Origin of the sequence: Rhizobium sullae, from assembly GCF_900169785.1 — a bacterium.
GTDB classification, from domain to species: Bacteria; Pseudomonadota; Alphaproteobacteria; order Rhizobiales; family Rhizobiaceae; genus Rhizobium; species Rhizobium sullae.
This window is the reverse complement of record NZ_FWER01000012.1, coordinates 1-109607: the sequence shown is the minus strand read 5'-3', so window position 1 is coordinate 109607 and position 109607 is coordinate 1. Positions and strand designations below refer to the sequence as shown.

General features: G+C 61.8%; 114 protein-coding genes, 2 tRNA genes and 4 pseudogenes (1 of these 120 running past the window's edge). 74 read left to right on the top strand and 46 right to left on the bottom strand.

The annotated features are described in order from the left end of the window. Positions 1 to 211 carry the 3' end of a pyridoxamine 5'-phosphate oxidase gene (pdxH, locus tag BN1800_RS12725; RefSeq protein ID WP_027507725.1) on the top strand. Its footprint begins 410 nt before the window's first position, so 211 of the gene's 621 nt are visible here — the last part of the coding sequence; its start codon lies beyond the left edge, outside the window; the stop codon is at positions 209 to 211. Positions 212 to 216: 5 nt separating this feature from the next. Here the strand turns inward: pdxH and BN1800_RS12720 are convergent, their stop codons facing one another. Continuing rightward, positions 217 to 1263: a polysaccharide deacetylase family protein gene (locus tag BN1800_RS12720; RefSeq protein WP_086997953.1), complete on the bottom strand. Its 1047-nt coding sequence runs from the start codon at positions 1261 to 1263 to the stop codon at positions 217 to 219. A 220-nt stretch (positions 1264 to 1483) separates the two neighbouring features. On the opposite strand from BN1800_RS12720, the gene BN1800_RS12715 reads away from it, so the two are divergent. After that, on the top strand, positions 1484 to 2752 hold the full coding sequence (locus tag BN1800_RS12715) for a D-alanyl-D-alanine carboxypeptidase family protein (protein WP_086997950.1): 1269 nt from the start codon (positions 1484 to 1486) through the stop codon (positions 2750 to 2752). Positions 2753 to 2825: 73 nt separating this feature from the next. Beyond that, positions 2826 to 3125 carry a nucleoside triphosphate pyrophosphohydrolase family protein gene (locus tag BN1800_RS12710; protein ID WP_086997947.1) on the top strand — a complete coding sequence of 100 codons (300 nt, stop codon included), beginning with the start codon at positions 2826 to 2828 and terminating at the stop codon, positions 3123 to 3125. 42 nt (positions 3126 to 3167) lie between these two features. Here BN1800_RS12710 and BN1800_RS12705 read toward each other — a convergent pair whose 3' ends face one another. From BN1800_RS12705 to BN1800_RS12695, 3 genes are all read right to left on the bottom strand, one after another. Beyond that, positions 3168 to 3659 carry a GNAT family N-acetyltransferase gene (locus BN1800_RS12705; protein WP_086997944.1) on the bottom strand — a complete coding sequence of 164 codons (492 nt, stop codon included), beginning with the start codon at positions 3657 to 3659 and terminating at the stop codon, positions 3168 to 3170. A gap of 16 nt (positions 3660 to 3675) precedes the next feature. Continuing rightward, positions 3676 to 5091: a metalloprotease TldD gene (gene tldD / locus BN1800_RS12700; protein ID WP_086998111.1), complete on the bottom strand. Its 1416-nt coding sequence runs from the start codon at positions 5089 to 5091 to the stop codon at positions 3676 to 3678. Between the two features lie 77 nt (positions 5092 to 5168). Then, positions 5169 to 5792 carry an invasion associated locus B family protein gene (locus tag BN1800_RS12695; protein WP_086997943.1) on the bottom strand — a complete coding sequence of 208 codons (624 nt, stop codon included), beginning with the start codon at positions 5790 to 5792 and terminating at the stop codon, positions 5169 to 5171. 344 nt (positions 5793 to 6136) lie between these two features. Between BN1800_RS12695 and coxB the strand changes: the two genes are divergently transcribed. The 6 genes from coxB to BN1800_RS12665 all read left to right on the top strand — a co-directional run bounded on the left by coxB (position 6137) and on the right by BN1800_RS12665 (position 11450). After that, positions 6137 to 7024 carry a cytochrome c oxidase subunit II gene (gene coxB, locus BN1800_RS12690; RefSeq protein ID WP_086997939.1) on the top strand — a complete coding sequence of 296 codons (888 nt, stop codon included), beginning with the start codon at positions 6137 to 6139 and terminating at the stop codon, positions 7022 to 7024. Between the two features lie 18 nt (positions 7025 to 7042). Further along, positions 7043 to 8740, top strand: coding sequence for a cytochrome c oxidase subunit I (ctaD, locus tag BN1800_RS12685; protein WP_086997936.1), 1698 nt, complete (start codon positions 7043 to 7045; stop codon positions 8738 to 8740). 67 nt (positions 8741 to 8807) lie between these two features. Beyond that, positions 8808 to 9764 carry a heme o synthase gene (locus BN1800_RS12680; protein ID WP_086997933.1) on the top strand — a complete coding sequence of 319 codons (957 nt, stop codon included), beginning with the start codon at positions 8808 to 8810 and terminating at the stop codon, positions 9762 to 9764. Next, positions 9764 to 9901 carry a hypothetical protein gene (locus BN1800_RS41375; protein WP_027507714.1) on the top strand — a complete coding sequence of 46 codons (138 nt, stop codon included), beginning with the start codon at positions 9764 to 9766 and terminating at the stop codon, positions 9899 to 9901. The genes BN1800_RS12680 and BN1800_RS41375 overlap by 1 nt, the downstream gene beginning before the upstream one ends. A gap of 4 nt (positions 9902 to 9905) precedes the next feature. After that, positions 9906 to 10514, top strand: coding sequence for a cytochrome c oxidase assembly protein (locus BN1800_RS12670; RefSeq protein ID WP_086997930.1), 609 nt, complete (start codon positions 9906 to 9908; stop codon positions 10512 to 10514). 60 nt (positions 10515 to 10574) lie between these two features. Then, on the top strand, positions 10575 to 11450 hold the full coding sequence (locus BN1800_RS12665; protein ID WP_086998108.1) for a cytochrome c oxidase subunit 3: 876 nt from the start codon (positions 10575 to 10577) through the stop codon (positions 11448 to 11450). A 61-nt stretch (positions 11451 to 11511) separates the two neighbouring features. Here BN1800_RS12665 and BN1800_RS12660 read toward each other — a convergent pair whose 3' ends face one another. Beyond that, a complete protein-coding gene (locus BN1800_RS12660; RefSeq protein WP_086997928.1) occupies positions 11512 to 12153 on the bottom strand; it encodes a chloramphenicol phosphotransferase CPT family protein in 642 nt (213 codons plus the stop codon). 126 nt (positions 12154 to 12279) lie between these two features. Between BN1800_RS12660 and BN1800_RS12655 the strand changes: the two genes are divergently transcribed. The 11 genes from BN1800_RS12655 (at position 12280) to BN1800_RS12605 (ending at position 20746) form a co-directional block, all read left to right on the top strand. Next, positions 12280 to 12663 carry a DUF983 domain-containing protein gene (locus BN1800_RS12655; protein ID WP_027507710.1) on the top strand — a complete coding sequence of 128 codons (384 nt, stop codon included), beginning with the start codon at positions 12280 to 12282 and terminating at the stop codon, positions 12661 to 12663. Continuing rightward, positions 12656 to 13408, top strand: coding sequence for an SURF1 family protein (locus BN1800_RS12650; protein WP_179213785.1), 753 nt, complete (start codon positions 12656 to 12658; stop codon positions 13406 to 13408). Before BN1800_RS12655 ends, BN1800_RS12650 begins: the two co-directional genes overlap by 8 nt. Positions 13409 to 13638: 230 nt before the next feature. Then, positions 13639 to 14643, top strand: coding sequence for a 4-hydroxy-3-methylbut-2-enyl diphosphate reductase (gene ispH, locus BN1800_RS12645; protein ID WP_086997922.1), 1005 nt, complete (start codon positions 13639 to 13641; stop codon positions 14641 to 14643). A 63-nt stretch (positions 14644 to 14706) separates the two neighbouring features. Continuing rightward, entirely contained in the window at positions 14707 to 15672 is a 966-nt protein-coding gene (locus BN1800_RS12640; RefSeq protein WP_086997918.1) for a homoserine kinase, read from the top strand. Beyond that, positions 15669 to 16109 carry a ribonuclease HI gene (gene rnhA / locus BN1800_RS12635; protein WP_086997914.1) on the top strand — a complete coding sequence of 147 codons (441 nt, stop codon included), beginning with the start codon at positions 15669 to 15671 and terminating at the stop codon, positions 16107 to 16109. Before BN1800_RS12640 ends, rnhA begins: the two co-directional genes overlap by 4 nt. 22 nt (positions 16110 to 16131) lie before the next feature. Beyond that, positions 16132 to 16935, top strand: a complete 804-nt coding sequence (locus tag BN1800_RS12630; RefSeq protein ID WP_086997911.1) for an endonuclease/exonuclease/phosphatase family protein — start codon at positions 16132 to 16134, stop codon at positions 16933 to 16935. 169 nt (positions 16936 to 17104) lie between these two features. Next, positions 17105 to 17851 carry a GntR family transcriptional regulator gene (locus BN1800_RS12625; protein ID WP_086997908.1) on the top strand — a complete coding sequence of 249 codons (747 nt, stop codon included), beginning with the start codon at positions 17105 to 17107 and terminating at the stop codon, positions 17849 to 17851. A 4-nt stretch (positions 17852 to 17855) separates the two neighbouring features. Then, on the top strand, positions 17856 to 18641 hold the full coding sequence (locus BN1800_RS12620; RefSeq protein WP_027507825.1) for a transporter substrate-binding domain-containing protein: 786 nt from the start codon (positions 17856 to 17858) through the stop codon (positions 18639 to 18641). A gap of 74 nt (positions 18642 to 18715) precedes the next feature. Next, positions 18716 to 19387 (top strand): amino acid ABC transporter permease, encoded by a 672-nt coding sequence (locus tag BN1800_RS12615; RefSeq protein ID WP_027507704.1) that lies wholly within the window; start codon positions 18716 to 18718, stop codon positions 19385 to 19387. Continuing rightward, the gene (locus BN1800_RS12610) at positions 19384 to 20043 is read left to right on the top strand and encodes an amino acid ABC transporter permease (protein ID WP_027507703.1); all 660 of its coding nucleotides are present in this window, start codon (positions 19384 to 19386) and stop codon (positions 20041 to 20043) included. The genes BN1800_RS12615 and BN1800_RS12610 overlap by 4 nt, the downstream gene beginning before the upstream one ends. After that, positions 20021 to 20746, top strand: a complete 726-nt coding sequence (locus BN1800_RS12605) for an amino acid ABC transporter ATP-binding protein (RefSeq protein ID WP_027507702.1) — start codon at positions 20021 to 20023, stop codon at positions 20744 to 20746. The genes BN1800_RS12610 and BN1800_RS12605 overlap by 23 nt, the downstream gene beginning before the upstream one ends. 24 nt (positions 20747 to 20770) lie before the next feature. Here BN1800_RS12605 and BN1800_RS12600 read toward each other — a convergent pair whose 3' ends face one another. Continuing rightward, entirely contained in the window at positions 20771 to 21541 is a 771-nt protein-coding gene (locus BN1800_RS12600) for an alpha/beta fold hydrolase (protein ID WP_027507701.1), read from the bottom strand. Between the two features lie 216 nt (positions 21542 to 21757). Between BN1800_RS12600 and BN1800_RS12595 the strand changes: the two genes are divergently transcribed. Then, positions 21758 to 22444: a GntR family transcriptional regulator gene (locus BN1800_RS12595; RefSeq protein WP_086997905.1), complete on the top strand. Its 687-nt coding sequence runs from the start codon at positions 21758 to 21760 to the stop codon at positions 22442 to 22444. Positions 22445 to 22529: 85 nt separating this feature from the next. Here BN1800_RS12595 and BN1800_RS12590 read toward each other — a convergent pair whose 3' ends face one another. After that, positions 22530 to 23729 (bottom strand): NAD-dependent formate dehydrogenase, encoded by a 1200-nt coding sequence (locus BN1800_RS12590; RefSeq protein ID WP_179213784.1) that lies wholly within the window; start codon positions 23727 to 23729, stop codon positions 22530 to 22532. 276 nt (positions 23730 to 24005) lie between these two features. On the opposite strand from BN1800_RS12590, the gene BN1800_RS12585 reads away from it, so the two are divergent. Next, the gene (locus BN1800_RS12585; protein WP_027507698.1) at positions 24006 to 24314 is read left to right on the top strand and encodes a Dabb family protein; all 309 of its coding nucleotides are present in this window, start codon (positions 24006 to 24008) and stop codon (positions 24312 to 24314) included. A 36-nt stretch (positions 24315 to 24350) separates the two neighbouring features. On the opposite strand, the gene BN1800_RS12580 is transcribed toward BN1800_RS12585, so the two are convergent. Genes BN1800_RS12580 through BN1800_RS43410 form a run of 4 tightly spaced genes read right to left on the bottom strand, consistent with a single transcriptional unit; the run spans position 24351 to position 26995 of the window. Next, positions 24351 to 25250: a metal ABC transporter substrate-binding protein gene (locus BN1800_RS12580; protein ID WP_086997899.1), complete on the bottom strand. Its 900-nt coding sequence runs from the start codon at positions 25248 to 25250 to the stop codon at positions 24351 to 24353. A 16-nt stretch (positions 25251 to 25266) separates the two neighbouring features. Then, positions 25267 to 26139 (bottom strand): metal ABC transporter permease, encoded by an 873-nt coding sequence (locus BN1800_RS12575; RefSeq protein WP_086997897.1) that lies wholly within the window; start codon positions 26137 to 26139, stop codon positions 25267 to 25269. Further along, on the bottom strand, positions 26136 to 26876 hold the full coding sequence (locus tag BN1800_RS12570) for a metal ABC transporter ATP-binding protein (RefSeq protein WP_086997894.1): 741 nt from the start codon (positions 26874 to 26876) through the stop codon (positions 26136 to 26138). Before BN1800_RS12570 ends, BN1800_RS12575 begins: the two co-directional genes overlap by 4 nt. Further along, positions 26873 to 26995: a hypothetical protein gene (locus tag BN1800_RS43410; protein ID WP_260307763.1), complete on the bottom strand. Its 123-nt coding sequence runs from the start codon at positions 26993 to 26995 to the stop codon at positions 26873 to 26875. The genes BN1800_RS12570 and BN1800_RS43410 overlap by 4 nt, the downstream gene beginning before the upstream one ends. Positions 26996 to 27197: 202 nt before the next feature. Here BN1800_RS43410 and BN1800_RS43885 point away from each other — a divergent pair, with 202 nt between their 5' ends. Then, positions 27198 to 27341: a nucleotidyltransferase domain-containing protein gene (locus tag BN1800_RS43885; RefSeq protein ID WP_143533964.1), complete on the top strand. Its 144-nt coding sequence runs from the start codon at positions 27198 to 27200 to the stop codon at positions 27339 to 27341. Positions 27342 to 27685: 344 nt separating this feature from the next. Here the strand turns inward: BN1800_RS43885 and BN1800_RS12565 are convergent, their stop codons facing one another. Both BN1800_RS12565 and BN1800_RS12560 read right to left on the bottom strand, forming a co-directional pair. Further along, positions 27686 to 28171, bottom strand: a complete 486-nt coding sequence (locus BN1800_RS12565; RefSeq protein ID WP_086997891.1) for a peroxiredoxin — start codon at positions 28169 to 28171, stop codon at positions 27686 to 27688. A gap of 62 nt (positions 28172 to 28233) precedes the next feature. Beyond that, positions 28234 to 29076 (bottom strand): protein-disulfide reductase DsbD domain-containing protein, encoded by an 843-nt coding sequence (locus BN1800_RS12560; RefSeq protein ID WP_086997888.1) that lies wholly within the window; start codon positions 29074 to 29076, stop codon positions 28234 to 28236. Between the two features lie 140 nt (positions 29077 to 29216). Between BN1800_RS12560 and BN1800_RS12555 the strand changes: the two genes are divergently transcribed. Further along, complete coding sequence (locus BN1800_RS12555) at positions 29217 to 29822, top strand: YqgE/AlgH family protein (protein ID WP_027507692.1); 606 nt, start codon at positions 29217 to 29219, stop codon at positions 29820 to 29822. Between the two features lie 133 nt (positions 29823 to 29955). After that, positions 29956 to 31041, top strand: a complete 1086-nt coding sequence (locus tag BN1800_RS12550; protein ID WP_086997885.1) for a zinc-binding metallopeptidase family protein — start codon at positions 29956 to 29958, stop codon at positions 31039 to 31041. A 172-nt stretch (positions 31042 to 31213) separates the two neighbouring features. Here the strand turns inward: BN1800_RS12550 and BN1800_RS12545 are convergent, their stop codons facing one another. Genes BN1800_RS12545 through thrC form a run of 4 tightly spaced genes read right to left on the bottom strand, consistent with a single transcriptional unit; the run spans position 31214 to position 37491 of the window. Beyond that, entirely contained in the window at positions 31214 to 34126 is a 2913-nt protein-coding gene (locus tag BN1800_RS12545) for a sensor domain-containing phosphodiesterase (RefSeq protein WP_086997882.1), read from the bottom strand. After that, positions 34123 to 34737: a GNAT family N-acetyltransferase gene (locus tag BN1800_RS12540; protein WP_027507689.1), complete on the bottom strand. Its 615-nt coding sequence runs from the start codon at positions 34735 to 34737 to the stop codon at positions 34123 to 34125. The genes BN1800_RS12545 and BN1800_RS12540 overlap by 4 nt, the downstream gene beginning before the upstream one ends. A gap of 29 nt (positions 34738 to 34766) precedes the next feature. Further along, the gene (locus BN1800_RS12535; RefSeq protein ID WP_027507688.1) at positions 34767 to 36065 is read right to left on the bottom strand and encodes a M16 family metallopeptidase; all 1299 of its coding nucleotides are present in this window, start codon (positions 36063 to 36065) and stop codon (positions 34767 to 34769) included. A gap of 25 nt (positions 36066 to 36090) precedes the next feature. Next, entirely contained in the window at positions 36091 to 37491 is a 1401-nt protein-coding gene (gene thrC, locus BN1800_RS12530) for a threonine synthase (RefSeq protein ID WP_086998105.1), read from the bottom strand. A 198-nt stretch (positions 37492 to 37689) separates the two neighbouring features. On the opposite strand from thrC, the gene BN1800_RS12525 reads away from it, so the two are divergent. Continuing rightward, the gene (locus BN1800_RS12525) at positions 37690 to 38337 is read left to right on the top strand and encodes a hypothetical protein (protein ID WP_179213786.1); all 648 of its coding nucleotides are present in this window, start codon (positions 37690 to 37692) and stop codon (positions 38335 to 38337) included. A 20-nt stretch (positions 38338 to 38357) separates the two neighbouring features. Here the strand turns inward: BN1800_RS12525 and BN1800_RS12520 are convergent, their stop codons facing one another. Together BN1800_RS12520 and BN1800_RS12515 are read right to left on the bottom strand one after the other, a co-directional pair. Continuing rightward, on the bottom strand, positions 38358 to 39047 hold the full coding sequence (locus tag BN1800_RS12520) for an HAD family hydrolase (RefSeq protein ID WP_086997876.1): 690 nt from the start codon (positions 39045 to 39047) through the stop codon (positions 38358 to 38360). 118 nt (positions 39048 to 39165) lie between these two features. Then, a complete protein-coding gene (locus tag BN1800_RS12515; protein WP_086997873.1) occupies positions 39166 to 39852 on the bottom strand; it encodes an ArsR/SmtB family transcription factor in 687 nt (228 codons plus the stop codon). 71 nt (positions 39853 to 39923) lie between these two features. Between BN1800_RS12515 and BN1800_RS12510 the strand changes: the two genes are divergently transcribed. The 3 genes from BN1800_RS12510 (at position 39924) to BN1800_RS12500 (ending at position 42017) form a co-directional block, all read left to right on the top strand. Continuing rightward, on the top strand, positions 39924 to 40253 hold the full coding sequence (locus BN1800_RS12510; RefSeq protein WP_027507683.1) for an NIPSNAP family protein: 330 nt from the start codon (positions 39924 to 39926) through the stop codon (positions 40251 to 40253). Further along, on the top strand, positions 40250 to 40597 hold the full coding sequence (locus BN1800_RS12505; RefSeq protein ID WP_027507682.1) for an antibiotic biosynthesis monooxygenase family protein: 348 nt from the start codon (positions 40250 to 40252) through the stop codon (positions 40595 to 40597). Before BN1800_RS12510 ends, BN1800_RS12505 begins: the two co-directional genes overlap by 4 nt. Positions 40598 to 40886: 289 nt before the next feature. Further along, positions 40887 to 42017 (top strand): site-specific DNA-methyltransferase, encoded by a 1131-nt coding sequence (locus BN1800_RS12500; RefSeq protein WP_086997869.1) that lies wholly within the window; start codon positions 40887 to 40889, stop codon positions 42015 to 42017. Positions 42018 to 42141: 124 nt separating this feature from the next. Here BN1800_RS12500 and BN1800_RS12495 read toward each other — a convergent pair whose 3' ends face one another. Both BN1800_RS12495 and mutY read right to left on the bottom strand, forming a co-directional pair. After that, positions 42142 to 42759, bottom strand: coding sequence for an HAD family hydrolase (locus BN1800_RS12495; RefSeq protein ID WP_027507680.1), 618 nt, complete (start codon positions 42757 to 42759; stop codon positions 42142 to 42144). A gap of 2 nt (positions 42760 to 42761) precedes the next feature. After that, positions 42762 to 43853, bottom strand: coding sequence for an A/G-specific adenine glycosylase (mutY, locus tag BN1800_RS12490; RefSeq protein WP_086997866.1), 1092 nt, complete (start codon positions 43851 to 43853; stop codon positions 42762 to 42764). A 97-nt stretch (positions 43854 to 43950) separates the two neighbouring features. Between mutY and BN1800_RS12485 the strand changes: the two genes are divergently transcribed. From BN1800_RS12485 to ppdK, 5 genes are all read left to right on the top strand, one after another. Continuing rightward, on the top strand, positions 43951 to 44436 hold the full coding sequence (locus BN1800_RS12485) for a DUF721 domain-containing protein (protein WP_086998102.1): 486 nt from the start codon (positions 43951 to 43953) through the stop codon (positions 44434 to 44436). A gap of 55 nt (positions 44437 to 44491) precedes the next feature. Further along, a complete protein-coding gene (locus BN1800_RS12480) occupies positions 44492 to 44761 on the top strand; it encodes a type II toxin-antitoxin system ParD family antitoxin (protein ID WP_086998099.1) in 270 nt (89 codons plus the stop codon). 221 nt (positions 44762 to 44982) lie between these two features. Continuing rightward, a complete protein-coding gene (locus tag BN1800_RS12475) occupies positions 44983 to 45675 on the top strand; it encodes a DsbA family protein (RefSeq protein WP_086997863.1) in 693 nt (230 codons plus the stop codon). 267 nt (positions 45676 to 45942) lie between these two features. Then, complete coding sequence (locus tag BN1800_RS12470) at positions 45943 to 49404, top strand: chromosome segregation SMC family protein (RefSeq protein WP_086997860.1); 3462 nt, start codon at positions 45943 to 45945, stop codon at positions 49402 to 49404. 403 nt (positions 49405 to 49807) lie between these two features. Beyond that, entirely contained in the window at positions 49808 to 52480 is a 2673-nt protein-coding gene (gene ppdK / locus BN1800_RS12465; RefSeq protein WP_086997858.1) for a pyruvate, phosphate dikinase, read from the top strand. Here ppdK and BN1800_RS12460 read toward each other — a convergent pair. Together BN1800_RS12460 and BN1800_RS12455 are read right to left on the bottom strand one after the other, a co-directional pair. After that, complete coding sequence (locus tag BN1800_RS12460) at positions 52468 to 52737, bottom strand: hypothetical protein (RefSeq protein WP_037140672.1); 270 nt, start codon at positions 52735 to 52737, stop codon at positions 52468 to 52470. The genes ppdK and BN1800_RS12460 overlap by 13 nt on opposite strands. 87 nt (positions 52738 to 52824) lie before the next feature. After that, positions 52825 to 53214 carry a hypothetical protein gene (locus BN1800_RS12455; RefSeq protein ID WP_027507674.1) on the bottom strand — a complete coding sequence of 130 codons (390 nt, stop codon included), beginning with the start codon at positions 53212 to 53214 and terminating at the stop codon, positions 52825 to 52827. A 221-nt stretch (positions 53215 to 53435) separates the two neighbouring features. On the opposite strand from BN1800_RS12455, the gene BN1800_RS12450 reads away from it, so the two are divergent. Further along, entirely contained in the window at positions 53436 to 54341 is a 906-nt protein-coding gene (locus BN1800_RS12450) for a DUF1499 domain-containing protein (RefSeq protein WP_086997855.1), read from the top strand. Positions 54342 to 54350: 9 nt separating this feature from the next. Here the strand turns inward: BN1800_RS12450 and BN1800_RS42330 are convergent. The 4 genes and pseudogenes from BN1800_RS42330 to BN1800_RS12430 all read right to left on the bottom strand — a co-directional run. Continuing rightward, positions 54351 to 54535 (bottom strand): annotated as a pseudogene (locus BN1800_RS42330) (DUF4166 domain-containing protein); the annotation flags it as partial. Between the two features lie 151 nt (positions 54536 to 54686). Further along, a pseudogene (locus tag BN1800_RS12440) lies at positions 54687 to 54973 on the bottom strand (thiol-disulfide oxidoreductase DCC family protein); the annotation flags it as partial. Continuing rightward, a complete protein-coding gene (locus tag BN1800_RS12435; RefSeq protein WP_027507671.1) occupies positions 54960 to 55892 on the bottom strand; it encodes an MBL fold metallo-hydrolase in 933 nt (310 codons plus the stop codon). The gene BN1800_RS12435 and the pseudogene BN1800_RS12440, both read right to left, overlap by 14 nt. Before the next feature lie 3 nt (positions 55893 to 55895). Continuing rightward, the gene (locus BN1800_RS12430; protein WP_027507670.1) at positions 55896 to 56192 is read right to left on the bottom strand and encodes a cupin domain-containing protein; all 297 of its coding nucleotides are present in this window, start codon (positions 56190 to 56192) and stop codon (positions 55896 to 55898) included. Positions 56193 to 56351: 159 nt separating this feature from the next. On the opposite strand from BN1800_RS12430, the gene BN1800_RS12425 reads away from it, so the two are divergent. Continuing rightward, a tRNA-Gln gene (locus tag BN1800_RS12425) sits at positions 56352 to 56426 on the top strand. Positions 56427 to 56723: 297 nt separating this feature from the next. Here BN1800_RS12425 and BN1800_RS12420 read toward each other — a convergent pair. Then, entirely contained in the window at positions 56724 to 57125 is a 402-nt protein-coding gene (locus tag BN1800_RS12420) for a hypothetical protein (protein ID WP_027507669.1), read from the bottom strand. Positions 57126 to 57394: 269 nt separating this feature from the next. Between BN1800_RS12420 and BN1800_RS12415 the strand changes: the two genes are divergently transcribed. Beyond that, positions 57395 to 57471: transfer RNA gene (locus tag BN1800_RS12415), tRNA-Pro, on the top strand. A gap of 137 nt (positions 57472 to 57608) precedes the next feature. Here the strand turns inward: BN1800_RS12415 and cysN are convergent. The 3 genes from cysN to BN1800_RS12400 are packed head-to-tail and all read right to left on the bottom strand — an operon-like array spanning position 57609 to position 60848. Beyond that, positions 57609 to 59093, bottom strand: coding sequence for a sulfate adenylyltransferase subunit CysN (gene cysN / locus BN1800_RS12410; RefSeq protein ID WP_086997851.1), 1485 nt, complete (start codon positions 59091 to 59093; stop codon positions 57609 to 57611). 1 nt (position 59094) lies between these two features. Then, positions 59095 to 60048, bottom strand: a complete 954-nt coding sequence (gene cysD, locus BN1800_RS12405; protein WP_086997848.1) for a sulfate adenylyltransferase subunit CysD — start codon at positions 60046 to 60048, stop codon at positions 59095 to 59097. Between the two features lie 59 nt (positions 60049 to 60107). Further along, positions 60108 to 60848 carry a phosphoadenylyl-sulfate reductase gene (locus BN1800_RS12400; RefSeq protein ID WP_086997845.1) on the bottom strand — a complete coding sequence of 247 codons (741 nt, stop codon included), beginning with the start codon at positions 60846 to 60848 and terminating at the stop codon, positions 60108 to 60110. A 424-nt stretch (positions 60849 to 61272) separates the two neighbouring features. Here BN1800_RS12400 and BN1800_RS12395 point away from each other — a divergent pair, with 424 nt between their 5' ends. The 3 genes from BN1800_RS12395 (at position 61273) to BN1800_RS12385 (ending at position 62728) form a co-directional block, all read left to right on the top strand. After that, entirely contained in the window at positions 61273 to 61722 is a 450-nt protein-coding gene (locus BN1800_RS12395) for an RrF2 family transcriptional regulator (protein ID WP_027507664.1), read from the top strand. 138 nt (positions 61723 to 61860) lie between these two features. Further along, the gene (locus BN1800_RS12390; RefSeq protein ID WP_027507663.1) at positions 61861 to 62247 is read left to right on the top strand and encodes a DUF6152 family protein; all 387 of its coding nucleotides are present in this window, start codon (positions 61861 to 61863) and stop codon (positions 62245 to 62247) included. Positions 62248 to 62251: 4 nt separating this feature from the next. After that, positions 62252 to 62728 carry a DUF6644 family protein gene (locus BN1800_RS12385; protein ID WP_086997842.1) on the top strand — a complete coding sequence of 159 codons (477 nt, stop codon included), beginning with the start codon at positions 62252 to 62254 and terminating at the stop codon, positions 62726 to 62728. A gap of 75 nt (positions 62729 to 62803) precedes the next feature. On the opposite strand, the gene ampC is transcribed toward BN1800_RS12385, so the two are convergent. Continuing rightward, positions 62804 to 63991, bottom strand: a complete 1188-nt coding sequence (ampC, locus tag BN1800_RS12380) for a class C beta-lactamase (protein WP_086997839.1) — start codon at positions 63989 to 63991, stop codon at positions 62804 to 62806. A 205-nt stretch (positions 63992 to 64196) separates the two neighbouring features. On the opposite strand from ampC, the gene BN1800_RS12375 reads away from it, so the two are divergent. The 3 genes from BN1800_RS12375 to BN1800_RS12365 are packed head-to-tail and all read left to right on the top strand — an operon-like array spanning position 64197 to position 65796. Beyond that, positions 64197 to 65162, top strand: a complete 966-nt coding sequence (locus tag BN1800_RS12375; RefSeq protein WP_086997836.1) for a LysR substrate-binding domain-containing protein — start codon at positions 64197 to 64199, stop codon at positions 65160 to 65162. Positions 65163 to 65221: 59 nt separating this feature from the next. Continuing rightward, a complete protein-coding gene (locus BN1800_RS12370; protein WP_027507660.1) occupies positions 65222 to 65437 on the top strand; it encodes a ribbon-helix-helix domain-containing protein in 216 nt (71 codons plus the stop codon). Beyond that, positions 65431 to 65796, top strand: coding sequence for a type II toxin-antitoxin system VapC family toxin (locus BN1800_RS12365; protein ID WP_027507659.1), 366 nt, complete (start codon positions 65431 to 65433; stop codon positions 65794 to 65796). Before BN1800_RS12370 ends, BN1800_RS12365 begins: the two co-directional genes overlap by 7 nt. Positions 65797 to 65799: 3 nt before the next feature. Here BN1800_RS12365 and betA read toward each other — a convergent pair whose 3' ends face one another. The 3 genes from betA to betI form a co-directional block, all read right to left on the bottom strand. Beyond that, entirely contained in the window at positions 65800 to 67449 is a 1650-nt protein-coding gene (betA, locus tag BN1800_RS12360; RefSeq protein ID WP_086997832.1) for a choline dehydrogenase, read from the bottom strand. Positions 67450 to 67597: 148 nt separating this feature from the next. Beyond that, positions 67598 to 69061 carry a betaine-aldehyde dehydrogenase gene (betB, locus tag BN1800_RS12355; protein ID WP_086998095.1) on the bottom strand — a complete coding sequence of 488 codons (1464 nt, stop codon included), beginning with the start codon at positions 69059 to 69061 and terminating at the stop codon, positions 67598 to 67600. A gap of 178 nt (positions 69062 to 69239) precedes the next feature. Further along, the gene (gene betI, locus BN1800_RS12350) at positions 69240 to 69827 is read right to left on the bottom strand and encodes a transcriptional regulator BetI (RefSeq protein WP_086997829.1); all 588 of its coding nucleotides are present in this window, start codon (positions 69825 to 69827) and stop codon (positions 69240 to 69242) included. A 141-nt stretch (positions 69828 to 69968) separates the two neighbouring features. Here betI and BN1800_RS12345 point away from each other — a divergent pair, with 141 nt between their 5' ends. The 5 genes from BN1800_RS12345 (at position 69969) to BN1800_RS12325 (ending at position 74908) form a co-directional block, all read left to right on the top strand. Beyond that, entirely contained in the window at positions 69969 to 70523 is a 555-nt protein-coding gene (locus tag BN1800_RS12345; protein ID WP_086997826.1) for an HdeD family acid-resistance protein, read from the top strand. Between the two features lie 180 nt (positions 70524 to 70703). Then, a complete protein-coding gene (locus BN1800_RS12340) occupies positions 70704 to 70946 on the top strand; it encodes a ribbon-helix-helix domain-containing protein (RefSeq protein ID WP_027507654.1) in 243 nt (80 codons plus the stop codon). Between the two features lie 145 nt (positions 70947 to 71091). Beyond that, complete coding sequence (locus BN1800_RS12335; RefSeq protein ID WP_179213783.1) at positions 71092 to 72897, top strand: GGDEF domain-containing protein; 1806 nt, start codon at positions 71092 to 71094, stop codon at positions 72895 to 72897. A 77-nt stretch (positions 72898 to 72974) separates the two neighbouring features. After that, on the top strand, positions 72975 to 73973 hold the full coding sequence (locus tag BN1800_RS12330) for an NAD(P)H-quinone oxidoreductase (RefSeq protein ID WP_086997820.1): 999 nt from the start codon (positions 72975 to 72977) through the stop codon (positions 73971 to 73973). Positions 73974 to 74185: 212 nt separating this feature from the next. Then, the gene (locus BN1800_RS12325) at positions 74186 to 74908 is read left to right on the top strand and encodes a class I SAM-dependent methyltransferase (RefSeq protein ID WP_244564484.1); all 723 of its coding nucleotides are present in this window, start codon (positions 74186 to 74188) and stop codon (positions 74906 to 74908) included. 50 nt (positions 74909 to 74958) lie between these two features. Here BN1800_RS12325 and BN1800_RS12320 read toward each other — a convergent pair. Then, positions 74959 to 76379 (bottom strand): annotated as a pseudogene (locus BN1800_RS12320) (MFS transporter). A gap of 105 nt (positions 76380 to 76484) precedes the next feature. On the opposite strand from BN1800_RS12320, the gene BN1800_RS12315 reads away from it, so the two are divergent. Next, positions 76485 to 77105 (top strand): helix-turn-helix transcriptional regulator, encoded by a 621-nt coding sequence (locus BN1800_RS12315; protein ID WP_086997818.1) that lies wholly within the window; start codon positions 76485 to 76487, stop codon positions 77103 to 77105. Here the strand turns inward: BN1800_RS12315 and BN1800_RS40280 are convergent. Then, positions 77102 to 77482, bottom strand: coding sequence for a hypothetical protein (locus BN1800_RS40280; RefSeq protein WP_143533962.1), 381 nt, complete (start codon positions 77480 to 77482; stop codon positions 77102 to 77104). The two genes, BN1800_RS12315 and BN1800_RS40280, sit on opposite strands and share 4 nt — an antisense overlap. Positions 77483 to 77515: 33 nt before the next feature. Between BN1800_RS40280 and BN1800_RS12305 the strand changes: the two genes are divergently transcribed. Continuing rightward, entirely contained in the window at positions 77516 to 78523 is a 1008-nt protein-coding gene (locus BN1800_RS12305; RefSeq protein WP_086998092.1) for an asparaginase, read from the top strand. Between the two features lie 140 nt (positions 78524 to 78663). Then, positions 78664 to 79401 (top strand): hypothetical protein, encoded by a 738-nt coding sequence (locus BN1800_RS12300; protein ID WP_086997812.1) that lies wholly within the window; start codon positions 78664 to 78666, stop codon positions 79399 to 79401. On the opposite strand, the gene BN1800_RS12295 is transcribed toward BN1800_RS12300, so the two are convergent. Further along, positions 79376 to 80131 carry a DeoR/GlpR family DNA-binding transcription regulator gene (locus BN1800_RS12295; RefSeq protein ID WP_027507645.1) on the bottom strand — a complete coding sequence of 252 codons (756 nt, stop codon included), beginning with the start codon at positions 80129 to 80131 and terminating at the stop codon, positions 79376 to 79378. The two genes, BN1800_RS12300 and BN1800_RS12295, sit on opposite strands and share 26 nt — an antisense overlap. Before the next feature lie 120 nt (positions 80132 to 80251). On the opposite strand from BN1800_RS12295, the gene BN1800_RS12290 reads away from it, so the two are divergent. Both BN1800_RS12290 and BN1800_RS12285 read left to right on the top strand, forming a co-directional pair. Continuing rightward, positions 80252 to 80608: a hypothetical protein gene (locus tag BN1800_RS12290; protein ID WP_027507644.1), complete on the top strand. Its 357-nt coding sequence runs from the start codon at positions 80252 to 80254 to the stop codon at positions 80606 to 80608. A 99-nt stretch (positions 80609 to 80707) separates the two neighbouring features. After that, positions 80708 to 81328 carry a glutathione S-transferase family protein gene (locus BN1800_RS12285; protein ID WP_027507643.1) on the top strand — a complete coding sequence of 207 codons (621 nt, stop codon included), beginning with the start codon at positions 80708 to 80710 and terminating at the stop codon, positions 81326 to 81328. A gap of 220 nt (positions 81329 to 81548) precedes the next feature. Here the strand turns inward: BN1800_RS12285 and BN1800_RS41370 are convergent, their stop codons facing one another. Beyond that, a complete protein-coding gene (locus BN1800_RS41370) occupies positions 81549 to 81704 on the bottom strand; it encodes a hypothetical protein (protein WP_167333875.1) in 156 nt (51 codons plus the stop codon). A 177-nt stretch (positions 81705 to 81881) separates the two neighbouring features. On the opposite strand from BN1800_RS41370, the gene BN1800_RS12280 reads away from it, so the two are divergent. The 5 genes from BN1800_RS12280 (at position 81882) to nadC (ending at position 87225) form a co-directional block, all read left to right on the top strand. Continuing rightward, complete coding sequence (locus tag BN1800_RS12280) at positions 81882 to 82778, top strand: LysR substrate-binding domain-containing protein (protein ID WP_027507642.1); 897 nt, start codon at positions 81882 to 81884, stop codon at positions 82776 to 82778. 103 nt (positions 82779 to 82881) lie between these two features. Then, on the top strand, positions 82882 to 83784 hold the full coding sequence (locus BN1800_RS12275) for an NUDIX hydrolase (RefSeq protein WP_027507641.1): 903 nt from the start codon (positions 82882 to 82884) through the stop codon (positions 83782 to 83784). Between the two features lie 69 nt (positions 83785 to 83853). Beyond that, positions 83854 to 84825, top strand: a complete 972-nt coding sequence (nadA, locus tag BN1800_RS12270) for a quinolinate synthase NadA (RefSeq protein WP_086997810.1) — start codon at positions 83854 to 83856, stop codon at positions 84823 to 84825. Next, complete coding sequence (locus tag BN1800_RS12265) at positions 84822 to 86360, top strand: L-aspartate oxidase (protein WP_086997807.1); 1539 nt, start codon at positions 84822 to 84824, stop codon at positions 86358 to 86360. The genes nadA and BN1800_RS12265 overlap by 4 nt, the downstream gene beginning before the upstream one ends. Position 86361: 1 nt before the next feature. Then, positions 86362 to 87225, top strand: a complete 864-nt coding sequence (nadC, locus tag BN1800_RS12260) for a carboxylating nicotinate-nucleotide diphosphorylase (RefSeq protein WP_037140660.1) — start codon at positions 86362 to 86364, stop codon at positions 87223 to 87225. A 25-nt stretch (positions 87226 to 87250) separates the two neighbouring features. Here nadC and BN1800_RS12255 read toward each other — a convergent pair whose 3' ends face one another. From BN1800_RS12255 to BN1800_RS12245, 3 genes and pseudogenes are all read right to left on the bottom strand, one after another. Further along, positions 87251 to 87910: a glutathione S-transferase family protein gene (locus tag BN1800_RS12255; RefSeq protein ID WP_086997804.1), complete on the bottom strand. Its 660-nt coding sequence runs from the start codon at positions 87908 to 87910 to the stop codon at positions 87251 to 87253. Positions 87911 to 88008: 98 nt separating this feature from the next. Beyond that, positions 88009 to 89331, bottom strand: a complete 1323-nt coding sequence (locus BN1800_RS12250; protein WP_086997799.1) for a TIGR03808 family TAT-translocated repetitive protein — start codon at positions 89329 to 89331, stop codon at positions 88009 to 88011. Between the two features lie 91 nt (positions 89332 to 89422). Next, positions 89423 to 90398 (bottom strand): annotated as a pseudogene (locus BN1800_RS12245) (glycerophosphodiester phosphodiesterase family protein). Positions 90399 to 90541: 143 nt separating this feature from the next. Here BN1800_RS12245 and BN1800_RS12240 point away from each other — a divergent pair. The 7 genes from BN1800_RS12240 (at position 90542) to BN1800_RS12210 (ending at position 97412) form a co-directional block, all read left to right on the top strand. After that, complete coding sequence (locus tag BN1800_RS12240; RefSeq protein ID WP_086998090.1) at positions 90542 to 91552, top strand: ligase-associated DNA damage response exonuclease; 1011 nt, start codon at positions 90542 to 90544, stop codon at positions 91550 to 91552. A gap of 200 nt (positions 91553 to 91752) precedes the next feature. Beyond that, the gene (locus BN1800_RS12235; RefSeq protein WP_086997796.1) at positions 91753 to 93381 is read left to right on the top strand and encodes a cisplatin damage response ATP-dependent DNA ligase; all 1629 of its coding nucleotides are present in this window, start codon (positions 91753 to 91755) and stop codon (positions 93379 to 93381) included. A 113-nt stretch (positions 93382 to 93494) separates the two neighbouring features. Then, positions 93495 to 94418, top strand: coding sequence for an alpha/beta hydrolase family protein (locus BN1800_RS12230; protein WP_027507633.1), 924 nt, complete (start codon positions 93495 to 93497; stop codon positions 94416 to 94418). 108 nt (positions 94419 to 94526) lie between these two features. Next, on the top strand, positions 94527 to 95216 hold the full coding sequence (locus tag BN1800_RS12225) for a VOC family protein (RefSeq protein WP_027507632.1): 690 nt from the start codon (positions 94527 to 94529) through the stop codon (positions 95214 to 95216). 142 nt (positions 95217 to 95358) lie between these two features. Then, complete coding sequence (locus tag BN1800_RS12220; protein ID WP_027507631.1) at positions 95359 to 95580, top strand: hypothetical protein; 222 nt, start codon at positions 95359 to 95361, stop codon at positions 95578 to 95580. Between the two features lie 108 nt (positions 95581 to 95688). Continuing rightward, the gene (locus BN1800_RS12215; protein WP_086997793.1) at positions 95689 to 96528 is read left to right on the top strand and encodes a L,D-transpeptidase; all 840 of its coding nucleotides are present in this window, start codon (positions 95689 to 95691) and stop codon (positions 96526 to 96528) included. Between the two features lie 170 nt (positions 96529 to 96698). Further along, on the top strand, positions 96699 to 97412 hold the full coding sequence (locus BN1800_RS12210; protein ID WP_027507629.1) for a L,D-transpeptidase: 714 nt from the start codon (positions 96699 to 96701) through the stop codon (positions 97410 to 97412). Positions 97413 to 97455: 43 nt separating this feature from the next. On the opposite strand, the gene BN1800_RS12205 is transcribed toward BN1800_RS12210, so the two are convergent. Next, on the bottom strand, positions 97456 to 98328 hold the full coding sequence (locus tag BN1800_RS12205) for a cell wall hydrolase (RefSeq protein WP_086997790.1): 873 nt from the start codon (positions 98326 to 98328) through the stop codon (positions 97456 to 97458). A 151-nt stretch (positions 98329 to 98479) separates the two neighbouring features. Then, positions 98480 to 99445, bottom strand: coding sequence for a LysR family transcriptional regulator (locus BN1800_RS12200; protein WP_086997788.1), 966 nt, complete (start codon positions 99443 to 99445; stop codon positions 98480 to 98482). Positions 99446 to 99562: 117 nt separating this feature from the next. On the opposite strand from BN1800_RS12200, the gene BN1800_RS12195 reads away from it, so the two are divergent. Continuing rightward, entirely contained in the window at positions 99563 to 100963 is a 1401-nt protein-coding gene (locus BN1800_RS12195; protein ID WP_086997786.1) for an MFS transporter, read from the top strand. 43 nt (positions 100964 to 101006) lie between these two features. Here BN1800_RS12195 and BN1800_RS12190 read toward each other — a convergent pair whose 3' ends face one another. Continuing rightward, a complete protein-coding gene (locus tag BN1800_RS12190) occupies positions 101007 to 101474 on the bottom strand; it encodes a MarR family winged helix-turn-helix transcriptional regulator (protein WP_027507626.1) in 468 nt (155 codons plus the stop codon). Positions 101475 to 101598: 124 nt separating this feature from the next. Between BN1800_RS12190 and BN1800_RS12185 the strand changes: the two genes are divergently transcribed. The 3 genes from BN1800_RS12185 to BN1800_RS12175 all read left to right on the top strand — a co-directional run bounded on the left by BN1800_RS12185 (position 101599) and on the right by BN1800_RS12175 (position 103335). Then, positions 101599 to 102021 (top strand): organic hydroperoxide resistance protein, encoded by a 423-nt coding sequence (locus tag BN1800_RS12185; protein ID WP_027507625.1) that lies wholly within the window; start codon positions 101599 to 101601, stop codon positions 102019 to 102021. Between the two features lie 218 nt (positions 102022 to 102239). Beyond that, entirely contained in the window at positions 102240 to 102623 is a 384-nt protein-coding gene (locus tag BN1800_RS12180) for an antitoxin Xre-like helix-turn-helix domain-containing protein (RefSeq protein ID WP_086998087.1), read from the top strand. After that, complete coding sequence (locus tag BN1800_RS12175) at positions 102583 to 103335, top strand: RES family NAD+ phosphorylase (protein ID WP_086997784.1); 753 nt, start codon at positions 102583 to 102585, stop codon at positions 103333 to 103335. The genes BN1800_RS12180 and BN1800_RS12175 overlap by 41 nt, the downstream gene beginning before the upstream one ends. Here BN1800_RS12175 and BN1800_RS12170 read toward each other — a convergent pair whose 3' ends face one another. Continuing rightward, positions 103336 to 103782 carry a MarR family winged helix-turn-helix transcriptional regulator gene (locus BN1800_RS12170; RefSeq protein WP_027507622.1) on the bottom strand — a complete coding sequence of 149 codons (447 nt, stop codon included), beginning with the start codon at positions 103780 to 103782 and terminating at the stop codon, positions 103336 to 103338. It lies immediately after the preceding gene. 90 nt (positions 103783 to 103872) lie between these two features. Between BN1800_RS12170 and BN1800_RS12165 the strand changes: the two genes are divergently transcribed. From BN1800_RS12165 to BN1800_RS12145, 5 genes are all read left to right on the top strand, one after another. Then, the gene (locus tag BN1800_RS12165) at positions 103873 to 104598 is read left to right on the top strand and encodes a DUF899 domain-containing protein (protein WP_086997780.1); all 726 of its coding nucleotides are present in this window, start codon (positions 103873 to 103875) and stop codon (positions 104596 to 104598) included. Between the two features lie 29 nt (positions 104599 to 104627). Next, on the top strand, positions 104628 to 105098 hold the full coding sequence (locus BN1800_RS12160; protein WP_037140636.1) for a DUF1579 domain-containing protein: 471 nt from the start codon (positions 104628 to 104630) through the stop codon (positions 105096 to 105098). A 45-nt stretch (positions 105099 to 105143) separates the two neighbouring features. Then, positions 105144 to 105926 (top strand): VOC family protein, encoded by a 783-nt coding sequence (locus tag BN1800_RS12155; RefSeq protein WP_086997776.1) that lies wholly within the window; start codon positions 105144 to 105146, stop codon positions 105924 to 105926. 280 nt (positions 105927 to 106206) lie between these two features. Continuing rightward, complete coding sequence (locus BN1800_RS12150; RefSeq protein WP_086997772.1) at positions 106207 to 109260, top strand: T1SS-143 repeat domain-containing protein; 3054 nt, start codon at positions 106207 to 106209, stop codon at positions 109258 to 109260. A gap of 53 nt (positions 109261 to 109313) precedes the next feature. Continuing rightward, positions 109314 to 109607 (top strand): hypothetical protein (locus BN1800_RS12145; RefSeq protein ID WP_143533960.1); only part of this gene is annotated, 294 nt, incomplete at its 3' end.

Sequence of the window (109607 nt, the reverse complement as noted above, 5' to 3'; positions counted from 1 at the left end):
AAGCCGTTTCGCGCTGGAAAAAGCCGTTGCCGAATATACGGCGCGTTATGCCATCGGCGAAATACCGCGGCCGCCCTACTGGTCCGGTTTCCGCATCAAGCCAGTCTCGATCGAATTCTGGAAGGACCAGAACTTCCGCCTGCACGACCGCATCGAGTTCCGCCGCACAACGGCGGAAGGCGATTGGGAAAAGGTCAGGATGTATCCGTAACGGGCTTATCGGCCCATCAGCTTCAGCGGGATGCCGGAGGCGAGCGCCGAGACATAACGCGGCCTCTGGTAAAACCCGTTGAGCGAGAGCCGCGGCAGATAGGCCGTGCCGCCGGGCAGGTCCGGACGCATGATGCCCGGCCGTGTCGTCACCGCGACCTTGAACCCGAGTTCGGCCGCGATTTTCGCCTCGCGATAGGTTGCGGCCTCGGGCGTGCCATAAGGGAAGGCGAAGGCTTCTGGCCGTTTGCCGGTGATCGCCTCTACGTGATCGGCAGAAAGCGCCATATCCTCCCGCGCTTGGGATTCTGGAAGCCGCGCAAGCGCGCGATGGCTGACCGTATGGGCGCCGATGGAGGCGAGGGGGCTTGCGTCGAGAAGATTGAGTTCCGCCGCACCCATCACGAGATCGTCGACGAGTTCGGCCGGATCGATCTCACGGTGACGGGCGAGCGCATCGATCTTCGCAACCGTTGAGGCCTCGTCGGTTTGGTGGACATGCGCTGCAAATCGCGAGAATGCCGCATGCTGATCGGCCAGTGTGCCAAGCGTGATCGTCTCTTCGCCTGCGCCGAAATCGAAACGGACTTGTTCCGCCTTCCGCAGGATGGCGGCAAGCGTCTCCCACCAGATCGTGTGGGTGCGCTCCGTGAGGCCCTTTGTCACGAACACCGTAAAGGGCGCCTCGTGCTTCTCGAAGATCGGATAGGCGTGAACGAGGTTGTTGCGGTAGCCGTCGTCCAGCGTAAACGCTGCAAAGGGCTGGTCGCCGGCCGGTCCGGAAAGCAATGCCGGAATCTCGTCCAACGCGACGAACCTGTAACCGTCATGGGCAAGCCGCGTCAGCGCCACATCGAGAAACTCGGGGGTGATTTCCAGGTGTCTGTTCGGCTCGAAGGCATGCGGCTCGTGCGGCCTGACATGATGCAGGGTAAAGATCGCGCCGCGTCCGCGCGCGTTGCGCATCAGCCGGAGAGCCGCGACAAGATGAGCGGCCTCGAGCCCGCCGGTGATGGCGATCCGTTTCGCGCGATTTTTCCACAGCCTGTGCATACCGCCTCCCTGAAGACGGGCGAGCCTATCAATTATGGTGTTAAGCGTTGTTGAACGTTGCATTTCCGAGTGAAATCTTTACGTTCCGTTCACCAGGAGCAAAGAAAACTCAAAAAATTGGTGTCCGTTGCCTCAAAGTCGCGCCAGATTAGCGGCTTCTGTCGCAGAACGGGACACACATCTGACTTCGCCGGTGCGGCATTTTGATTGAGGGGATTTCATGAAAAGGTTGGTGGCCGCATTTTTAGCCGTGATGTTTGCGGTTTCGGCACCCCTCGCGGCGATCGCCGGCAACGCCTCCCTCATCCTTGACGCCCGAACGGGCAAGGTTCTCGCTTCCGAGAACGGCGATGTGCTGAACCATCCGGCCTCGCTCACCAAGATGATGACGCTCTACATCACCTTCGAGGCATTGAAGCGCGGCAAGATTACCTGGGACACGCCGATCGTCATGTCGAAATACGCGGCCAGCCGCCCGCCGACCAAGCTCGGCGTGAAGGCGGGCGGGACGATTACAATTCGCGAAGCCGTCTATGGCATGATCGTCAAGTCCGCGAATGATGCCGCCGCCGCGGTCGGCGAAAAGCTCGCGGGCTCCGAAAGCAACTTCGCCCGCATCATGACGCAGAAGGCCCGCCAGCTCGGCATGAACCGCACCGCCTTCTACAACGCCTCCGGTCTGCCGGATGCACGGCAGGTGACGACGGCGCGCGACATGTCGACGCTCGGCGTTGCGCTGCTCAAGCACTATCCGAGCGAATACCGTCTCTTCTCGATGACGGCCTTCACCTTCCGCGGCAAGACCATCCGCGGCCATAACAACCTGATGGTTCGCTACCAGGGCATGGACGGCATCAAGACGGGCTACACCAACGCCTCCGGCTTCAATCTCGTGAGCGCCGTGCGCGACGGCAACCGCCGCGTCGTTGGCGTCGTCCTCGGCGGTCGCACGGCCCGCAGCCGCGACGCTCAGATGGAAGCCCTTCTCGACAAGTATCTCGGCCGCGCCTCCAGCGGTGGCAGGCTGCTTGCAAGCGCCGGCGCGAAGCAACCGGTCGAGATTGCATCCGCCGCCGCCGGTACGGACGTCTCGCTTCCGGGCGTCACGACGAAGAGCGAAGTCGAAGCCGGCAATGTTCCTTTCGCGCTCGGTTATTCCGACACCGCAGCCGTTCCCCTGGAGCGTCCGGCAGCACTCGAGGAAATGGTCAACGCCGGCAAGCCGCAGCAGTCGGCCCAAGGCTGGCAGATCCAGATTTCCGCCGCTCCGAGCGCCGATGCCGCCCGTGCCCTGCTTGCCCAGGCAAAGGCCGAAGGCGGCGCGGCACTGAAGTCCGCAACTCCCTATACCGAAGCCTTCGGCACTGGCGCCAACGCCATCTACCGCGCCCGCTTCGTCGGTTTCGCCACCGAAAAGGCCGCCACCACCGCCTGCGAAGCCCTCAAGAAGCGCTCCTACGACTGCGTGCTGCTCGCCAATCAAGGCTAAGTTCCGAACGCCATTCGCTGGACAATCCGGACGAATCGGCATTCTCCTGTTTGGATACAAAAGGAGAACGTCGATGCTTTCCGATCTCGCCGAAAAATTCGAATCCTCTTCCCGCCGTTACGCCGAAGTGAATGGCATTGAGCGGGATCCGGACTGGTATCTCCTGAAGCTGCAGGAAGAAATGGGCGAACTCACGCAGGCCTGGAACCGCGTGAGCGGCAGAGGGCGCCCGAAAGGCAAGACGCCGGACGAACTGAAGCAAGACCTCGCCGACGAAACGGCCGACATGCTCGGCCACATCCTGCTCTTTGCCCGCCACAACCACATCGATCTCGATCCGGCGATCGAACGGAAGTGGCGGTTCAGGCCCTAACTCGCGGCTTTCCGCGGTCGCCCGCCTTGAAAAGGAGCGAACCTAACCCACAGCCCGCCGGTAGAACTTGTTGTCCACGGCCATCAACGGGAAGGAGCGGGGGAGGTCGCCGCGCTTGATCTCGGTGAAGCCGTTCTTCTCGTAGAAGCGATGCGCGGCCAGGAACCTGTCGGTCGTGCCGAGGAAGATGTCTCGGATGCCGTGCGCTTTGGCATGGGCAAGGAGCGTGTCGAGCAGCTTTGCGGCAACGCCATGCCCGGGGCCGCGCACCGGTGCGGCGACGAACATCTTGCGGAGCGCTGCCCGGTTGTTGCCGATGTCCTTGAGGCCGACTGTGCCAACGATGACGCCGTTACGTTCCGCGACCCAGAACTGGCCTTTGCCGGACTGGTAGAAATCCGGGATGACCTGCAGGTCCGGCTGGTCGTCAGCGGTGATCGCGAAGCCGAATTCGTCACGCTGGATCGGCAGAATGACCGAAAACACGCCATCGATATCAGGGGCGGCGAAGGGTCTGATCTCGATCTCGCTCATCGCCACCTCCCGATCGTTAGGCCTTCGTGCCGCCGACAGTCACCTGGTCCATGCGCAGGTGCGGCTGTCCGACGCCGACCGGAACCCATTGTCCGGCCTTGCCGCAATTGCCGATGCCGGTGTCGAGCTTCATGTCGTTGCCGATCATCGAGACGCGCTTCATGGCATCTGGGCCGTTGCCGATCAGCATCGCGCCCTTGATCGGTGCACCGATCCTGCCGTTTTCGATCAGGTACGCTTCGGTGCAGCCGAAGACGAACTTGCCGGACGTGATGTCCACCTGGCCGCCGCCGAAGGAGACGGCATAGACGCCCTTTTTGACCGAGGCGATGATCTCTTCCGGCGTCCTGTCGCCGCCGAGCATGTAGGTATTGGTCATGCGCGGCATCGGCACATGGGAATAGCCCTGGCGGCGCCCGTTGCCGGTCGGCTGCATGCCCATCAGTCGGGCGTTCTGCCGGTCCTGCATGTAGCCGACGAGCTTGCCGTTCTCGATGAGTACATTGTAGCCGGACGGCGTACCCTCGTCATCGATTGTGATCGAGCCGCGGCGGCTGTCGATCGTGCCGTCGTCGACGACGGTCACGCCTGGTGCGGCGACCATTTGGCCAAGCAGCCCGGCGAAGGCAGACGTTTTCTTGCGGTTGAAATCCCCTTCGAGACCGTGGCCGACTGCTTCGTGCAGCATGACGCCTGGCCAGCCGGAGCCGAGCACGACATCCATCGTGCCCGCCGGGGCTTCGATCGCCTCGAGATTGACGAGCGCCTGGCGCAGCGCCTCGTCTGCGCCGTACCGCCAGCTTCCCTCGGCAATGAAATCGCCGAAGCCAACGCGCCCGCCGCTGCCATAGGAGCCGGACTCCTGCCGGTCGCCTTCGCCGACGATGACGGAGATGTTGATGCGCGTCATCGGGCGGATATCGCGAACGCGATGGCCGTCGGCACGAAGGATATCGACAACCTGCCAGCTCGCAGCGACCGATGCCGTCACCTGGCGCACCTTGTCGTCCTTGCCGCGCAGATAGGCGTCGATATCGGTCAGCACCTTGACCTTCTCTTCGAAGGTCGGCGAGCCGATCGGGTTCTCGTCGCCGTAGAATTTCTTGTTCGTGCGTTGGGGTGCGGCGGCATAGCTTCCGCAATAGCCTTTCGTGACCGCGCCGACAGCCTCAGCCGCGCGCTTCAGCGCCGCGACCGAAAGATCGCCCGCATGGGCGTAGCCGACGGCCTCGCCGGCAACCGCGCGAAGGCCGAAACCCTGCTCGGTGTTGAAGCTGCCGCCCTTGAGGCGGCCGTTGTCGAACATCAGCGATTCTGCCTGCGCATGCTCGATGAACAGCTCGCCGTCATCGGAGCCGGAAAGCGCCTCGGCAACATGTTTGCGCATTGTGGCTTCGTCGGCATCGAACAGCGTCAGCAGGTCGGTATTCATGATCATATTCTCCGCTTCGAAGCAGAAACGCTTCCAAGCCGGATGTAGGTCCGCAGGGCTGTTCGAGCAAGCCCTTATCAGGGCAGGGCGTCGTAGCCTTCGGCAAAGCCCTTGAGGTCGACGGGAATGCCGATGCCTTCTTCCGGTGTCTGAAAGACGATGAAAGTGGCGCTGGTGCCGCTGCGGAATGTCTTCAGCAGTTCGTCCTCGAGCACGACTTCGGCGTAGCAGCCGTCGGCAAAGCAGCGCACGAAATAGGCGCGGCCGATGTCCTTGCCGTCGACATTGAGGCCGAGGCCGTTCGGCAGCAGCACGCCGAGCGGCGCCAGAACGCGGAGGATCTTCGACTTGCGGTCGGCGGTCTTCAGCACGACGACCGAGAGGCCGACTTCCGGCCGGTCTTCAGCAATAACGTTCTGCATCAGCGCGCATTGCTCGGCGGAAGCTCCGGCTGGCTTGTCGCAGACGACGGACCAGGCGCCGTGGTTCGACTTCACGGTTCCGGGAGCCTGCGGCTGGCTTTGTCCGGGCGCTGCCTGCTGCGGCGGAGCCGGCTGGGCTGGTGCCGGTTGCTGGGCCGGTGCCGGTTGTTGCGCGGGCGGCTTCGGTGCAGGCTGCTGCTGGGCAAATACGGGGATTGTCGCCGCGGCTGCGATGCTGGTGGTCAGAATAAGCGACCGCGCGAGGGAACGGAAACCCATGGAAACCTCTGGAATTCGAATCAGTGCCGCTATTGTTGGAGGCCGCCACCGGAAATGAAAAGCCCCGCCCCGTCAAAACCGGGGGACTACGGCAGAAATAGGACCTTTCGCCGAGAATGTCGAAATGGCGTATTGGCCCCGGCCGGCCTTTTTCGTATGACCATGAAAATCTTCAGCAATGTTTTGCCCTGGCTGCGGAATTTGACTTTGGGCAAAAATGCCGCATAGACAATCGCTCTGGCCTGTTGCGGTAGATGGCAAACTGTGGTTTGAAGCGCTGAAGATGGCAAGGATTCTGCGTTCGATTTGTGGCAGATCAAGCGCTCGAGGGAGATACTAAAGTGATGAAGAAGGCTTATGCAGCACTGACCGCGCTGGTCTGTCTGCTTTTTGCTTCCGGCAGTTTTGCCGATCAGCCGCTGCCGTGGCAGGCAACGCTGCAGCCGGCGGCGACGCAGATCATGCGGGAAATCAGCTGGTTCGAACAATATACGCTGTGGTTCATCGTTCCGATCACGCTTTTCGTTCTCGTGCTGCTGATCGTCGTCTGTTTCAAGTTCCGCGCCAGCGCAAATCCGGTGCCATCGAAGACGAGCCATAACACGATCATCGAAGTCATCTGGACCGTCGGGCCAGTTCTCATTCTCCTCCTCCTCGCTGTTCCGTCGTTCAACCTTTTGACGGCGCAGCTCACCCTGCCGGAAAACCCGGATGTCACGTTGAAGGCGACGGCCACCCAGTGGCAGTGGAATTATGAATACGCGGGCACGGGCGAGACGCCTCTCACGTTCGATTCCTATCTGCTCAAGGATCCGGATCGCGCGGCTGCCGGCAAGGTCGACCTCGCCACCTATCCGCGCCTGCTTGCCGTCGACAACGAAGTCGTGCTGCCGGTCAACAAGACGGTCCGAGTTCTCGTGACCGCCGCGCCGACCGACGTCATTCACGCCTTCGCCATGCCGTCCTTCGGCATCAAGATCGACGCCGTTCCCGGGCGTTTGAACGAAACCTGGTTCAAGACGGAGCGCGAAGGCCTGTTCTATGGCCAGTGTTCCGAGCTTTGCGGCAAGGACCATGCGTACATGCCGATCGCGATCCGCGTCGTCTCCGAAGACAAGTACAAGCAGTGGCTGACGGCTGCTGCTTCTGATCTTCCCGGAGCCTACAAGGCTCTCATGGCTGCCACCGACGGTCAGGCAAAGACCGTCGACGTCGCCGAAAACGTTCAGTAATAGAAGGGGCTCGGGACAATGGCTGGACCTTCCGCTCACGATCATTCTCATGATCACTCGCATGACGCCCACGCGCATGACGATCATCACGACCACTCGCACAAGCCGAGCTTCGTCAATCGCTGGTTCTTCTCGACGAACCACAAGGACATCGGCACGCTCTACCTGATCTTCGCGATTGTCGCCGGCATCATCGGCGGCGCGCTCTCCGTTGCTATGCGCATGGAGTTGCAGGAGCCGGGCATCCAGATCTTCCACGGCCTGGCTTCCATGGTTTACGGCTACGAAGGCGATGCTGCCATCGACGGCGCCAAGCAGATGTTCAACATGTTCACGACCGCGCACGCGCTGATCATGATCTTCTTCATGGTCATGCCCGCAATGATCGGCGGTTTTGCCAACTGGATGGTGCCGATCATGATCGGCGCACCGGATATGGCATTCCCGCGCCTGAATAACATCTCCTTCTGGCTGATCGTTCCGGCCTTCCTGCTGCTCGTCCTGTCAATGTTCGTCGAGGGACCGGCAGGCGCATACGGCGCGGGCGGCGGCTGGACGATGTATCCGCCGCTTGCCACCTCCGGCACACCAGGCCCCGCGGTTGATCTGGCGATCTTCGCGTTGCATGTGGCCGGCGCTTCGTCGATCCTGGGTGCAATCAACTTCATCACCACGATCCTGAACATGCGCGCGCCGGGCATGACGCTGCACAAGATGCCGCTCTTTGCCTGGTCCGTCCTGATCACCGCCTTCCTGCTCTTGCTGTCGCTGCCGGTTCTGGCAGGCGGCATCACGATGCTGCTTACCGACCGCAACTTCGGCACGGCCTTCTTTGCACCGGAAGGCGGCGGCGATCCGATCCTCTACCAGCATCTGTTCTGGTTCTTCGGTCACCCGGAAGTCTACATCCTGATCCTGCCGGGCTTCGGTATGGTCAGCCACATCATCTCGACTTTCTCGCGCAAGCCGGTCTTCGGCTACCTCGGCATGGCCTACGCCATGGTCGCGATCGGTGCCGTCGGCTTCGTCGTCTGGGCTCACCACATGTACACGGTCGGCCTGTCGCTCGATGCGCAGCGCTACTTCGTCTTCGCAACGATGGTCATCGCCGTTCCGACGGGCGTGAAGATCTTCTCCTGGATCGCGACGATGTGGGGCGGCTCGATCACCTTCAGCACGCCGATGATCTGGGCGATCGGCTTCATCTTTCTGTTCACGGTCGGTGGCGTTACCGGCGTCCAGCTGGCAAATGCCGGTCTCGACCGCTCGCTGCATGACACCTATTACGTCGTGGCTCACTTCCACTATGTTCTGTCGCTAGGCGCCGTCTTCGCGATCTTCGCCGGCTGGTACTACTGGTTCCCGAAGATGACCGGCTACATGTACAACGAGCTCGTCGGCAAGCTACACTTCTGGATCATGTTCATCGGCGTCAACCTGGTGTTTTTCCCGCAGCACTTCCTCGGACTTGCCGGTATGCCGCGCCGCTACATCGACTATCCGGATGCATTTGCCGGCTGGAACTATGTTTCCTCGATCGGCTCCTACATCTCTGCTTTCGGCGTACTGATCTTCCTCTTTGGCGTCTTCGAAGCCTTCGCCAGGAAGCGCCTCGCCGGCGACAATCCGTGGGGCGAAGGTGCCACGACGCTCGAATGGCAGCTGCCTTCGCCGCCGCCGTATCACCAGTGGGAACAGCTCCCGCGCATCAAGTAAGATGCTGATATTCCGGGCGCCGCTTGCAAAATGCGGCGTCCGGCCTTGAAGAATGCAGGACGGAAGAATGAGGGTCATAAACAATCACGAGGTACTTGTGAACGACGGCGAACATCTCCTGTCGGAAGCCAGTGCGCGCGATTATTTCGAGCTTCTGAAGCCGCGCGTGATGTCGCTCGTGGTCTTCACGGCTTTTGCCGGCTTGGTGCTGGCACCCGGCCACATCAATCCCGTCCTCGGCCTGATTTCGATCCTCTGCATAGCGATCGGCGCAGGCGCCTCGGGTGCGCTCAACATGTGGTACGATGCCGATATCGACGCCATCATGACCCGCACCGCCCGCCGGCCAATTCCGGCAGGCCGCATCACGCCGAAGGAAGCACTGGCCTTCGGCCTGATCCTCTCCTGTTTTTCGGTGGTCATCCTCGGCCTTGCCGTCAACTGGCTCTCCGCCTCGATCCTCGCCTTCACGATCTTCTTCTACGTCGTCATCTACACGATGTGGCTGAAGCGCTCGACGCCGCAGAACATCGTCATCGGCGGTGCCGCCGGCGCCTTCCCGCCGATGATCGGCTGGGCCTGCGTGACGAATTCGGTGACGATCGAAAGCACCGTCCTGTTTCTCATCATCTTCCTCTGGACGCCGGCGCATTTCTGGGCGCTTGCCCTGTTCAAGATGCGCGATTATGAGGCCGTCGGTGTGCCGATGCTGCCGAACGTCTCCGGCGAGCGCGTTACCAAACACCAGATCGTCGCCTATGCCGTATTGACGGCCATGTGCGGCGTGGTTCCGTCCTTCCTCGGCTTTGCGAGCGTCGGATACGGCCTCGTCGCAGCGGCGCTCGGCGCGGTCTTCATATACTGTTCCATCGCCGTCTGGCGTATGCCGGATGGCGATCTCAAGATGATCCCGGCGAAGAAGCTCTTTGCTTTCTCGATCTTTTATCTCTTCGCCATCTTTTCTGCCCTGTTGATAGACCGGCTCGCTTCCATGCTGGTCTCCCGTGCAGGAGGTTTGTTCTGATGGAAACCGTCAAGCTCACGGACGCGCAGCGCAAGTCGCGCCGCAACCGGAACGTCGCCCTCGGCCTCGCGCTTGCGGGCCTCTGCGTGCTCTTTTACGCCATCACCATCGTGAAGTTCACCGGGCACGGAGGTTGAACCGATGAGCGACACCGCAAACGCACCGAAGAAGCAGGGCCGCAACAACGGCGCCGTCGTCTTCATGTGCCTGAGCTTCGTTGTCGGCATGACGGCGATGAGCTATGCCGCGGTTCCGCTCTACCGCATCTTCTGCCAGATGACCGGCTATAACGGCACGACGCAGCGCGTCGAGCAGGCGTCAAGCGTCATCCTCGACCGGAAAATGCGCGTCACCTTCGACGCTAATGTGGCGTCGGGCCTGTACTGGGACTTCAAGCCGGTGCAGCGCGAGGTCAATCCGCGCATCGGCGAGACCATTCAGGTCAATTTCGTCGCGGAAAACAAGTCGAACGAGACGCAACGCGGACAGGCGGTCTTCAACGTGACGCCGGGCGAGGCGGGCGCCTATTTCAACAAGATCCAGTGCTTCTGCTTCAACGAAACGGACCTGAAGCCGGGCGAGAAGCTTGAAATGCCAGTGGTGTTCTATATCGATCCGGATATTACAAAGGCCGTCGAGTCGAAAGACATCCACACGATTACGCTGTCATATACGTTCTACCCGAAAGAGGGACCGAAGCCCGTGGCTTCGAACGAGGGTGGGGCGCAGAAGGTTGAAAAGAAACTTTGATTGAGGATCGTTTCCGGCTATGCCGGAGGCGAAGCGAAGGAAGACATCCGGGGATCTGACATGGCCGATGCGCATCAGAAAAATCACGACTACCACATCATCGACCCAAGCCCGTGGCCGATTCTGGCGTCGCTTGGCGCCTTTATCGTCACTTTCGGCGGCGTCGGCTATATGCGCTACCTGAATGGCGGTTCGCTGCATCTCTTCGGCATCGAATGGGCCCAGCCCTGGCTGTTCTATATCGGCCTCGCGCTGATCCTCTACGTCATGTACGGCTGGTGGTCCGATACGGTGAAGGAGGCCCATGAGGGCGCCCATACCCGCGTCGTCTCGCTGCACCTGCGCTACGGCATGATCATGTTCATCGCTTCGGAAGTGATGTTCTTCCTTGCCTGGTTCTGGGCCTATTTCGACGCGAGCCTCTTTGCGAATGAAGCGATCCAGGCGTCGCGCCTTGCATATACAGGTGGCCAGTGGCCGCCGAAAGGCGTCGAGGTTCTCGATCCTTGGCACCTGCCGATCTACAACACCGTAATCCTGCTTTTGTCCGGCACGACGGTCACCTGGGCGCACCATGCGCTCTTGCATAACGACCGCAAGGGGTTGGTGCAGGGTCTGACGCTCACCGTCCTTCTCGGCATCCTGTTCTCCAGCGTCCAGGGCTACGAATATGCCCACGCTCCGTTCGACTTCAAGAACTCGATCTACGGCGCGACCTTCTTCATGGCGACCGGCTTCCACGGTTTCCATGTGCTGATCGGTACGATTTTCCTGGCAGTCTGCCTCATCCGCGCAATCCGCGGCGACTTTACGCCGAAGCAGCACTTCGGCTTCGAAGCGGCCGCCTGGTACTGGCACTTCGTTGACGTCGTCTGGCTGTTTCTGTTCTTCTCCATCTATGTCTGGGGCGGTTGGGGCGCACCTGTCGCCGGCTGACAAAACGCAAAGAAAATCAAAACAAGGCGGGCGCCAACCGATGCCCGCCTTTTTCTATGGACTACCTTGCAGCAGCGATCCGCTCGAAGGCCGATGGCTCCGGAATGCCGAGATCGAGTTGCTGCCGGATCGCCTCGGCACATTCGTATGGCGTCAGCACCGACGTATCGACCTCGAGGTCGTAGATGCCCGGCCGGTGCACTTCTTCCTGCCAGCGCCGCACGGCATCCGGAACCGGAACCTCGTCGCTACCTCTTGCATAAAGATGCTGGCGTCCCGGCTCATCGATGTCGCGGCGCTTCATGATGACGTCGAGCGGGCAGAGCACGCCGATGAAGAGAACCGGGAAGCCTTCAAGCCGCCGGGCGCAATCCGTAAGAATTCCGAGCGGCCGCGAATAGGCGTCGTGATGGCCGAGATCGGCGACGACATTGAGCCCAAGCCCGGCATGGATGGCTATGGATTCGTAGAGCGCCGCGTATAAGAACGGCACCAATTCTTCAAGGTCGGGTCGCTCGCCGCCGGGGCGAAGTCCGATGCCCGGCAGGTAGCGTGCCGGCGTCGCGGCATTGTAAGCATCGACGCCGAGGTTCATCCACGGTCCTTCGAACTGTTGCTGAATGGTTCTCGCGATCGTCGTCTTGCCGCTGCGCGGCGCGCCGTTCAGGATCACGATCTGGCCGGCAGGGCTATCATTGCTCATCCGTTTTCTTCTTCTGTTGGCGCGAATCACTTAGGCGAAATCGCGCAGCTATTTCCATTCGTCCTGCGGATACTTTATGGGAGAGTTAAGGCACGACCGGAAATGACCCCGGCCGAAAGGAAGACGATGAGCGAAGACAGTGCACATTTCCCCCCAGTGGATCCCGTAAAGACCGGCGTGCGGGGCTGCTGCCCGCGCTGCGGACAGGGAAAATTGTTTGACGGCCTGCTCTCGCTGAAACCGCGCTGTGCTGCCTGCGGCCTCGATTATTCCTTTGCCGATTCGGGCGATGGCCCTGCCGTCTTCGTCATTCTCATCGTCGGCGTCATCGTCATCGGCTCTGTGCTCTGGCTGGAGGTGAACTATTCGCCGCCAATCTGGCTGCACATTCTGCTGTTCGCTCCGCTGACGATCATGCTTTCGCTGGTGGCGCTTCGTTGGTGCAAGGGAATCCTGATCGCCATGCAGTTCCGCCATAATGCCCGCGAAGGACGCATCTCCAGTGACTGACATCGAGATCGCCGCCGCACGCCGCAGCCTGCCGGTCTTCACCGGCATTGCCGTGCTGATCGCGCTCGCCATCCTCATTTCGCTCGGTACCTGGCAGGTGGAACGCCTGTATTGGAAGGAGAGCCTGATCGCCGACATCGCGGAACGCCGCGCATCGGCTCCGGTACCGCTCGCCGATATCGAGCGGATGCTCGCCTCGGGCGCGGATATCGAATATCGCCCCGTCACGGCAACCGGCCGCTATGTGAACGACAAGGAGCGCCATTTCTTCGCCACCTGGCACGGCCGGACCGGCTATTACGTCTACACGCCGCTTGAGGTTGCCGGCGCACGTTATCTCTTCGTCAACCGCGGCTTCGTTCCTTTTGAAAACAAGGAGCCAGAAAAACGCATGCAGGGCCAACTGACCGGCGAGCAGACCGTCACCGGCCTGGCGCGCAACAAGCTGCCCGGAAAGCCTTCCTGGGTGGTGCCGGAAAACGATGTCGCCAAGAACATCTTCTACTGGAAGGACCTCGACGTCATGGCGACAAGCACCGGCCTCGACAAGGCGAGCGTCGTGCCGTTCTTCGTCGATGCCGATTCGACGCCCAACCCGAACGGCCTGCCGATCGGCGGCGTCACCGAAGTCGACCTGCCGAACAACCACCTGCAATACGCCTTTACTTGGTATGGCCTGGCGGCGGTGCTGGTCGTGATCGTTGTGATCTCGTGGTTCCGCGGCCGCGGCAGGACTTCGCAATAGTATCGCTTCAATTCTTTTCTAACTTGGGCTAGAGGTCGCTCAAGTCGTAAACGTAGGACTGTCTCTTCCGTGGTGCTGCACGAAGCTCAATTTTCCCTCATTCCTGTGCTTGTCACAGGAATCCAGCCACGGCGCGTCTGGCCCGTGAATGAGTGTTTCGCGCCCAAGGCCTTGGGCGCACCGGATTCCTGTGACAAGCACAGGAATGAGGGCAGCCTTAAAGGAGCGACATGAACATAGCAGCGAAACCTCCTTTGACGATCAGGCTTTGCGGTCCGCGCGGCTTCTGCGCCGGCGTCGACCGCGCCATCCAGATCGTCGTGCTGGCGCTGAAATCCTACGGCGCGCCGGTCTATGTCCGCCACGAGATCGTGCACAACCGCTACGTCGTCGAGGGACTGGAAGCGAAGGGTGCGGTCTTCGTCGAGGAACTCGACGAGATCCCGGAAGAGCACCGCGCCCAGCCGGTCGTCTTTTCTGCGCACGGCGTTCCGAAGTCGGTTCCGGAAGATGCGAACGCGCGGAATCTTTTCTATCTCGATGCCACCTGTCCGCTGGTTTCCAAGGTCCACAAGCAGGCGATGCGGCATAACCGTCTCGGACGCCATGTCGTGCTGATCGGCCATGCCGGTCATCCGGAAGTCATCGGCACGATGGGCCAGCTTCCCGAAGGTTCCGTCTCGCTGATCGAAACCGTCGAAGATGCCGATGCGTATCAGCCCGCCGATCCCGACAATCTGGGCTACGTCACCCAGACGACTCTCTCGGTCGATGACACGGCCGGCGTGATTGCGCGACTGGAGCAGCGTTTCCCGAACCTGACTGCACCCGCGGCCGATTCGATCTGCTATGCCACGACCAACCGTCAGGAAGTCGTCAAGCAGGCCGCACCCGGCTGCGACCTCTTCATCATTGTCGGCGCGCCAAATTCGTCCAACTCCAAGCGCCTCGTCGAAGTCGCGCTGAGGTCAGGGGCAAAGAAATCGATCCTCGTGCAGCGCGCTGCTGAACTCAATTGGAAAGAGATCGGCCCGATTTCGACGCTCGGTCTTTCTGCTGGCGCTTCGGCACCGGAAGTGATCGTCAACGAGATCATCGAGGCCTTCCGGTCGCGCTTTAGTGCCAAGGTCGAGCTTGCGGAGACCGTGCAGGAAAACGAGCATTTCCTCGTGAACCGGGAACTGCGTAATATCGAGCTGACGACGGCCGACATGGCCTTTGTGAACGGGGATTAGAGGGGGTGCCGCATACTCCGAGCCCAAACCGCCGTAGAACAAAATTTAATGTGAGAGTCCGCCTTGGCCGTCTATACCGATATTTCAGAAGATGATTTGAAGTGGTTTTTGACGGAGTATGACGCCGGCACTCTGCTTTCCTACAAGGGGATCGCGGAAGGCGTCGAGAACTCCAACTTCCTGCTGCACACCACCAAAAAGCCGCTGATCCTGACGCTTTATGAAAAGCGTGTCGAAAAATCCGACCTACCGTTCTTCCTCGGCCTGATGCAGCATCTTGCCGCCCGCGGCGTATCCTGCCCGCTGCCGCTGCCGCGCAGGGACGGCGCGCTCCTCGGCACGCTTTCGGATCGTCCCGCGGCGCTGATATCCTTCCTCGAAGGCATGTGGCTGAGAAAGCCCGATGCGAAACATTGCCGCGAGGTCGGCAAGGCTCTGGCACAGATGCATCTTGCCGGCGAAAGTTTCGAGCTGAAGCGGCCGAACGCGCTGTCGCTGGAGGGTTGGAAGCTGCTCTGGGACAAATCTGAGGCGCGCGCCGACGAGGTCGAAAAAGGCTTGTCCGCCGAAATTCGCGGGGAGATCGATTTCCTGTCGGCCCACTGGCCGAAGGATCTTCCGGCAGGCATCATTCATGCCGATCTCTTTCCTGACAACGTCTTCTTCCTTGGCGACGAACTATCCGGCCTGATCGATTTCTATTTCGCCTGCAACGATCTGCTCGCCTACGACGTCTCGATCATCCTGAACGCCTGGTGCTTCGAAAAGGACGGCGCCTATAACATCACCAAGGGCACTGCCATGCTGGAAGGTTATCAGAGCATCCGCCCTCTCAGCGCTGCAGAGCTCGCAGCACTTCCCGTGCTCGCCCGCGGCTCCGCGCTTCGCTTCTTCCTGACCCGCCTCTATGACTGGCTGACCACGCCGGAGGGCGCGATGGTCACCAAGAAGGATCCGCTCGAATATCTGCGCAAGCTGCGCTTCCACCGGCAAGTCGCATCGGCGGCCGAATACGGGCTTTCGGCATGAAGCACGTCGAAATTTTTACCGACGGCGCTTGCTCGGGCAATCCCGGTCCCGGCGGATGGGGCGCGATCCTGCGTTACGGCGACATCGAAAAGGAACTTTCCGGCGGCGAGGCGGAAACGACCAACAACCGCATGGAGCTGATGGCCGCGATCTCGGCGCTTTCGGCGCTGAAGACGCCCTGCGAGGTCGATCTCTATACAGACAGCGCCTACGTCAAGGACGGTATTTCCAAGTGGATTTTCGGCTGGAAGAAAAATGGCTGGAAGACCGCGGACAAGAAGCCGGTGAAGAATGCCGACCTGTGGCAGGCGCTGGAGGAAGCGCGCAACAAGCACAAGGTGACGCTCCACTGGATCAAGGGCCATGCCGGCCATCTGGAAAACGAGCGTGCCGACGAACTGGCGCGCATGGCCATGGCGCCCTTCAAGAAACGGTAGGGCGAAATCCGGGGAGGCGACATTGCGCATCATTTCGCTCAATACTTGGGGCGGCAAGCTGCATCAGCCGCTGATCGACTATCTCGGAACCATCGAGGCGGACGTGCTCTGCCTGCAGGAGATCACCCGCTCCGTCACTGTCAAAAGCGACTGGCTGGAATATCGCGACGGCAGCCACATCCTGCCCCAGCGCGCCAACCTCTTCGAGGAGATCAAGGCGGTTCTTCCGGAGCATGACGCCTTCTTCGCGCCGACGGCGAAAGGCGAGCTCTTCGATGGCGGGAGCAGCGTGCCTTCGGAGTTTGGGCTGGCGACGTTCGTGCGCAGGTCGGTTGCGGTCATCGGCCATGCCATGGATTTCGTGCATGGCGAGTTCTTTGCAGACAGCTATGGTCCGCATCCGCGCGCCCGCAACGCCCATGCCATCCGCCTGTTCGACTATAAGGCCAGCCATCCGGTGACAATCGCCCAACTGCATGGCCTGCGTGACATGGCCGGCAAGGGCGATACGCCCGCGCGCCGGGGACAGGCCGATGCACTCGTCAGTTTGATCCGGCAGATCTGGCGTAAGGGCGAGCGCCTCGTCGTCTGCGGCGACTTCAACGTGCTACCCGGAAGCGTCATGTTCGATGCGCTCGGCAGGCTCGGCCTCACCGATCTCGTCACCTCCCGCGGCTTCACGGATACGAGGACATCGCACTACGCGAAAGACGGGCGCTTTGCGGACTACATGCTGGTGACGCCTGACGTTGCGGTTGCGAGATTCGATGTGGTCGCGGAACCGGAAGTGTCGGATCATCGGCCGCTCCTGCTGGAGATCGGCTAGCCGCCTATCTTTTCACGCTTTGCCGTTGATAGCGGCGCTCCCAAATTATTCAGGGCACAAAACTGCTTAAATAGTCATCACTGCTGCCACTTTCTTCCGCGGCGGGCAGGCAAACCCTTGTAGATGAAGCATTTCTGAAATTGGCATATCGCTTGCTTACCCGTCTTGTATGCAAGATAGCCATACAGCTGAGACCGCGCAGAACACCATCGAAGAGGCCATCATTTCGGGCATTCTTTCCGCCCGGATCAGACCCGGTACGCGGCTGAGCGAGAACCAGCTTGCAGCCGTGTTCGGCGTTTCGCGAACCCGCGTGCGCGAGGCGATGATGCGGCTGGAAACGCGCGGCATCGTCACTGTAAGCCCGCGCCGGGGCTGGTTCGTCGTCGAGCCGTCCGCCGAGGAGGCGATGACCGTCTACCAGGCGAGGCGCGCCATCGAATCCGGCCTGCTGCGCGGCATGCGGGCGCTGACGGACGAAGGCCGCAAGGTTCTCACCGCGCATCTCGACGAGGAAAAGGCTGCGATGGCCGTTGGGGATCGCCAGCGTCTCACCTGCCTCATGGGCGATTTCCACATCCGCATTGCCGAACTCGGCGGCAACCCGATCCTTGTCGACATCCTGCGCGATCTCACTGCCCGCACGATCCTCATTTCGATGCTCTATCAGTCGGAATTTCATGCAGTGCAATCCCATGAGGGGCACTGCCGCATCTTCGAGGCCATGGCAGCCAGCGATTTCGTCAGGGCCGCCGAGCTCTCCGTCGAACATCTGGACGAGGTGGAAACGGGCCTGGACCTCACGACGCGTCCGGACCCTCTCTCGGAACTGCGCAGTTCCCTGTCCCTCCCTCCCAGGACCGTGCCTTCCCAATCATCCGGCATACGAAAAACCGCAACTTCAAAGGAGAAATGAACACATGCTGACGAGAAGAACATTCTTTGCAATAGCAACGCTCGCCGCCGCCGTCGGCTTCGGCTCCGCATCCCACGCCGATGCGCTGGCCGACATCACCGCGCGCGGTACGCTGCGTGTCGCCGTCCCGCAGGATTTCCCGCCTTTCGGCAGCGTCGGTACTGACATGGCGCCGATGGGCTATGACATCGACATGGCCAATCTGATTGCCGAAAAGCTCGGCGTCAAAACCGAACTAGTGCCAGTCACAAGTGCCAACCGCATTCCATACCTGCAGACGAACAAGGTCGATCTGGTTATTTCCAGCCTCGGCAAGAATCCGGACCGCGAAAAGGTGATCGATTTCTCGACCGCCTATGCGCCCTTCTTCAACGGCGTATTCGCGCCAGGCGATCTTTCCGTCGCCAAGGTGGAAGATCTGGCCGGCAAGACGGTCGGTGTCACCCGCGGCGCCGTCGAAGACCTCGAGCTGACGAAGATTGCGTCTGCCGATGTCACGATCAAGCGCTACGAGGACAACAACGGCACGATCTCCGCCTTCCTCTCCGGCCAGGTCGAGGCTGTTGCGACCGGCAATGTCGTTGCCGCCGCCATCCTTGCCAAGAACCCGCCGAAGCGTCCCGAACTGAAGTTCCTCATTAAGAACTCGCCCTGCTATATCGGCCTCAGCAAGGAACAGCCTGCGCTTCTCGAAAAGGTGAACAGCATCATCGCCGCCGCCAAGACCGACGGTTCGCTGAACGCCATTGCCCAGAAGTGGCTCGGCACCGATCTCCCGAAAGACCTCTAAAAGCCGGTCCAGCATGGTCACCCCGCCGCCGCGGGGTGACTACTCGCCGTCGGTATTCAAAGAGGGGACGTGTTTTGAGCTACCATTTCGAATTCGGTTGGCTGCTTCAGTATTATCCGCAGGTCGTCAAGGGCATAGTGATCACCCTGGAGCTTGTCGCGATCGGCGGTGTGCTCGGCATCTCGCTCGGCACCTTCTGTGCCTGGGTGCGCGCGCTCGGTCCGGCGTGGCTGAAGCCTGTGGTCGCGGGTTACGTCGAGCTTATCCGCAATACGCCATTCCTGATCCAGCTTTTTTTCATCTTCTTTGGCCTGCCGTCGCTGGGTCTGCAGCTTTCCGAGCTGACGGCCGCCAATCTCGCCATGGTCGTCAATCTCGGTGCCTATAGCTGCGAAATCATCCGCGCCGGCATCCAGGCGACGCCAAAGGGGCAGTTCGAGGCGGGCGCCAGTCTCGCCATGACGCCGTTCGAAACCTTCCGCCACGTCGTTCTGGTGCCCTCGCTGCAGCGCATCTGGCCGGCACTCTCCTCGCAGGTGGTGATCGTCATGCTCGGCTCCTCCGTCGTGTCGCAGATCGCCGCCGAGGACCTGACCTTTGCCGCCAACTTCATCCAGTCGCGAACCTTCCGCGCCTTCGAGGCCTACATCGTCTCGACGGCCATCTACCTGGCGCTGGCGATCCTGCTTAGGCAGGTGCTGGCGGTGGCCGGTGGGTTCATCTTCCCGAGGAGGCTTGCCCGATGATCGAGTTCACGCTCTGGGATATCCTGCGCAACCTGCTGCTCGCCACCCGCTGGACAGTTCTGCTCTCGCTCATTTCCTTCATCGGCGGCGGCGCGGTCGGGCTCGGACTGCTCCTCCTGCGCATCAGCAAGCGCAAATCGCTGCGGGCGCTTGCAAAATACTACATCGAGCTTTTCCAGGGCACGCCGCTCCTGATGCAGCTCTTCATCGCCTTCTTCGGCCTCGGCCTGTTCGGTATCAATGTCCCGGCCTGGCTTGCCGCCGGCCTGGCGCTGATCCTCTGGACCGCCGCCTTCCTTGCCGAAATCTGGCGCGGTTGCGTCGAATCGGTCGCAAAAGGCCAGTGGGAGGCCTCCGCCAGCCTCGGCATGGGCCGGCTTCAGCAGATGCGCTACGTGATCCTGCCGCAGGCCCTGAGGGTCGCCGTGCCACCGACGGTCGGCTTCTCCGTCCAGGTCGTCAAGGGAACGGCGCTCACCTCGATCATCGGCTTCGTCGAGCTGTCGAAGGCAGGCACCGTCGTCACCAACGCCACCTTCCAGCCCTTCACCGTCTACGGGCTCGTCGCACTCATCTATTTCGCGCTCTGCTGGCCTCTGTCGAAGAGCAGCCAGATCCTCGAAAGGAAGCTCAATGTCGCTCATCGAAATCACTGAAGTCCGCAAGAGCTACGGCACGAACGAGGTGCTGAAGGGCATCAACCTGGATGTGGATCCGGGCGAAGTCATCGCCATCATCGGCAAGAGCGGCTCGGGCAAATCGACCCTGCTGCGCTGCATCAACGGCCTTGAGAGCATCACCCAAGGCTCGATCTCGGTGGCCGGAGCCCAGCTTCTGGACGACGAACTGCACCTGAAGGCGCTGCGCCTGAAGGTCGGCATGATCTTCCAGCAGTTCAATCTTTTCCCGCACCTGACGGCCGGCGGCAACGTCATGCTGTCGCAGTCCGTCGTCAAGAAGACGCCGAAGGCGGAGGCCGCAGCGGTCGCCCGCAAGATGCTCGACCGGGTCGGCCTAGGCCACAAATTCGACGCCTATCCCGACGAGCTTTCCGGCGGTCAGCAGCAGCGCGTCGCGATCGCCCGTGCGCTTGCGATGCAGCCGATCGCGCTGCTCTGCGACGAGATCACCTCCGCGCTCGATCCGGAACTCGTCGCCGAAGTCCTGGCTGTCGTGCGCGAGCTTGCCGCCGAGGGGATGACGTTGCTGATGGTGACGCACGAAATGCGGTTCGCCCGCGACGTCTGCAGCCGGGTCGTCTTCATGCACGAAGGCCGCGTTCACGAAATCGGCCGGCCGGAAAACGTCTTCGCAAATCCGAAGACCGCCGAACTCAAGCAGTTTCTCGGCATGCATTGAGGGGCGCGCCGCAAGTCATGTATGTTATCCCGCCGCCTCGATGATCAGCTGGGTGATCTCATCGGGATGGGAAATCAGTGAAAGATGGCTGGCCTTCAGTTCGATGGTCTTGGCTCCCATGCGCTTGGCCATGAAGCGTTCGAGTTCTGGATTGATCGTGCGATCTTCTGTCGATACGGCATACCAGCTTGGCTTCGAACGCCAAGTCGCCTGTGTGGTCTTGCCTGTAAGGAGAGCCTTGTTGAATGGCGCCTGGACTGCATAAAGCACCTTCGCCTTTGCTTCCGGTAGGTCGCCCGCGAAATCATGCAGGAATGCCGCCTCGCTGAGGCGCCCTTCGTCGCCATCGAAAACAATGCCTGCGGAAGCCGGCGGCGGGGGAAATGTCTTGGCCAATGCCGTATAATCCTCGCCCGCATCCGGCGCCCGCGCCGCGACATAAACGAGTGCCGATACGTTAGGATGCATCCCGGCTTCCGTTATTATCATTCCGGCGAAGGAATGCCCGACCAAAACCGTCGGGCCATCCTGCCGTGCCAGCACGCGCTCAACGGAGGATACCGCTTCAGGCAGCGTCGTTAGCGGATTTTGCACGGCCGTCGCATTGAACCCCGCCGCCTGCAGTCGGGTAATCACCTCGGACCAGCACGACCCATCGGCGAACAACCCATGCGCCAGGACGACGTTGCGGGCCTTCACCGTACCAGAGGGTGCGGCCATGCTGCTGGTTGAGAGAAGAGAGGCAGCAGCGCTGGCAACGATGGCGGCTGAGAAAGTACGTCTTGTCATCATCATGATTTGGCTTCCTTCTGCGTCGAATAGTTGGAAGGCTTTGCAAGCTTTTATGTATGCAGGATGTAACATTGATCGGAAGAATGTATTCTCATGACGCGATTTTTTCAATAATTGAATGCATAACAGCTTCGTGATAATGGTTTTGCATGCGCTTAACCTGTGTTTACGCATATTCGCATACGGGCCGGAAGCACGACCGGTTCAGGGAGGATTTGCATGGCAAACGGATCAGAAGCTGGAGATGATGGCGATGATCGGGAACTCCTGTCTGACCGTATTCGCAACGCGCTGACGGATGAAATTGCGGCGGGCACGCTGGCAGCGGGTGCTTCGCTGGACGAACAGCAGCTCGCCGACCGTTTCGGTGCCTCCCGTACTCCGGTTCGGGAAGCGCTGCGTCAATTGGCGGCCAGCGGCCTCGTCGAGGTTCGCGCACGGCGAGGCGTCGTCGTCGCACGCATGACCCCCGAGCGCATCATGGACATGTTTGAGACGTCGGCCGAAATCGAGGCCATGTGCGTGCGGCTTGCGACTTACCGTATGACTCCGCTGGAGCGAAGCCACCTGATCGGACTGCACGACATGTCCCACGAGATTGTCGAGAACGGTGATTTTGACGCGTACGATGCTTTCAACCGCGAATTCCATGAGACGATCTATCGCGCCACCCACAACGGCTTTCTTGCCGAACAAGCGATAGCGGTGCGCACGAGGCTGAACGCCTTCCGGCGCACGCAACTTCGACAAGGCGATCGGATGCGTAAATCTCGGGACGAGCACGATGCAATCATGCAGGCGATCGCGGAGGGTGACGGCGAAATGGCATCTCGGCGCATGCGAGCACATATGCTGAACGCTGCCACAGCGCTCCGTCGTTTCATTGAAGCGAACAAGTCGGCATAACATTGCCGACGGTAATGCATGCCTGCAACCGCGTCGGCTCTCGGCGAGCAACGAGAGCCGGTCCAGCCTTCCGAATAACGCGCCTTCAGCTCTTGAAACGCGCCGCCTCTTCAGAGCCGCGCGTCGCATCGCCGGCACTGTAGGAGTGCGCGCCGGCGCCGGCGAGTTTGCCGCCGTCGACGATCAGATATTCCTCGCGGATCGGCCTGCCTTCGAACCAGCATTCGAGAATTTCCCGCGTACCGGCGGCGTAACGCGCCTGGGCGGACAGCGACGATCCTGAAATATGCGGCGTCATGCCGTGATACGGCATCGATCGCCACGGATGGTCCTTCGGCGGAGGCTGCGGGAACCAGACATCGCCGGCATAACCCGCAAGCTGGCCGTTCTCCAGTGCCCGCGCGACGGCATCGCGATTACAGATCTTGCCGCGCGCCGTATTCACCAGGTAGGCGCCACGTTTCATCTTGTCGATCATCGCCGCGTCGAAGAGGTTTTCCGTCTCCGGATGGAGCGGCGCGTTGATCGTCACGACATCGCAGATCGGCACCATGTCCGCCGCGGTCTTGTGGAAGGTAACGCCAAGCTCCTTCTCGACCGCATCGGGAAGCCGGTGGCGGTCGGTATAGTGCAACTTGACGTCGAACGGCTTCAGCCTGCGCAGCACTGCGCTGCCGATCCGCCCTGCGCCCACCGTGCCGATCTCCATGCCCTCGATATCGTAGGAACGCGCGACGCAGTCGGCTATGTTCCAGCCGCCCTTCACGACCCACTGGTAGGAGGGGATATAGTTTCGGGCAAGGCCGAGGATCGTCATGACCACATGTTCGGACACGCTGATCGAGTTGCAGTAGGTCACTTCGGCGACGGTGACGCCGCGGTCCATCGCGGCCTGGAGATCGACATGATCCGAGCCGATGCCGGCGGTGATTGCCAGCTTCAGCTTGGCCGCCTTGGCGATCCGTTCGGCGGTCAGGTAGGCTGGCCAGAAAGGCTGCGAGATCACGATCTCGGCCTCGGCAAGCTCGCGTTCGAAGACGCTGCCGGGACCATCCTTATCCGAGGTCACGATCAGGCTGTGCCCTTGGCTTTCGAGAAACGTCCGCAAGCCCAGTTCGCCGGAAACGCTGCCCAGCAGCACGCCCGGCTGAAAATCGATGGCCTTCGGGGTGGGAAGCGTCTGGCCGTCGGGGTAGTGTTCGAGCTTCGGCAGGCCATCGCGCGCATAGGCGCTCGGATATCCGTCGACCGGATCGTCATAGAGGACGCAAACGACCTTTGCCATTTCCATCTCCCTTCATTTGAAACGAAGAGGGAGGGCCTCGAATCTTTCATAGCCGCCGGTCAATGCGGATGGACAGCAGGGCGGTGTGCTCTGCTGAATGATCTGTGGCCAGCAGGCTCGCTCCTGGCGCTCCCGCATTCGTAATTGGCACCACTCTGGAAAGGTGGAGGACCCGGACACGGTTTCAAGGAGAGCAGCCGGAAAGTCCACAGCAATCCCCTTGCCCTCTGCCTCGTTCCCTCTATTCTGCCGCCAACACCATAGGGAGGCCATCATATGATCCTGCACTGCGTATTTCTGAGGCTGAAGGCCGCGATGACGGGCGAGGAGAAGCAGGCGCTGTTCGAATCGGTCGTCGCATTGAAGCAGGTGATTCCCGGCATTCTCGATATCAAACATGGCCCCAATGTCTCGCCGGAGGGGCTGCATGGCGGCTTCGTCGATGGCTTCGTTGTGACCTTCGAAAGTGCAGGCGCACGGGATGCCTATCTCGTGCATCCCGAGCATGTGGCCGTCGGCGAGCGCATTATCTCCTCGACGGATGGAGGCCTTGCCGGCCTCCTAGTCTTCGATTTCAATCTCTGAGAGAGGCCGCGGATTTCTCCGCGGCCGGGTCTGCAGTCAGCTCGATTTCCCCAGCGCCGCGGCGATCTGGTCGACATTGTAGCGAAACATCTTCTCATAGCTAGGCGCCGGTCCCTTTGCATCCGAGAGCGATTCGACATAGAGCTCGCCGCCGGGTTCGGCGCCCGTTGCCTTGGCGACCTGCCTGACGAGGCGCGGATCGTTAGAGTTTTCGAAGAAATAGCTCTTCACATGTTCCGTCTTGATCTGCTCGATCAGCTTGGCGACGTCGGCGGCCGAGGCTTCGGTTTCGGTCGACATGCCCAGCGGCGCGAGGAAGCTGACATTGTACTCGCGGCCGAAATAGCCGAAGGCGTCGTGGCTCGTCAGCACCTTGCGCCGGTCATCCGGAACCGCGTCGAATTTCGAACGCGCATAGGCGTCAAGCGCGTCGAGCGTCTTCGTGTAGCGCTCGGCATTCGCCTTGAAGGCGCCGGCATCCGCCGGATCGGCGGCCGACAGCGCCTTTTCGATATTGGAGACCCAGACCTTGACGTTGACCGGGCTGTTCCAGACGTGCGGATCAGTGACCGTCTCGCCGTCCTCTTCCATCGTGCGCGTCTTGATGCCGTCGGAAACGGTGACCGGCGTTCCTTTGTAGCCGGAGGCGGAAATCAGCCGGTCCATCCAGCCTTCAAGGCCTTCGCCGCTGACGAAGGTCACCTGCGCGGCCTTCAGATGCTTGGCATCGGCGGGCGACGGTTCGAACTCGTGGGGGTCGCCATTCGGGCCGACGAGGCTTGTGACAGTCACGTGGTCGCCGCCCACCTGGCTGACGACATCGGCAAGCACGGTGAAGGAGGCGACCACCTTCAGCGTCCCGGCAGAGGCGGATGAGGCCGAAAGGGCGATCAGCGCGGGAATGGCCGTGGAAAGAAGCAGTCTGCGGGAAATCATCGAAGTCTCCTTGAGTTCAGCCCTTCAGATGCGGGCGGGGAAAGAGGCGCCGGGCAAGGCCCGACGGCGCGAAGAGGATGGAAAGCCCGTAGATCACCGCCGCCGTCATGATGATGGTCGGGCCGGAGGCGAGCTCGAGATGATAGGAGGCGATAAGCCCGAGGTAACCGGAGAAGGTGGCGCTGATCGCCGCGATCACCATCATCGATGGCAGGCTGCGCGACCAGAGCTGCGCGATCGCCGCCGGAAGCATCATCAAGCCGACGGCCATCAGCGTGCCGAGCGCCTGAAAACTGGCGACGAGGTTGAGCACGACGAGGAACAGGAAAAGCACGTGATAGACCGGTCCCCGGCCGCCGACGGCCCTGAGGAACCCGGGGTCGAAGCATTCAGCCACCAGCGGCCGGTAGATGACGGCAAGCACGACGAGCGTCACCGAGGTGATCGCCCCGATCTGAACGAGGGAAGGGGCGTCGATCGCCAGAATGGTGCCGAAGAGCACATGCAGCAGGTCGACGTTCGATCCGCGCAGCGAAACGATCAGCACGCCGAGCGCCAGTGAGGCGAGATAGAAGCTTGCGAAGCTCGCGTCCTCCTGCAGCACCGTCGTCCGGCTGACGATGCCCGAGAGCAGCGCGACGGAAAGCCCGGCGAAAAGGCCGCCGATGCCCATGGCGGTGAGCGATAGCGATCCCGCAACGAGGTAGCCAATCGCCGCACCCGGCAGCACGGCATGGCTCATCGCGTCACCCATCAGGCTCATGCGCCGCAGCATCAGGAAGACGCCGATCGGGCCGGCGCCGAGCCCGAGGCAAAGGCAGGCGACGAGCGCGCGGCGCATGAAGCCGTAATCGGCAAATGGCGCGAGGAAGATGTCGTAGGCCGTCATGCCGCAGGCTCGCAGGCTCTCGGGTCCTCGTCCCAGCGCTCGGCCATGGCGCGTGCCTTGAGAAGATTAGCGGCCGACATCACATCGCCGGTCGGCCCCCAGCCGATCAGCGTGCGGGCAATCAGCAGCGTCTCCGGGAAATACGCCCGCACCTGGTCGAAGTCGTGAAGCACGGCAATGACGGTCCGCCCGTCGCCGTGCCAGCGCGCGACGATATCGAGCAAATCCTTCGTCGTGCGAGCGTCGATGGCGGTAAAGGGCTCATCGAGCAGGATGAGCTTGGCGTCCTGCAGCAGCAGCCGGGCAAAAAGCACACGTTGAAACTGCCCGGCCGACAGCGAACCGATATGGCGTTTCTCGAAACCTTCGAGCCCGACCGCGGAAAGCGCTTCGCGGGCCTTGGCGGTCTCGTGCGCGGAGACGCGTCCAAAAGCGCCGCTGCTTCGCCAGGCACCGAGCAGCACGGCATCGAACACCGAGATCGGAAAACGCCGGTTGATCTCGGCCGCCTGCGGCAGGTAGCCGAAATCCGTGCGCTGCAGCCGATGGGAAATCCGCCCTTCGGCGGGCCGCAGCTCGCCCATGATGGCTTTCAGAAGCGTCGATTTTCCCGCACCGTTCGGCCCCGCGATCGCAGTCAGGCTGCCTGCGAGAATGGAACCGGAAACATGGTGCACCGCCGGGTGCCGATCATAAGCGACGGTCAGGTTGTCGAGCCCGATCAGCTGGCCGCTCATGGCAGGACGATTGCCCAGTGGATCGCCGCCCAGAGGAGGGCGATGACACTGAGCACGCAGGCAACACGGGATGCGGCGGAGGGCAGGAGCACACCGGAGGCGAAAGGTAATCTGTTCATAAGTGATGCCCTTAACGTAATAACATTACAAGTTATGTTATAACGAATATGGCAAATTGACGGCCTTGTCGAGCCGGCCGAAAATCAAAAAGGGCGGATACCGATAAGGACTGGAAGCCAAAAAGCTTGCCTTGTCCCGTTGCAAAATTCAGACGTAGAAAATATCGCCGTTAGCCGGAAGTGCTGCGACGGAGGCGGGCTTATGGATCAGAGCGCTTTGATAAGCCAGATTACGATCAGGACAGCGGACCAAAAATTGGTTCAGGCGCTCTTTCTCGGAGGAAGCTATGGTCGAGGGACAGCTGACGCATACAGCGATGTCGATCTGATCCCTTGTCGATTCTAATGAGCATGCTGCAGTTGCCACCCGATGGCACAGCCTTTTAGAGAGCATTACCCCGATTGTCTTCTTGAACCAAAGTGGCCAGGGCCGTGTGCTGTCGAATGCAGTCAATGTGGATTGGCTGCGTTGCGACTTGATCATTATGCCGTCAACAGGGTTTTCCGGCCGAGCGCCCACGGCGACAAACGCGCGCGCCGAACAGGCGCTACACTGCGGGAAAACTCGCGGGCCAAGTCAGCCTCATGCGCCGGTTCCTGCCTGAATTCCTGGTCGACAAGAACCTGCCGAAATAAACCAATTTACCGGCCTGAGGCGGCTGGGTTCAGCCGCCGTCTTTGCCGCTCGTCTCAGAGCTGCTCCATCATCGTCGCAGCGCCTGAGACAGTTGCCTGGCCGGGGCTTTCCTCGACGTTCAGCGACTTCACGACGCCGTCCTCGACGAGCATCGAGTAGCGCTTGGACCGCACGCCGAGGCCGCCGGCGGAAAGGTCGGCTTCGAGGCCAAGTGCTTTGGTGAAGCCTGCGTCCCAGTCGGCGAGGAAGTGGATCTTGCCCATGCCGCCGGACTGTTCGGCCCAGGCGCCCATGACATGCCAGTCGTTGACGGAGAGAACCGCGATATCGTCAACGCCCTTGGCGAGGATGGAATCGCGGTTTTCGAGATAGCCCGGCAGATGGTTCAGCGAGCAGGTCGGCGTAAAGGCGCCGGGTACGGCGAAAAGCACGATGCGCTTGCCTTTGAAGAGCTGCTCGGTCGAAATCTGCACGGGGCCATCCGCGGTTTTTTCCTTGAATGTGGCGGCAGGAAGCTTATCGCCGATCGCGATGGTCATGGGTTTCTCCTCGGTCTTGATGATTGCGGCGGGGACGGGTTGGAGCCGACTATAAAAGCCGGTCAGTCAAAGGCAAGCGGCGTCTCCATGGCGCGGCCGCCGTCGATGATCAGGACGCTCCAGCTTTTCCCGGCGACCTCATAGTTCCTCGGAAGCTTGTCGATGGCGATCGATGTCGAAAAGTTCTTTCCGTCGCGCTTGTTCATCAGCTTCCTGGTGAAGACGTATCCGTTCGGCCCCGTGAGGATCACCTCCGGCGCGGTGTCGCCGCCGTCGGGCAGGGCAACCTGCAGGCGGAGTTGCTTCATGTCTGCCGAAAACGCGTGGGACGTCACCTTGAACTGCGACGACGGCTCTTCCGGCAGGAAGGCCTCGGCATTCTTGAGAATTGCTTCTTCCTCCGGGCGGGATTGATTGGCGGAACCAACAGGAAGCGAGAATTCGGCCTGGAACGGAATGCAGATATCCTTGCAGATGCCGATGAATGCGCTCGCCTTCAGTTCGAGCGGCCGGGAGGCGTCCTCCGCCGAGAAGGTCAGCGGCAGCGAAACGGGCGCGTCATAGGCGATGTCGTCTATCTTGCCGTCGACGAGATGCTTCGGCACCGGGTAGCGGATTGCCTTCAGCTCGATGCCGCTTTCCGGCGCAACCGTGATCTGGGGCGGTATCCCGCTGTTGCCGGGCTCGCGCCAATAGGTGATCCAGCCGGGCCGCGGCTCGATCTGCAGCGCGCCGCGCATCGTGCCGTCGAGGTCCGGCGGCAGCGCGATCAGCCGCATCCGTCCGCCTTGATTGTCGGCCCAGCCGCTCATTTCGGCGCGCACCGGCCCGACGGAGGTGGCCAGGGCGGTCACGCAGACGGCGGTGTACAGAAGCCGGCGAAATTCGAAAGAAATAGTCGTCATGGAACAACGGTTTATCGAAAATCGCCTTTCGCCGCCAGAAGTTCGGCCATCTAAATTCTTCATTTTCGGTTGATTGATCTGCAGCATTGCCCCATGTTTCTTTTATAGGGCTGTTGGTACGTCTGGCAGCAGGAGGAAATATGTCCCTATCCACGCTGAAAAACAGACGGGAACGCGGCTTTTTCGACGGGCAGTTCCTGATTGCGATGCCGGGCATGGAAGATAGCAACTTCTTCCGTTCGGTCATCTATATCTGCGCCCATTCCGAGGCCGGTGCCATGGGCTTCATCATCAATCGCCCCCAGAACCTCACCTTCACCGACGTACTGCTGCATCTCGAAATGGTCAACGACCAGGAGCCGATCGTCCTGCCGGAGCACGCCCGGGATTTCCCGATCCAGACAGGCGGTCCCGTGGAAAGCGGCCGCGGTTTCGTGCTGCATTCCGATGATTACATCAGCGACTCCAGCATCCCGATCAGCGACGATATCTGCCTGACGGCAACGCTCGACATTGTCCGCGCGATTTCCAAGGGCGGCGGGCCGAAGAGGGCAACGATGATGCTCGGTTATTCCTCCTGGGGTGCCGGCCAGTTGGAAATGGAAGTCGCGAGCAACGGCTGGCTGACCTGCGCTGCCAATGAGGCGCTGATCTTCGACCGCAATCTCGATGACAAATACGAACGCGCGCTTGCGGGCATGGGCATTACCGCCGCCATGCTTTCCGCCGAAGCCGGGCATGCGTGATCTCTAATCCAGGAACGATTTCGTTGACATGACGTTTTCTTCCGGCAAGCGTGCCAGATGGCGCGCCGCCGAAATGCCTGTTGCGCGCCGCGCAGCAGGCATTTTGGTTCGTCGGCATTCGTTGAGGGTAATCATGAGGCTCTTCGCCTGCGACAATTGCGACCAGGTCGTCCACTTCGACAACCGCCATTGCGTCCGCTGCAATCATCGCCTCGGCTTCCTGCCGGACGATCTCTGCATGCACGCGCTCGAGCCGCGCGACGAAATGCACTGGCGGCTCGTCGCAGATCCGGAACGCAGGATCCGTTTCTGCGCCAATGCCGGTCTTGATATCTGCAACTGGTTGCTTGCGGAGGATGACACCCATGAATTCTGTATCGCCTGCCGCCACAATAGGCTGGTGCCGAATACCGGAACCCAGGACGGCATTGCGCGCTGGCGCCGCATCAGCCAGGCGCAACGCCATCTCTTCTATTCGCTGCTGCGCTGGAACCTGCCGCATCCCGACCGGCAGGAAGATCCCGCCGGCGGTCTCGTTTTCGATTTCCTCGAAGACACGGTTCAGAATGACGGCAACATCCTTCCCGCGAGGACCGGACATGAGGAGGGCCTGATCGCCATCCGCGCGGCGGAAGCCGACGACGCCACGCGCGAGCAGGCCCGCGCCATGATGAACGAGCCTTACCGCACGCTGCTCGGCCACTTCCGCCATGAGGCCGGCCACTTCGTCTGGAACAAGCTGGTGCGCGATGTTAACGGCCTCGATGCCTTCCGCGCCGTCTTTGGCGACGAACGCCAGGATTACCGCTCAGCCCTTCAGAACCACTATGCCAACGGCCCGCCCGTCGGCTGGCGGGAGAGGTTCATCAGCGCCTATGCATCGTCACACCCATGGGAAGACTTCGCCGAGTGCTTCGCCCACTACCTCCACATCGTCGATACGCTGGAGACGGCCCGAGCTTTCGGCATCGCCATCGATCCCAGCGGCCATGAGGAAATGGCTTCGGAAGTGGATTTCAATCCATACAGGGCGGAAAGCGCCGAACAGCTCGTCAGCGCCTGGGTTCCGCTCAGCGTCGCAATCAACGCCATCCAGCGCAGCATGGGCCAGCCAGACGCCTATCCTTTCGTGCTGTCCCGGGCCGTCGTTGCGAAGCTCGAATATCTGCACAAGCTCATTCAGGATGCGTCGGCGCTGTCACCGAGAACTGCGGCGTGAGCCCCCTCATCCGCCTGCCGGCACCTTCTACCCGCCGGGGGAAGGGATATGCGGCTGAGGCTCACAAAGCTCTCGGATGTATCGACGAGGTAACCGGCATCTCGGCTTCGCTTCTCCCCTCGGGATAGGGGAAGGTGAGGGGCCATTCACACCAGCATTGATTTGAAATGCCTTAAGCCCGCTTCGTCAGCGGAAAGCGTTCCTTCAGCAGGCGCAGCACGGAATCGGAGCCCATCGGCGGGCCGAAAAGGTAGCTCTGGCCGTAGCTGCAGCCCATCTTGGCAAGCTCGATGGCATCCTCATTGGATTCGATGCCTTCGGCGACGACCTGCATGTCCAGCTCGCGCGCCATGGAGATGACCGACCTGAGGATGGTTGCCTTCTTGTCGCTGTCGTCGCGAACCAGCGCCTTGTCGAGCTTGATCGTGTCGAAGGGGAAGCGGGTGAGGTAGGCGAGCGACGAGTAGCCCGTGCCGAAGTCGTCGAGCGCCAAGCCGAGGCCGGCCTCCTTGAGCTTCTGCAGCACAAGCCGCGCCTGCTCCGGATTTTCCATGACCATGGATTCCGTCAGCTCCAGCTTCAAGCGCGACGGCTCGCAATGGGTCTTCGAAAGAACCGAGCGCACGTCGTCATAGAGTTCGTTGTTGAGGAGCTGCACGCTCGACAGGTTGATCGAGACGAAGATCGGCAGTTCGCCGGTCTGGTTCTGCCAGGCCATCAGATCGCTGGTCGCCTGTTCGAGCGCGAACAAGCCAAGCGAGCCGATGATATCCGACGCTTCGGCAATCGGGATGAATTCCGATGGCGGAATGTTGCCGCGCTTCGGATGTTCCCAGCGCATCAGCGCCTCGAAGCCGGCAATCTCGACATCCTCCAGCCGCGCGATCGGCTGGTAGACCATCGACAGTTCCTTTCGCTCGATGGCGCGGCGGAGGTCGGATTCGAGCTGCAGGCGGTCGGCGCCGAAATCGCGGAAGGCGGGGCGGAAGGGTTCGACGCGGTTGCCGCCCGCGCGCTTGGCACGGTACATGGCAAGCTCTGCATCGCTCAGCATGCCGGCGGCGTTTTCCTGCTGATCGACCCATGAGGTAAGACCGATCGAGGCCGTCAGGATGATCTCGCGATTGCCGAAATTGATCGGCACCATGATCGCCTTGCTGACGGCATCGGCAAAATCGGCGACCTTCGCCGGGTCGCGCTCGGAAACGAGGATGAGACCGAACTGGTCGCCCGCAAGGCGCGCCAGGGTATCCTGCGGTTTCAGGAGACGGCGGAGGCGGCGGGTGAGCGCGATCAGAATGTTGTCGCCGGCTGCAACGCCGAGCGAATCGTTCACCAGCTTGTAGCGGTCGATATCGATCACCATCACCGTCGGCCTGAGCGTTTCGCCGCCGGGCACAAGCGCCAGTACCGATTGTAGGCGGTCGATGAAGAGCTGGCGGTTCGGCAGGCCGGTGAGATTGTCGTGCAATGCGTCATGCAGCAGCCGCTCGATGGAATTCTTTTGCTCCGTGACATCGACGATCGTGCCGACGCAGCGGATGATCTCGCCGTTCGAGCCGAGCACCGGCCGGGCGCGGATCAGCAGCCAATGGAAATGTCCGTCCTCGGCGCGGATGCGGAACTCATGGTTCAGCCGCCCGCGGCGATGTTCGAGCAGCACGTCCAGCGTCGCGCGGAAGCGGTCGCGGTCGTCCGGGTGAAGCCGCGGCAGCCAGTTGCGGGCTGCACCATGCATGGAGCCAGGCGACAATCCGAGCTTCACGGAAACATCCGGAATGGTGACGACGCGGTCGCGCGCCACGTCCCAGTCCCAGACCATATCACCGGAGCCCGTCAGCGCCAGAGACTGCCGTTCGAGATCGGAGAACAGGCCCTGCTGGAAGGCGCCGCCCGCAAAGGCGTGCTGCATCACTGTAAAGCCGATCAGCAGAATGATGAGGACGAGGCCGCCGCCGAGCGCCGGCTGGATGATGTCGTTGTCAAGCCGGCCTGTCACGGTCAGCCATGCTCCGAACAACCAGACCAGGATCAGCGCCCAGGCGGGTACCAGCAGGATGGCGCGGTCGTAGCGGTTGAAGCCGAGATAGATGATGAGCACTATGCCCATCGTCGCAGTCAGCGCGAAGGAAAGCCGCGCAATGCCGGAGGCGATCGAGGGATCGTAGATCGCGACGCCGAAGAGCAGCGCAAGGCCGAGCACCCAGGCGAGCGTGGCGTAGCCGAGATGCGTGTGCCAGCGGTTGAGGTTCAGATAGGTGAACAGGAAGATCACGAAACTCGACGCCAGCGCCACTTCCGCACAGGCGCGCCATATTCGCTGGTCTGCCGAGGCAACGCTGACGAGTTTGCCAAGGAAACCGAAATCGACGCAGATATAGCCGAGCACCGCCCAGGCGAGTGCCGCCGTCGCAGGCAGCATCGAAGTTCCCTTGACGACGAAGAGGATCGTCAGGAACACGGCAAGCAGGCCGGCAATCCCGAGCACGATGCCGCGGTAGAGCGTGAAGGCGTTAATCGTGTCCTTATAGGCGTCCGGCTCCCACAAATAGATCTGCGGCAGCTCGGGCGTCGCAAGCTCGGCAACGAAGGTGATGACCGCGCCGGGGTTCAGAGTGATGCGGAAGACGTCGGCCTCGTCGCTTGGCTGGCGGTCGAGCGCAAAGCCTTCGCTCGGCGTAATCGCCATGATGCGCTGCGAGCCGAGGTCCGGCCAGAAAAGCTTGGAATTCACAAGGCGGAAATGCGGAGCGACGATAACGCGCTCGAGCTGCTCTTCCGAGACATTGGCGAGCGCAAAGACGGCCCAGTCACCCTGGTGATTTTCGGAGCTGGCGCGCACCTCGATGCGCCGGCGGATGCCGTCTGCGCCTGCAGCCGTCGAAACCTGGAAGGCCTCGCCCTGGTTGGCATAGATTTCCGTCGTCGCGGTCAGATCGAGCGCCGTGTCGTCGCGGGAAATCTTCACCGGTTCCGCCGCCTGCGCAACGCCTGCAGCCAATGCAAGCATCGACAGGAAAAGAGCTGCGATCACCGCGATCAATCGGCCGGACGGTGATTTGGGCAGCATGCGGTTCGTGGTCATCGGCTGTCGGTTTTCCTGCCTGTATCCGCATCGGTGGCAAGCAGTGAATACATCACGTGGTCATGCCACTGACCGTTTATTTTCAAGTATCCGCGCAGATAGCCTTCCCGCTGAAACCCAGCCTTTTCAAGCAGGCGAATGCTTCGTGCGTTCTCCGGAATACAGGCTGCCTCGATACGGTGCAACTCAAGCCCTGCGAAGATATAGGGTATAACCAACTGAAGTGCGGCGAACATATGGCCTTGGCCGGCATGCTTCTCGCCCATCCAGTAGCCGATCATGCAGCTCTGCGCCGCACCGCGACGGATATAGCCGATCGTGATCCCGCCGAGCAGTTCCATGTCCGGTTTCAGGAACAGGAAAAGCGGGATCGCCTGTCCGGAGGCGTATTCCTGCTTGCCGCGGATGACACGGGCGCGATAGGCGCCCTCCGTCAGCTCATCGCGCCGCCACGTGGGTTCCCAGGGTTCCAGGAACTTGCGGCTGGCGGCGCGCAGCTTGTGCCACTGGTTGAAATCCTGGTAGCGCGGAAGCCTCAGCGCATAGCGGTCGTTCTCGATCTCCACCGCTTCCGGCTGCCGCGACAGGAACCGAAAAACCGATTTTGGCATCGATCACTCCCGGCAGGATGGAACGCGGCTCAGCGGCTTGCTGTTTTCGACTGCGCTAAGGGAGCGGACAGCGAGGCGACGATGTCTTCCATAGGTGCAAGCCGCTCTAGCGGGCCGATTGCCGAAAGGGTCGGCACGGTGTCAAAGAACAGGCGGCCGGCGAGGTCGGTGAGACGCTCGATGGTGATGCCCTCGAGCCGTTCCATCATTTCCTGATTGGAGATAGGCTCGCCATAGAGCATCATCTGGCGGGCGATCTGGCCAGCGCGTGCGGCCGGGCTTTCCTGCCCCATCAGAAGCTGGGCGCGGATCTGCGCGCGGGCGCGCTCGATCTCCTTCTGCTCGATGAAGCCTGCCGACTTGTGCAGCTCGTCGACGATCACCGGCACGAGTTCGGGAAGGTTCTCGCCGCCGGTCGCGGCATGGATGCCGAAGATGCCGGTGTCGGAAAAGCCCCAGTGGAAGGCATAGATCGAATAGCAGAGGCCGCGAATTTCCCGCACTTCCTGGAAGAGGCGGGACGACATGCCGCCGCCGAGGATATTGGCAAGGATCTGCGAACAGTAAAAGTCGCGGGCATGGTAGGCCTTGCCCTCGAATCCGAGCAGGACCTGCGCATCCATCAGGTCGCGCGTCTCGCGCACGCTGCCGCCGATGTAGCGGGCTGTCTCGATGACCGGCGGCGCGCTCGGCGCGGTCGGCAGGCTCGCGAAGCGCCGTTCCACCATGCGCACGAATTCGTCATGATCGACCGCCCCGGCGGCGACGACGAACATGCGGTCGGTGGTGTAGTTTCGGCCGAGATAACTGCGGATCTGCTGCGGCGAGAAGGAGACGACGGTTTGCGGCGTGCCGAGGATGGCGCGGCCGAGCGTCTGGTCGCGATAGGCGGTCTCGGAGAACTTGTCGAAGACCACGTCGTCCGGCGTGTCGTTCGCCGCGTTGATCTCCTGCAGGATCACCTGCTTCTCGCGTTCGAGTTCGTCTTCCTCGAAGGCCGATTCGGTCAGGATGTCGGCGAGAATATCGACGGCAAGTGGCAGGTAATCCTTCAGCACGCGGGCATAATAGGACGTCGTTTCGGTCGAGGTGGCAGCGTTCACCTCGCCGCCCACATCCTCGATTTCCTCGGCGATGTCGCGGGCCGAACGCCGGGCCGTGCCCTTGAACGCCATGTGTTCGAGCAGGTGCGCTATGCCATGCTCGTCTTCCGTCTCGTTGCGCGAACCCGATTTGATCCAGACGCCCAGAGCGACGCTTTCAAGATGCGGCATGGTCTGGGTTACTACCGTCAGCCCGGATTTGAGCCGGGTGCACTCAACTGTCATTGGCTATCTTTCTGCGCTTGCCGCATCACGTCCGGGCGTGTTTGCCGATAAAGCCTTCAATGGCCTTAAGTTCCGGATCGACGACTTGGAAGCGCTCCTCCTTAAGCATCAGACCAGCAAGCCACGTCGGAAGCGCCGGGTCAATACCGGAGGCGGATTTTACCGCTGCGGGAAATTTTGCCGGGTGCGCGGTCGCAAGCGTCACCATCGGCGTGTTCGGTTTTTCGTGCTTGGCAGCGACGAAGACACCGATCGCCGAATGCGGGTCGAGAAGATAGCCGGTTTCGGCATAGGTAGTCTTGATCGTCTGCGCCACCTGCTTTTCGCTGGCGCGGCCGGCGCGGAAATCCTTCCTGATCGCGGCAAGCGCCTTCGGCGTGATCTCGAAACCGTTCGACTGCTTCAGGCTGTCCATCGCATGGCGCACCTTGGAAGCATCCCGGTCGTAGGCTTCGAAAAGCAGCCGCTCGAAGTTCGAGGAAATCTGGATGTCCATCGATGGTGAGGTTGTCGCCTTCACTTTCTTCATGTCGTAGCGGCCGGTCCTCATCGTGCGGGCGAGGATGTCATTCTCGTTGGTCGCGATCACCAACTTGCCGATCGGCAGGCCCATGCGCTTCGCGGCGTAGCCTGCAAAGATGTCGCCGAAATTGCCGGTCGGCACGGTGAACGAAATCTTGCGGTCCGGCCCGCCGAGTGCGATCGCCGTCGTGAAATAGTAGACGATCTGGGCCATGATGCGCGCCCAGTTGATCGAGTTGACGCCGGAAAGGCGTACCTTGTCGCGGAAGGCCACATCGTTGAACATCGCTTTGACGAGGTTCTGGCAGTCGTCGAAATTGCCCTTGACCGCCAGCGCATGGACATTGCCCGCCGTCGAGGTAGTCATCTGCCGTTGCTGCACCGGCGAAACCTTGCCGTGCGGAAAGAGGATGAAGATATCGGTGCGTTCGCGGCCCGCGAAGGCGTCGATCGCAGCCCCGCCCGTATCGCCCGACGTCGCGCCGACGATCGTCGCGCGCTGGCCGCGCTTTTCCAGTGCATAGTCCATCAGACGCGCCAGAAGCTGCATCGCCACGTCCTTGAAGGCGAGCGTGGTGCCGTGGAAAAGTTCCATGACGAAGCTGTTCGCTCCCGTCTGTACGAGAGGGGCGATCGCCGGATGCCGGAAAGTGCCATAGGCTTCGTCGATCATCGCCCGGAAGGTGGCGGCGGGAATTTCGCCGGTCGTAAAGGGCGAAAGGATCGCAAACGCGATCTCCTGGTAGCTCTTGCCGCGCAGGGCCCGGATTTCCTTCTTGGAGAAATGCGGCCATTGGCGAGGAACATAGAGACCGCCGTCGCGCGCAAGACCCGTCAGCAACGCATCGCAAAAGCCGAGGGATGGGGCCTCGCCGCGGGTCGAGATATAGTCCACGTTCTTCATCCTTGACGTTATGGCCGGAAGAGATCCGGATGGAGGAGCCAAGCGCCGGAATTGCAGCAGATCGAAATGTGCGTCAAAACGGTGCTTACCCAATCGATTTTTCTTTGCGCCGCTGATATAGACCATCGCAAACTGTCACGAAAGGCCCCGCAAACAAGACTTCGAGGCCTGCCAGAAACTTTGTAAGAGGGTGGAATAATCGTGTTCGGCAAAGTCTCGCGTCTCATCGTTTCCGTATCTGTCGCCGCTCTTCTTGCCAGCTGCAACTCCCTGGGTGTCGGCGGCGAAAGCAAGTCCACCGAAGCGGCGCAGACGAACGGCAATGCTCAGATCATGCCGCTTGCGCCCGCCAATCCCTCTTCCAGCAACACGCCGATCGGTACGGCGACCAACGTTCAGGGTGCCGCCCAGCCGGTCGTCCAGGGCACCTGCCCGCAGATTTTCATGAAGGATCAGGACGCGATCTTCCGCACCTATGCCAAGGGCAAGACGGGTGACAACAGCCAGATCGTCCATCAGGCGGCAATCGGCGACTACACGCGCCAGTGCACGCTGAACGAACAGAACCTGTCGATGACAATCGTGGCGCAGATTCGCCTGATCGCCGGTCCAGCCGGCGGCCCGGGCCGCGTCACGCTGCCGCTGCGGATCACCGCCTACGACGGCCAGGATGTCGTCTCTTCGGAAGTGGTTCCGTTTACCGCCGAAATTCCGGCAGGGCAGACGGCCGCTCAAGTCCTCTTCCGCAAGGACGGCTTCAAGCTGCCGGTCGGCTCCGGTGCACTGGTGCGCATCAATATCGGCTTCGATCAGGGGCAGGCCGCAAAAACCAAGAAGAGCAGCTAAGGGCGCTTCGGCGTTCCTCGTCAGAGGACGCCAGCCCATTCCGAAAGAGCGGCAACCACGCCCGGCAGGTCGTTCATCCGCGAGATGACCGTCTCTGCGCCGGCATCCGTCAGGCGGTCGGCGTGCGAGGAATAGGTATGCGATGCACCGGTGAAGCCGATGACGCGCATGCCGGCGGCGCGTGCCGCATGGATGCCATGGACGGAATCCTCGACGACGACCGTCTTCGACGGCGAAACGCCCATCTTTGCGGCGCCATGCAGGAAGATGTCCGGCTTCGGCTTGACGCGATCCGGCCCGAGATCTTTTGCGGAAAAGACATTCGGAGCAAACAGCTTCTTCAATCCCACCTTGCCGAGCATCATGTCGAGCCTGTGCGAACTGGAATTCGAGCAGATGCAACGCTTCAGATCAAGGCGCGAGACGGCGAACTCGACGCCCGGAATGGCTTGCACGTCGCGCTCGAGGCGCAGGTCGAGCAGCTTTTCGGATTTGTCGAGCAGCGACGCGGAAAGCGGGATGCTCGCCTCGCGCTCCACCTGCAGAAGGATGTTCTTCCAAGTCATGCCTGCGAACCGCTCGGCCATCTCTTCGGTGCTGATCGGATAGCCCGCGTCCGTCAGAAGCTTGGACTCCACGTCCGCCGCGATAATTTCGGAATCGACCAGAACGCCGTCGCAGTCGAAAATGATGAGGTCGAAGCCGTCCATGTACTCTCAAGCCTTGTTGGGGGATGATGCGACTTACACGATGGACGCCGAAAGCTCAACCGGCAGGCGGGCATGGCTGGGATGCGCCTCGCGGACGGCTGGCTGCTGCTGTCGGCCGTCAGGCTTCCAGCGGAAAGAGCGACAGGAACTGCCGCTCGCCTTCTGGCGAGAAGATCACCGAACGGCTTCCCGCCGTCCGCCGCGCCCAGCCCTTGTCGAAGAAGTTGGAAAGCAGCGCCTTGCCGAGGCTGCCGGCAAGATGCGCGCGCCGCTCGCTCCAGTCGAGGCACGAGCGGCAGAGCGGGCGGCGTGACGACTTGAGATCGGAGATATCGACGCCGATGCATTTCAGTTGGCTTTCACCTTTCGACGTGACCGACAGGCTTTCGCCGAGGGCGTCGATCGCGCCCGAAGCCACGAGACTGTCGAGCATGCGCACGCCGTAATCGCCGGCCAGATGATCGTAGCAGATGCGCGCCTTGCGCAGCGCCGGTTCCTTCGGACCCATCCGGTGTCTGAGATGGCCGCGGCTGGCGGCGAAGCCCATCATGCTCTCGATCAGCCGGGCAGTCGCCTCGTCTGCGAGTGCGAAATAGCGGTGTCGGCCCTGCTTGCGCTGGGTAAGCAGGCCGCCGGTTTGGAGCTTGGCGAGATGCGTGCTCGCCGTCTGAAGGGTGATGCCGCCGACTGCCGCAAGCTCGGTCGCCGTCAGTGCCCGGCCGCCAGAAAGCGCAGCCAACATGTTGGCGCGCGCAGGATCGCCGATCAGCGCTCCAATCTGGGCAATGTCCGGTCCTTCTTTCATACTTCGATCGTAACCGAAGCATTGTCGTCGTGCAATGTGCGAAAACGCCTTTCACAAGCAAGGAGAAAGAGATGCTGACCTGCTTCATCCGCTACGAGATCGACCCCTTCACTAAGGATGCCTTTACCGAATATGCCCGTGTTTGGGGGCAGGCGATCCCACGCAACGGCGCCGATCTCATCGGCTACTTCGGCCCGCATGAGGGGTCTGCGACAACCGCCTACGGCGTCTATAACATCGAAAGCCTTGCCGCTTACGAGGCCTATCGCGCCCGCCTCGCAGCCGATCCGCTCGGTAAGCAAAACTACGAGTTCGCCAAACGCGAACGCTTCATTCTCAAGGAGGACCGCATCTTCCTGAAGAACGTGTCCGTCCCTCATTCCCCGCTGGTGCTGCCATGATCGCCGTCATCTTCGAAGTCGTCCCCTATCTGGGCGAACGCCACAGATATCTCGACCTTGCCGGTGACCTGCGCGCCGAACTGGAAAAGATCGACGGCTTCATCTCCATTGAACGCTTCGAGAGCCTGACGATGCGCGGCAAACTGCTGTCGCTCTCGTTCTGGCGGGACCAAGAGGCGGTGAGAGAATGGCGCAACCTCGAAGCTCACCGCGCCGCGCAGAAGGCCGGCCGAAACGGCATCTTCGCCGACTACCGCCTGCGCATCGGCCACGTCGTCCGCGACTACGGCATGTTCGAGCGGGATGAGGCGCCGGCGGATAGCCTGAAGGTGCACACGGCTTAGTCTAGAGGCTAGGTTTCGCTTGGAGAGGAAGCCCACTCTCCGTCATCCTCGGGCTTGACCCTAGGATCCATTCTTCAAGCATTTTGGCAATGGGTGGATCCTAGGGTCAAGCCCGAGGATGACGGAGTCCGAGGGGGATCGCCAGCGACCAGAAGGGACAAATCGGCTAAAGCGCCACGCTCAACTACGAATAATTTCCCGAAATCATCCACCGGTTCAGGCTTTGGTAACCAACTTGAGTAACCATAACGGCGAGTAAAAAGCGTAATGTGTATGAGCGAGTATCCATATGGCGTCTGTTTTTCCGCTTTCCGATCTCAAGACCTCCGCAACACCGGGCTCTTGGATCAACACGATCATCAAGGGTGATTGTGTTGCAGCCCTCGAAGCTTTGCCGACCAACTCCGTCGACGTCATTTTTGCCGATCCGCCATACAATCTCCAGCTCGGCGGCACGCTCCACCGTCCGGACCAGTCACTCGTCGACGCCGTCGATGACGAATGGGATCAATTCGCGTCCTTCGAAGCATACGACGCCTTCACCCGCGCCTGGCTGCTTGCCTGCCGCCGCGTGCTGAAGCCGACCGGCACCATTTGGGTGATCGGCTCCTATCACAATATCTTCCGTGTCGGCGCCACCCTGCAGGACCTGAATTTCTGGATCCTCAACGACATCGTCTGGCGCAAGACCAACCCGATGCCGAATTTCAAGGGCCGCCGGTTCCAGAATGCCCATGAGACGATGATCTGGGCAAGTCCGGACGCGAAGGCCAAAGGCTATACCTTCAACTACGATGCAATGAAGGCTGCGAACGACGACGTGCAGATGCGCTCCGACTGGCTCTTCCCTATCTGCAGCGGCTCCGAGCGGCTGAAGGGCGAGGACGGCAAGAAGGCGCATCCGACGCAGAAGCCGGAAGCACTGCTCGCCCGCGTCATCATGGCGTCGTCGAAGCCCGGCGACATCATCCTCGACCCGTTCTTCGGCTCCGGCACCACGGGCGCTGTCGCCAAGCGCCTGGGCCGCCACTTCGTTGGCATCGAGCGCGAGCAGGACTATATCGATGCGGCGTCCGCCCGCATCGCCGCCGTCGAGCCGCTCGGCAAGGCGGAATTGACCGTGATGACCGGCAAGAAGCAGGAGGTTCGCGTCGCCTTCAACGTCCTGGTGGAAAGCGGCCTCATCAAGCCCGGCCAGGTGCTGACAGATGCCCGCCGCCGCTACAGCGCGATCGTCCGCGCCGACGGCACGGTGGCCTCCGGTGGCGAGGCCGGTTCGATTCATCGTCTCGGCGCGAAGGTGCAGGGGCTTGATGCATGCAACGGATGGACATTCTGGCACTTTGACGATGGGCAATCCCTGCGCCCCATCGACGACTTGCGGTCCGTGATCCGCAGTGATCTGGCAAAGGCGGGATGAGCAGCGGCCTGACCTTATCGAGACTACCTTCTTCCGGTTTTTGTACCTCCAGTTGCGGAAGAAGGCTTACGGCGCCCGGGATCAATCCCCGGGCGCCTTTTCTTTCAGAAGGCCAAGCAGTCCGTCACCTTGCACCCACGCCATAGTCGGCAAGATCGCTGCGCAACTTGTCGGCGCCGGTGAAGAGCACGGCGTTCCATCCTGCCGCTTTGGCGCCTTCGACATTCGCAGGCGCGTCATCGATGAAGATCGTCGCCGCCGGCTCGAGTCCGAAGCTCCTCGTATGCGTTTCGTAGATCGCGATATCCGGCTTGATCAGCCCGACATCGCCGGAAACGGTGACGCCGCGCGGCTTGGTCAGGAAGGCAAAGCGCTTCTGCGCTTCGCGGAACGTATCGGAGGCGAAGTTCGTCAGCATCGTCACGTCGCGGCCCTCCGCGATCAGTCCCTCCATGATCGCGACGCTGCCCTCATAGGCATGCGGCACCATCTCGTGCCAGTGCTTGCGGAAGGCGCGGATATGCTCTTCACGCGAAGGATGGATTTCAATCAGCAGCGCTTCGGCATCCGCCCAGGTGCGGCCGCGGTCCTGCTCGACGTTCCAGTCGTGGGTGCAGACATTGTCGAAGAACCACTTGCGCTCTGCCTCGTCGGGAATGAGGCGGCTGTAGGGAATATTCGGATCGTAATGGATAAGAACTTTGCCGATATCAAAAACGATATGATGGATTGATGCAGTCATGGTCACCCCTTGGGCATTGCAAACGCACGAGGAATAGCGGTCGCGATCGCTTTTTTCATGATGGTCGGCAGCGCCTGCGCTTCAAGATTTGTAACCGCTTCCCACCATCCGTCATCGATTTGAATGTGCGATGGGATCGCGGCGCGGTAGATCGAAAGCCGGAGCTCGAAATGCGTGAACACATGGGTGACGGTGCCGCATGCCTCCCACTGAGAGGGGAAGGGCGCCGCATCCGCGGACGTCTCGCCGTCGATCCGCGACGTCCATGCCGTCGTCGGCACCTCTGTCATGCCGCCGAGCAGCCCGCTTGCGATCCGCCGCCGAAGGAGGATTTCGCCATCCGCCGTCACGGCGACAAAGGCCGCGCCCAGGCGCACCGGCTTTTCCTTCTTCGCCGCCTTCACCGGAAACTGTTCGGTGTCATGCAGGCGAAGCGCCTCGCACGATCCCCTGAACGGACAGAGCGAGCAGGCCGGCCGCTTCGACGTGCAGATCGTCGCGCCGAGATCCATCATGGCCTGGGCAAAATCGCCGGGGCGGGTGGCCGGCGTCAGCAGCGCCACCTTTTGCCTCATCAGCGGCTTGCCGGCCGGAAGTGGCGTGGCGATCGCGTAGAGCCTGGAAATCACCCGCTCGACATTGCCGTCCATGACGGCGGCCTGCCGGTTGAATGCGATCGCCGCGACCGCCGCTGCCGTATAGTCGCCGACACCGGGCAGAGATTTCAGGCCGTCCTCCGTATCCGGAAAGACGCCGCCATGTTGCGTGGCGACCGCTTCGGCACATTTCTTGAGATTGCGGGCGCGGGCGTAGTAGCCGAGTCCCGCCCAGGCTGCCATGACGTCCTCGGTCGGCGCGTCGGCGAGGTCGCGAACCGTTGGCCAGCGCGTCAGGAAATTGGCAAAATAGGGCTTCACGGCCTGCACGGTCGTCTGCTGCAGCATCACCTCCGAAAGCCAGACGCGATAAGGATCGGCCCTCACGCCGCGTCGCGCCATAGGCGGCGAAACGCGCCAGGGCAGGTCCCGGTGATGCCGGTCGTACCAGTCGAGAAGGGGCTGCGCGGTCGGCGCGTCGAGTATCGTTGATGTCATCATTTGCCGCGGGACGGGGAAGTGCCCTATACTTGGCGGAGCAATGCTGCGCGATCAAGGCGGCAGCGCCGAATGGCGGCGGCACCTGAAGGTTTCGATGAGTTATCCACGTAAAGGTGAAAAGCAGATATCCGAACTGGCGAACGGGCTCATCGATCCGGTGCTTGCAAAACGCGCCGGTATCAACACCGCGCTGCTCGGCTGCTGGGACGAAATCGTCGGCGAGGATTTCGCCGATTGCACGCGGCCGGAAAAGATCGCCTGGGTGCGCGGCAATGAAAATGGCACCTATAAGCCCGGCGTCCTGACGATCGCCTGCGAAGGCGCACGCGCTTTGTTCCTGAGCCACGCGCAGGGCGAACTCATCCAGCGCATCAACAGCTTCTTCGGCTTCGCCGCCGTCCACCAGATCCGCATCGTCCAGAAGCCGGTCTCGCAGGCGGCCAAACGATCGCGTTCGCCGCAGCCGCTGAAGGGCGAGGCGGCCCGAAAGCTTGAAAGCATGATGGAAGGCATCGAAGGCGACAAGCTGCGCGAGGCGGTGAAGCGGCTGGGCACCGCGATATTGGGGAAGCGGCGATAGCGCCGCTTGAACTTGCCTTTCTATATTGCAGTATAATTATCAACAGAAGGCAGGGTTGGCGCGAACCAGCAAACCGATCACCGTCACACTCGGCTCCCAGCAGAAAAGTTTGGATGCGCGGCTTGAATCCGGCGCGTACAGTTCCGCCAGTGAGGTCTTGCGCGCAGCGCTGAGGGCGCTCGATCGCGAAGAGGAAGCGCTCAACGAAATCATGCGCGAGAAAATCCGTGAAGCGATTGATGATCCGGCTCCCGATATCAATGCGGATGTCGCTTTTGCTCGTATCGAGCGTCTCCATGCCGAGCGAATGAAGAGCGGACAGTGACAGCCGGCGTCGTATTCCGCCCCAGGTCAGAAAAGGATTTGCTCGAAATCTACGAGTACATAGCAAGCGGCGAAACTGAAAATTGCAGATGTGGCCTGCAACGCAAGCTTTCGTCCCACCAAGGTCACAATTCTTTGAAGAAAGTTGGCGAAGCGTGCCTTGTTCGCGGCTGCGCGCCGTTATATCGCACATTCAGCCGCCACTCTTGATTAGGGGAACCCATGCTGATCTCTGAAATGCAACTGACGAAACGCCAGCTTCTGAGCGGCATGGCCGCCGCGACGGCGACACTTGCGGTCGCAAGCGCGACAAACGCAGCAGCCGAACTTCCGCAGCCGGCTGGCGATGTCGACATGACGGAAGTGTTGAAGCCCGGTCCGCTGCCGGAAATGGCGCTTGGCAAGGAAGATGCCCCGGTCACCATTGTCGAATATATGTCGATGACCTGCCCGCATTGCGCCCACTTCCACAACACGACCTTCGACGAGATCAAGAAGAAGTACGTGGATGCCGGCAAGGCGCGCTTCATCATCCGCGAATTCCCGTTCGATCCGGCGGCTGCCGCAGCCTTCATGCTCGCCCGCTGCAACGCCTCCAAGCCGGAAGAATTGAGCACGCCGGAACAGTATTTCCCGATGGTTTCCATGCTTTTCAAACAGCAGGAAACCTGGGCCGCCGCCGAAGATCGGCGTGCTGCACTTCTCCAGATGGCTAAACTCGCTGGATTTAGTGAGGATAGTTTTACGAAGTGCTTGACGAACCAGAAGCTTCTGGATGAAGTGAACGCCACGCGGGAAAGGGGCTCCAAGGAGTTCGGCATCGATGCCACGCCGACTTTCCTCATCAACGGGAAGCGTTATTCTGGAGACATGCCGGTTGACACCATGTCGGCCCTCATCGAAAGCCTGCTTTGATCCGTACCGTTTGGCGATGACGGGCGCTGGCCGTGGCTGTCCGCCTGTTTTTCGTTTCAAGGCTTGGCGCGAGCACCCCCCTCTGTCCTGCTGGACATCTCCCCCACAAGGGGGGAGATCGGATGGGGCAGCTTTTCCGCCCGTCACAAGTGTTTTAGCCGATGGCCCGGTTGTTTGGGGAAGCCGCCGCCTCCCGCCAATGGGAGAGATGCCCGGCAGGGCAGAGGGAGGTATCAAACCCTCCGCCGCTTCTTCCGGAGCCCTCGCATGAAGTTCAACAAGCTCCGCGTCATCGGCTTCAAATCCTTCGTCGAGCCGACGGAATTCATCATCGAGCGGGGCCTCACCGGCGTTGTCGGGCCTAACGGCTGCGGCAAGTCCAATCTTGTCGAGGCATTGCGCTGGGTGATGGGCGAGAACTCGTACAAGAACATGCGCGCCTCCGGCATGGACGACGTGATCTTCTCCGGTTCGGGAAACCGCCCGGCGCGCAACACGGCCGAAGTCGCGCTCTATCTCGACAACAGCGAGCGCACGGCGCCTGCCTCCTTCAACGACAGCGACGAAATTCAGGTGACCCGCCGCATCGAGCGCGAGCAGGGTTCGATCTATCGAATTAATGGCAAGGAAAGCCGTGCTAAGGACGTGCAGCTCCTGTTCGCTGATGCCTCGACCGGCGCGCGTTCACCGTCGATGGTTGGCCAGGGGCGGATCGGCGAGCTGATTTCGGCCAAACCGCAGGCCCGCCGTCAGTTGCTGGAAGAGGCGGCCGGCATTTCCGGCCTGCATTCCCGCCGTCACGAGGCAGAGCTGCGGCTTCGCGCCGCCGAAGGCAACCTCGAACGCCTCGATGACGTGACCTCGCAACTCGAAGGCCAGATCGAGAGCCTGAAGCGCCAGGCACGCCAGGCGAATCGCTTCAAGACGCTGTCCGCCGAAATCCGCGCGCGTGAAGCGACACTCCTGCATATCCGCTGGGTGCAGGCGAAGGAGGCGGAAGCCGAGGCCGATAGCGCCCTCAACAAGGCGACCATCGTCGTTGCGGAAAAGGCCCAGATCCAGATGGAGGCGGCAAAGGCCCAAGGCGTCGCCAGCCTGAAGCTGCCGGAGCTGCGCGAGAGCGAGGCGCGTGCCGCTGCCGCCCTCCAGCGGCTGCAGATCGCCAAGACCCAGCTCGAGGATGACGCGAACCGTATCCTGCGCCGCCGCGACGAGCTGACCCGCCGCTTGGCGCAGCTTGCCGAGGACATTCAGCGCGAGGAGCGGCTGGTCTCGGACAATGCCGCAATCCTAGCGCGCCTCGACGCAGAGGACGCGGATATTACGGAAATACTGGCGGATTCCGGACGCCATGCCGGCGAGTTGCGCGAAGCTTTCGAAGGTGCGGCGGCAAAGCTTGCCGACAGTGAGCACGTTTTCGCGGCACTGACCGCCGAGCGCGCCGAGGCCGCGGCCGGACGCCATCAGCTGGAACGCGCGATCCGCGATCTCGCCGACCGCAAGATGCGCCTCGAACGGCAGCTGGACGAGGCAAGCCGCGAGTTCTCCAGCGTGACCGAAAAGATCGCTGCGCTGCCCGATCCCGATGAAAAGCGAGCAGTTGTCCAAGCTGCGGAGATCGCCGTCGCGGAAGCCGAAACGGTGATTCAGGCGGTCGAACAGGCGCTCGCAGCAGCCCGCGAGACCGAAGCGCTTTCCCGCGGGCCGGTCGAGGAGGCGCGCTCGAAGCTGAATGCCCTGGAAACTGAAGCTCGCACCATCTCGCGCATGCTTGCCGCAGGTGCGGCGGCGGGGGAATTTCCATCCGTTGCCGATGAGCTCCGTGTCGATCGAGGCTTCGAAACGGCGTTGGGTGCTGCACTCGGCGACGATCTGGAATCGCCTCTCGACCCGAGGGCGCCGGCCCACTGGTCGGGAAATGGCGACGGCGCGTCTGACCCCGCGCTGCCGGTGGGTGCCGAGCCCTTGCGGAACCATGTCGGCGCGCCGGCTGCACTAACGCGCCGCTTGAAGCAGATCGGCCTCGTCGCCGATGCCGACGCCGCGCGGCTGATGAAGGAGCTGAAGCCCGGGCAACGGCTGGTGACGAAGGACGGCGCCGTCTACCGCTGGGACGGCCATGTTACCGGCGCCGACGCCCCGAGCGCGGCTGCCCTGCGCCTCGCCCAGAAGAACCGTCTCGACGAGCTGGAAAGCGAAGTTTCACTTGCCCGCGACGTTCTAGCCGAAGCGGAAGAGCGGCTTGCAATGGCGACCGAGGCCATTCGCGGCGAGGAACGCAGGCTCAACGAAGCGCGGGACATGAGCCGCCTTTCGGCAAGGCACCTTGCCGAGGCACGCGACGCGCTGGCCGCTGCTGAACGCGCCGCTGGTGATCTCATCCGCCGCCGCGACGTGATCGCGGAAGCCGTCAGCCAGATCCAGTCGCAGCAGGAAGACTTCGCCGTTCAAGAAGAGAATGCGCGTATCGAGCTTGAGGACGCGCCGGATATCGTCGCGCTCGACGACCGGCTGCGCATTCAGCAGGCCGAGGTCGCAACCGATCGCGGCCTTGCGGCTGAAGCTCGTGCTCGCCATGAAAGCCTGAACCGCGAAAACGAGGCCCGCCAGCGCCGCATCGTGGCGATTGGCCAGGAGCGGGAGACCTGGCGCCAGCGCGCCGCAAGCGCCGAAGAGCACATAGCGACCCTGCGCGACCGCGAGGAGGAGGCCCGCGAAGAAGCCGTCGAACTCGAAATGGCGCCTGATGAGTTCGAAGACAAGCGCCATGCGCTGCTGAACGAACTGCAGAAAGCAGAAGCTGCACGCCGGGGGGCTGCAGATCTTCTGGCTGCCGCCGAACTCGTGCAGCGCGAAGCCGATCACAAGGCTGCCACCGCCCTTTCCGAACTCGCAGAAAGCCGAGAGCGTCGCGGCCGCGCCGAAGAGCGCCTCGTCTCGGCGCGCGAAAAGCGGCAGGAGAGCGAGAGCCGCATTCGGGAAGCGCTCGATGTTCCGCCGCACGAGGCGTTCCGCCTGACGGGCCTGCAGGCCATGCAGACCGTTCCAGACCTGCGCGAGGTCGAGCGCGAGCTGGAGCGGCTGAAGATGGAGCGCGAGCGCCTTGGGGCCGTGAATCTCCGCGCCGAGGAAGAGCAGAAGGAGCTCACCGAAAAGTTGGAAGCGCTGATCAGGGAGCGCGACGACGTCATTGATGCCATCCGCAAGCTCCGCGGTGCGATCCAGAGCCTCAACCGCGAAGGCCGCGAACGCTTGATCGCCGCTTTCGATGTCGTCAACGGCCAGTTCCAGCGCCTTTTCACCCACCTCTTCGGCGGCGGTACGGCGGAGCTGCAACTGATCGAATCCGACGATCCACTGGAAGCGGGCCTCGAAATCCTCGCGCGCCCCCCCGGCAAGAAACCGCAGACGATGACGCTGCTTTCCGGCGGCGAGCAGGCGCTGACCGCCATGGCTCTGATCTTCGCCGTCTTCCTCACCAATCCGGCGCCGATCTGCGTGCTCGACGAAGTGGACGCGCCGCTCGACGACCACAATGTCGAGCGCTATTGCAACCTGATGGATGAAATGGCCGCATCGACCGAGACCCGATTCGTGATCATCACTCACAATCCGATCACCATGGCACGCATGAATCGACTTTTTGGTGTAACGATGGCGGAGCAGGGCGTATCGCAGCTTGTTTCCGTCGACCTGCAAACTGCCGAACGCCTTCGCGAAACAGCTTGAAAAATAAGCGCTTTCATAAATACCCAAAAAAGGTCAGGTCGCAAAGGACGCGTTAACCCAATTGGGTGATGCACAATTTGCGGAATTGAATTAGAAGTTGTTTCCATGCGGCGGGCCTGAGGGTCGGCTATGCGCATGTTGGATTTGCCGGGTATAATGTTGGACGAGGGTGGTCCGATTGACCCGGTTTAGCGTACCCCCCGTCCAGTTTCCTGGCTGGACGGAAATAAGGCTTTGCGGGACGGTTGTTGCAGTCCCGCAAAGCTTTTTTTCTTCCCTCCTCCATTCAAACGGTTCGAAACTGTGCGCATCCATTGTGCGGTGCAACATTTCGCCGTATTTGTCGATTTTCATTTCAGGACCAAGGGAATAAGCTGGTCCTGATTTTGATATCGGGGGGAAGATGACCAAACTGGTCTATACGTTCGGCAACGGGCAGGCGGAAGGTCGCGCACGGGACCATGACGTTTTGGGCGGCAAGGGCGCCAATCTGGCCGAGATGTGCAGCCTGGGCCTGCCAGTGCCGCCGGGCTTCACCATCGTCGCCGATGCCTGCGCCGCTTATTACGAGCTTGGCAAGCGGATCAATGCCGTCCTGAAGGACGAGATCCGCCGCGGACTGGAGACGATCGAGAAAGCGACCGGCCGGCAGTTCGGCGCAAAAGACCGGCCGCTGCTCTTGTCCGTCCGCTCCGGTGCCCGCGTTTCCATGCCGGGCATGATGGATACGGTTCTCAATCTCGGCCTCAACGACGAAACCGTGCAGGCGCTTGGACATGACGCGGGCGACGCGCGGTTCGCCTGGGACAGCTACCGCCGCTTCATCCAGATGTATGCGGATGTCGTCATGGGCCTCGATCACGAGATTTTCGAGGAAATTCTGGAGGACGAAAAGGCCCGTCTCGGCCATGAGTTCGAGACCGAGCTGGCTGCCACTGACTGGCAGCATGTCGTTTCGCTATATAAGGAATTGATCGAGGAGGAGCTCGGTGAGGAGTTCCCGCAGGATCCCGAGGAGCAGCTCTGGGGTGCCATCGGCGGCGTCTTCGCAAGCTGGATGAGCGCACGCGCCGTCACCTATCGCCAGCTCCACAACATTCCGGGAGCCTGGGGTACGGCCGTCAACGTCCAGGCCATGGTCTTCGGCAATCTCGGCAATGCCTCGGCAACCGGCGTTGCTTTCACGCGCAACCCGTCGACCGGCGAGAAGTCCCTCTACGGCGAATTCCTTGTGAATGCGCAGGGCGAAGATGTGGTTGCCGGTATCCGCACGCCCCAAAGCATCACCGAGGAGGGCCGAATCAACTCCGGCTCCGAGCGCCCGTCGCTGGAAAAGCTAATGCCGGAGGCTTTCGAGGAACTCACCCGCATTTGCACCAAGCTCGAAGCGCATTATCGCGACATGCAGGACATCGAATTCACCATCGAGCGCGGCACGCTCTGGATGCTGCAGACGCGCTCCGGCAAACGCTCGACAAAGGCGGCGATGAAGATCGCCGTCGATATGGTGGACGAAAAGCTGATCACCGAAGAGCAGGCGGTGATGCGCATCGAGCCGTCGACGCTCGACCAGCTTCTGCACCCGACGATCGACCCGCGCGTCGACCGCCAAGTGATCGGCACCGGATTGCCGGCTTCACCGGGGGCGGCGACCGGCGCGATCGTCTTTACCGCCGAAGAGGCCGTCGTGGCGGAGGAGGAGGGCCGCAAGGTCATTCTGCTCCGCGTCGAAACCAGCCCGGAGGATATCCACGGCATGCATGCCGCAGAAGGCATCCTCACCACGCGCGGCGGCATGACCAGCCACGCGGCAGTGGTCGCCCGCGGCATGGGCATCCCCTGCGTGGTCGGTGCCGGAACCATGCGCATCGATCTGCGCAACGAGCGCCTCATCGGCGTCGGCGTGACGCTGAAGAAGGGCGACATCATCACCATCGACGGCTCGGCCGGGCAGGTGCTGAAGGGCGAGGTGCCGATGATCCAGCCGGAGCTTTCAGGCGATTTCGGCCGCATCATGAGCTGGGCCGACAGGGCCCGTCGCATGGCCGTGCGTACCAATGCCGATACCCCCGCCGACGCACGCGCTGCGCGTGCCTTCGGCGCCGAAGGGATCGGCCTCTGCCGCACCGAGCACATGTTCTTCGAAGGCGAGCGCATCCATGCCATGCGCGAGATGATCCTCGCCGAAAACGAGGAGGGAAGACGTGCGGCGCTCGACAAGCTGCTGCCGATGCAGCGGCTGGATTTCACAGGCCTCTTCAGCGTCATGCACGGTCTCCCGGTCACGATCCGCCTGCTCGACCCGCCGCTCCACGAATTCCTGCCGAAAACCGAGGAAGAGATCGCGGATGTCGCCGCCGCCATGGGCATGGAGGCTGCCTCACTTCGCCAGCGCGTCGACGCGCTGCACGAATTCAACCCGATGCTCGGCCACCGCGGCTGCCGGCTTGCCATTTCCCATCCCGAAATCGTCGAGATGCAAGCGCGCGCCATCTTCGAGGCGGCCGTTGCAGCCGCCCAGGAAACGGGTGCGCCTGTCGTGCCGGAAATCATGGTGCCGCTCGTCGGCCTGCGTTCGGAATTGGATTACGTCAAGGAACGGATCGACGCGATCGCCAGGGATGTGATGGCAGAAGCGGCCATGACGATCGATTATCTTGTCGGTACCATGATCGAGCTGCCGCGTGCGGCCCTTCGTGCGCACAAGATCGCTGAGGCGGCCGAATTCTTCTCCTTCGGCACCAACGACCTGACGCAGACGACCTTTGGCATCTCGCGCGACGACGCCTCTGCCTTCATCCCGACCTACCAGCGCAAAGGCATCATCGAGCACGATCCCTTCATCTCGCTGGATTTCGATGGCGTCGGCGAGCTGATCAGCATCGCTGCCGAGCGCGGCAGGCGCACGCGCAACGACATGAAGCTCGGCATCTGCGGCGAACATGGCGGCGATCCGGCCTCGATCCATTTCTGTGAGGAGATCGGCCTCGATTATGTATCCTGTTCTCCGTTCCGCGTACCGATTGCGCGGCTGGCGGCGGCGCAGGCGGTCATAGGTGCTGCTCAGCGGCGGTAATAGCGCGGATAGTAGATCGGCCGGGTGAAATCGTCGAAGTTCTCGTCCGCCTGCAGGCGAAATGCTCGCGCGTCGGCGCGCCTGTCGAGATCGATGCGCTGCAGGCAGGTGGCAAAGGCATTGGTGCCGCGCTTGAAGCCGTAGCCGAGGCACTGCCGCTCGTCGGCAGCCCGCCGTTCTTCCGGCGTGAGGCTCTGGCAGGCCGAAAGGCCGATGGCGATTGCGGCGAGGGGCAGGGAAAGAGCGGAAAGACGCATAGCACATTCTCCGATGCATGAGCCGGTCGCCAGACAAGAGGCGATTTGCCGGCTCACGTCAACAAACATCGAAGAACGCGGTTGAGATCAGATTCGTTCCAGCACTTCGATGAAGGCATCGGCGAACTGCACGAGATGTTCTGTCTCCTCATCCGGCGCCTGCACGCGGATTTCGGAGCCATCGCGATCAAGAACGGCAAGCACGACACGCATTTCGGAACTCACCGAAGGGATGCGCAAAACGGCGAGGCGCCGGCAATCCTCGATCAGCCCGGCTGCCGGAAGATCGAACAGGAATTCGCCATTTGCATTGGCGGCAGCTGCGCGCACCGCCTCGCAGAAGCCTTCTTCCCCGCCGTCATAGCCTTCGAGCGAAAGCTCGAGCTCGAGAAGCTCCATCGGCAGGAAGGCCTCGGATGGATCGCTTGCGCCAAGCGATGATACTTGCGGTCTTTCGGGTGTTTCCGATGAAAGCATCGCGTTACTCCTGATCCGTCCTGTTGTCCACAAATCCGCTGGAGCTGTCTTTTTAGTGACATATCAGATGTCGCTTATGAAAGCCATAACAGCCTTTTGGTGGATTGCGGCCCTTGCGCGGAGACAACAGTTTCAATTTAGGCGAATCTTGCCATAAACAAGTGTGGGCGCTTATTGCGCCCTCGCAGGCGGTATGCGCCTGCGCATAACTGGTAAGTTTGATGGCCATCCGCTTTGACCGCCCCGTTTCCAATTCGGCCCGCTTCGCGCGGCGCTTCGGGGCGTTTGCGTTCGTCCTTTGGGTCGCGGTGCTCGTCGCCCATCGCTTCGGCGGGCTCGCCACGCCCTATCTCGTGCTACTGCTTCTCGTTTCCATCGGCTTTGCCATGCTGGCCGCCCTGCTTGCGGCCGTCGGCCTCAGAAGCCTCTGGGTGCGAGGAGCCGAAGCCGGCCTCGATGCGCTGAAAGCGCTGATCTTTGCGATCCTTCCCTTGGGCTTCGGCGGATTTGCCGCTGAGCGCTATTTCACGCTGCCGGCGATCTACGACGTGTCGACGGACGTCGTTTCCGCGCCCGACTGGCTTTCGCCGCCACATGCCGATCAGATCTGGATGAAGCGCAATCCCGACGTCACGCCGCAAGAGCGCGAACAGCAGCTTGCCGCCTATCCGGAACTAACTGGCCGGCGTTATGAAGGCGCGATCGACCGGGTGCTCGAAGCCGTCAGGAAAGTGGCGAAGCTGGATGGCATCACGATCACCAGAAGTGCCGGCGAAGGCGAACCGGTCCGCGATCTCGAGGATGCGCCGGCAAGGCCAGCGCCTGATGGCAATGCTGTCGCCGAAGCGCCCGATCAGGTCCCCGTTCCCACGCCGCGGCCTTATGAGGACGATGTCGCAGAGCTCATCCGCAGCGCAAACGGCGTGACGCTGCAGGGTGAAGCCCGCACGCTTATCCTCGGCCTGCACTTCGACGTCGTCATCCGGCTGCGCGAAGAAGCCGAAACCACCTTCGTCGACATCCGCGTCGCCTCCCGCTACGGCCAGCACGACCTCGGCCTCAGCGCCGAAATCGCCGACCGCTATCTCGAAGCCCTCGATATGGAACTGCTGGGCATCGCGGGGTAAGAACAGGCCTCAGCCGCCTTCTTTCTCCAGCCATCCGGCATAGCGCACGATCAGCCCGGTAAGGGGTCCGCCGACTTCCACATGAAAATGGACCGGCCTTCGCGCTCCTCCTCGTAGGTATCGCCGCCGGGCGCCAGCACCAGAGGCAGGGGAATGCCGAAAAATCGCCAGCCGCGCACGACAAACCGCAGCCTGGCGCAGACCACGCCGACGTCAACGCGGCGGGCAACATACTCCTGGCTGGAACACGGCCATCGGCGGCGTCGGAGACTTCTCGCGGGAGCCGAGGACTCGAAAGGGCGGCCTAAAGCCGCCCCTGAAAATCCTCGTCCTTCACGGCGGGGAAGATGTTAAGCGGATCGAACCCTCGGATTTGAAATGCGGGCGGCCGTCTTCGATCAGGATGTTCGTCTCGTAGTCCCGCTCGTCCAGGTCGTAGTGGCGGTAAAGTGCTGCGCCGAGCGCTGATTGCGCAGCGAGGAAGCAGTAGCGTTGCGCCTGTCATGCTTCAGCGCAACTTTCACCCCGCCGGAACAGAAGACGCATTCGCCGTCGAAGATGATGAGCGGCTTGTCGTCCGGAAAGGCCGGAACAGCCGCATCGTGCCAATAGCTGTAGTCATTTCGGTTCATCGTCCGCCCCAGCCACCAGTTGATACCCCCCGAAGAGCGAAGGCGGTCCGTCCGTCTGCACGATCCCGCGTTCCACCAGGTCCTCGAGATGCGCGAAGACGGAGAGTGCTGCCGCGCCGTGCAGCCTTGGGTCGGTGTCGCGGTAGATCACCCTCACCATGTCGGGAACCAGCCGGTCGCCGGCTTTGATGCGCTCCATCACCGCGCGCTCGCGCATGCGGCGGTGCGTCTTCAGCGCCCGCATGAAGGAGACGGGGCGTTTCACCGGCCCGCCATGGCCCGGGAAAAGCAGGTGGTCGCGGCGCGAAATCAGTTTGTCGAGCGAGGCCATGTAGTCGGCCATCGAACCGTCCGGCGGCGCCACGATGGACGTCGCCCAGGCCATGACGTGGTCGCCGGAAAAGAGGATGCCGGTGCCGTCGAGCGAAAAGGCCGCGTGGTTTGCGGCGTGCCCGGGTGTCAGCACCGCCGTCAGCGCCCAGCCGTCCTCCTCGATGGTCTCGCCGTCGCCGATTGCGATATCCGGCACGAAATGCGTATCGGAGCTTTCGGCAAAGGGATTCACCTCGCCGTCATGGAGCGGCCGCGCTGCCCTGTGCGGTCCTTCGCCGACGGTAACGGCGCCGGTCTCCCGCTTTAGCCGTGCGGCAAGCGGCGAGTGGTCGCGATGTGTATGGGTGATGACAATATGCGTGACCGCCCGGCCCTTGAGCGCCTTAATCAGCGCCTCAAAATGCGCCTCGTTCTCCGGCCCCGGATCGATGACCGCGACGGACGAGGTTCCGAGGATATAGCTGTTCGTGCCGTGGAAGGTGAAGGGGCTCGGATTGTTGGCCGTGACGCGCTGGACCCCCGGCGCCACATCCACCGCGCGGCCATAGTGAGGCTCGAAGGCAAGATCGAATGTCGGGCTCGGCATGGCTTACTTGTATTCTATCTCGATGAAGGACATCGGCTCGCTTCCGGCATTGACGACATTGTGCTCTACGCCCGCCTCGCGCCGGTAGGCGGCACCGTTGGCGATGTCGACGCGCCGGCTGCCGTCCGCATCCTCGAGCAGAAATTTGCAATCGGTCATCGGCACGACGACATAGCCGAAGCCGTGGGTATGCACGCCAGTATCCGCACCCGGCTCGAAATCCCAGCGCGTGATGCGCACCACGGCATCGTCGAGAAGGAGCGTGGCAACTGCAGGCGGGCGGGCACGGTACTGGCTCATCATCTCTCCTGAGACTATGGCGGGGCGGGACAAGACCTAGCACGGCGCCGGAAGAAGCGCACAGAAATATGCCGTAAGCGCAAGTTAGTGATTGTGAGGCAGCCGGACCTTTGCTAATCAGGCCTCGCTTCGGCAAGCGGGTTTCCGCTCTCAAGCTGGTGGGGCGTCGCCAAGCGGTAAGGCACCGGTTTTTGGTACCGGCATTCCCAGGTTCGAATCCTGGCGCCCCAGCCACTGCTTTATTTTCGTTTGTAATCACTCACTTAGGCGGATTGAAAAAATCGCTTCCGGAACACTTTTCCGGCTGACGGAACCGGCCCAAGGCAGCCTCGGTTTGATAGCGACGCAGCAAGCTGACGTTAGAGAAAACGAGACGCGGTAAAAGAAGACCCTTTTTATCTGCTCTGGCGGCTTCGAAATATCCGCCGCGAGACATAGGAGGCTGCTTTTGATCCCGGTGGCCTAAAAGGACAGGCGGCCGAGAGGCCGCCTGTCGCTAGACACCAATGCCTGTCACATCACTGTCCTTTACTATGCCGGTGCCAGAAACTCCGCGCAATATGACTTGCTTTTTTCGCCGGGGATGTCGCCAACGGTGCGGATGCTGCGGATGGTATAGCTGGAATCGGTGATGACTTCGGCCTGGCAGCGTAGATAGAGCGTGCGGGTCGCCGCGATCTGCTTGCCGCGCTTGCCGTTTTCGCCTTCGGCATATTTCGCCGGGACGCGGACCCTCTTGTAGCCGCCCTTCCAAGTGTAGACGGTGGCCGAGCCGTTTTCGGTGTCGGCGATCGGCGGACCGTAGGCGGCGAAGAACTTGCCGGCCGACTGGCCGACCCAGCGTGCGGAAATCGGATCGCCTGCAGAAGGAATGGTCGTGCAGCCGGCAAGCGCAATGGCAAGCCCGGCCGCGGCAATGGTGCGGAGTTTCATCTAATCGTCCCTGAATTTGTCGCGCATTCGACGGCGGGAATCGCTGTCAGCCAACGGTTTCCGCTTGTCCCGAAAGCCCCTTAGCGCGGAACCCTGCAAAAGAAAATTGCCCCGCCTTCGCGATTGCGAAATTTGCCGCGACTGTGGCTTTTTGTTGACGTTTTGGGCCGCGCGCGGCCCTGTCACGCCTCTGTCAGAAAATGCGGCCGGTTTTGAAATTTGGTGCTTGCGCAATAAGATGGGCCGGTCTATAGAGGCGCCGCTGGTCACGGAGTGTAGCGCAGTCTGGTAGCGCACCACGTTCGGGACGTGGGGGTCGAGTGTTCGAATCACTCCACTCCGACCAGCCGATTTTTCCCGACTTTCCCTGATCCCGCACGAGTATTTGCGCCGCACACTGCGCGCAGCCATCTGTTTGCGCCAGGATGCGTAGTGCGCCTCGACACGGCAAGAAAAAGGGGCCCTCCGGCCCCATCTTCAGTCTCAGATATCGCTTGCGGCGTTCTTCCAGAGTTCCGCCGCTTCCGCAGCGGTCATCCGGTGTACGTGCGCCTCGTCGCGGCGGTTGGCGAAGACTTCACTCGCCATGATCTGCTCGGCGAGGTCGGCGGGCAGCGAGAGGATGACGCGCGCGTCGCCGGCGTGGAGGCCGCCGAGTTCCGAGCGCTTGCCGGTTATCATGCCGCCGGCCACCGTGTTGTTGGTATCGGGGTCGATGAGAATGAAGGCGCCGGAGGAGCGATTCTGCTCGTAGGGATCGAAGATCGCCGCTTCGTCGAAGGCAAGGCGCACCTTGCCGATCGCATTCATGTAAAGCCGCTCGGCCGAGTTCCAGGCGCCGGTCTTCAGCTCCAACTGGCTGACCGGCTGAACCTGGACGCGCTGGCGGCGGCTGCCGCTCTTCAGCCAGTAGCGCTTGCCGGCCTCGATGCCTTCGGGCTGCAGCGCCACGATTTGCGCGTCGAAGGCAAGTCCGACCTGCGGCTGGCTGTCGATCGAGACGATCATGTCGCCGCGCGCGACGTCCACCTGGCGGTCGAGCACGAGGGTGATTGCGTCGCCCGCGACGGCCGCGTTGCGCACGAGGTCGAAGGTGACGATCCTGGAGACATTGGCGACCATGCCGGACGGCAGGATCATGACGCTGTCGCCCGGCTTCACCGCGCCGCCGGCAACCGTGCCCTGATAGCCGCGGAAGCTTTCGCCGGGGCGCGAAACACGCTGCACCGAGAGGCGGAAGCCGACCGTCTGCGAAGAACGCACCGTGGCAAGCTCTAGCGTCTCGACCAGCGTCGGCCCCGTGTACCAGGGCATGGCGGCCTGGCCGGAATAGACGACGTTTTCGCCCTTCAGCGCCGACATCGGGATCGCTGCGATCTGCTTGACGCCGAGCGAGAGCGCAAATTCCTTGAAGTCATGCGTGATCTTCTCGAAGCCTGCGCGGTCGTAGCCGGTCAGGTCGATCTTGTTGACGGCGAGCACGAATTGCTTGATGCCGAGCAGGGAAGCGATGGTGGCGTGGCGACGCGTCTGCTCGAGAATTCCCATGCGGGCATCAACGAGCAGGATGGCGAGATCGGCGGTCGAGGCGCCGGTTGCCATGTTGCGGGTGTATTGTTCATGGCCGGGTGTGTCGGCGACGATGAAGGCGCGCTTGTCGGTCTGGAAATAGCGATAGGCGACGTCGATGGTGATGCCTTGTTCGCGCTCGGCCTGGAGGCCATCCAGCAGCAGTGCGAAGTCGGGCAGGCCGAGATCATTCTGCTTGCCGGTGGAATCGCGTTGGAGCGTCGCCGCCTGGTCTTCCTTGACGGCCTTGGTGTCCCAGAGCAGCCGGCCGATCAGCGTGGATTTGCCGTCGTCGACGCTGCCGCATGTGATGAGGCGCAACGGCCGCGTGTCGCGCGTGGCCTTCAGTGGCTCGGCGGCGGGTAGGGCGACGGCGGTTGCAGGTGCTGCTGCAGTCATCTCAGAAATATCCTTCACGCTTCTTCTTTTCCATGGAGCCGGACTGATCGCGGTCGATGGCGCGGCCCTGACGTTCGGAAACGGTTGCGATTTCCAACTCCGCTATGACATCTTCAAGGGTGGTGGCGGTGGAGCGGATAGCACCCGTCAGCGGGAAATCGCCGAGGGTGCGGAAGCGGATCATGTCTTCCTGGCGGGTTTCGCCGGGAAGCAGTTCCAGCCGCGCGTCTTCCGCGAGGATCATCATGCCGTCGCGCTCGACGTAAGGGCGCCTCTTCGCGTAGTAGAGCGGTACCAGCGGAATGTCTTCGGCCTGGATGTAGCGCCAGATATCGACTTCGGTCCAGTTGGAGAGCGGGAAGGCGCGCACGCTTTCGCCCTTGCGGATCTGGCCGTTGTAGATGTTCCAGAGTTCGGGGCGCTGGTTGCGCGGATCCCAGCGATGGTCCGGCGTGCGGAAGGAGTAGATGCGCTCCTTGGCGCGGCTGGCCTCCTCGTCGCGCCGTGCACCGCCGAAGGCGGCGTCGAACTGCCCGGCGTCGAGTGCCTGGCGCAGGCCTTCGGTCTTCATGATGTCGGTAAAGGTCGCAGAGCCATGGCTGAAGGGGGTGATGCCTTCGGCGGCGCCGCGCGGGTTGATGTGTTCGATCAGATCCAGATCGTACTTCTTCGCGGTCTCGTCGCGAAACGCGATCATCTCCTGGAATTTCCAGCCGGTGTTCACATGCAGCAGCGGGAAGGGGACACGGCCCGGATAGAAGGCCTTGCGGGCAAGATGCAGCAGAACCGACGAGTCCTTGCCGATCGAATAGAGCATCACCGGGCGCTCGAACTCGGCCGCAACCTCGCGGAAGATGTGGATGGACTCGTTTTCCAGAGCCTTCAGGTGCGGATCGAGCGGCGGCTTGGCGCTCTGCGGATTGTTGAGTTCCGTATCCGGACGGCTATTGGGCATTTCCTACTCCAGACTTTCGATCATTGGTGGGGAGGCATTTGCCCCTCACTCTTTCCAGACTATTGCGCTGCAACCGCCGTCGCCTCTTCGGCAACATGCAGGCCGCATTCGCGCTTTTCGTCCTGTTCCCACCACCAGCGCCCGGCACGTTCGGGCTCGCCGGGCTTGATGGCGCGCGTGCACGGCTCGCAGCCGATGGAAGGGTAGCCGCGGGCATGCAGCGGATTGACTGGCACGCTCTTGTCGGCGACGTAGGACTTGATTGTGTCGATATCCCAGTCGGCAAGCGGATTCATCTTCAGGAGATGCCGCTCGGCGTCATACTCCGCAAAAGGCGTTTCAGCGCGGTTGGCGGACTGGCCGCGGCGCAGCCCGGTGATCCAGATCGTTGCGCCTGCTAAGGCCCGCGCAAGCGGCTTCAGCTTGCGCACGCCACAACAGGCATGCCTGGCTTCGATGCTCTCATAAAAGCCGTTCATGCCGTATTTCGCCGCATAGGCATCGATATCGGCCTGCTCAGGCTCGTAGCGGGTAATGTGAATGTCGTACTGGCTTTCGGTTTCGGCGATCAGCGCCAGCGTCTCCGGGAAGAGGCGGCCGGTCTGCAGCGTCACCACGTCGATCGGCAGGCGATGATTGCCGATCTCGGCGGTGATCACCTGGTCTTCGATGCCAAGCGACGTCGTGAAGACGACTCTTACGCCAAGGCCGGCGACAAACGACAATCGTTCGGCCAGGCTCAGAGTCGCAAGTTTCGCGTTCAGCGTTTCCGCTTCTTCGATGATATTGACAACAGTCATGGGGAATCCTGTCCTCGATGTTGGCCGGAGTATCGCAGCTTGAGGACGGATCGCACAGAAAAACGGATTTCGAAAGCAGCGCATGCGGGAGCAAATATCTCTCCGAAGCCGCTGCAACGCAGAAAAGCAGCCGCCCACACCAACAATCTGGCTCAGGCAGTTTCAATCTCTATAAAATTAGTAGAGTTACACGCCGCCTGTCAATTCGAAATCTGAAGTGATGCCGAAAAATGATGCAGGAGGCGCAATTTCGGCGTAGAATTCTGCCCCTTGGCCGAGCGAGAAAAACAAGGCCAAAATGCTTGTCTTCCAAGGCTTTCGCCTGCGCGTTCAACTTCCGTTCATGCTGGTTGTGCGATAGGGGACAGGTAAGCTTCAGAGGTGGTGCGGCGAGTCGCATCGCTCGTGTGTGTGACGGTCCAAAATGATTACGCAGAAAGCAAAATACGCGCTCCGCGCGCTGACGGTCCTGGCGGAAGCCGATGCCGGCGAGCCCGTCATGATTTCGGATATCGCAGCGCAGCAGAAAATCCCGAAGAAATTCCTCGAGCAGATCCTGCTTGATCTCAAGCATCAGGGCATCGTGGCAAGCCGCCGTGGCAAGGCTGGCGGCTATCTGCTTCTGAAACCGGCCGACATGATTACCTTCGGCGAAATCCTGCGCATTATCGACGGCCCGATCGCGCCGCTTCCGTGCCTTTCGATCACCGCTTACCGCAAATGCGACGATTGCGACGGCGAGCAGACCTGCGAAATCCGTCACGTCTTCGCCAAGGTGGCGGACGCAACGCGCAAGGTGTTGTTTTCGACGACGATCGCTGATGCGGTTGCTCCGGCAAAACGTGGCGCAGAAATCACCCGGCTCCTTGCCTGACCCTAGCCTGCGCTTCGTCCTTCCTCAGTGCCGGCCGCGCGCCCCGAAAATCGCGTTTCAACATTTGGTGAAAAACCTTTCAAACCCGCCGGTCTGCGCCAATTCGGACCTGTTCGCAAAAGGGCAGGGAGAACCGAAATGCGTGTCTTATCCACGAAGCAGATCGTCTTAGGGGCATTCCTGGCGGGCGCTTTTGCCGCCAGCGCCGCGGCCCATCACGGTTGGTCCTGGGCAGAGGCCGAGCAGATGGAGTTGAGAGGGACGATCCAGAATATCTCCATGGGCGGTCCGCATCCCGCGCTCGACGTCGCAACCGCCGATGACGGCGTCTGGCGCGTCGAACTCGCCAATCCGCGCCAGACGGAACGCTCAGGCTTCGTCGAGGGCTCGGCAAAGAAGGGCGACCAGATCGTCGCGATCGGAAACCGCTCGCTGGACCGGAATGAAAAGCGCATGAAAGCCGTGCGGATAACGGTCGGCGAGAAGCGCTACGATCTCTATCCCGAACGAATCCGGACGAATTGACCGCATGACGATCGCGCTTCTGGAATGGCTTGCAGCAACGCCGCTCGCCGTCGCGTTGCGGCGCTCGGCACTCCTCTACATGTTCGTCAACGCCTCGCACATTCTGTCTATCGGCCTGCTGATCGGCGCGATCCTACCGCTCGATCTGAAGCTGATGGGCTTCTTTCCGTCGGTCCCGCTCTCGGTGGTTGGGCCCTTCCTGTCGCGCGCGGCGGCAATCGGCCTGGCCGCGGCCATCGTTACCGGCTTCTGCCTCTTCAGCGTCCGGCCGATGGAATATGCGGGAAACCCGGCGTTTCTGGCAAAGATCGGGTTGCTCGCCCTCGGTGTCTTGAACGCGGGCATTGCGCATGCCGGATATGCATGGCGAAAGTCGATTGCCGGAGCGGTCACTGCAGCGCGCTTGCGTGTGGGAGCCCTGTTTTCAGCAATGATATGGCTTGCTGCCGTCGTCGCGGGGCGATGGATCGGCTTCATATAGCTTGATCTCTGAAAGCGCATTGGCCCGCCATGCCGAATGCGCGCGGTGGGCCATCTTTCAAATCGGAGAGGGTTCTCAGCGAGAACTCGTCGAACCGGGCCGGCCATCCAGCGCCGTCAGTATCCGGTATGCGGCCTTCACACGCGCCGGATTGGGATAGTTCCTGTTCGCCAGCATCACGATGCCGATACCCTTGGCGGGAACGAAGGCGACATAAGCGCCGAAGCCGTTCGTGGAGCCGGTTTTATTGACGAGTATGTCGCCCCGTGGCACAAGCGGCGGGGTTAGCCTAGTCGCCTCATTTGGCTGGCGCGCCATCTCCGCGGAATTTCCCGCAAGCAGCCGGTCGAGCTCCACCGGATAGGCATACATCTCCCATCCCAGGCCCTGCACCATATCGCCGACTTTGTAGTATCCGGTATGCGTTGCGGCGATCGCGCGCTGGAGCGTTTCGTCCAGCTTGGCGTTATCCATATTCGCCTCGACGAACCTGAGCAGGTCAGGCGCCGTCGTCTTCACGCCATAGGCTTCCGAATCCAGAACGCCCGGCGTCACGCGAACAGGCTTGCCATCTTTCGAATAGCCGTAAGCATATTCGTTCATGCGGTCCTGCGGAATCGTGATGTAGGTCCGGGTCAGGCCAAGCAACGGAAAGAGCTTCTTTTCCATCAGGTCGTCAAATGGCTTGCCCATGCTTCTGGCCGCGAGATAGCCAAAGAGGCCGATGCTCGGATTAGAGTAGACCCGACGCGTACCGGTGGCGTAGCCCGGGCGCCAGCCTCTAAAGTAGGCGACCATACCCTCCTGATCATTCACATCATCCGGAAACTGCAGCGGCAGGCCACCGGCCGTGTAAGTGCCGAGATCAAGAAGGCTGATCTTGTCGAAGCTGCTGCCGGAAAGCGCCGGCAGATACTTGCTCGCGTTGTCGGAAAGGGAAAGAGCTCCCTTTGCCTGCGCGTAGGAGGCAAGCGTCGCGGTGAAGGTCTTGCTGATGGAGCCGATCTCGAAAATCGTGTCCCCGGTGACCTTTGCATCGCTCTTCCTGGAGGCGACGCCGTAACCAAAGAAATATCGCTCTTCTGGGGTCGTGATCGCCACAGCGATACCCGGAACATTATACTCTTCCATGATGGGCCGGATCGCCGCGTTCACGACGCGCTCGATCCGGCTTTGGTCTTCGTCAGCGGCATGGGCGCAGGCACCGGCAAAAAAGGAGGCGGCAAGAATAATCCCAAACTTTGGAATGCAAATCTTTTTCATGGCGGATACAAGCCTTCGTATTTGCGCAATCGCGTTTTGCGAGCGACAACAGGTAATCAGTATGTCTTTCGATGCCTGCAAACCCGGTTTGCTGCGTTGGACGCATATCGAGGGGACCGGAACAGGTAAGGCGGATATACGAAGTCTATACGCGCTCAACAAACGACGATATTTTGCCCGCGCTATTAGAAAAATTTGGGTTTGAATGGTCCGTCCTCATCTGCCGTTGAATGCGCTTCGAGCCTTTGAGGCATCGGCGCGACATTTGAGTTTCACCAGAGCGGCAATCGAATTGTGCGTTACGCAGGCTGCCGTCAGTCACCAGGTCAAGGCACTGGAAAGCCAGTTGAACGTCACCTTGTTCACGCGGCTTCCGCGCGGTCTCATGCTGACGAGCGAAGGCGAGACGCTGCTGCCAACATTGCGGGAGGCCTTCGACCGTATTGCCGGGGCGTTGGAGCGTTTCGAAGGCGGCCGCTACCGCGAGGTTCTCAGGGTGGGTGCTGTCGGAACCTTTGCCGTCGGCTGGCTGCTGCCGCGCCTGCCTGCCTTCAAAGCGCAAAAGCCGTTCGTCGACCTGCGCCTCTCAACAAACAACAACCGCGTGGATATCGCCGCCGAAGGCCTCGATTATGCGATCCGTTTCGGAACGGGCGCATGGCATGGCGTTGACGCGTTGCGGCTTTTGGATGCACCGCTTTCGGTTCTCTGCATTCCCGAAATCGCCGAGCAACTGAAAGTACCGGCCGATGTGTTCAAGCATACGCTCTTGCGTTCCTACAGGGCCGACGAATGGCCGCAATGGTTTTCTGCGGCAGGCGTTCCGGCAGACGTGCCCCTACCGAGCAGCATCGTTTTCGACTCCTCGCTTGCCATGATGGAAGCTGCGCTGCAGGGCGCAGGCGTTGCCCTGGCGCCGCCATTGTTGTTTTCCCGTCATCTGCACGCAGAAGTCATCCGGCGGCCTTTCGACATCGTTGTGACGATGGGAAGCTATTGGCTGACGCGCCTGCAATCGCGCCCCGAGTCGCCGGCAATGGTTGCCTTCCGGGACTGGCTTGTTGAAGTCGCGACGGCGGAGACCGGGCTAACCGTGGCTGACCGCGAAGCTGACGCTGGTTCGAGCGTGCCGCGGGACTTGCGCTCGCAGCCACGGTTTCCAGGTTCATAAGAATCTTGCTCGCTGAAATTATTCGATATACATATCATATATCAGCAGGAGAGTATATCGTGCGGACCCTGATCGATATCGGCGAAGCAGAATTAAAGGCGCTGGATGAGATGGCGAAGAGCGAGAACGTGTCGCGCGCCTCGCTAGTCCGCAAAGCTGTGAACGATTTTCTGGCGCGTCATGAACGTATCAGGCAAGACGAGGCTTTCGGGCTTTGGGGCGACAGAAAAATTGACGGACTTGAATACCAGGATAAAGTTCGAAACGAATGGTGAAAGCGCTCTTCGATACGAACATCCTGATCGACTATCTCAACGCCATACCGGAGGCCCGCGACGAACTTGATCGCTATGAACGCCGCGCCATCAGCATCATCACGTGGATGGACGTTTTGATTGGCGCTGCTCACGAGGTCGAGGCGGCGACACGAAGCTTCTTGAATAGCTTCCAGGTCATTGCGGTTGACAGTGCGATAGCGGAGGGCGCTGTTTGCTTAAGGCAGCGTCATCGGATCAAATTGCCGGACGCGATCATCTGGTCCACCGCCGATACCCATTCCCTGCTCCTGGTGACGCGCAACACCAAGGACTTTCCGGCGGATAATCCTGGCATCCGCGTCCCATATCTGCGTTGATCCTCACCGGTCGCTCAATGCCCAGAGCGGATTGGCCCAGGGCTCCTGGTTCGAGCGCGGCAGCGGCTGCTTGCCGAGGATATGGTCCGCCGCCTTTTCGCCGGTCATGATCGAGGGGCCGTTGAGGTTGCCGTAGGTGATATGCGGGAAGATCGACGAGTCGGCAACGCGCAGGCCATCGACGCCGATGACGCGGGTTTCCGGATCGACGACAGCAAACGGATCGTCCTTGGCGCCCATCTTGCAAGTGCCGCAGGGGTGGTATGCGCTTTCAAGATGCTCGCGCAGGAACGCATCGATCTCGTCGTCCGTCTGCACTTTCTCGCCCGGCTGGATCTCCGCCCCGCGATACGGATCGAAGGCCTGCTGGCCGAAGATCTCTCGCGTGAGGCGCACGCAGTGGCGGAATTTCTCCCAGTCTTCCGGATGGCTCATATAGTTGAAGCGGATGACGGGATCGGCCTTCGGATCGGGCGAGCGCAAGGTGACGGCGCCGCGTGACTTCGACAGATTGTAGCCGACATGCACCTGGAAGCCGTGGCTCTTCGCCGCCGCCTTGCCGTCATAGCTGATCGCCACCGGCAGGAAGTGATATTGGATGTCCGGCTGCCTGATGCCGGGCGCCGAACGCAGGAAGGCGCAGGCCTCGAACTGGTTGGAGGTGCCGAGACCCGAGCGCGCGAACATCCATTGCGCGCCCGCGACCCCCTGCCAGAACCAGGGCAGCCAGGAATAGAGCGAGACTGGCTTGGTGCTGATTTGCTGGAAATAGAATTCCATATGGTCCTGCAGGTTGGCACCGACGCCCGGCCGCTCTGCCTTCACCTCGATACCGTGCTCCTGCAAATGCGCGCCTGGGCCGATGCCGGAAAGCATCAGAAGCTTCGGCGAGTTGAAGGAGGAGGCAGAGACGATCACCTCGCGGTTCGCCTTGATGATCTCGGTCTTGCCGCCGCGCGCGATCTCGACGCCGGTGGCGCGGCCGTTTTCGATGACGATCTTGCGCGCCAGGCCGTAGGCGATGTCGACATTCGGCCGCCGCAGCGCGGGCTTCAGATAGGCGCTCGCCGCCGACCAGCGGCGGCCGCGGAAGATGGTTTGCTCCATTAGACCGAAGCCTTCCTGCTTCGAGCCGTTGTAGTCGTCCGTCGCCTCAAAGCCCGCCTGCTTGCCCGCCTCGATGAACGCGTGGAACAGCGGATTGCGGAAGCCGCCGCGCTGCACGTGCAGCGGGCCGTCGGTGCCGCGCCAGCCTTCCTCGCCGCCGTGCGAATGCTCCATGCGCTTGAAGTAGGGCAGCACGTCGGCATAGGCCCAGCCGTTGGCGCCGAGCTCCTCCCAGCGGTTATAGTCCTCGGCATGGCCGCGCACATAGACCATGCCGTTGATCGAGGAGGAGCCGCCGATCACCTTGCCGCGCGGCGCGGTGATGCGCCGGTCGTTGAGGGCAGGCTCCGGTTCGGAGAGGTAGCCCCAGTTGTAGCGCTTCATGCTCATCGGCCAGGCGAGTGCCGCCGGCATCTGGATGAACGGCCCGAAATCGCTGCCGCCCGCCTCGATGACGATCACGGTGTGCTTGCCGTCTTCCGAGAGACGGTAGGCAAGCGCTGAGCCTGCCGAGCCGGAGCCGATGATGACGAAGTCTGCTTGCATGATGTACCCTCGGTATTTGTCTCTTCCCCTCCCCAACACGGGGGAGTGGCTCAACCTGCTGAATCGTCCTGCCTGAAAGCAGCGCGCCGAATACTCTGAAGGCGCTTGGGGTTGAAAGCGGTGCTGGAGGGGTCTTCTTAACCCGCGATCAATAAGGCGCCACCACCGGCCCCATGCCCACGTAAACCGTCTTCAGCTCCGAATAATGCTCCAGCGCCGCAATCGAATTCTCCCGTCCGAAGCCCGATTGTTTCGAACCGCCGAATGGGATCTCGACCGGGCAGAGGTTGTAGGTGTTGATCCACAGCGTACCGGCTTCGAGCTGGTCGACGACGCGGTGGGCGCGCGTCAGGTCGGCGGTGAAGACGCCGCCGGAAAGGCCGAATTCGGAGGCGTTAGCACGGCCGATCACCTCTGCCTCGTCGTCGAAGTCCAACACGCACATCACCGGCCCGAAGATCTCCTCGCGGGCGATCGTCATCCCGTCGGTCACGTCGGCAAAGACGGTCGGCTGGACGTAATAGCCTTCGCCCGAAACGTTGTTCGGAATGCCGCCGCCGGTGACGAGCGTCGCCCCCTCGGACTTGCCCTTGTCGATGTAGCTCAACACCTTCTGCCGCTGGTCGAAGGAAACCATCGGGCCAAGCTGCGTTGCCTCGTCCATCGGATCGCCGATCAGGATCGCCTCGGTGCGGACCTTCAGCCGCTTCAGGAATTCGCCCTTGATCTTCCTCTGTACGAAGACGCGCGTGCCGTTCGAGCAGACCTGGCCGGTGGAGTAAAAATTGCCGAGCATCGCGCCGCCGACGGCGCTGTCGAGATCGGCATCGTCGAAGACGATCAGCGGCGACTTGCCGCCGAGTTCCATCGTTACATGCTTGAGATGGCTGGCGGCAGAGGCGGCGACCTTGCGGCCAGTCGGCACCGAGCCGGTGAGCGACACCTTCGCCACGTCCGGATGATTGACAAGGAGCGGTCCGGTGTCGCGGTCGCCCTGGATCACGTTGAAAAGGCCACTCGGCAGGCCTGCCTCGTGGAGGATTTCGGCGATCTTCAGCGCGCCGAGCGGTGTATTTTCCGACGGCTTGAAGACCATCGCATTGCCGGCGATCAGCGCAGGCGCCCCTTTCCAGCAGGCGATCTGCTGCGGATAGTTCCAGGCGCCGATGCCGACGCAGACACCGAGCGGCACGCGCTTCGTATAGGCAAAATCGCCGCCGAGCGGGATATAGGAGCCGTTGAGGCCGGCCGCCGCAATGCCGCCGAAGAACTCGAAGCTGTCGGCGCCGGAGGTTGGGTCGGCGACGATGGTTTCCTGGATCGGCTTGCCGGTGTCGAGTGTTTCGAGTTCGGAAAGCTCGCGATTCTTCTCGCGCATGATCTCGGCAGCGCGCTTCAGGATGCGGCCGCGTGCCGTCGGGCTCATCGCCGCCCATTCCGGCTGCGCGCGCTTGGCAGCCGCGATCGCCTTCTCGACAATGGCAGGTGTTGCCGCATGCAGCCGCGCGATCACTTCGCCGGTGGCCGGATAGATGCTCTCGATGACGCTGCCTGCTTCGTCCTCGACATATTCGCCGTCGATAAAGTGCGACGCTTTCGGCTGGGCTTTCATGGGTTCGGTCCTCGGTTTGGCGTTTTTGTAAGGCGAGGCTGCGACATGCATCTGCCCCTCACCCTAACCCTCTCCCCGCGAGCGGGGACTGGGACGCTGCGGGCGACTCTCCTTCTCCCCGTCAAAACGGGGAGAAAGTGGCCGGCAGGCCGGATGAGGGGCTTTGAAGGACGCAACGTCATTCCTTCACCCTGTCCAATTGCATCGTCACATAATCCTCCGTCAGTCCGATCGAAGCCTCGATGCTGATCGGTGCCGATTTCAGACTTTGACGGATATAGAGCCCGTCGATCATCGCAGCCGCGCCTTCGGCGATGCGTTCCGCGGCATCTCGCGGGCACAGCGCCTTGAGGTTGGCAAGCAGGTTCGAACGCAGCCGGCGGGCATAGATGACGAGGAAGCGGCGCGTCTCTTCCGAGCGCTGCGCCTCGGCATAGAAGGCGAGCCATGCGGCGATCGTTTCCGGCGCGAACTGATCGGCTTGGAAGCTGACGCGGATGACGGTCGAGAGCTTCTCGCGCGGTGTCCTTGCCGCTTTCAGCGCCGTTACCGTGTCGTCGTGCAACTGCCTGAGCAGCGAACGGATCGTCTCGATCAGAAGCTGTTCCTTGCTGCCGAAATAGTGATGCGCAAGGGCAGGGGAAACGCCGGCCTGGCGCGCGATCTCGGACATGGTGACGCTCAGCGAGCCATGATCCCCGATCACGCGCAGCGCAGCGTCGACGAGCGCCTTGCGGCGCAGAGGTTCCATTCCGACTTTCGGCATGACGGCCAGCTCCCGGTAGTTCGATGCATCTTATTTTTGATTGACTGATCAATCAATAAAAATCTTTTAGAGAGTTTGAGAGGCCTCAACCTTTCCTGTGCGCGATTCTGCAGCATATCAACGGCGATCAGGAGGTGTGTCATGGCTGGCGTCTTCGATGGAGTACCATCCTCGTCACTGCAGTCGAAGTGGATCTGGTTCGTAGGCCTCGGCGTACTGCTGTTGATCTGCGGCCTGATTGCGATCGGGAATCTGCTTCTCGCCACGGTGGTATCGGTCTATTACGTGGGAATGCTGATGCTGTTCGGCGGGATCATCTATCTCATCCACGCCTTTCAGGTGCGCGGCTGGGAGCACATCCTCTTCTGGGCGCTGAGCGGCGTGCTTTACGTGCTCGCAGGCATATTCGCCTTCATTAATCCGATCCTCACCTCGGCCGCGCTGACGCTCTTTCTCGCCGTCGCTCTGCTGGTCGCCGGTGTTTTCCGCGTCTTTATCGGCCGCCGCATGAAGCCACTCAAGGGATGGGGCTGGATCGTCGTAAGCGGCGTTGTTACCGCGCTTGCAGGCTTCGTGATCGCGCTCGGCTGGCCGGTAAACAGCCTCTGGGTCCTGGGTCTTTTCCTGGCGGTCGATCTCATTCTCCAGGGCTGGACGATGATTGCTTTCGGCATCGGCCTTCGAAGCGTGCAATGAGGCTGTCCACAGGCTGTGCTCACGGAATGTTTCTTTTTTGACAAGCATGTGAGGCGGGACTAAAATTCAAAAGATACCAAGGCGCCGGCAGATGACATTGCCGGAACAGATGTCATGAGTGGTCATGCATCCCGCGTAGGGCAGGTTCTGCCCCAAAAGAAAAACGAAGGGAGGAAGTTCATGCCGATGGTCACAGTTTCCATATCACCGGTTCAGGCAGCAGGCATCCGCGAAGCCGTCGATCATGGTGGCTATGCATCGAGCAGCGAAGTCGTCCGTGAGGCGCTGCGCCTATGGGATGCTGCCCGCAAGCTCGCAGAATATCGCGACGACGTTCTGAATGACGAGGACCGCGCGAGTGGAAGCCGCTGCGTTGCAGATATGTTTGCCGATCACGAAGCGGAACGTCGCCGTTCAGCCTGACTAAGCCTTTGATCGGAATGGATCGGGACGCTGACGCGCTCCGGTCCGAAGCTTTCACAAAAGTTTCATATTCGCGAAAGGGTTCATTGACCCTTTGTCATCATCTTCGCTGCGAAAAAGAAGACTTCACAGTGGAGAATTTGGCATGTCTTTGGCTGCCGCCGTCGAACCGGGCGTATTGCGCCGTTATGCCAGCGATCAGATCGTGACGCTTGCGAAGCTCGTCATCGAAAATGCTTTCCAGCCGATCGTCGAAGCGGGTACGGGCACGGTTTTCGGGTACGAGTCCCTGATGCGCGGGCAGGAGCGCATCGGCTTCGATTCCCCTGTTGAAATCCTTGATGAGGCGCATCGAGCAGGCCAATTGCTGCAGCTGGAACAGATGGTCGCCAGCCGTGCGCTCGCCAAGTTCGCGACACTCGGCAATTATTCGGGCTCGACGCTTTTCCTTAATCTCGACGTTCGCCTGATCCCGCACGGCGATCGCCTGATTGAAACCCTGCTCCACCACCTGAAGGCCGCCAACATCCCGCCGTCGTCGGTCTGCTTCGAATTCTCCGAGCGTTTCGACAATACCAGCGTGCCGGAATTCGAGGCCCTGGTCTCCAAGCTCCGCAAGACCGGCTTCAAGCTTGCGATCGACGACTTCGGCGTCGGTCACGGCGAAATGAAGCTGCTTTGCGACTATGCCGTCGATTACCTCAAGATCGACCGCCACTTCGTCGCCGACATCGACCGCAAGCCGCGCAAGCGCCACCTGTTGAAGAATATCGTCAACATCGCCCATGTGCTCGGCACCCGGGTGATCGCGGAGGGCATCGAATCCGAAGCGGAATTCCTCGCCTGCCGCGAATATGGCGTCGATCTCGTCCAGGGCTGGTTCATTGCCCGGCCGACGCCGCATACGTCCGAACTTGTGTCCTCGTTCCCGCATCTGCAGGATCTCGGCAAGAGCAAGCACAACACGCAATCGCTCGATGAAATCCTCATCCGCAAGCAGATCGAGGTGCTGCCGACCGTCTATGAGAACGACAGCATCGACACGGTCTTCGAACTCTTCCACCGCAATCCGCGCCAGGCCTACTTCCCGGTGCTGAACGCCAACGGCGAACCGCGCGGCATCATCCACGAGCATCATCTCAAGGAATATATCTACCAGCCCTTCGGCCGCGATCTCCTGAAGAACAAGGTCTATGGGCGCACGATCTCGCACTTCGTCGAAATGGCGCCAATCGTCGGCCTCGATTCCGACGCCGAACGGCTGATGACGATCTTCGCCAATATGGAAGGGAGCAACTGCCTGATCCTAACGGACAACATGCGCTATGCCGGCGTCGTCTCCGCCGCCTCGCTCATCAAGGTCATCAACGAGAAGCAGCTGAAAACCGCGCAGGACCAGAACCCGCTGACCAGCCTGCCGGGCAACCGCGCCATCCGCGATTTTATGCGCCAGTGCGGGCGCGACGGCGACGAGGTGCGGCATTTCTGCTATTGCGACTTCGACAACTTCAAGCCCTTCAACGATGCCTACGGTTTCCATCTCGGCGATCATGCGATCTCGCTCTTTGCCGCGCTGATGCGCCGTTACTTCTTCGCTGAGCGTCATTTCCTCGGCCATGTCGGCGGCGACGATTTCTTTATCGGCGTCGTCGGCTGGACGAAGGAAGAGCTGACCGAAATCCTCAACCGGCTCATCAGCGATTTCCACGACGATGTGCTCGATCTCTACTCCGACGAAGACCGTGCTGCCGGCCGCATCCGTGGTCACGACCGCGCCGGCACGGAAGCGCTTTTCCCGTTGATGCGTTGCTCGATCGGCGTGCTTGAACTGCCGGAAGGTCTGGTGATCGACGATATCAATCGGGTCAGCGCCGAAATCGCCCATATCAAGGCCGAAGCGAAGGATAGCGCCGACGGGCTGATCTTCCATCCGCTGGGCGAGGCGAATTGACGCCTCTGGCACTTCTCGCCTTCCCAAGCACCGGAGGCTGAATTATCTCCTGTGCTTTCGGAATGAGGAGACCGGTCATGCCCCTGCCAGCGAACATGCGTTTCGTCGATCTGCCGAGCTTCGGCGCGCCGGAAGCCATGAGGATTGCGACCGGACCTGTTCCGGTGCCCGACGCGGGGCAGATCCTGGTCCGCGCGCAGGCGATCGGCATCAACCGTCCGGATGTGGCGCAGCGCCAGGGAACATACCCGCCACCGAAGGAGGCAAGCCCCATTCTCGGACTGGAGCTTTCCGGCGAAGTGGCGGCCATCGGTCCGGGCGTTGCCGGATACGCGGTCGGCGACAAGGTCTGCGGCCTCGCCAATGGCGGCGCCTATGCCGAATATTGCCTGCTGCCCGCAGGCCAGGTTTTGCCCTTTCCGAAGGGCTATGATGCGGTGAAAGCCGCAGCCCTGCCGGAAACCTTCTTCACCGTCTGGGCGAACCTTTTCCAGATGGCCGGGCTGACGGAGGGCGAAAGCGTCCTCATCCACGGGGGTTCCAGCGGCATCGGCACCACGGCGATCCAGCTCGCCCGTGCCTTCGGCGCCGAGGTCTATGCGACCGCAGGCGCGGCGGAGAAATGCGATGCCTGCGAAAAGCTCGGCGCGAAGCGGGCGATCAATTACAAGAGCGAGGATTTCGCCGACGTTATTAAGGCCGAAACCGGCGGCCATGGCGTCGATGTCGTGCTTGACATGATCGGTGCTGCCTATTTCGAAAAGAACCTCGCTTCGCTTGCCAGGGACGGCTGCCTGTCGATCATCGCCTTGCTCGGCGGGGCCGTGGCCGAAAGGGTCAACCTCGCGCCGGTCATGGTCAAGCACCTGACCGTCACAGGCTCGTTAATGCGTCCGCGTACGGCGGAGGAAAAACGCGCCATCCGCGACGATCTACTCTCCCAGGTCTGGCCGCTCCTCGAAACCGGCAAGGTCGCCCCCGTCATCCACAAGACCTTCGCCTTCGAGGATGTCGTTGAAGCGCACAGGCTGATGGAAACGAGCAGCCATATCGGCAAGATCATGCTGATTGTTTAACGTCAGCTTCGGACCAGCATCGGTGCACAAGATAGAGCCGATCCTGGCCGAGTATGAGTCTCCGGGATCGCAGAACTGTCGTCTGACCGAAACCCGGCCCCGAGACTGCGCATCCTGATGTGGCGTTGATTGCGCGTTGTACGGTCCCTACGAGGAATACAATGGCTCTATTCCACTCTTGCCCCATTTGCCGCAGCAGGATTCCGCATTTCGTGCCGCTTCCGCGTTATTATGTCGATAAGGCGACCGAACACGGCTTTCCCTATCGGATCGATGAATTCGAAACCATCAACCATCAAGCCTATAGCTGCCCCAATTGTCACTCGAGCGACCGTGACAGGCTCTACGCTCTGTTCCTGACGCCGGTGTTTCAGCGCCTCAATCAGGCGCAGCCGTTCCGGTTCCTGGATATCGCCCCCGGCCGCTCTTTAAGCTTTTGGTTGAAAACCCACCCGCATATCTTCTACCGCAGTTGCGACATGTATATGCCGGAAGCGGACGACAAGGCGGACATCCACAATCTGCCTTATGCGGACGAGACCTTCGATTTCGTTCTCTGCTCGCACGTGCTCGAACACGTCGACGATCCGGTGCGCGCCACCGCTGAAATCCGGCGTGTTCTGAAGCAGGACAGCATCGCTATCCTGATGGCGCCGATCTGCCTGTCGATCGAGGACAATTATGAAAACCCCGAAGTGACGACGCCGGAAGGCCGCTGGCAGCATTTCGGCCAGGACGACCATGTGCGCATCTTCTCGAAACCGGGGTTCATAGACGTGATCCGGCGGGCAGGCCTTGCCGTGCAGGAAGTTCCGGTCACCGAATTCCTGACGCCCGAGGTTTGCGATACCTACGGCATCGGTCTCCGCTCCGTTCTTTATCTCGGCGTGAAGCAGCAGGCTGTCCAGCAAGAGCCGGAGCGCAACGTCGCCTGAGATCGCGCCAACCTCTCAGTTGTGGAAGAGGCGCCCCGAGGCGCCTCTCTTCAATTTCGGCCTTCTTTCAGTGTCAGTGCCGCCGCGATCGTCACGATGCCCGGCAGCGCCATGGCGGTGTAGAGCCACTGGGCTGCCGAGATGCTGCCGGCGATGCCGCCCGGTGTGACGAGTCCCGTGCCGTTCGCAATGACGCCCGCGACCGCCGCCCCGAAGGCGCCGCCCAGCGACTGCACGGTCGAGATCGCCGCGGATGCCTTATCCTGTTCGGCGCTGCTGACGAGGCGCAGCACTTTTGTGACAAGATGCGCCCATCCGAGGCCGACGCCGAAGCCCATCATCAGCATTGCGACAGCCGCCGGTCCGAGAATGGCAAGGCTTGCCATCTGGTTGTTCTGTGCCAGGAAGATGGCGAGAGAGGCGGTCGCCAGCGCTTCGACGATACAGCCGGCGACGATCGCATTGCTGGTACGCCGGCCGGTCAAGGAGCCGCTAAAGAAGGCGGCAATCGTCCAGCCGAGAGCGACAAGCGCCGTGAGATAGCCGGAGATCAGCGGCGTCACCCCATGCAGAACCTGCAGGAAATAGGGAATATAGATGTCGCTGACGAGGATGAACAGCAGCACGAACATAGTGAGATAGACGCGCGCGACCGGCTTGGCGAGCGTGACCGAGCCTGTCGGCAGAAGCCGGTTGCCGCCCCGCCGTTCCATCACCAGCATCAGCGAAATCGAGATGACGGAGAGGCCGATCAGAGCAGCCTTCGTTCCCGTATGGTCGACGGTTCCCGCGATGCTGACGAGGAGCACGGCGGCAAGCAGCAGGCAGATCTGCAGGATTGGCGTCCTGCCGTGCACACGGTCATCTGTCGCCTTCGGCAGCAGCCATGGCGCAAGAGCGGCCATCAGCAGGCTGAGCGGCACGATGATGATGAAGGCGTATCGCCACGCGCTTCCTTGCGAAAACAGGCCGCCTGCGCTGGGGCCCAGCAGGGTCGCAACACCCCAGATCGCGGCATAAAGCGTCGAGGCTTTCGACCACAGCGGCTCCGGATAGGCGAAGCGGACGAAGGCGTAGGCAAGCGCTGCGAGGACGCCAGCACCGAACCCTGAATGGCGCGCCCGGCGAGCACCGCTTCCATGACAGGTGCTGCAGCGCAGAGCAGGCTGCCTGTTGCGAAAATCAGGGCGCCACAGACATAGGCGCCACGCAAGCCCATGCCGCGCGGTCGCATGGCGACGAAGATCGAACCGAGAACGGCGGCGGCAACGAAGAGCGTCGTCACCCAGGCAAGCAGCGCCAGTCCGCCGATGTCGCGGACAATCGAGGGCGCAACGGTGGCCGTGATATAGCTCTCGACCGCATAGAGCGTCACGCCGCCGCCGAGCATCAGCGTGGCGGGCAGTAAGGACGGCGTGAAAAGCTGGAAGACGGATGATTGCGGCGCGGCGGCCTGATCGACACTGGCCATGACAATTACCTTGATGTTTTCCCTAGCGGATCATTATTTTCCAAGTTATAAGTTGGAAAATTACATGCCTGCCTCATTAAAGCAAGCGACGACTTGGAAAAATAAATGCGTCAATCGCCTGCCAACCGTATCCTGCTTCTGCTGAAGACCGATGGGCCGCAACGCGCCGCGTCGGTCGGAGATGCGCTCGGTATTTCGTCGGAAGCGGCGCGCCAGCAGCTGACTAAGCTTGCCGGCGATGGTCTTGTCGCGCCGCTGGCCGAGCCGGGTGCGGGCAGGGGGCGGCCCGGCCAGCTCTGGCATCTGACCCCCGCCGGCAACCAGACCTTTCCGGATGGCCACGCGGAATTGACCGCGACCCTTCTGAGCACCGTGGTCAAGACGCTGGGCAGCAATGCGCTCGATACCATCATCGCGGCCCGCGAAGCCGAAACCATGAAGCGCTACCGGGAGGAGGTCTCGGCTTCCGATCTCGCTCTGCGCGTCAGTCAGCTTGCGGCGGTCCGCACCCGCGAAGGTTACATGGCCGACAGCTGGATGGAAGAGGACGGCTCCTTCATGCTGGTCGAAAATCACTGCCCTATCTGCGCCGCGGCGAGCGCCTGCGCCGGCTTCTGCCGTTCCGAGATCGAGACCTTCCGCAATGTGCTCGGTGCCAATGTCGAGCGGTCCGAGCATATTCTCCTCGGCGCTCGCCGCTGCGCCTACCGGATCAGCCCGCTTTAAGCCAGTTGGCGAACCTGTCGCTTGCTACTATCAAGGAAGAGCAGCATGCCGATCGCGCACAGTCCGGTCACGGCTCCAAGCACCGCCGCTCCCGAGTAGTCTGTGATTGTCGTTCCCACCGCGAAGATGAGCGCGCTTACGCCGCTGCTGACGAAGGAGGTGACCGAAATAAGCGAGCTGCCGAGCCCGATGATCGTGGAGAATGGACGAAAAGGCGGATGGCATGGCATGGCTCCCTGCGCCACACCTTTAAGGCCAACGTTCCTGCCCGAAAAACGATAGTTTACGATGAGAGCAGTCAATTCATTTGATAGGTGTTCGCAGGGTCGATCGGCGTAATGCTTGCGGTTGGCAAAAGCCTCGGCAGCCAGTATCAAGGCTCACCCGCTCCATCATCCGGATTCCTGCTCATGTCCAATCCCGTCACTGTCGAAGTCACTCGCGGCTCGCTCGTCGAAAGCCGCCATCGCGGCACGGTGGTCGCCGTCGACGGCGATGGCAAGGTGGTGTTCGGGCTCGGCGATGTCGACGCCGGTTTTTTCCCGCGTTCCTCCTGCAAGGCCATGCAGGCGCTGCCGCTGGTCGAAAGCGGCGCTGCGGATGCCTATGGTTTCGGCAACAAGGAGCTCGCGCTCGCTTGCTCTTCGCATAACGGCGAGGACGAGCATGTGGCCCTTGCCGCCGCCATGCTGGCGCGCACCGGCCGCGGCGTCGAAACGCTGGAATGCGGCGCCCACTGGTCGTCGAGTCAGAAGACGCTGATCCACCAAGCGCGCGCGATCACAGCACCGACGGCGCTGCACAACAATTGCTCCGGCAAGCATGCCGGCTTCGTCTGTGCCTGCTGCCATCGCGATATCGATCCGAAGGGCTATGCCGGTTACGAGCATCCGCTGCAGCAGGAGATACGCGGGACGATGGAGAGCCTCACCGGCGCCGTGCTCGGCCGCGACAATTGTGGCACAGACGGCTGCTCGATCCCGACCTATGCCGTGCCGCTGCGCGGCCTTGCGCATGGCTTTGCCAAGATGGCGACCGGCGTCGGCCTCGAGCCATTGCGTGCCAAGGCCTCGCGCCGTCTTTTCGACGCCTGCATGGCAGAGCCCTTCTATGTCGCCGGCACGGGCCGCGCCTGCACGGAGCTGATGCAGATCGCGCCGGGCCGGATTTTCGCCAAAACCGGCGCCGAGGGCGTCTTCTGCGCAGCAATTCCCGACGAGGGCATCTCGATTGCCGTGAAGTGTGAGGACGGGACGACCCGCGCCGCCGAGGCCATGGTGGCGGCAGCGCTTGCCCGGTTCTTCGAAAAGCACAGCGAGGTTCACGCGAAGCTGATGGCGATGGCCGTCAAGCCGATGCACAATTGGAACGGCATCCATGTCGGCGACATTCGCGTCACGGCTGCGCTTCTCGCTTAGGACGTGCCGTTACGATACAGGGCGCTGTTGATATCAGTAATTCCTAATATGCATTAAACCAAGTCCCGCGAGAATGGATGCGCGCCTGCGCATTTGTCCTACCATGGTGCGGCGTTCGACCCGCGCCATGAGGGCAGAATATGTTTGCAGGCCGCTATCTCTGGTGGATGCTGATCGCCGTCGCGATCTTCCTGTTCTTTTCTATGTGCTTCGATTACGTGACCTGGGCGATCGTCGCGATCTCCGGCTGCGCCGAGATCGCCGGTTCCTGCGGCCCGATCGTGATCACCATGTCCGGCGCGATAAAACCTGCGGGCATCGGGCTTGCGGGCGCCATCATGGTCCTCTGCACATTCGCCCGTCTGCGCTACCTGTCGGTTAACTGGCTCTGGGCAGCCGTCGTGCTCGTCTGGTTTTCGGCGTCGGCGGCCTTCCCGGGAATTCTCGCGGGCGGCTGGACCGGCCAGCTGCGGCCGGAAATGGTTCTTGAAAGTCTGCCGGTGGCCTTCCTCTTCGTTACGGTGTTCTGCAGCTATCTCGTCATCGCATTCGAAGAGGGGAAGACTGTTCCCTTTGGCCAATGGGCCTGGCTGCGGGCCGTCATCTGGATTGCCGCGGGCTACGGCGTACTTGCAGCAATCGCTGAAACGGCAGGCTTCGGCGCCCTCCCGGCGCGCATGCTCGGCATGCCGTGGATCGCTTCCGCGATTGCCGAGCTCCAGCCTCGTCTCGCGGCAATCCTCGATCTCGGCACCGGCAGCATGCTGCCGGCCTATGCCGTGCTCGCGGTCTTGGTGGCGGCGCTTTTGGCAAGCCTCCCGCCGCGGGAGGTCGCGCGGCTAACGGCACCCTTCATGCTTCGAGGAACGCGGCATTGAGCGCCCGGTAGGGCGCAAGCCGCTCTTCCGGCATTCCCGCCGAAACGATCAGTCCCGCAACATGCGCAATACCGAGCACGGGGCAGGGCGAAACGAGATCGAATTTCTCCTCGGTCAGCAGCACATGGGTTTCGGCTGCACAATGCGCGATATGCCGCTTGATCGCCGCCTCCTCGAAATCGCCGGTCGATAGCCCGTGCACGGGATGGGCAGCGGTCACGCCGAGGAAGAAGATATCAGGCCTGAGCTGCGAGATCGCCGCCATGGCCGCAGCGCCGGTTGTCACCATCGAGTGCTTGTAGAGCCGCCCGCCTACGAGAATGATGTCGGCGGTCGGGTGGTGCTCCAGCTCTACCGCGATCGTCGGGCTGTGTGTTGCGACGGTAAAGGAGATGCCGCGCGGCAGATGCCGGGCGATCTCCGCCGTCGTCGTCCCGCCGTCGAGAAAGATCATCTGCCCCGCCTTCACCATTTGCGCCGCCTTGGCGCCGAGCCGCTGCTTGGCATCGGACGAAACGCTCCGCCGCGCCGAGAAATCCGGCAGGTCGGGCGCAATCGGCATCGCGCCACCATGCACCCGCTTCAGCAACCCTTCCGCCGCCATCTCCCGAAGGTCGCGCCGGATCGTGTCTTCGGACAGCGCGAAATCTTCGGCGAGGCGCTTGGCGATCACCTGGCCGTCACGGCGCAGGATGTCGAGGATCAGGGATTTGCGTTGCGTTGTCAGCATCTGCTCTGCACGAAAATAAACGAATTATCACGATAATGCCTGAAATGACTCGACATGCAAGCGATTTCGCGCATTATCGCGAAATCCCGTGCATGAAGCCGGGGATTATGGAGTCTGACGATGTTGATTTTGATTGCAGGGCCATACAGGTCCGGAACCGGCGATGATCAGGTAAAAATGGCGGCCAACCTGAAGCGGCTGGAGGAGCCGTCCTACGCGCTCTTCAAGGCGGGTCATGTGCCGATGATCGGCGAATGGGTGGCCCTGCCGGTCTGGAATGCAGCCGGCGGCAAGTCGATCGGTGACGATCTCTACGAGGGAATCTTCCACCCGGTCGCCCACCGCCTTTTGCAGCTTTGCGAGGGCGTGCTGCGGCTGCCGGGGGACTCCAAGGGTGCCGACAACGACGTCCGTATCGCCCGCGAGCGCGGCATTCCGGTCTGGTACAAGCTGGAAGACGTGCCGGGCTGCGGGTGAGCCGCATGATCGGGCCGGGGCTGGCAGCGGCCCCGATTTCCGCCATGGGCACGGCGTGACGGCTGCGCTATATAAACCTCCCGAAATGGAGTCTCGATCATGCTGACATTGTATTTCGCGCCAAGCACCTGTGCGCTGGCAAGCCTTATCGCGCTGGAGGAATCCGGCCTTACCTTTGAAGCAAGGAAGATCAGCTTCCAGGACAATGAGCAGCGATCTCCGGAATACCTGAAGATCAACCCGAAGGGCCGGGTGCCCGCGCTCGTCACGGATCGCGGCATCGTCACCGAAACGCCGGCGATCCTCTCCTACATCGCGCAGACTGCCCCGGCGGCTAGGCTTGCGCCGCTCGACGACCCCTTCGAGTTCGCCCGCCTGCAGGCCTTCAACAACTATCTCTGCTCGACCGTGCATGTGAACCATGCACACAAACGGCGCGGCTCCCGCTGGGCCGACGATCCCGCCGCGCACGAGGCCATGCAGGCCAAGGTGCCGCAGACCATGGCGGAAAGCTTTGAGCTGATCGAGGAGACGATGCTCGAGGGTCCCTGGGTTATGGGCGAGCAGTATTCCGTCGCCGATCCCTATCTCTTCACCATGACCGGCTGGCTGCGCGGCGACGGCGTCGACCCCATGCGCTTCGCCAAAGCCACCGCCCACTACGCCCGCATGATGGACCGCCCGGCGGTGCAGCGGGCGCTGACGATTGAAAAGGGGTGAGGGAGGGTTTTGCTGCCTCTTCATCAAGTCAGGCGAGGCGGAGGCACCCTCGGCACGTCAATAGCAGGCAAGGGCAAGGGAGCGGCAAGCACGGCGTAGCATTTTTGCGCTGCCCTCTCTTCCCCCTCATTCCTGTCGCAAGGACAGGAATGAGGGGGAAGAGGACTGGTAGAGCCAAGCCATTACCGTCGTCGTGGAAAGGCTCCCACGAAAATCACACTCATTTCGAAAGCGGCCGCACTTCGTAGCGCGTCGGCTTCGGCGCCGGAAAGTTGAAAGGCAGGTCGGCCAGTTGCCGCAGCGACATCGTGGCGATCTCCGGATGCGACAGCGGGTCCTCGCCCTCGGAAGCCTTCGCGTCGCATGAGTTGCTCAAGAAAAACTTCAGCAATGACATGGTATGCCTCGCTTTCTCTGGTTCGGAAATGCGCAGAGCCGCGGCGAAACTGCCTCACCGATGCAAGCGCTCCGATCATCGTTGATGATCCCAATATCGGAGCCATGAGGAACCTTTTCAATTGAGATTACCAGTGATGCATTATAGAAAAGCTATATGCGGAATCTCAACTCGGTGCATTTAAACGGGCTGCGCGCGCTGGAAGCCGTCGGGCGTCTCGGCTCGCTGCAGCTTGCCGCCGAGGAGCTCGGCGTCTCGGTCGGCGCCGTCAGCCAGCAGGTCATCAAAGCGGAGGGACAGCTCGACCAGCTGATCTTCGAGCGGACGCCGAAGGGCATGGTGATAACGGAAGCGGGCGCGCCCGTGCTTGCCGCCCTGACGGAAGGCCTTGCCCGCATGTCGCAGGCCGTCTTGATCGCACAGCGCCGCGACGATACGGTGCTGACGATCTCCGTCGCTCCGGTTTTTGCTGCCCGCTGGCTCGTCTGGCGGCTCGATCGCTTCGCGGCGCGTTTCCCGGATATCAAGCTGCGTCTCGATGCGACCACGAACCTCATCAACCTTTCGGCCTCTGATGTCGATATCGGCATCCGTGTCGGTGCGGGAGAGTGGCCGGGCGTCAAGGCTGAACTGCTTCTGGAGCAGGAAGTGTTTCCGGTCTGCGCGCCCCAGATGGCGCGCGATCTGACGGCGCCGGCCGATATCCTGAAGCTGCCGGCTGTCATCGATGGCCGTGCCATGTTCGGCTGGGAGGTCTGGATGCGCGAGGCAGCCCTCTCGGGCTCGGCGCCGGCAACGCGCCATGTTTTCAACGATGCTTCGCTCTGTCTTGACGCGGCCATCGCCGGGCAGGGCGTCATGCTCGCCTGGCAGACGCTCGCGGATTATTCGCTGCAGGCCGGCCAGCTCGCCGTCCCCTTCGGCATCCGCGCGAAGACCGGCTTCGGGCATTATTTCGTGACCGCCGAAGGTGCGCGGGAGCCGAAGAAGGTGAGGGACTTCAAGGCCTGGATTCGCGAGGAGATGGCCGGAACGGTGAAGCTCTTTTCTTGAAGCTGGACTGGCCGGATTGCGTACTCGCGCCTGCATTGGCTTTGCCTGACATGTGTGGCAAAGCTGTCCAGACAACTGCACTGACAGAGGATGATCTTCGCCCGTGCCCATTGGCGTCGCCCACGCAGAACTGATCGCAGTCCTTGCCGCCGTCACCGGCGACGACCCGCGCGTCATGACGGTCAGCACCGGCGAGGCGCTGCCTTCCGGCTCCTTCGAGATGGGGCACCGCACGCTGCAGAGCGGCCTGCGGGAATGGATCCAGGAGCAGACGGCGCATCCGGTCGGCTATCTCGAGCAGCTTTATACATTCGCCGATCGCGACCGGCAGAACGAGATCCTCGGCGGACGAACGATCTCGATCAGCTATCTGGGGCTCGTGCGGGAGCACCCGGCGCCGGGTGCGGGGCGTGCGGGCTGGCATAGCTGGTACGAGTATTTTCCGTGGGAAGACCACCGCAAAGGCAAGCCGCCGGTCTTCGATGCGCTTGTCGACCGGCTGCGGCGCTGGGAAACGGCCGATGCCGCCTGGCAGGAGCACCGCAAGCGCCGGGTCGCCTTCACCTTCGGCCTGGATGGCGCGGTTTGGAACGAAGATCTTGCCCTGCAGCGCTACGAGCTCTTGTATGAGGCGGGCCTGGTCGCGGAGGCAGGCGCAACTGGAGCGGAAAACCCGGGCCGCCGGATGTTTGCCGATCACAGGCGGATTCTCGCGACCGGCATCGCCCGGCTTCGGGCGAAGATCAAATATCGCCCGGTCGTCTTCGAGCTCATGCCGGAGAGCTTCACGCTGCTACAGCTTCAGCGCAGCGTCGAGGCACTGGCGGGACTGACGCTCCACAAGCCGAATTTCCGCCGGCTGATCGACCAGCAGCAACTGATCGAGGAAACCGGCGAGATGGCGAGCGAAACTGGCGGCCGCCCAGCAAAGCTCTTCCGTTATCGGCATGCCGTTCTCGAAGAGCGCGCGCTGTCCGGCTCGAAACTCCCACTCTCCCGCGCTTGACATAAACTCAAATCGAGAATAATTAGCTTTGCCCTATATATACTCATTTGGAGTATAAAGGAGCTCGCCATGAATTCTCCCGTGTCCGCGTCCTCTCTCTATGACCGCGTCAGCCGCGTCATTCCCAAGGCGGAATGGCTGAGCTTCCAGGATGATGTCGAAGCGATCCTCGATCTGAAGCGCCGCCGCAACGCGGTCATCCTCGCCCATAACTACCAGACGCCGGAGATATTCCACGGCGTGGCCGACATCGTCGGCGACAGTCTGGCGCTGGCCCGCAAGGCGATCGAGGTGGATGCCAAGGTCATCGTCCTTGCCGGCGTCCACTTCATGGCCGAGACGGCAAAACTCCTCAATCCCGGAAAGACGGTGCTCATTCCCGATATGGGCGCCGGCTGCTCGCTGGCCGATTCGATCACGCCGGAGGATGTCGCGCTGTTGCGGCAGGCCCATCCCGGTGTCCCGGTCATCACCTATGTGAACACCTCGGCGGCGGTGAAAGCCGCTTCGGATATCTGCTGCACCTCGGGCAATGCCAAGCAGGTGGTCGAATCGCTCGGCGTGCCGCGCGTGCTGATGATCCCGGACGAATATCTCGCCCGCAACGTTGCGAAGGAGACCGATGTCGAGATCATCGCCTGGCACGGCCACTGCGAAGTGCACGAGCTCTTCAATGCCGACGACGTCCGCCAGCTTCGCGAAAACTATCCCGGCGTCACCGTGCTCGCCCATCCCGAATGCCCGCCGGATGTCGTCGCCGAAGCGGATTTCGCCGGCTCCACGGCCGTCATGTCCGATTATGTTGGGAAGAAGCGCCCGGCGCGCGTCGTGCTGCTCACCGAATGTTCGATGAGCGACAATGTCGCTGTCCACTACCCCGACGTCGAGTTCATCCGCCCCTGCAATCTCTGCCCGCACATGAAGCGGATCACGCTTTCGAATATCCGCACGGCGCTGGAAGAAAACCGCCACGAAGTCACCGTCGACCCGGCCATCGCCGTCGCTGCGCGGCGGGCCGTGGAAAGGATGCTGGCGATATGACCGAAATCCTGACGCAGCTTGCCGGCCGCCCTGTCATCGTCGGCAGCGGCATTGCCGGGCTGATGGCGGCGCTCGCGCTTTCGCCGCAGCCGGTCGTGCTGATCACGCAAGCCGCGCTCGGCGCTCAAACTTCGAGTGCCTGGGCGCAGGGAGGCATCGCGGCAAGCATCGGTGCCGGTGACAGCGCAGTCCTGCATCTTGCCGATACGCTTTCCGCCGGTGACGGCCTGTGTGATCCGGAGGTTGCCGCCGGCATCGTAAGCGAAGCGCCAGCGATGATCGCCGCGCTGGAGAAATACGGCGTCCGCTTTGACAAGAATGCCGCAGGTCGGCTTGCGCTCGGGCTGGAGGCCGCCCATTCCCGTCCGCGCATCGTCCATGCCGAAGGCGACGGCTCGGGTGCTGCCATCATCCGCGCGCTGGTACAGGCCGTCTCGGCCACGCCGTCAATCACCGTACTGGCCAATTTCGAGGTCCGGCGCCTGCTTCTCGCAGACAGTGCGATCGGCGGCGTCCTATGCGCGTCCGGCGGACAGGCTTTCATCGTGTCGACGCCTCATGTCTTGCTCGCTACCGGCGGCGTAGGCGGACTTTACGAGGCGACCACCAATCCCGTCGGCAATTTCGGGCAGGGCATAGCGCTTGCGGCAAGGGCAGGGGCCGAGCTTGCGGATATGGAATTCGTGCAATTTCACCCGACGGCGCTCCGCTCGAAGCGCCGGCCGCTGGCGCTCGTCAGCGAGGCGGTGCGCGGCGAGGGAGCTGTGCTCATCAACGAGCTCGGCGAGCGCTTCATGGCGGGTGAGCCTGCTGCCGAACTTGCGCCGCGCGACGTGGTGGCGCGCGCGATCAGCGCCGAGATTGCGCGTGGCGGCAAGGTCTATCTCGATGCCCGAGAGGCGCTCGGCGCTCGCTTCGCAAGCCGCTTTCCGGTGATCGATACTCTCTGCCGCGAAGCGGGGATCGATCCGGCGCGTCAGCTGATCCCTGTCGCCCCGGCTGTGCACTACCACATGGGCGGCGTGGCCACGGATGAGAACGGCCGCAGCTCCGTTCCCGGCCTCTGGGTTGCGGGCGAGGCGGCCTCGACCGGCCTCCACGGCGCCAATCGGCTTGCCAGCAATTCGTTGCTCGAAGCCGCGGTCATGGGCATGCGCTCGGCCGGGGATATCGCCGGCACGGCGACATCCCTGCGGCCAACGGTGATCGAACCGCTGCCGCCGCGGCCCGACGCATCGCCGATCCGGCGGATTGTCTCCGCCCATCTCGGCGTGCTGCGGCACGGCGGCACGATCCACAGCGCGATCGGCGCTCTTTTGCCCTTCATCGAGGAGGAGGGGCCGGCGACGGATCCCGCCACCGTCGCGCTGCTGATTGCCGCCTTCGCGGCGCTGCGGACGGAATCGCGCGGCGCCCATGCACGAACCGACTTCCCGCTCAAGCATGCGCATGCCAAACGCCGAAAGATGAATTTCTCTCATGTTTTGAATTTTGCGCGGGCCGTCGCATCCAATCACCTTGCCAGGAGCGCTTGACATGACGCTTACTCCCTTGCCGCGGCTGCTGATCGAGCCGCTTGTCCGTAACGCGCTGTTGGAAGATCTCGGTCTTGCCGGTGATATCACCTCGGCGGCCGTCATTCCGGCCGATCATCGCTCCACCGTCGTCATGATGGCTCGCCAGCAGGGCGTGATCGCCGGGCTTGATGCAGCCGATCTTGCCTTCCAGCTTGTCGATTCCGCGGTCGTCATGGCTCGTCATGTCGAGGACGGCGCGGCGGTGAAACCCGGCGAGGTCATCGCTACGATCGAAGGTCCCTCGCGCGCCATTTTGACGGGCGAGCGGACGGCGCTGAACTTTCTCGGCCATCTTTCGGGCATCGCCACGGTGACGGCCGGGATCGTCGCCGCGATCGAGGACACGAAAGCCTCTGTCGCCTGCACCCGCAAGACAACACCGGGGCTGCGCGCGCTGGAGAAATACGCCGTGCGCGCCGGTGGCGGCGTGAACCACCGCTTTGCGCTCGCCGATGCCGTACTGATCAAGGATAATCATGTCGCAATTGCAGGCGGCGTCGCCGAGGCCATCCGCCGGGCCAAGGCCGGCGCCGGCCACATGGTGAAGGTCGAAGTCGAAGTCGACACGCTCGATCAGTTGCGTGAAGCGATGGAGGCCGGCGTCGACGCCGTACTGCTCGACAACATGGCGCCGCGTGAGCTGTGCGAGGCGGTCGAAATCGTCGCCGGGCGGGCGATCACCGAAGCCTCGGGACGGGTCACGCCGGAAACCGCCGGTGCAATCGCCGCGTCCGGCGTCGATCTGATCTCGGTCGGCTGGCTGACGCACAGCGCGCCGACGCTAGACATTGGGCTCGATTGGAAATCCAACCACTCGGGATAGAGCGATTAAGCCGGCTCGATCTGGTTCAGACCGGCTCTTTCGAGCGCGTCGCCTGCATGGCGAGATAAGCTGGGCGGGACTGACAGCGCTTCAGCCAGGCATTAACCTTTGGATGCGCCTCGAACAGCGCCTGTTCCGTCTGGCCGTACCGTAGCACTTCCGCAACATTGAGATCGGCTGCCGTAAAGCGGTCGCCGACGATCCAGTCCTTGTCGGTGAGGTGCCTTTCCAGGACGGCGAGCGGGCGCTTCATGGAGCGGCAGGCGACGTCGATCGTGGCCTTTCCTGCGTCGGTGTTCTCGTGCCCGTCGTCGTAGATATAGACGATCTTCACCGTATGCGGCTCCAGTTCCGCCAGCGCCCAGATGGTCCACATCGTCAAAAAACCGTCCTCCTCGACGGTTTGGCCGGAAAGCAGCCCACCATGTTTGCGGGCGAGGTAGAGATTGATCGCCAATGACTCATGCATCACGAGGTCGCCGTCCTTGATCGAAGGGATCATCCCCATCGGGTTGACGGTCACGAATTCCGGCGAGAGCGTGTTGAGCGGCGCGTCGGGCGCCAGGGGATTGGCAAGCCGTCTCGCCTGGATCACCGGCACGGATTTGAACGGAATACCGAGCTCCCCTGCCATCCAGTAGACGCGCGCGGCGCGCGAGCGGTAAACGCCGTAGATTGTCAGCATGTCTGTTGCTCCTTGAACGTTATGCGCAAAATTAGAGCGCTGCCGGGCGAAGCGAAAGCGGTTGATCCTGATGGACCAATGAAAGCTTTTGATGCGTCTTAGCTGTTGCGGTTCCGCTCGATGGTGAGATGCGGGTATCGCGCGCTCCCGGTCTTCGTGAGGTCCCCGGAGACTTTCTTCTCCCATTCGAAGCCGAAGACCGCGCCCTCGGTCATGTCCTGGAAGATGTTGTCGGCAATCAGCGCCGCGCCCGCTCCCTCCGCTACGGAAACCGCGCAGCCGACAGGCGCCTTGCGCACGACATTTCCGGTGACAACGAGATTGCGCAGATACGGCCCCCAGCCGAGCTGCATCGCCCAGAGCGGCGCGCCTTCGATGACATTGCCGGATATGACCGTGTCGGCTTCAGCGCCAATTCCGATGCCGAAGCCGACCTCGGCTTTATAAGGGCCGTCGCGCCTCAGGTTCCGCACGATATTGCCGGTGATCGCCGCAAGCCTTCCGCCTTCGTTGAAATTGGCGATCGAGATGCCGTTCGCCGCTCCGTCGACGAGATTGCCGGAGATGACGGCGCCCTGAAAATCGAATTCGGCATAGATCGCCGTCTCGCCGGAGCGCAGGCATTGGTTGCCGGTGATCTGCACGTTGTCGCCGGAATTGGCGCGAACGGCCGTAAAGGCGCAATCGGCAATATGGTTGTTGGCGACCATCACGCCGCCGGCGCGGAAGATGTTGATGCCGTTGCCGTTCTGTCCCGTGCCGCCGTCATCCGCCCGGATGCGGATAACGCGGTTGCCGGTAACGACGGTGCCGTCCTCGCCCTTATCCCAGCGGTGAACGAGAATGCCGCCATTGCCGCAATCGGCAACCGCGTTTCCGGTGATCGCAAGCCCGGTGGAATCGACCGCGAAGATGCCTGCCTGCGCCGCCCCCGAAAGGCGGCTGCGTTCGATCTGGCCGCCGCAGCGCTCCAAGCGCAGGCCGTGCTTGTCACTGCCGCGGATTTCGCAGTTGTCGATCTGCACTTTGGCAACGCCAGTCAACTGCACGAGGCCGGCATTGTTCTCCTCTATCATCGCGCCATGGCCCTCGATGACGACGCCGGACAACTCGATCCGCCGCGCGCCTTCCGCCGAATTGACGCTGCCTCGATGCAAAATCCGCGAAGCGCCCGGAACGCCGATGATACGGGTATTATCCGGCAGCACGAGGTTTGCGGCCTCATAGGTCCCGGCCGGAAGATAAAGCGGCGTGTCGCTCCGCGCCGCCTCGTTGATCAGGGCCTGCAACCTGTTTCCTGCGGCGCCGGAGGCATCGAGCGCCCCGCGCAACGCCGGTTTTGATTCCGCAAACGCACGGCCAGCCATTGGCATGGCAAGCGCCATGCCGAGAAAGCTAAGCAAAGTGCGCCGCAGATACATCGAGGACCCTTTCGCTAACCGGAGGCATCATTCCTGCCAACCAAATACCTGTTCTGGCACAAAATCCTTGCCGCGAAGTATCTTGCGCAGCCTAATTTCCCCTTAGCTTACCGATCGCCTCGATCTCGTTTGTCCAGATGCCGCCGGAATAATCGTCAGGCAGCTTTGCCAGCAGCTCCGGCGTGTCGATTCCCGTCGAAAAATCGCCACCGCGATAGCGGCCGAGTGCGAAGACCAAGCTGTTTCCACCCTCCATGCGGTTGAGGAAACGGTCCGGCCAGCCCCAGAGCCACGACGCGATATTGACCGGCACGAGCATCATCGTGTTCCTGCAGGCTTCCGGCAGGATGCCCGTCCAGCCGTAGCCGATGTAGCCGAGCAGGCAGGATTTGAGGCTCGTTCGCGATGCCGTCCGGATATCCGGCGCCAGCCGCCTCACCGCATCGATCGGCAAGTCGCCGCCATAAACCATGATCAGTTCCCGGCGCTCGGCTGGCAGGGCATTGAGGACGGCGGCCAGTTTCTCGCCCTCGGATTGGATCCCGGCTTTTGACGTTGATCAGCAGCCGCCTGTCCGGAAACGTCTGAAGCATTTCGGCAAGCGTCGGCATCTGGCCAACGCCGGTGCCGCGGAAAGGAAAGGTCTTTCCGCCGTCGGCCGTATAGCCATAGCCGATATCGAGCGCCTTCATCTCCGCCATCGAGTGCTCGCGGGTGACGCCGTGCCCGTTCGTGCGGCAATCGAGCGTCCAGTCGTGGAAGATCGCGAATTGCCCGTCCGTCGTCGGATGAACATCGACCTCGACGATGTCCGCGCCCGCATCGAATCCCGCCTGCATCGAGCGGATGGTATTTTCCAGATAGTCGTGCTTCGGCGGCAGCATACGCGCCGCCGTGCAGGTGTCGTTCGTCAAATCCCGTTCGTCGAAACGTTGCGCGATTCCGCGATGCGCCAGCAGCACCGGCTTACCATCCCGGTGCGATGCCAAAAAATCGGTATTGTTCAGATAAACGGCTGCGACGAAGACAGCGATTGCCGCTATGCCAAAACGCAATTTCTTTTTCAAATCGGTTTCCTTCAAACGAATGTGGCGAATCGCTAGAGCGAGATTCGGGTCGATCTGCGGCACGGAGCAGCACGGCGGCAGGCCGATGGAATTGCAGTAAGCTACTGGCTCTTGGCCGGTTTCCCGCTATCTTCCGTCTCATGATGCGACCCGATGCTCTGCTTTTTCCGGCTCCCGAAGGGCTTTATTGCCCCGAGGGGGGATTCTATGTCGATCCGGTGCGGCCGGTGGAGCGGGCGCTCGTCACCCACGGCCATTCCGATCATGCCCGCCCGGGCCACCGGCATGTTCTCGCCACCCGCCAGACGCTCGACATCATGCGTCTGCGTTGTGGCGACGGGTTCTCCGGCAGCGAGCAAGCCGTCAGTTTCGGCGAAGAGCTGGATTTGAACGGCGTCAAGGTAAGCTTCCATCCGGCAGGCCATGTCCTCGGCTCCGCCCAGATCGCCGTCGAGAAGAACGGCACGCGCATCGTCGTTTCCGGCGATTACAAGCGCCGCCCGGATCCGACCTGCGCCGCCTATGAACCGGTGCCCTGCGACGTCTTCATCACCGAAGCGACCTTCGGGCTGCCGGTGTTTCACCATCCTGATCCGATGGGGGAGATCGGCAAGGTGCTTGCCTCGCTCCGGCAGTTTCCGGAGCGCACGCATCTGATCGGCGCCTATGCGCTCGGAAAGGCGCAACGCGTCATCCGCTTGCTGCGGGATGCCGGTTACGGCGAGCCGATCTATATCCACGGCGCCATGGAGCAGCTCTGCGACTACTACGCCGGGCAGGGTATCGATCTCGGCGACTTGCGGCCTGCAACCATTGAAAGCCGCGACAAATCCGTCTTCAAGGGAGCAGTCGTCGTCGGGCCATCGTCAGCCTTTGCCGACCGCTGGGCGCGCCGTTTTAACGAACCGCTCCCGGCCTTCGCCTCCGGCTGGATGATGGTGCGCCAGCGCGCCAAGCAGCAGGGCGTCGAGCTTCCCCTGGTGATTTCCGATCATTGCGACTGGCCGGAACTCACTGAGACGATCACGGAACTTTCCCCCGCCGAAGTCTGGGTCACCCACGGCCGCGAAGAGGCCCTGGTCCGCTGGTGCGAGCTGCGGGGCATCAAGGCGAGGCCGTTGCATTTGGTGGGCTATGAGGATGAGGGGGATTGAGGAATGTGCTGGATTATTTCTGAAGGCCCCTCCCCAATCCACAAGGGGGAGGGGCAAGGACGCGGCTCCCTCCTGCTCCAATACCGCGCTGCCTCGCGCTGCGTCGCTGCGAATGGTGTGCGGTGGGCGCGGCAGCTGAGCCGCATCCCTTTGTGGGGAGGGGTTGTGGAGGGGTTTTCAGAACCCGCTGGAGCGGCTCCATGAAACCCTTCGCCGACCTCCTAGACCGTCTCGTCCTGACGCCCAGCCGCAACGGCAAGCTGAAGCTCTTGACCGACTACTTCCGCGGCACACCCGACCCGGACCGCGGCTACGGCCTTGCCGCGATCGCAGGCACGCTCGAAGTGCGCAACGTCAAGCCTGCCATGCTTCGCGATCTCGTGCTCGAGCGCATGGACGAGGTGCTGTTCCGTTACTCCTACGACTATGTCGGCGACCTCGCCGAGACAATCTCGCTCGTGTGGGACAATGAAAGGGACGTCGAGCGCTCTGCTTTCGTCCAGCCGCGCCTCGGCGAGGTTGTCACGCGCATGAATTCGCTCGGGCGCACCGAAGTCCGCAGCTTCGTCCGCGATACGCTGGACCGCCTGGATCCCTCCGGCCGCTTCGCTTTCATCAAGCTTGCCACCGGCGCCATGCGCATCGGCGTCTCGGCGCGGCTTGCCAAGCAGGCGCTGGCCGATCTCGGCGGCAAGGACGTGACCGAGATCGAGACCCTGTGGCACGGTCTGGAGCCGCCCTATGAATCGCTCTTCGAATGGCTGGAGGGCAGGGGCGGCAAGCCCGTGCTGGCGACGCCGGCGATCTTCCACTCCGTCATGCTCGCCCATCCCGTGGAGGAGAACGATCTTGCCAAGCTCGATCCGGCGGATTACGCGGCGGAATGGAAATGGGACGGCATCCGCGTGCAGCTTTCCCGCTCCGGCGAAACGCGCAAGATCTATTCGCGCTCCGGCGACGATATCTCCAATGCCTTCCCGGACATTCTGGAATCGATCAGCTTCAACGGCGTAATCGACGGCGAACTGCTCGTCGGCGGCACGGCGCGCTCGAACAGCCCGACGAGAACTTTTTCCGACCTCCAGCAGCGCCTGAACCGCAAGACGGTGACAGTGAAGACGCTGGAGGAATATCCGGCCTTCATCCGAGCCTACGACCTATTGTTCGACGGCGAGGAGGATATTCGCGGCAACAGCTTCATCGACCGCCGCGACCGGCTTTCGGAAATCATCGAGCAGGCGCCGCACGATCGTTTCGACCTTTCGCCACTCGTCGCCTTTTCCACATGGAAGGAACTGGACGACCTGCGGGCTTCTCCGCCTGATCCGGTCATCGAGGGCGTGATGATCAAGCGCCGCGACAGCATTTATCAAGCGGGCCGCATGAAGGGGCCGTGGTTCAAGTGGAAGCGCAATCCTTACAACGTCGACGCGGTCCTGATGTATGCCCAGCGCGGCCACGGGAAGCGCTCGAGCTACTATTCCGATTTCACCTTCGGCGTCTGGACAGAGACGCCGGACGGCGAACAGCTGGTGCCCGTCGGCAAGGCCTATTTCGGCTTCACCGACCAGGAGTTGGAACTGCTCGACAAGTTCGTCCGCAACAACACGACCGAGCGCTTCGGCCCGGTGCGTGCCGTGCGGGCCGACCGGGATTTCGGCTTTGTCATCGAGGTCGCCTTCGAAGGCATCAATCGCTCGACGCGGCACAAGTCAGGCGTCGCAATGCGCTTTCCGCGCATCTCCCGGCTGCGCCCCGACAAACCGTCCTACGAGGCCGACCGCCTTGAAACGCTGGTCGCGATGATAGACGCGAAAGCCATTGAATAGCGCTGCCTGCGCGACAATGACGCAGGGCCGGATGTTCAACGCAATGTGTATTGGCCGCAGCCGCGTTCCGGTGCAGATATTTGAATGCCCCGGGGGTTGTTGGGTGCTGTGTCATGTCCTTTGACGATCGAAATGCCTTTTTTCACCAACGCCGCGCTGTACTCGCCGGTATCGCAGGCGCTCTCGTGCTGCCCCACGCAGCCTCCGCCTTTAATGTTCCTGATCAGCCGCGCCTGATCGCCCGCGACTATGCCAAGGTCCGCCACCGTTTCCGCACCAGGCTGCTTCAAAAAGGTCCTGCGCCGGACAAATACGAGGCCTTGGCCGCACCACCGGACGGCGAGCAGATATTCTACCGCTCCCACGCCGGCGGCGAGCTCGAACTGGCCGCTTGGATCAGCAAATACAAACGCGGGCGCCACGCAAAGCCTGGCGTGCTTTTCCTTCATGGCGGCAATGCCATGGGGGTCGGCCAGTGGCAACTCTTGAAGCCCTATGCCGATGGAGGTTTCGTGGTGCTGATGCCATCCGTCCGTGGCGAAAATGGCCAGATGGGCAATTTTTCCGGCTTCTATGACGAGGTGGACGACGTTCTTGCCGCCGCCGACCGGCTGGCGCACCTGCCCGGCGTCGATCCGAACCGGCTGTTTGTCGCTGGCCACAGCATCGGCGGCACGTTGACCATGCTTGCCGCCATGAGTACGCACCGTTTCCGCGCCGCCGCGCCGATTTCCGGCAATCCGGACGCCTTCCGCTTCTTCAACCGCTATCCGCAGGACATCCGCTTCGATGAGGGCAACAGGCATGAATTCGAGGTTCGCTCGGCGCTCTGCTACGCACAGAGCTTCAAATGCCCGGTGCGCGTCGTTCACGGCACGGAAGAGGATCATTTCAACGATCGTGCCGGCCTGCTTGCCCGCCGCGCCCGTGCCGTCGGCATCCACATCGAGGCGGATACGGCCGCCGGCAACCACACCTCGGCGCTTCCTGCCGAGATTGAGCAAAGCATCCGCTTTTTCCGCAGTGTGGCGGCCTGAGCCCGCCAAAGCCGGAGGATAATTGATTCGACTGCGCGCCTGCGCTGTGTTCCACTCGCTTTGCATTTTTCGCCACTCTCAAAAGCACCCAAACCGAAGGAGCTCGACATGAGCAATACCCAGGTGCATAGCGAAACTGTAATAGAGACCCCGAGAGTTCCGACCATCGACATGAAGCTCGAGATTGTCGTCATCCCCGTTTTGGACGTGGATCGTGCCAAGGAGTTCTACGCGAACCTCGGGTGGCGGCTCGACGCCGACTACGCCTCCGGCGATGATTACCGAGTGATTCAGTTCACGCCGCCGGGCTCCAATGGCTCGGTCATCTTCGGCAAAAACGTCACCGCAGCAGCGCCAGGCTCCGCTCAGGGCCTCTACCTGATCGTCTCCGACATCGAGGCAGCCCGCAACCAGCTCCTTGATCGCGGCGTCGAGATCAGCGAGGTGTTCCACGATGCTGGCGGCCTGTATGCCGGCACGGACGAACCCTACCTGTTCGGGCGGCTCCGGCTCAGCGGCCGGGATCCCGAACATCGTAGCTACCGCTCGTTCGCCTCGTTCAGCGATCCGGACGGCAACGGCTGGCTGCTCCAGGAGATCACCGCCCGATTGCCCGGGCGCGTGGATGCGGACGCCACGACTTTCACCTCGCCAACGGAGCTTTCAGCCGCGCTCCAGCGTGCGGCAGCCGCGCATGGCGAGCACGAGAAGCTGACGGGCGAGCACGATGAGGGCTGGCCGAACTGGTACGCCGAGTACATCGTCAGCGAGCAGGCCGGCAAGCCGTTGCCGGTATAAGCAGCTACGACGCTATCGGAACCGGAACCCACGGCGGCTGTTGAAATTAGAGTGTCTTATCTGCGCTCAGGCGAGTCTGCCTGAGCGCAGGATGTTCTGACAAGGTACTGCAATTTTGGACGCGATGGACTATATTGGCTGCATGACTGAGCAGATGACAGACGAGATCATTCCGAACGACTTTCCGGAGCTGAAATCGCTCCTGATGGATCGCGATCCTCAATGTGCCATTTCCGCAAAGGAAGCCTTTGCGCTCTATGAGCGCAACTGGCGCTTTGTCGATGTCCGCAAGCTCACCGAACATGAAGCACAGCTCGTGCGAGAACTGGCGGCCGTCTACGGCCACGGTGTTGTTCTCGTGTGATGTTCCGTTTCGTGAAACTGGCCGCCGCCGACGCCAGCTTCACGCCAGCCGCAAGTGCCATCCTCCCGCCAGATATCGCTCCGCTGACCATGGATAAAGGGTGGGTTTATGGAATTTTCGCGCCGGGTGTTCCCCTTTGCGGGCCTTGCCGTGGCGGCCCTCGGCCTAAATGGCTGCAACATCCTGATCCCAGATACGGGCGCGACCGATCCGGCCCGCTTCGTGCAGGAGACGTCGCCGGTCTTCTATAGTCCACCCGGTGTCGACCCGATGCGCGTCAAGGCGGTGGATACGCCGGTGCCGCAGAGGCGCGATATCGAGCCGCCAACGCTGTATAATCAGACCTACGGTCTGCCGGGTGCGAATTATAGTCGGACCTACGGCCTGCCGGTCACCAATCCGGTAAACGCCGCCCTGTACGGTGAGCTTCGCGATGGCGATTTTCGTTTGCCTGCCATTCCGGTTAGCCGCGTGAGCTCCGAATATCTCCGTCAGGAAGTCGACTACCCGACGCAGGAAAGGCCGGGCACGGTCATCGTCGATACCCGAGCCCGCCATCTCTACCTAGTCGAGCCGAACGGCAAGGCGATCCGCTACGGCGTCGGCATCGGCCGCGAGGGCTTCGCCTGGTCGGGCCGCGGCATCATCCAATGGAAGCAGAAATGGCCGCGCTGGACGCCGACTGACGAAATGGTGTCGCGCCAGCCGGATATCCGCCCCTTCGCGGCCGAGAACGGCGGCATGAACCCGGGCCTTGGAAATCCGCTCGGCGCTCGCGCCATGTACATCTTCAAGGATGGCCAGGATACGCTCTATCGCGTGCACGGCACACCGGATTGGCAGTCGATCGGCAAGGCGACTTCGTCGGGCTGCGTGCGCATGCTGAATCAGGACGTCGTCGATCTCTACGACCGCGTTCCGGCAAAGGCCGAGATCGTTGTGATGTAGCCGCGCAACAGGGCAGGCGATATCGTCCGCCCGCACGGGGACACGACTGCGTGAAGGGATGGTTTATTTGGCGGCGGCAGATAGATTTCTGCCCGTCACCGGCGTTGAATGAACCAACCGGGGTGCTGTATGACGGCCATCCCCGCGACAGAAGGAAATCCGTCCCGCGCATGAGTCTCGAAAAATCTCTCTCCCGCCGCAGCTTTCTCTCTTTTTCGGCTTTGACGGCGGCCTCCGCGCTCGCCGGCTGCGCCTCAACGTCGGCACCGAGCGTCCAGCCCGCCGGTTTCCGTTTTCCACGCCCTTTCCAAACGACGCCCGCTCCCTCGGATGCCGAGCTTGACGTGATATACGGTCCCATCGAGGACGGCGGCTTCCTGATTCCCGCCATTCCGTATCAGGAGATCGACCCGCGCTATTATCGCCAGCAGGTCATCGACCCGACGGGCGAGCGCCCCGGCACGATCGTCGTCGATACGCCGTCGCGTTTCCTCTATCTCGTCCAGCCGGGCGGCACGGCGATGCGCTACGGCGTCGGCATCGGCCGCGAAGGCTTTGCCTGGTCCGGCAGCGGCGTCATCCAGTGGAAGCAGAAGTGGCCGCGCTGGAAGCCGCCGAACGAGATGGTCGCCCGCCAGCCGGAACTCGCCAAATATTCGATCGAACGCGGCGGCATGGAGCCCGGTCTCCTGAACCCGCTCGGCGCCCGCGCGCTCTATATCTTCTCGAATGGCGAGGATACGCTCTATCGCTTGCACGGCAATCCGGAATGGCGCTCGATCGGCAAGGCTGTCTCGTCTGGCTGCGTCCGCCTGCTGAACCAGGACATCATCGACCTTTATGATCGCGTCCCCCCCAAGACGCCGGTCGTCGTCTGGCAGTGACGAATAACCTCGGCCTCCTCCGGTCTCGGGAGGAGGCCCTTCCTCAGCCGCCCGTAGGCAGATGGCCGGAAGCCAGCCCTGCGCTGTTGTAGGCGGGGCGCGGCGTCGGCAGCGCGATAGGCGCGCCTTCAGGCGGCATGACGATATCTGGGGCCGCCGGAGCGGCGGCCGGAATTGCGGAGGTCGTGGTGGAGTCCGGTGCGAGCGTGGCCGCCACATCGGGCATGGCTTTCGGGATTGGCCCCTTCTCCGGCAGCAGCACGTCGATTTGTGCGGACGTCGTAAACGGCTGCACGCCTGCGAACTGGACCGAGCCAGATAGCCGCGGGTCGGAAACGTAGTTCATCGCCACTTCATAGGCAGGCAGCGGTGCCGGCGTTTGCAACGCTCCATCCCTGCCGCGCTTTTCGTAGAAGACATTGCCGCCCGCTTCCACGACATAATGCATGTTGCGATAGGGGAATTTCAGGCCCTCGGTGTGGAAGAACATCGCGTTCTGCACGCCGGGATGCCGTTGCCCGCGCAAAATGCCGTCCACGGCGGAATCGAGTTCCGGTCCGGCAGTCGCGTCAACGGTCCTGGTCATGACGCCGGGGGCGAACTGCCTTTCCTGCGCTACGACCTCGCAAATCGTGTCGGGATAGGCGGGTGAGGTGAGCCGGTTCATCACGACGGTTCCGACGGCCATATAGCCATCGCGATCCGCGTGCTCGGATTCGAAATACATCGCGCGCTTCAGGCAGTCGCGGTCACGCGCAGTGTAATTGTAGGTCACTTTGGCTGCGGTAGGTTTTACGATTGAAGAAGTGCGTGTTGACGGTGTCGGCGCCTTGGCGGCCGTCGTGCACCCTGTCGCAGCCAATCCGGCGAAGAGAATCCCGGAGATGGATTTGCCCAATGCGTATCGCGCCCTCAATGGCCGGTGCCTCCTCTTGTGATCGTCCAGCCCCAAATCACGTCGCGCAAACGTTTTAACTCACGTTCCTCAATATTCCAAACACATTTCGTGAATTACGGAAAAGGCTTTATATTTCAAGGAGAAGAAGAGGCTTCTGGTGGCTGCGCAGCTAGGCGGCGGCCCTGGAAATATCCACGCTGCAGCCCGATGCTTCGAGGGCGGCGCTGGCGACCTCGAGGAAAAGGCGCCGGAACCAGACGGAACGTCCATCTGCCCGGTCGACGCGCCGGTAGAGCATTGTCACCGGTTCGGCCGGCAGCGGGATCGGTGGTACCGAGACCGTTAGCCCGTGCAACTTGGCCATGCAGCGCGCAATCGATTCCGGGATCGTGGCGATCGCCGGCATGGCTTGCAGCGCCGTCGGCAGGGCGGAAAAACGCGGCACCGTTGCCACCACCTGCCGGCTGTGGCCGAGGCGGGCAAGGGCGACGTCGACATTGGTCGAGCTGTTGCTGCCTTCGAACGACACGCCGACATGATCTACCTGCGTGAAGTCCTCGATACTCATCGGCGTCTTCAGCCGGAGCTGGTTCGGATCGTAGATCGAGATCGAGCGCTGGTCGAAGAGCGGCTCGCGGATATGCCAGGAGGCGGGCTCATCGTGGATCGAGACGCTGAAATCATAAGCCCCCTCGTCGAGCAGGCGTGCAGCTTCGCGTTTGTGGAAGGCAACGCCCACCAGCCGGGCGCCGGGCGCCAGTTCGCGCAGGCGCGCGGCAAGCGGGCCGAAGAAGGCCGATTCGAGATTGTCGCACAGGCCGATGCGGAACTCGCCCTTCCAGCTGGCGGGGTCGAAGGCGGCGGGCGGACGGATGGCCCGCTCGATGCCGGAAAGCGCATCCTCGATTGCCGGCGCGATGGCGAGCGCCCTCGGCGTCGGCTGCAGGCCGCGCCCGACGCGGACGAACAATTCGTCGTCGAGCGCTTCGCGCAGCCGCCGCAGCGCCGCCGAAAGTCCCGGCTGGCCCAACAGCAACCGCTCGGCTGCGCGGCTGACATTGCGCTCCTGCATCAGCACCGAAAAGGCGAGCAGGAGGTTCAGGTCGATTTTCCGAAGGATCGCGTCATTCATCATTATCAGTAATACCTGACATGGTTACTATCAATTTGCAATAGTGTTTGGAGCTGTACATTTTCTCGTTCCTCTGCCGCTCCTCCTCCCAACCTCGCGGCAGCAAAAGGAACGATCTCGATGACTCTCACAAAATCTCGAAACGGGGCGGGGCTGGCATTGCTGTTGCTTTGCGCCGCCAATTTCCTTGACGCCATGGACGTTTCGACCATCGGCGTCGCACTTCCCGCCATCCAGGCCGAACTCGGCATGCCGGCGACCTCGCTGCAATGGGCCGTCAGCGCCTATGTTCTCGGCTATGGCGGCTTCTTGTTGCTTGGCGGCCGCGTTGCAGACGTCTTCGGCCATCGCCGCGTCTTTCTCTGGTCGCTTGCCGTCTTCGCGGCTGCGAGTATCGCGGGCGGCTTCGTCGACAGCGGGCCGACATTGATTGCCGCCCGTCTGGTCAAGGGCATCGCCGCCGCCTTCACCGCACCGGCCGCTTTGGCGCTTCTGCTGTCCGTCTTCGGGGAGGGCAGCGCCCGCGCCAAGGCGCTCGGCGTCTTCTCCTCCACCGGCGCCGCCGGCTTCGTGCTCGGCATGGTGCTCGGCGGTGCGGCCACCATCTTCACTTGGCGGGCGACGCTCGTCATGGGCGCTCCGGTGGCGATCCTCACGCTTGCGATCGCGCCCTTCGTCCTGCCTGCCGACGAACGCCGTGGTGAAGCCCGCCCGCGCTTCGACTGGGCAGGCGCCTTGACCATCACCCCCGGCCTGCTGCTCTTCGTCTTCGGGATCACCAACGCCGCAGCCGAGGGCTGGAGTGCCTTTCCCACCTGGGGCGCGCTGGCTGCAGCAGCCGTCCTCATCCTGCTCTTCCTTGCCGTCGAGGCGCGGCATGCCGATCCGATGGTGCCGCTTGCCATGTTCCGCCGGGCAAGACTCAGCCATGCCAATGCCGTCGCCGCACTCTTTCAGGGCGTCTATGTCGGCTTTCAGTTCATCGCGACGCTCTATTATCAGAACGAACTCGGCTGGTCGGCCTTCGCCACCGGCTTCTGCTTCGCTTTAGGCGGCGTCTTCGTCATGTTCCTGGCTCCGCGTTTTGCCGCGATCGCGCAGAGCCGCGGCACCACGAGTCTCATGGCGCTCGGCGTTGCGCTGCAGGCAGCAAGCTACGTCCTGTGGGTCGCGGCCGTCGGCCACATCAATCCGATCCTGCTCGTCGTCCTATCGCAGATCCCGCTCGGCCTTGGTTACGCGCTGACCTATCCCTCCGTGCAGGTCGCAGCACTCGCTGATGTCGAGGAAGACAAATCGGGCCTGGCCTCTGGCATGCTCTTTGCCGCCTTCCAGATCGGCGGCGGCATCGTGCTAGCAGCCGCTTCGGCGGTCTTCGGTGCGGCACCGTCCTTCGGCTGGGATCCGTATGTGGCAGGCGTAGCCTTCACGGCGCTGCTTGCGGTAGCGGTCGTAATTCTCGCCGCCCTCGGCCCGCGGACATCACCGCTGCGCGCCCCTGCCTATCAGGCTGCCGAGTAGGCCTTTTCTGCCAATGCCCGCGCTTAAAGGCGCGGGCGATTTCTCACACCGCTGCATTCAGGTTCCCGCGCAGCTTCTGCAAGGCTCCGCGGATTTCCGCCATCTCGTCGAGCGTACAACCGGCCGCCTGGCCGATGGCGGCCATGATCGTTCCCGCCTCGCTCTTCATCGACCGGCCCTTCGGCGTCAACGAAACGATCACCTGCCGCTCGTCGCGTGCGTCCCGGGTGCGTTTGATCAGCCCGGTCTGCTCCAGCCGCTTGAGCAGCGGTGAGAGCGTGCCCGAATCGAGGTCGAGCTGCTCGCCGATCGTCTTTACCGGCAGTTCGGCTTTTTCCCAGAGCACGAGCATCACCAGATATTGCGGATAGGTGAGGCCCACCTTGTCGAGGATCGGCTTGTAGGCGCGCGTGAAGGCATGCGCCGTCGCATAGACCGCGAAACAGAGCTGCTTTTCCAGGCGCTTTTCCTCTTCCGGGATTTCCATCGTCTTTGCCATCTGCGCTTTCATGATCCTGTTCCTTTGAGGTGCAATTCTCCTCTTTTCAGATTCCGAATGCAATTTGCAAAATTCACTTGCGTACAATTTAATTGTGCAATATACGAAATCCAACCCCAACGCAAAGGAGACAGACATGCCCATTCTCTATACGACCAAAGCTTCCGCCACCGGTGGCCGCGCAGGCCGCGCCGTTTCGGAAAACGGCGTTCTCGACGTGACCTTGACGGTTCCGAAAGAACTCGGCGGCGACGGCGCAACGGGCACCAATCCCGAACAGCTTTTTGCCGCCGGCTATTCCGCATGCTTCCTCGGTGCCCTGAAATTTGTCGCGGGCCAGCAGAAGGTCAAGATTCCGGAAGACACCACGGTTTCCGCCAAGGTCGGCATCGGCCCGCGCGAAGACGGTACGGGCTTCGGCATCGAAGTGGCGCTCACCGTCAATATTCCTGGCCTGGATAAGGCCGAGGCTGAAAAGCTCGCCGCCGCCGCCCACATCGTCTGCCCCTACAGCCACGCGATGCGCACCTCGACCGAAGTTCCGGTCACGGTGGCTTAAATCGAGCTTCCCCTTCTCCCCACGGGGGAGAAGATGTCCGTCAGGACAGATGAGGGGGCGGCGCGGCAAACGCGGCCCTTGTTTCGCTCAGACGTTCGCTCTGCGCCGCTAACCCCTCATCGCCTCCCCGCACTTCTCCCCGCCGGGCGAAGAAACAAGCCGCCGTCTTTTCATCTGAAATAAATTCGCTATATTGTTTCCACGGAAAGGATATGCCGATGACCGCGTTGCACCTTCAGGACAGCCGCAGGACCTCCGAAGCCGCGGTGATCACCAAGGCGGCAGTCAGTGCCGCGGATCGGCTTGGCATCAGTGCCCGTGTGCTCGCTGCCGTTCTCGGCGTGTCGGAAGCCACCGTCTCGCGCATGAAGCGGCAGGATCACTTGCTGGAGCGCGGCAGCAAGTCCTTTGAGCTGGCGGTCCTGCTTGTCCGCCTCTTTCGCTCGCTGGACGCGATCGTTGGTGGCGACGAGGCGGTTGCAAGGCAATGGCTGCGCAATGCCAACGGGGTGCTCGGCGCCGCACCGCTCGAAAAGATCGTCAGCATTTCCGGATTAACCGATGTCCTTGCCTATCTGGACGCCCGCCGCGCTCTCGTCTGAAACCTGCGCGGCCTCCGGCGGTTTCTGGCGATTGGTGGAGGCGCAGCATCATATCTCCACGCTGAAGCTCGTCGATACGCTGGAGGAGCAGGCACTGCTCGAGACACTCCTTGAGGAAAGCAAGCCGGCGCTGCCGCCGGAATGCGCCGGTCTCGATTATCTGCTCGCCACGCCGTTCCGCTACGGTGCCGTCTATCCGCACGGCTCGCGCTTCCGCAGGGCCGGGCGCACGCTCGGTGTCTTCTACGCTTCCGAAAAGGTGGAGACGGCGCTCGCCGAGATGGCCTTCTATCGCCTGCTCTTTTTCGCGGATTCGCCTGAAACGCCGCTGCCTGCGAATGCGGCCGAATACACCGCCTTTGCCGCTCTCGTCGCGACGAAGGCCGCGCTCGATCTGACCGAGCCGCCGCTGAACCGCGACCGCCCGGCATGGACCGATCCGCTGAACTACGAACCCTGCCAGGCGCTTGCCGATTCTGCCCGCGCGATCGGCACTGAGGCGATCCTTTACGAATCCGTCCGGGATCCGCACCACGGCAAGAATATCGCGCTCCTGACGGCGAGAGCCTTCAGCGCCCGCGAGCCGGTCGAGCGTCAGACGTGGCGCATCCGGCTTTCAGCAACAGGCGTTCAGGCGCTGTGCGAGTTTCCGAAGATGCGGATCGGCTTCGCCAGGGGCGATTTCGGCAACGATCAGCGCATTACCCGCTGATTACGCCAGCGCCCGCAGATCGCTTCTCAGCCGGTCGCCGCTGCCGTCCGGCAGCATCTCGTCCAGCGCCGCATGCGTCCGTTTCCAGATTGGCAGTGCCGCGGTGAGCACCGCTTTGCCTTCCGGCGTCAGGCTGAGCAGCCGCCCCCGCTTGTCTTTCGGATTTTGCGTTACATTTACCCAGCCACGGCGCTGCAGCGGCTTCAGCGCCGCCGTCAGCGTCGTCTGATCCATGGCGAGAAGATTGGCGACCGGACCCATCGGCGGCGGCTCCGGCCGGTTGAGCGACATCATCAGCGAGAACTGCCCGTTGGTGAGCCCAACCGGACGAAGTGCATCGTCGAAGAGCCGCGCAAGCGCCCGAGCGGCGCGCTGAACATGCAGGCACAGGCAGGTGTCCCGCACCAGCAGTGTCGTCGAAAGGGGAATTTCTATCACGTTTGACATGCTCTATCTCTATTGATATCAATGTATTTAGTCAAGTGAATGAAAACGAATGCCGGTTCGAGCCGGCGGCGCCGGAGGAGGGCGCAAGCGATGCAGAATCAAGTCGTTTCCCGTGAACAATGGCTCGAAGCCCGCCGTGCGCTTCTTCTGAAGGAGAAAGAAGAAACGCATCTCAGAGACAGGATCAATGCCGAGCGCCTGGCCATGCCCTGGGTCAAGGTCGACAAGGACTATGTCTTCGACACGCCACAGGGAAAGAAAAGCCTTTCCGATCTCTTCGACGGCCGCAGTCAACTGATGATCTACCACTTCATGCTTGGTCCCGATTGGGAGGCCGGCTGCCCCGGTTGCTCGTTCCTCTCAGACCACGTGGATGGCGCGCTGCCGCATCTCAACCATCACGACGTCACCTGGGTCGCGGTTTCGCGCGCGCCGCTTGCCAAGATCGAGGCCTACAAGAAGCGCATGGGCTGGAAATTCCCCTGGGTATCGTCCTTCGGCAGCGATTTCAATTTCGACTACCACGTCTCCTTCACCAAGGAAGATCTCGCCAAGGACAAGGTCTTCTATAATTTCACGGCGATCGATCCCGCCGAGGCCCATGATGAACTGCCGGGCATCAGCTCCTTTTACAAGAACGAGAAGGGTGAAATCTTCCACACCTACTCTAGCTACGCTCGTGGGCCGGAGGAGTTGATCGGCACGTTGATGATCCTCGACCGCGCGCCGAAAGGCCGAAACGAAAACGGCACGATGGATTTCGTCAAGCGCCACGACGAATACGAGGATGCTCCGAAGACGCAATCCCGTCACTGAAACCTGCGAACATCACCCAAGGGAGAAGGATGATGGAAAAAGCACAAGTGCTGGAGGAGCATCGCTTCCTCGAAAAGCTGGTGGGCGTATGGGATGTCACCGCGCCCGAAATGAGCGGTGACCAGCAATGGACGGAGATCGTGCGGTCGCTGCACGGCATCTGGTTCGTGGCCGAAGGCAACGGCGAAATGCCGGGCGGAGGTGCCGCCACCACCATGCTCACCCTCGGCTACAATGCCACCAAGGGTAAATATGTCGGTACGTGGATCGGCTCGATGATGGACCATCTGTGGGTCTATGAGGGCGACGCCTCGCCGGACGGCAAGGTGCTCAGCCTCTACACCCGCGGCCCCGATTTCGAGAACAAAGGCGCCGAACAGGATTACCGCGAGCAGATCATCTTCATCGACGACGATCACCGCACGTTCAACTCGGCGGCCAAGCAGCCGGACGGCAGTTGGAAGCAGTTCATGGAGGCGCATTACACGCGCAAGCCGTGATTCCGGACCAAGCCCGACCTCACACGCACGAAAAGGAAAAAGATCATGGCTTCCGATACACATGGAAAATTCATCTGGTGCGAACTGATGACGCCCGATACCGCGGCAGCTGCAAAATTCTACGGCTCGGTCGTCGGCTGGACGACCAAGGAGATGACGATAGGGGAGATGCCTCCCTACACCATCTTCGAGGCGGACGGCCGCGGCGTTGCCGGCATGATGACGTTCCCGGCCGAACTCGAAGGGCAGGGCATTCCGCCGAATTGGACGGGCTATGTCTGCGTTGACGACGTCGACCAGACGGCGAAGGATTACGAGGCAAACGGCGGCCAGGTGCGCCGCCCACCCGAAGATATCCCGACGATCGGCCGCTTCGCCATCGTTGCCGACCCGCATGGCGCCGTCCTCGGCATCATGACGCCGCTGCCGATGGAAAACCCGCAGCCGGAACTGCCCATGAATGCGCCCGGCCATATCGGCTGGCACGAACTGATGGGCGGCGATATGGAGGAAGCCTTCGCCTTCTATTCGAAGATATTCGGCTGGACCAAGGACCACGATTTCGACATGGGCGAGATGGGCGCCTATCGCATCTTCGCCGAACACGGAAAGCAGATCGGCGGCATGATGACCAAACCTGCCAATGTGCCGATGTGCTATTGGGGCTATTACTTCAACGTGCCTGCGATCGACAGCGCCATCGAACGCGTCAATGCGGGCGGCGGTAAGATAGTCGTCGGTCCCATGGAAGTGCCCGGCGGCAGTTGGATCATCAATGCGACGGACCCGCAGGGCGCCTTCTTCTGCCTCGTGGCGCCGGGCCGCTGATCCAGTCACTGAAACGGCGAATCGAAATATTGAAAATGACCGGTGGCGGCTCGTTGAAACGGGCCGCCACTTACTTTTGAGGGTAAAGCCTGTGCTGCTAATCGCTTAATTTTATTCAAATTTTATCGTTCCGGCCCGAAAACTGCCCCGCAGGGTTAACCCTTCCTGAACATTTTTGGGGGGATGCATAATCGGCTATATCTGCGTGGTTAAGGAAGTATTGCAATCGGGACGTCCGCGTAATTGATTGCACCCCAGTTGTTCATTTGGGGTACCGTCAATGTCTATCGAAGAAGATCTGCGCATTTCGAACGTCGATGGCGAAAACGCGCCGCACGAATTTCTTTCGGACATTCGCGAAGCCGCAGGATACGACGAAGCAAAGCCGGCCGAAATTGAGCGCGTCGAGCTCGCCCAGGCGCAGAGCAGCGAACAGACCCCGAAGACTGACCGCGTCGAGAACGTTCCGCCCGCACCTCCCAGTGGCAGCCCGAACCAGGTCGTTCCGGATCAGAACAACATCGCTCACCTTCCGGCCGGTGTCTCGCTCGACGACATCCGCATCGAGGGCAGCAACCTGGTGCTCGTCCAGGCCGACGGAACGGAAATCGTCATCGTCAACGGCGCCCTACATGTCCCGGCCTTCATGCTCGGCGACGTCGAGCTGCCGCGCGACACGGTGATTGCGGCGCTGAACGACAGCAACATCAACGTCGCGGCTGGTCCGGATGGCGGGGATACCGCAACTCCGGCAGCGCCGAGTTCCGGCGCCGAATTCCAGGACACGATCCAGCAGGATCGCGGCGCCCCGACCGAACTGGCGCAGCTTCTGGCGGATACGCAGCAGCCGGATGCGACCCCCGACAATGGCCCGGAATTGTTCGACGACGTCCCGGTGGTGATCTCTGGGACGCAGCCTCTGACGCTCACAGAAACGGCAAACGGCGAGGGCGGCTTCGAAGAGCAGACTGTCAACGGCCAGTTCGGCTTCGACGGCGGTGAGGATGTCGGCGTCATCACCGGCATTGCCTTTGTGGGCACGACGAATATCGACGAAGAAGGTAGCACGACCGGCGTGCCGAACGGCCTGACCTCCGGCGGCAGGCCCGTCACCGTCACCGTTTCGGCCGATGGCCTGACGATCACCGGTACGGTCGAAGGCAGCGACACGCCCGTCTTCGTCCTCAAGGTCACCAACATCGAAACCGGCGCTTTCACCTTCACCCAGTCCGGCCCGCTCGATCATCCAGATCTGGGCCAGACCGGTGCTGCCGACACGCTTCGCCTGCAGTTCAGCTACACCGTCACCGACAAGGACGGCGATTCCGCGACCGGCATCGCCTCGATCGATATCAATGACGATGGTCCAAGCATCGATCTCGGCGACGCCACGGACAACAGCACGGTTAGCGAAGCGGGTCTCCTCGGCAGCGAGAGCCCTGCAATCACTGGCAGCATTTCGCTCGGCGTCGACTGGGGCGCCGACCACGGCGTCAACCGCGACCTGACGTTCGACGCGCAGAACGCCCCCGGAGGCCTGACGTCGCACGGTGCGGCAATCCACTACGAAATCTCCGGCAACGGCCACACGCTGACGGCCTATACGGGCCCTGAATCCGGCGAAGGCCGCATCGACGTCTTCGTCGTCACGCTCGATCCGAAGGCCGCGCACGGCGCCTACAGCTTCCAGCTGCTGACCAGCATCGACCATCCGCAAGGTGAAACGCAATCGCAGGACACGCAGATCGACCTCTCGTTCGGCGTCACTGCCAGCGACGCCGACGGGGATACCGTTGGTACGAGCTTCACGGTCACCATCAACGACGACGTACCGAACGGCAACGAGACCGCAAACGAAGCCGTCATCAACGACGACCTGCAGGAGATCTTCCCCGGCAATGCCGGCGGCGAAGGCGACGCAGGAACCGTTACCACTTTCAGCGGCGGCGCAGGCTCGCTCTTCACGCCCGGCGCCGACGGTTTCAAGAGCATCGTGCTCGGCGAACAGACGAGCTTCAGCGCCATCTACCAGGGTCAGGATGGTTTCGCGCACACGGAATCCGTCCAGTGGGGCAAGCCTTCGATCAGTGGCACGGATACGACGTTCACGGCGACCGGCGGCACCAGCGGCCAGACTGTCGCAACCCTCGTCGTTCATGCCGATGGCTCCTACGAATTCACCGTCAGCGCGCCGCTCGTTCATTCCGACAGCGACACGGCCGAGGATGATCTCTCCCTGGCGATCAACTACATAGTCACCGACGGCGACAACGACACCGCGAAGGGTTCGCTCACTGTCACCATCAACGACGACACGCCGACGGCAAGCATCGTCACCACTCAAACCGTGTCGGACGACGAAGCGCAGACGGCGTTCTTGGGCAACAACGGCGGAACCGGTGACGTGGCCGATGCGAAGTCGGTGACCGGCGCTGCCGGCGCGCTGTTCACGGCCGGTGCCGACGGCGTCGCATCCGTTTCGTTCACCACGCCCGAGGGAACCAAGGCAATCTACAATGTCGACGGCCACGGCTTTCAGGAAGCTTTGAGCTATACGACGACCACCGGCGAGAACGGCGAAACCGTCCTGACGGCCACCGGCGTCGACACTCACGCCGTCGTCTTCACCCTGACGGTCGGCGCTGACGGCAGCTATCAGTTCGATCTCTCCGCTCCGCTGGTTCACCCGACGGCTGGCACCTCCGAAGAAAACTTGCCGCTCACGATCGGCTTCACCACGACGGACGGCGACGGTGACACTGCAACCGGTTCGCTCACTGTTACCATCAACGACGACACGCCGACGGCAAGCATCCTCACCACTCAAACCGGGTTGGACGATGAAGCGCAGACGGCCTTCCCTGGCAACAACGGCGGAACCGGTGACGTGGCCGATGCTAAGTCAGTGACCGGCGCTGCCGGCGCGCTGTTCACGGCCGGTGCCGACGGCGTCGCATCCGTTTCGTTCACCACGCCCGAGGGAACCAAGGCCATCTACAATGTCGGTGGCCACGGCGTTCAGGAAGCTTTGAGCTATACGACGACCACAAACGAGAACGGCGAAACCATTCTGACCGCAACCGGCGTAAACAGCCACAATACCGTCTTCACCCTCACAGTTGGCGCCGACGGCAGCTACAAGTTCGATCTCTCCGCTCCGCTGGTACACACGACCGCCGGTGCTTCGGAAGAAAACCTGCNGACGGCAGCTACAAGTTCGATCTCTCCGCTCCGCTGGTACACACGACCGCCGGTGCTTCGGAAGAAAACCTGCCGCTCACGATCGGCTTCACGACGACGGACGGCGACGGTGACACGGCAACCGGTTCGCTGACGATCGGCGTCAACGACGACGTCCCTGTCGCCAACATAGTCACGGCCGAAACGGTGCTGGACGACGAAGCGCAGACGGCGTTCTTGGGCAACAACGGCGGAACCGGTGACGTGGCCGATGCTAAGTCAGTGACCGGCGCCGCCGGCGCGCTGTTCACCGCAGGCGCCGACGGCGTTGCATCCGTTTCCTTTGATGCGCCGGAAAGTTTGAAAGCCATTTACAACGTCAATGGCCGCGGCGTGCAGGAAGCGTTGAGCTATGCCACGACGACAAACGAGAACGGCGAAACCATTCTGACCGCAACCGGCGTAAACAGCCACAATACCGTCTTCACCCTCACAGTTGGC

Excerpts from the sequence above, each read along its gene's own strand:
- BN1800_RS12420 (WP_027507669.1), bottom strand. The coding sequence starts at position 57,125 with ATGAAACTCCGCACCATTGCCGCGGCCGGGCTTGCCATTGCGCTTGCC.
- BN1800_RS12455 (WP_027507674.1), bottom strand. The coding sequence starts at position 53,214 with ATGCTTTCATCGGAAACACCCGAAAGACCGCAAGTATCATCGCTTGGC.
- BN1800_RS12365 (WP_027507659.1), top strand. The coding sequence starts at position 65,431 with ATGGTGAAAGCGCTCTTCGATACGAACATCCTGATCGACTATCTCAAC.
- BN1800_RS12155 (WP_086997776.1), top strand. The coding sequence starts at position 105,144 with ATGGCTTCCGATACACATGGAAAATTCATCTGGTGCGAACTGATGACG.
- BN1800_RS12435 (WP_027507671.1), bottom strand. The coding sequence starts at position 55,892 with ATGCCGAGCCCGACATTCGATCTTGCCTTCGAGCCTCACTATGGCCGC.
- BN1800_RS12335 (WP_179213783.1), top strand. The coding sequence starts at position 71,092 with ATGTCTTTGGCTGCCGCCGTCGAACCGGGCGTATTGCGCCGTTATGCC.
- BN1800_RS12265 (WP_086997807.1), top strand. The coding sequence starts at position 84,822 with ATGACCGAAATCCTGACGCAGCTTGCCGGCCGCCCTGTCATCGTCGGC.
- BN1800_RS12375 (WP_086997836.1), top strand. The coding sequence starts at position 64,197 with ATGGTCCGTCCTCATCTGCCGTTGAATGCGCTTCGAGCCTTTGAGGCA.
- cysN (WP_086997851.1), bottom strand. The coding sequence starts at position 59,093 with ATGACTGCAGCAGCACCTGCAACCGCCGTCGCCCTACCCGCCGCCGAG.
- BN1800_RS12520 (WP_086997876.1), bottom strand. The coding sequence starts at position 39,047 with ATGGACGGCTTCGACCTCATCATTTTCGACTGCGACGGCGTTCTGGTC.
- BN1800_RS12580 (WP_086997899.1), bottom strand. The coding sequence starts at position 25,250 with ATGATTTCCCGCAGACTGCTTCTTTCCACGGCCATTCCCGCGCTGATC.
- BN1800_RS12680 (WP_086997933.1), top strand. The coding sequence starts at position 8,808 with ATGAGGGTCATAAACAATCACGAGGTACTTGTGAACGACGGCGAACAT.
- BN1800_RS12330 (WP_086997820.1), top strand. The coding sequence starts at position 72,975 with ATGCCCCTGCCAGCGAACATGCGTTTCGTCGATCTGCCGAGCTTCGGC.
- BN1800_RS12295 (WP_027507645.1), bottom strand. The coding sequence starts at position 80,131 with ATGCTGACAACGCAACGCAAATCCCTGATCCTCGACATCCTGCGCCGT.
- BN1800_RS12500 (WP_086997869.1), top strand. The coding sequence starts at position 40,887 with ATGGCGTCTGTTTTTCCGCTTTCCGATCTCAAGACCTCCGCAACACCG.
- BN1800_RS12340 (WP_027507654.1), top strand. The coding sequence starts at position 70,704 with ATGCCGATGGTCACAGTTTCCATATCACCGGTTCAGGCAGCAGGCATC.
- BN1800_RS12495 (WP_027507680.1), bottom strand. The coding sequence starts at position 42,759 with ATGACTGCATCAATCCATCATATCGTTTTTGATATCGGCAAAGTTCTT.
- BN1800_RS12710 (WP_086997947.1), top strand. The coding sequence starts at position 2,826 with ATGCTTTCCGATCTCGCCGAAAAATTCGAATCCTCTTCCCGCCGTTAC.
- BN1800_RS12400 (WP_086997845.1), bottom strand. The coding sequence starts at position 60,848 with ATGACTGTTGTCAATATCATCGAAGAAGCGGAAACGCTGAACGCGAAA.
- BN1800_RS12430 (WP_027507670.1), bottom strand. The coding sequence starts at position 56,192 with ATGAGCCAGTACCGTGCCCGCCCGCCTGCAGTTGCCACGCTCCTTCTC.
- BN1800_RS12250 (WP_086997799.1), bottom strand. The coding sequence starts at position 89,331 with ATGTATCTGCGGCGCACTTTGCTTAGCTTTCTCGGCATGGCGCTTGCC.
- mutY (WP_086997866.1), bottom strand. The coding sequence starts at position 43,853 with ATGACATCAACGATACTCGACGCGCCGACCGCGCAGCCCCTTCTCGAC.
- tldD (WP_086998111.1), bottom strand. The coding sequence starts at position 5,091 with ATGAATACCGACCTGCTGACGCTGTTCGATGCCGACGAAGCCACAATG.
- ampC (WP_086997839.1), bottom strand. The coding sequence starts at position 63,991 with ATGAAAAAGATTTGCATTCCAAAGTTTGGGATTATTCTTGCCGCCTCC.
- BN1800_RS12670 (WP_086997930.1), top strand. The coding sequence starts at position 9,906 with ATGAGCGACACCGCAAACGCACCGAAGAAGCAGGGCCGCAACAACGGC.
- BN1800_RS12345 (WP_086997826.1), top strand. The coding sequence starts at position 69,969 with ATGGCTGGCGTCTTCGATGGAGTACCATCCTCGTCACTGCAGTCGAAG.
- BN1800_RS12240 (WP_086998090.1), top strand. The coding sequence starts at position 90,542 with ATGCGACCCGATGCTCTGCTTTTTCCGGCTCCCGAAGGGCTTTATTGC.
- betI (WP_086997829.1), bottom strand. The coding sequence starts at position 69,827 with ATGCCGAAAGTCGGAATGGAACCTCTGCGCCGCAAGGCGCTCGTCGAC.
- BN1800_RS12395 (WP_027507664.1), top strand. The coding sequence starts at position 61,273 with ATGATTACGCAGAAAGCAAAATACGCGCTCCGCGCGCTGACGGTCCTG.
- BN1800_RS12175 (WP_086997784.1), top strand. The coding sequence starts at position 102,583 with ATGTCCTTGCCTATCTGGACGCCCGCCGCGCTCTCGTCTGAAACCTGC.
- nadA (WP_086997810.1), top strand. The coding sequence starts at position 83,854 with ATGAATTCTCCCGTGTCCGCGTCCTCTCTCTATGACCGCGTCAGCCGC.
- BN1800_RS12695 (WP_086997943.1), bottom strand. The coding sequence starts at position 5,792 with ATGGGTTTCCGTTCCCTCGCGCGGTCGCTTATTCTGACCACCAGCATC.
- BN1800_RS12225 (WP_027507632.1), top strand. The coding sequence starts at position 94,527 with ATGAGCAATACCCAGGTGCATAGCGAAACTGTAATAGAGACCCCGAGA.
- BN1800_RS12290 (WP_027507644.1), top strand. The coding sequence starts at position 80,252 with ATGTTGATTTTGATTGCAGGGCCATACAGGTCCGGAACCGGCGATGAT.
- BN1800_RS12545 (WP_086997882.1), bottom strand. The coding sequence starts at position 34,126 with ATGACCACGAACCGCATGCTGCCCAAATCACCGTCCGGCCGATTGATC.
- ppdK (WP_086997858.1), top strand. The coding sequence starts at position 49,808 with ATGACCAAACTGGTCTATACGTTCGGCAACGGGCAGGCGGAAGGTCGC.
- BN1800_RS12165 (WP_086997780.1), top strand. The coding sequence starts at position 103,873 with ATGCAGAATCAAGTCGTTTCCCGTGAACAATGGCTCGAAGCCCGCCGT.
- BN1800_RS12715 (WP_086997950.1), top strand. The coding sequence starts at position 1,484 with ATGAAAAGGTTGGTGGCCGCATTTTTAGCCGTGATGTTTGCGGTTTCG.
- BN1800_RS12565 (WP_086997891.1), bottom strand. The coding sequence starts at position 28,171 with ATGACCATCGCGATCGGCGATAAGCTTCCTGCCGCCACATTCAAGGAA.
- BN1800_RS12570 (WP_086997894.1), bottom strand. The coding sequence starts at position 26,876 with ATGAGCGGCCAGCTGATCGGGCTCGACAACCTGACCGTCGCTTATGAT.
- BN1800_RS12315 (WP_086997818.1), top strand. The coding sequence starts at position 76,485 with ATGCGTCAATCGCCTGCCAACCGTATCCTGCTTCTGCTGAAGACCGAT.
- BN1800_RS12390 (WP_027507663.1), top strand. The coding sequence starts at position 61,861 with ATGCGTGTCTTATCCACGAAGCAGATCGTCTTAGGGGCATTCCTGGCG.
- BN1800_RS12160 (WP_037140636.1), top strand. The coding sequence starts at position 104,628 with ATGATGGAAAAAGCACAAGTGCTGGAGGAGCATCGCTTCCTCGAAAAG.
- betA (WP_086997832.1), bottom strand. The coding sequence starts at position 67,449 with ATGCAAGCAGACTTCGTCATCATCGGCTCCGGCTCGGCAGGCTCAGCG.
- BN1800_RS12590 (WP_179213784.1), bottom strand. The coding sequence starts at position 23,729 with ATGGCAAAGGTCGTTTGCGTCCTCTATGACGATCCGGTCGACGGATAT.
- cysD (WP_086997848.1), bottom strand. The coding sequence starts at position 60,048 with ATGCCCAATAGCCGTCCGGATACGGAACTCAACAATCCGCAGAGCGCC.
- BN1800_RS12655 (WP_027507710.1), top strand. The coding sequence starts at position 12,280 with ATGAGCGAAGACAGTGCACATTTCCCCCCAGTGGATCCCGTAAAGACC.
- BN1800_RS12605 (WP_027507702.1), top strand. The coding sequence starts at position 20,021 with ATGTCGCTCATCGAAATCACTGAAGTCCGCAAGAGCTACGGCACGAAC.
- BN1800_RS12660 (WP_086997928.1), bottom strand. The coding sequence starts at position 12,153 with ATGAGCAATGATAGCCCTGCCGGCCAGATCGTGATCCTGAACGGCGCG.
- betB (WP_086998095.1), bottom strand. The coding sequence starts at position 69,061 with ATGAAAGCCCAGCCGAAAGCGTCGCACTTTATCGACGGCGAATATGTC.
- BN1800_RS12705 (WP_086997944.1), bottom strand. The coding sequence starts at position 3,659 with ATGAGCGAGATCGAGATCAGACCCTTCGCCGCCCCTGATATCGATGGC.
- ctaD (WP_086997936.1), top strand. The coding sequence starts at position 7,043 with ATGGCTGGACCTTCCGCTCACGATCATTCTCATGATCACTCGCATGAC.
- BN1800_RS12665 (WP_086998108.1), top strand. The coding sequence starts at position 10,575 with ATGGCCGATGCGCATCAGAAAAATCACGACTACCACATCATCGACCCA.
- BN1800_RS12215 (WP_086997793.1), top strand. The coding sequence starts at position 95,689 with ATGGAATTTTCGCGCCGGGTGTTCCCCTTTGCGGGCCTTGCCGTGGCG.
- BN1800_RS12170 (WP_027507622.1), bottom strand. The coding sequence starts at position 103,782 with ATGTCAAACGTGATAGAAATTCCCCTTTCGACGACACTGCTGGTGCGG.
- BN1800_RS12575 (WP_086997897.1), bottom strand. The coding sequence starts at position 26,139 with ATGACGGCCTACGACATCTTCCTCGCGCCATTTGCCGATTACGGCTTC.
- BN1800_RS12450 (WP_086997855.1), top strand. The coding sequence starts at position 53,436 with ATGGCCATCCGCTTTGACCGCCCCGTTTCCAATTCGGCCCGCTTCGCG.
- BN1800_RS12610 (WP_027507703.1), top strand. The coding sequence starts at position 19,384 with ATGATCGAGTTCACGCTCTGGGATATCCTGCGCAACCTGCTGCTCGCC.
- rnhA (WP_086997914.1), top strand. The coding sequence starts at position 15,669 with ATGAAGCACGTCGAAATTTTTACCGACGGCGCTTGCTCGGGCAATCCC.
- BN1800_RS12560 (WP_086997888.1), bottom strand. The coding sequence starts at position 29,076 with ATGACGACTATTTCTTTCGAATTTCGCCGGCTTCTGTACACCGCCGTC.
- ispH (WP_086997922.1), top strand. The coding sequence starts at position 13,639 with ATGAACATAGCAGCGAAACCTCCTTTGACGATCAGGCTTTGCGGTCCG.
- BN1800_RS12280 (WP_027507642.1), top strand. The coding sequence starts at position 81,882 with ATGCGGAATCTCAACTCGGTGCATTTAAACGGGCTGCGCGCGCTGGAA.
- BN1800_RS12625 (WP_086997908.1), top strand. The coding sequence starts at position 17,105 with ATGCAAGATAGCCATACAGCTGAGACCGCGCAGAACACCATCGAAGAG.
- BN1800_RS12210 (WP_027507629.1), top strand. The coding sequence starts at position 96,699 with ATGAGTCTCGAAAAATCTCTCTCCCGCCGCAGCTTTCTCTCTTTTTCG.
- BN1800_RS12470 (WP_086997860.1), top strand. The coding sequence starts at position 45,943 with ATGAAGTTCAACAAGCTCCGCGTCATCGGCTTCAAATCCTTCGTCGAG.
- BN1800_RS41375 (WP_027507714.1), top strand. The coding sequence starts at position 9,764 with ATGGAAACCGTCAAGCTCACGGACGCGCAGCGCAAGTCGCGCCGCAAC.
- BN1800_RS12510 (WP_027507683.1), top strand. The coding sequence starts at position 39,924 with ATGCTGACCTGCTTCATCCGCTACGAGATCGACCCCTTCACTAAGGAT.
- BN1800_RS12460 (WP_037140672.1), bottom strand. The coding sequence starts at position 52,737 with ATGCGTCTTTCCGCTCTTTCCCTGCCCCTCGCCGCAATCGCCATCGGC.
- nadC (WP_037140660.1), top strand. The coding sequence starts at position 86,362 with ATGACGCTTACTCCCTTGCCGCGGCTGCTGATCGAGCCGCTTGTCCGT.
- BN1800_RS12485 (WP_086998102.1), top strand. The coding sequence starts at position 43,951 with ATGAGTTATCCACGTAAAGGTGAAAAGCAGATATCCGAACTGGCGAAC.
- BN1800_RS12235 (WP_086997796.1), top strand. The coding sequence starts at position 91,753 with ATGAAACCCTTCGCCGACCTCCTAGACCGTCTCGTCCTGACGCCCAGC.
- BN1800_RS12195 (WP_086997786.1), top strand. The coding sequence starts at position 99,563 with ATGACTCTCACAAAATCTCGAAACGGGGCGGGGCTGGCATTGCTGTTG.
- BN1800_RS12190 (WP_027507626.1), bottom strand. The coding sequence starts at position 101,474 with ATGAAAGCGCAGATGGCAAAGACGATGGAAATCCCGGAAGAGGAAAAG.
- BN1800_RS12385 (WP_086997842.1), top strand. The coding sequence starts at position 62,252 with ATGACGATCGCGCTTCTGGAATGGCTTGCAGCAACGCCGCTCGCCGTC.
- BN1800_RS12180 (WP_086998087.1), top strand. The coding sequence starts at position 102,240 with ATGACCGCGTTGCACCTTCAGGACAGCCGCAGGACCTCCGAAGCCGCG.
- BN1800_RS12585 (WP_027507698.1), top strand. The coding sequence starts at position 24,006 with ATGATCCTGCACTGCGTATTTCTGAGGCTGAAGGCCGCGATGACGGGC.
- BN1800_RS43885 (WP_143533964.1), top strand. The coding sequence starts at position 27,198 with ATGGATCAGAGCGCTTTGATAAGCCAGATTACGATCAGGACAGCGGAC.
- BN1800_RS12620 (WP_027507825.1), top strand. The coding sequence starts at position 17,856 with ATGCTGACGAGAAGAACATTCTTTGCAATAGCAACGCTCGCCGCCGCC.
- BN1800_RS12550 (WP_086997885.1), top strand. The coding sequence starts at position 29,956 with ATGAGGCTCTTCGCCTGCGACAATTGCGACCAGGTCGTCCACTTCGAC.
- BN1800_RS12475 (WP_086997863.1), top strand. The coding sequence starts at position 44,983 with ATGCTGATCTCTGAAATGCAACTGACGAAACGCCAGCTTCTGAGCGGC.
- BN1800_RS12535 (WP_027507688.1), bottom strand. The coding sequence starts at position 36,065 with ATGACAGTTGAGTGCACCCGGCTCAAATCCGGGCTGACGGTAGTAACC.
- BN1800_RS12285 (WP_027507643.1), top strand. The coding sequence starts at position 80,708 with ATGCTGACATTGTATTTCGCGCCAAGCACCTGTGCGCTGGCAAGCCTT.
- BN1800_RS12555 (WP_027507692.1), top strand. The coding sequence starts at position 29,217 with ATGTCCCTATCCACGCTGAAAAACAGACGGGAACGCGGCTTTTTCGAC.
- BN1800_RS12305 (WP_086998092.1), top strand. The coding sequence starts at position 77,516 with ATGTCCAATCCCGTCACTGTCGAAGTCACTCGCGGCTCGCTCGTCGAA.
- thrC (WP_086998105.1), bottom strand. The coding sequence starts at position 37,491 with ATGAAGAACGTGGACTATATCTCGACCCGCGGCGAGGCCCCATCCCTC.
- BN1800_RS12540 (WP_027507689.1), bottom strand. The coding sequence starts at position 34,737 with ATGCCAAAATCGGTTTTTCGGTTCCTGTCGCGGCAGCCGGAAGCGGTG.
- coxB (WP_086997939.1), top strand. The coding sequence starts at position 6,137 with ATGAAGAAGGCTTATGCAGCACTGACCGCGCTGGTCTGTCTGCTTTTT.
- BN1800_RS43410 (WP_260307763.1), bottom strand. The coding sequence starts at position 26,995 with ATGAACAGATTACCTTTCGCCTCCGGTGTGCTCCTGCCCTCCGCCGCA.
- BN1800_RS12300 (WP_086997812.1), top strand. The coding sequence starts at position 78,664 with ATGTTTGCAGGCCGCTATCTCTGGTGGATGCTGATCGCCGTCGCGATC.
- BN1800_RS12185 (WP_027507625.1), top strand. The coding sequence starts at position 101,599 with ATGCCCATTCTCTATACGACCAAAGCTTCCGCCACCGGTGGCCGCGCA.
- BN1800_RS12515 (WP_086997873.1), bottom strand. The coding sequence starts at position 39,852 with ATGAAAGAAGGACCGGACATTGCCCAGATTGGAGCGCTGATCGGCGAT.
- BN1800_RS12600 (WP_027507701.1), bottom strand. The coding sequence starts at position 21,541 with ATGATGATGACAAGACGTACTTTCTCAGCCGCCATCGTTGCCAGCGCT.
- BN1800_RS12720 (WP_086997953.1), bottom strand. The coding sequence starts at position 1,263 with ATGCACAGGCTGTGGAAAAATCGCGCGAAACGGATCGCCATCACCGGC.
- BN1800_RS12220 (WP_027507631.1), top strand. The coding sequence starts at position 95,359 with ATGACTGAGCAGATGACAGACGAGATCATTCCGAACGACTTTCCGGAG.
- BN1800_RS12200 (WP_086997788.1), bottom strand. The coding sequence starts at position 99,445 with ATGATGAATGACGCGATCCTTCGGAAAATCGACCTGAACCTCCTGCTC.
- BN1800_RS12230 (WP_027507633.1), top strand. The coding sequence starts at position 93,495 with ATGTCCTTTGACGATCGAAATGCCTTTTTTCACCAACGCCGCGCTGTA.
- BN1800_RS12505 (WP_027507682.1), top strand. The coding sequence starts at position 40,250 with ATGATCGCCGTCATCTTCGAAGTCGTCCCCTATCTGGGCGAACGCCAC.
- BN1800_RS12255 (WP_086997804.1), bottom strand. The coding sequence starts at position 87,910 with ATGCTGACAATCTACGGCGTTTACCGCTCGCGCGCCGCGCGCGTCTAC.
- BN1800_RS12595 (WP_086997905.1), top strand. The coding sequence starts at position 21,758 with ATGGCAAACGGATCAGAAGCTGGAGATGATGGCGATGATCGGGAACTC.